General features: G+C 64.9%; 114 protein-coding genes, 1 tRNA gene and 1 pseudogene (1 of these 116 cut by a window edge). 47 read left to right on the forward strand and 69 right to left on the reverse strand.

Annotated elements, in window-relative coordinates; translation table 11 throughout:
- The 3 genes from IEX41_RS13460 to IEX41_RS13470 form a co-directional block, all read left to right on the forward strand.
- On the forward strand, positions 1–1,098 hold the 3' portion of the coding sequence (locus tag IEX41_RS13460) for a peptide ABC transporter substrate-binding protein (protein ID WP_188790771.1). 606 nt of this gene lie to the left of the window's left edge; the window shows 1,098 of its 1,704 coding nt (coding positions 607–1,704); its start codon lies off the left edge, out of view; the stop codon is at positions 1,096–1,098.
- 117 nt (positions 1,099–1,215) lie between these two features.
- Entirely contained in the window at positions 1,216–2,253 is a 1,038-nt protein-coding gene (locus IEX41_RS13465; RefSeq protein WP_188790772.1) for an ABC transporter permease, read from the forward strand.
- Positions 2,246–3,247, forward strand: coding sequence for an ABC transporter permease (locus IEX41_RS13470; RefSeq protein WP_188790773.1), 1,002 nt, complete (start codon positions 2,246–2,248; stop codon positions 3,245–3,247). The genes IEX41_RS13465 and IEX41_RS13470 overlap by 8 nt, the downstream gene beginning before the upstream one ends.
- Before the next feature lie 698 nt (positions 3,248–3,945).
- Here IEX41_RS13470 and IEX41_RS13475 read toward each other — a convergent pair.
- Both IEX41_RS13475 and IEX41_RS13480 read right to left on the reverse strand, forming a co-directional pair.
- A complete protein-coding gene (locus tag IEX41_RS13475; protein ID WP_188790774.1) occupies positions 3,946–4,650 on the reverse strand; it encodes an anti-sigma factor in 705 nt (234 codons plus the stop codon).
- Positions 4,647–5,204, reverse strand: coding sequence for a sigma-70 family RNA polymerase sigma factor (locus IEX41_RS13480; protein ID WP_229673215.1), 558 nt, complete (start codon positions 5,202–5,204; stop codon positions 4,647–4,649). The genes IEX41_RS13475 and IEX41_RS13480 overlap by 4 nt, the downstream gene beginning before the upstream one ends.
- Before the next feature lie 173 nt (positions 5,205–5,377).
- Between IEX41_RS13480 and cobS the strand changes: the two genes are divergently transcribed.
- From cobS to IEX41_RS13515, 7 genes are all read left to right on the forward strand, one after another.
- A complete protein-coding gene (gene cobS / locus IEX41_RS13485; RefSeq protein ID WP_188790775.1) occupies positions 5,378–6,358 on the forward strand; it encodes a cobaltochelatase subunit CobS in 981 nt (326 codons plus the stop codon).
- Positions 6,359–6,519: 161 nt separating this feature from the next.
- The gene (locus IEX41_RS13490; RefSeq protein ID WP_188790776.1) at positions 6,520–6,933 is read left to right on the forward strand and encodes a hypothetical protein; all 414 of its coding nucleotides are present in this window, start codon (positions 6,520–6,522) and stop codon (positions 6,931–6,933) included.
- Entirely contained in the window at positions 6,909–7,322 is a 414-nt protein-coding gene (locus IEX41_RS13495) for a hypothetical protein (RefSeq protein ID WP_188790777.1), read from the forward strand. Before IEX41_RS13490 ends, IEX41_RS13495 begins: the two co-directional genes overlap by 25 nt.
- A gap of 72 nt (positions 7,323–7,394) precedes the next feature.
- Positions 7,395–9,275, forward strand: coding sequence for a cobaltochelatase subunit CobT (gene cobT, locus IEX41_RS13500; protein ID WP_188790778.1), 1,881 nt, complete (start codon positions 7,395–7,397; stop codon positions 9,273–9,275).
- Positions 9,276–9,500: 225 nt separating this feature from the next.
- Positions 9,501–10,511: a TRAP transporter substrate-binding protein gene (locus IEX41_RS13505; RefSeq protein ID WP_188790779.1), complete on the forward strand. Its 1,011-nt coding sequence runs from the start codon at positions 9,501–9,503 to the stop codon at positions 10,509–10,511.
- A 44-nt stretch (positions 10,512–10,555) separates the two neighbouring features.
- On the forward strand, positions 10,556–11,008 hold the full coding sequence (locus IEX41_RS13510; RefSeq protein ID WP_229673217.1) for a TRAP transporter small permease: 453 nt from the start codon (positions 10,556–10,558) through the stop codon (positions 11,006–11,008).
- A 3-nt stretch (positions 11,009–11,011) separates the two neighbouring features.
- Positions 11,012–12,292 (forward strand): TRAP transporter large permease, encoded by a 1,281-nt coding sequence (locus IEX41_RS13515; protein ID WP_188790781.1) that lies wholly within the window; start codon positions 11,012–11,014, stop codon positions 12,290–12,292.
- Positions 12,293–12,385: 93 nt separating this feature from the next.
- Here the strand turns inward: IEX41_RS13515 and IEX41_RS13520 are convergent, their stop codons facing one another.
- Positions 12,386–13,753, reverse strand: a complete 1,368-nt coding sequence (locus IEX41_RS13520) for an FAD-binding oxidoreductase (protein ID WP_188790782.1) — start codon at positions 13,751–13,753, stop codon at positions 12,386–12,388.
- Between the two features lie 76 nt (positions 13,754–13,829).
- Here IEX41_RS13520 and IEX41_RS13525 point away from each other — a divergent pair, with 76 nt between their 5' ends.
- Together IEX41_RS13525 and IEX41_RS13530 are read left to right on the forward strand one after the other, a co-directional pair.
- Complete coding sequence (locus IEX41_RS13525) at positions 13,830–15,506, forward strand: chloride channel protein (protein ID WP_188790783.1); 1,677 nt, start codon at positions 13,830–13,832, stop codon at positions 15,504–15,506.
- Positions 15,507–15,704: 198 nt separating this feature from the next.
- Positions 15,705–16,274 carry a CHAP domain-containing protein gene (locus IEX41_RS13530; RefSeq protein ID WP_188790784.1) on the forward strand — a complete coding sequence of 190 codons (570 nt, stop codon included), beginning with the start codon at positions 15,705–15,707 and terminating at the stop codon, positions 16,272–16,274.
- A 331-nt stretch (positions 16,275–16,605) separates the two neighbouring features.
- Here IEX41_RS13530 and IEX41_RS13535 read toward each other — a convergent pair whose 3' ends face one another.
- The 3 genes from IEX41_RS13535 to trpB all read right to left on the reverse strand — a co-directional run bounded on the left by IEX41_RS13535 (position 16,606) and on the right by trpB (position 20,176).
- Complete coding sequence (locus IEX41_RS13535) at positions 16,606–16,950, reverse strand: DUF427 domain-containing protein (protein ID WP_188790785.1); 345 nt, start codon at positions 16,948–16,950, stop codon at positions 16,606–16,608.
- 95 nt (positions 16,951–17,045) lie between these two features.
- A complete protein-coding gene (locus IEX41_RS13540) occupies positions 17,046–18,818 on the reverse strand; it encodes an aminopeptidase P family protein (protein WP_188790786.1) in 1,773 nt (590 codons plus the stop codon).
- Positions 18,819–18,949: 131 nt separating this feature from the next.
- On the reverse strand, positions 18,950–20,176 hold the full coding sequence (gene trpB / locus IEX41_RS13545; RefSeq protein ID WP_188790787.1) for a tryptophan synthase subunit beta: 1,227 nt from the start codon (positions 20,174–20,176) through the stop codon (positions 18,950–18,952).
- Between the two features lie 215 nt (positions 20,177–20,391).
- Between trpB and IEX41_RS13550 the strand changes: the two genes are divergently transcribed.
- On the forward strand, positions 20,392–21,474 hold the full coding sequence (locus tag IEX41_RS13550) for a transglutaminase-like domain-containing protein (RefSeq protein WP_188790788.1): 1,083 nt from the start codon (positions 20,392–20,394) through the stop codon (positions 21,472–21,474).
- 117 nt (positions 21,475–21,591) lie between these two features.
- On the opposite strand, the gene IEX41_RS13555 is transcribed toward IEX41_RS13550, so the two are convergent.
- From IEX41_RS13555 to IEX41_RS13565, 3 genes are all read right to left on the reverse strand, one after another.
- Positions 21,592–22,917, reverse strand: a complete 1,326-nt coding sequence (locus IEX41_RS13555; protein ID WP_373285637.1) for an MATE family efflux transporter — start codon at positions 22,915–22,917, stop codon at positions 21,592–21,594.
- Between the two features lie 225 nt (positions 22,918–23,142).
- Complete coding sequence (locus IEX41_RS13560; protein ID WP_188790789.1) at positions 23,143–23,652, reverse strand: PaaI family thioesterase; 510 nt, start codon at positions 23,650–23,652, stop codon at positions 23,143–23,145.
- Positions 23,649–24,089, reverse strand: a complete 441-nt coding sequence (locus tag IEX41_RS13565) for a PaaI family thioesterase (protein ID WP_188790790.1) — start codon at positions 24,087–24,089, stop codon at positions 23,649–23,651. Before IEX41_RS13565 ends, IEX41_RS13560 begins: the two co-directional genes overlap by 4 nt.
- Before the next feature lie 115 nt (positions 24,090–24,204).
- On the opposite strand from IEX41_RS13565, the gene IEX41_RS13570 reads away from it, so the two are divergent.
- From IEX41_RS13570 to trhA, 9 genes are all read left to right on the forward strand, one after another.
- Positions 24,205–24,576 (forward strand): MerR family transcriptional regulator, encoded by a 372-nt coding sequence (locus tag IEX41_RS13570; protein ID WP_188790791.1) that lies wholly within the window; start codon positions 24,205–24,207, stop codon positions 24,574–24,576.
- Between the two features lie 377 nt (positions 24,577–24,953).
- Entirely contained in the window at positions 24,954–25,352 is a 399-nt protein-coding gene (locus IEX41_RS13575) for a MerR family transcriptional regulator (RefSeq protein ID WP_188790925.1), read from the forward strand.
- A 55-nt stretch (positions 25,353–25,407) separates the two neighbouring features.
- The gene (locus IEX41_RS13580; RefSeq protein WP_188790792.1) at positions 25,408–27,186 is read left to right on the forward strand and encodes an acyl-CoA dehydrogenase C-terminal domain-containing protein; all 1,779 of its coding nucleotides are present in this window, start codon (positions 25,408–25,410) and stop codon (positions 27,184–27,186) included.
- A 48-nt stretch (positions 27,187–27,234) separates the two neighbouring features.
- Positions 27,235–27,447: a hypothetical protein gene (locus IEX41_RS13585; protein WP_188790793.1), complete on the forward strand. Its 213-nt coding sequence runs from the start codon at positions 27,235–27,237 to the stop codon at positions 27,445–27,447.
- A 472-nt stretch (positions 27,448–27,919) separates the two neighbouring features.
- Entirely contained in the window at positions 27,920–28,558 is a 639-nt protein-coding gene (locus tag IEX41_RS13590) for a glutathione S-transferase family protein (protein WP_188790794.1), read from the forward strand.
- 72 nt (positions 28,559–28,630) lie between these two features.
- Positions 28,631–29,842 carry an acetyl-CoA C-acetyltransferase gene (locus IEX41_RS13595; protein WP_188790795.1) on the forward strand — a complete coding sequence of 404 codons (1,212 nt, stop codon included), beginning with the start codon at positions 28,631–28,633 and terminating at the stop codon, positions 29,840–29,842.
- An 11-nt stretch (positions 29,843–29,853) separates the two neighbouring features.
- Positions 29,854–32,049: a 3-hydroxyacyl-CoA dehydrogenase NAD-binding domain-containing protein gene (locus IEX41_RS13600; RefSeq protein WP_188790796.1), complete on the forward strand. Its 2,196-nt coding sequence runs from the start codon at positions 29,854–29,856 to the stop codon at positions 32,047–32,049.
- Positions 32,050–32,240: 191 nt separating this feature from the next.
- Entirely contained in the window at positions 32,241–32,528 is a 288-nt protein-coding gene (locus IEX41_RS13605; RefSeq protein WP_188790797.1) for a putative quinol monooxygenase, read from the forward strand.
- A 903-nt stretch (positions 32,529–33,431) separates the two neighbouring features.
- Positions 33,432–34,073: a PAQR family membrane homeostasis protein TrhA gene (gene trhA / locus IEX41_RS13610; protein WP_188790798.1), complete on the forward strand. Its 642-nt coding sequence runs from the start codon at positions 33,432–33,434 to the stop codon at positions 34,071–34,073.
- Positions 34,074–34,283: 210 nt separating this feature from the next.
- Here the strand turns inward: trhA and IEX41_RS13615 are convergent, their stop codons facing one another.
- Positions 34,284–37,430 (reverse strand): transporter substrate-binding domain-containing protein, encoded by a 3,147-nt coding sequence (locus IEX41_RS13615; protein ID WP_188790799.1) that lies wholly within the window; start codon positions 37,428–37,430, stop codon positions 34,284–34,286.
- Positions 37,431–37,564: 134 nt separating this feature from the next.
- On the opposite strand from IEX41_RS13615, the gene IEX41_RS13620 reads away from it, so the two are divergent.
- A complete protein-coding gene (locus IEX41_RS13620) occupies positions 37,565–37,927 on the forward strand; it encodes a response regulator (protein WP_188790800.1) in 363 nt (120 codons plus the stop codon).
- Between the two features lie 390 nt (positions 37,928–38,317).
- Positions 38,318–39,364, forward strand: coding sequence for an AI-2E family transporter (locus IEX41_RS13625; RefSeq protein ID WP_229673219.1), 1,047 nt, complete (start codon positions 38,318–38,320; stop codon positions 39,362–39,364).
- A 182-nt stretch (positions 39,365–39,546) separates the two neighbouring features.
- Here the strand turns inward: IEX41_RS13625 and IEX41_RS13630 are convergent, their stop codons facing one another.
- The 5 genes from IEX41_RS13630 to IEX41_RS13650 form a co-directional block, all read right to left on the reverse strand.
- Positions 39,547–40,170: a hypothetical protein gene (locus tag IEX41_RS13630; protein WP_229673221.1), complete on the reverse strand. Its 624-nt coding sequence runs from the start codon at positions 40,168–40,170 to the stop codon at positions 39,547–39,549.
- Positions 40,167–40,532 carry a hypothetical protein gene (locus tag IEX41_RS13635; protein ID WP_308421506.1) on the reverse strand — a complete coding sequence of 122 codons (366 nt, stop codon included), beginning with the start codon at positions 40,530–40,532 and terminating at the stop codon, positions 40,167–40,169. Before IEX41_RS13635 ends, IEX41_RS13630 begins: the two co-directional genes overlap by 4 nt.
- Positions 40,533–41,031: 499 nt before the next feature.
- Complete coding sequence (locus IEX41_RS13640) at positions 41,032–41,445, reverse strand: aconitase X swivel domain-containing protein (protein ID WP_188790801.1); 414 nt, start codon at positions 41,443–41,445, stop codon at positions 41,032–41,034.
- Positions 41,438–42,703, reverse strand: a complete 1,266-nt coding sequence (locus IEX41_RS13645) for an aconitase X catalytic domain-containing protein (protein WP_188790802.1) — start codon at positions 42,701–42,703, stop codon at positions 41,438–41,440. Before IEX41_RS13645 ends, IEX41_RS13640 begins: the two co-directional genes overlap by 8 nt.
- Before the next feature lie 4 nt (positions 42,704–42,707).
- The gene (locus IEX41_RS13650) at positions 42,708–43,523 is read right to left on the reverse strand and encodes an aspartate dehydrogenase domain-containing protein (RefSeq protein ID WP_188790803.1); all 816 of its coding nucleotides are present in this window, start codon (positions 43,521–43,523) and stop codon (positions 42,708–42,710) included.
- Positions 43,524–43,669: 146 nt separating this feature from the next.
- Between IEX41_RS13650 and IEX41_RS13655 the strand changes: the two genes are divergently transcribed.
- From IEX41_RS13655 to IEX41_RS13665, 3 genes are read left to right on the forward strand one after another with little or no spacing between them, the layout of a single operon-like run.
- Entirely contained in the window at positions 43,670–45,067 is a 1,398-nt protein-coding gene (locus tag IEX41_RS13655) for an MmgE/PrpD family protein (protein WP_188790804.1), read from the forward strand.
- A gap of 51 nt (positions 45,068–45,118) precedes the next feature.
- Positions 45,119–45,805: a GntR family transcriptional regulator gene (locus tag IEX41_RS13660; RefSeq protein WP_188790805.1), complete on the forward strand. Its 687-nt coding sequence runs from the start codon at positions 45,119–45,121 to the stop codon at positions 45,803–45,805.
- Between the two features lie 16 nt (positions 45,806–45,821).
- On the forward strand, positions 45,822–46,562 hold the full coding sequence (locus tag IEX41_RS13665) for an SDR family NAD(P)-dependent oxidoreductase (RefSeq protein ID WP_188790806.1): 741 nt from the start codon (positions 45,822–45,824) through the stop codon (positions 46,560–46,562).
- A gap of 119 nt (positions 46,563–46,681) precedes the next feature.
- On the opposite strand, the gene IEX41_RS13670 is transcribed toward IEX41_RS13665, so the two are convergent.
- The 5 genes from IEX41_RS13670 to IEX41_RS13690 all read right to left on the reverse strand — a co-directional run bounded on the left by IEX41_RS13670 (position 46,682) and on the right by IEX41_RS13690 (position 52,721).
- Positions 46,682–48,586 (reverse strand): TRAP transporter permease, encoded by a 1,905-nt coding sequence (locus tag IEX41_RS13670; protein ID WP_188790807.1) that lies wholly within the window; start codon positions 48,584–48,586, stop codon positions 46,682–46,684.
- A 114-nt stretch (positions 48,587–48,700) separates the two neighbouring features.
- A complete protein-coding gene (locus IEX41_RS13675; RefSeq protein WP_188790808.1) occupies positions 48,701–49,666 on the reverse strand; it encodes a TAXI family TRAP transporter solute-binding subunit in 966 nt (321 codons plus the stop codon).
- A gap of 119 nt (positions 49,667–49,785) precedes the next feature.
- Positions 49,786–50,541 (reverse strand): aspartate/glutamate racemase family protein, encoded by a 756-nt coding sequence (locus IEX41_RS13680; RefSeq protein ID WP_188790809.1) that lies wholly within the window; start codon positions 50,539–50,541, stop codon positions 49,786–49,788.
- Positions 50,538–51,794: an NAD(P)/FAD-dependent oxidoreductase gene (locus tag IEX41_RS13685; RefSeq protein WP_188790810.1), complete on the reverse strand. Its 1,257-nt coding sequence runs from the start codon at positions 51,792–51,794 to the stop codon at positions 50,538–50,540. Before IEX41_RS13685 ends, IEX41_RS13680 begins: the two co-directional genes overlap by 4 nt.
- A 195-nt stretch (positions 51,795–51,989) precedes the next feature.
- The gene (locus IEX41_RS13690) at positions 51,990–52,721 is read right to left on the reverse strand and encodes a GntR family transcriptional regulator (protein ID WP_188790811.1); all 732 of its coding nucleotides are present in this window, start codon (positions 52,719–52,721) and stop codon (positions 51,990–51,992) included.
- A gap of 224 nt (positions 52,722–52,945) precedes the next feature.
- Here IEX41_RS13690 and IEX41_RS13695 point away from each other — a divergent pair, with 224 nt between their 5' ends.
- The 7 genes from IEX41_RS13695 to IEX41_RS13725 all read left to right on the forward strand — a co-directional run bounded on the left by IEX41_RS13695 (position 52,946) and on the right by IEX41_RS13725 (position 61,121).
- Positions 52,946–53,890 (forward strand): ABC transporter permease, encoded by a 945-nt coding sequence (locus IEX41_RS13695; protein WP_188790812.1) that lies wholly within the window; start codon positions 52,946–52,948, stop codon positions 53,888–53,890.
- Positions 53,891–53,893: 3 nt separating this feature from the next.
- Positions 53,894–54,766 carry an ABC transporter permease gene (locus IEX41_RS13700; protein WP_188790813.1) on the forward strand — a complete coding sequence of 291 codons (873 nt, stop codon included), beginning with the start codon at positions 53,894–53,896 and terminating at the stop codon, positions 54,764–54,766.
- Positions 54,763–55,743, forward strand: a complete 981-nt coding sequence (locus IEX41_RS13705) for an ABC transporter ATP-binding protein (protein WP_188790814.1) — start codon at positions 54,763–54,765, stop codon at positions 55,741–55,743. The genes IEX41_RS13700 and IEX41_RS13705 overlap by 4 nt, the downstream gene beginning before the upstream one ends.
- Positions 55,740–56,741: an oligopeptide/dipeptide ABC transporter ATP-binding protein gene (locus IEX41_RS13710; protein WP_188790815.1), complete on the forward strand. Its 1,002-nt coding sequence runs from the start codon at positions 55,740–55,742 to the stop codon at positions 56,739–56,741. Before IEX41_RS13705 ends, IEX41_RS13710 begins: the two co-directional genes overlap by 4 nt.
- Positions 56,742–56,745: 4 nt before the next feature.
- The gene (locus IEX41_RS13715) at positions 56,746–58,296 is read left to right on the forward strand and encodes an ABC transporter substrate-binding protein (RefSeq protein WP_188790816.1); all 1,551 of its coding nucleotides are present in this window, start codon (positions 56,746–56,748) and stop codon (positions 58,294–58,296) included.
- 205 nt (positions 58,297–58,501) lie between these two features.
- Positions 58,502–60,496, forward strand: a complete 1,995-nt coding sequence (locus IEX41_RS13720; RefSeq protein ID WP_188790817.1) for a CocE/NonD family hydrolase — start codon at positions 58,502–58,504, stop codon at positions 60,494–60,496.
- Between the two features lie 7 nt (positions 60,497–60,503).
- Complete coding sequence (locus IEX41_RS13725; RefSeq protein WP_188790818.1) at positions 60,504–61,121, forward strand: DUF1989 domain-containing protein; 618 nt, start codon at positions 60,504–60,506, stop codon at positions 61,119–61,121.
- 136 nt (positions 61,122–61,257) lie between these two features.
- Here the strand turns inward: IEX41_RS13725 and IEX41_RS13730 are convergent, their stop codons facing one another.
- Positions 61,258–61,692 (reverse strand): type 2 periplasmic-binding domain-containing protein, encoded by a 435-nt coding sequence (locus tag IEX41_RS13730; RefSeq protein ID WP_188790819.1) that lies wholly within the window; start codon positions 61,690–61,692, stop codon positions 61,258–61,260.
- 505 nt (positions 61,693–62,197) lie between these two features.
- Here IEX41_RS13730 and IEX41_RS21725 point away from each other — a divergent pair.
- Positions 62,198–62,332 carry a hypothetical protein gene (locus IEX41_RS21725; RefSeq protein WP_277874179.1) on the forward strand — a complete coding sequence of 45 codons (135 nt, stop codon included), beginning with the start codon at positions 62,198–62,200 and terminating at the stop codon, positions 62,330–62,332.
- Between the two features lie 62 nt (positions 62,333–62,394).
- Here the strand turns inward: IEX41_RS21725 and IEX41_RS21905 are convergent.
- Positions 62,395–62,757: pseudogene (locus IEX41_RS21905) on the reverse strand (IS3 family transposase); the annotation flags it as partial.
- Positions 62,758–62,955: 198 nt separating this feature from the next.
- On the reverse strand, positions 62,956–64,386 hold the full coding sequence (locus IEX41_RS13735) for a PRC-barrel domain-containing protein (RefSeq protein WP_188790820.1): 1,431 nt from the start codon (positions 64,384–64,386) through the stop codon (positions 62,956–62,958).
- 233 nt (positions 64,387–64,619) lie between these two features.
- On the opposite strand from IEX41_RS13735, the gene IEX41_RS13740 reads away from it, so the two are divergent.
- Positions 64,620–64,898, forward strand: a complete 279-nt coding sequence (locus IEX41_RS13740; RefSeq protein WP_188790821.1) for a hypothetical protein — start codon at positions 64,620–64,622, stop codon at positions 64,896–64,898.
- Positions 64,899–65,809: 911 nt separating this feature from the next.
- Here IEX41_RS13740 and IEX41_RS13745 read toward each other — a convergent pair.
- The 43 genes from IEX41_RS13745 to IEX41_RS13950 all read right to left on the reverse strand — a co-directional run bounded on the left by IEX41_RS13745 (position 65,810) and on the right by IEX41_RS13950 (position 103,503).
- Complete coding sequence (locus IEX41_RS13745; RefSeq protein ID WP_188790822.1) at positions 65,810–66,310, reverse strand: hypothetical protein; 501 nt, start codon at positions 66,308–66,310, stop codon at positions 65,810–65,812.
- Between the two features lie 9 nt (positions 66,311–66,319).
- Complete coding sequence (locus tag IEX41_RS13750) at positions 66,320–66,493, reverse strand: hypothetical protein (RefSeq protein WP_188790823.1); 174 nt, start codon at positions 66,491–66,493, stop codon at positions 66,320–66,322.
- Positions 66,494–66,731: 238 nt separating this feature from the next.
- On the reverse strand, positions 66,732–67,376 hold the full coding sequence (locus tag IEX41_RS13755; RefSeq protein ID WP_188790824.1) for a super-infection exclusion protein B: 645 nt from the start codon (positions 67,374–67,376) through the stop codon (positions 66,732–66,734).
- Between the two features lie 395 nt (positions 67,377–67,771).
- Positions 67,772–68,212 carry a hypothetical protein gene (locus IEX41_RS13760; RefSeq protein WP_188790825.1) on the reverse strand — a complete coding sequence of 147 codons (441 nt, stop codon included), beginning with the start codon at positions 68,210–68,212 and terminating at the stop codon, positions 67,772–67,774.
- A 94-nt stretch (positions 68,213–68,306) separates the two neighbouring features.
- Positions 68,307–69,452, reverse strand: a complete 1,146-nt coding sequence (locus tag IEX41_RS13765) for a DUF8426 domain-containing protein (protein WP_188790826.1) — start codon at positions 69,450–69,452, stop codon at positions 68,307–68,309.
- A 56-nt stretch (positions 69,453–69,508) separates the two neighbouring features.
- Positions 69,509–69,805, reverse strand: a complete 297-nt coding sequence (locus tag IEX41_RS13770; protein ID WP_188790827.1) for a hypothetical protein — start codon at positions 69,803–69,805, stop codon at positions 69,509–69,511.
- Positions 69,806–69,903: 98 nt separating this feature from the next.
- Positions 69,904–70,095 carry a hypothetical protein gene (locus tag IEX41_RS13775; RefSeq protein ID WP_188790828.1) on the reverse strand — a complete coding sequence of 64 codons (192 nt, stop codon included), beginning with the start codon at positions 70,093–70,095 and terminating at the stop codon, positions 69,904–69,906.
- A gap of 379 nt (positions 70,096–70,474) precedes the next feature.
- Positions 70,475–70,696, reverse strand: coding sequence for a hypothetical protein (locus tag IEX41_RS13780; RefSeq protein ID WP_188790829.1), 222 nt, complete (start codon positions 70,694–70,696; stop codon positions 70,475–70,477).
- An 80-nt stretch (positions 70,697–70,776) separates the two neighbouring features.
- On the reverse strand, positions 70,777–71,067 hold the full coding sequence (locus tag IEX41_RS13785; RefSeq protein ID WP_188790830.1) for a ubiquitination-like system serine protease family protein: 291 nt from the start codon (positions 71,065–71,067) through the stop codon (positions 70,777–70,779).
- Positions 71,064–71,864 (reverse strand): M15 family metallopeptidase, encoded by an 801-nt coding sequence (locus IEX41_RS13790; protein WP_188790831.1) that lies wholly within the window; start codon positions 71,862–71,864, stop codon positions 71,064–71,066. Before IEX41_RS13790 ends, IEX41_RS13785 begins: the two co-directional genes overlap by 4 nt.
- Before the next feature lie 62 nt (positions 71,865–71,926).
- Positions 71,927–72,532: a hypothetical protein gene (locus IEX41_RS13795; RefSeq protein ID WP_188790832.1), complete on the reverse strand. Its 606-nt coding sequence runs from the start codon at positions 72,530–72,532 to the stop codon at positions 71,927–71,929.
- 121 nt (positions 72,533–72,653) lie between these two features.
- Complete coding sequence (locus IEX41_RS13800; protein ID WP_188790833.1) at positions 72,654–73,079, reverse strand: DUF4376 domain-containing protein; 426 nt, start codon at positions 73,077–73,079, stop codon at positions 72,654–72,656.
- On the reverse strand, positions 73,076–73,393 hold the full coding sequence (locus tag IEX41_RS13805; protein WP_188790834.1) for a hypothetical protein: 318 nt from the start codon (positions 73,391–73,393) through the stop codon (positions 73,076–73,078). Before IEX41_RS13805 ends, IEX41_RS13800 begins: the two co-directional genes overlap by 4 nt.
- Before the next feature lie 12 nt (positions 73,394–73,405).
- The gene (locus tag IEX41_RS13810) at positions 73,406–74,617 is read right to left on the reverse strand and encodes a hypothetical protein (RefSeq protein ID WP_188790835.1); all 1,212 of its coding nucleotides are present in this window, start codon (positions 74,615–74,617) and stop codon (positions 73,406–73,408) included.
- A 5-nt stretch (positions 74,618–74,622) separates the two neighbouring features.
- Positions 74,623–81,765 (reverse strand): host specificity factor TipJ family phage tail protein, encoded by a 7,143-nt coding sequence (locus IEX41_RS13815; RefSeq protein ID WP_188790836.1) that lies wholly within the window; start codon positions 81,763–81,765, stop codon positions 74,623–74,625.
- On the reverse strand, positions 81,755–82,129 hold the full coding sequence (locus IEX41_RS13820) for an NlpC/P60 family protein (RefSeq protein ID WP_188790837.1): 375 nt from the start codon (positions 82,127–82,129) through the stop codon (positions 81,755–81,757). The genes IEX41_RS13815 and IEX41_RS13820 overlap by 11 nt, the downstream gene beginning before the upstream one ends.
- Positions 82,130–82,165: 36 nt before the next feature.
- Positions 82,166–82,915, reverse strand: a complete 750-nt coding sequence (locus IEX41_RS13825; protein WP_188790838.1) for a hypothetical protein — start codon at positions 82,913–82,915, stop codon at positions 82,166–82,168.
- Between the two features lie 12 nt (positions 82,916–82,927).
- Positions 82,928–83,401: a DUF1833 family protein gene (locus IEX41_RS13830; protein WP_188790839.1), complete on the reverse strand. Its 474-nt coding sequence runs from the start codon at positions 83,399–83,401 to the stop codon at positions 82,928–82,930.
- Positions 83,398–83,748: a hypothetical protein gene (locus IEX41_RS13835; protein ID WP_188790840.1), complete on the reverse strand. Its 351-nt coding sequence runs from the start codon at positions 83,746–83,748 to the stop codon at positions 83,398–83,400. The genes IEX41_RS13830 and IEX41_RS13835 overlap by 4 nt, the downstream gene beginning before the upstream one ends.
- A 1-nt stretch (position 83,749) precedes the next feature.
- Positions 83,750–87,691, reverse strand: a complete 3,942-nt coding sequence (locus tag IEX41_RS13840) for a phage tail tape measure protein (protein ID WP_188790841.1) — start codon at positions 87,689–87,691, stop codon at positions 83,750–83,752.
- Complete coding sequence (locus IEX41_RS22040) at positions 87,688–88,098, reverse strand: DUF7697 family protein (RefSeq protein WP_444544448.1); 411 nt, start codon at positions 88,096–88,098, stop codon at positions 87,688–87,690. Before IEX41_RS22040 ends, IEX41_RS13840 begins: the two co-directional genes overlap by 4 nt.
- The gene (locus tag IEX41_RS13845; RefSeq protein WP_188790842.1) at positions 87,999–88,460 is read right to left on the reverse strand and encodes a hypothetical protein; all 462 of its coding nucleotides are present in this window, start codon (positions 88,458–88,460) and stop codon (positions 87,999–88,001) included. Before IEX41_RS13845 ends, IEX41_RS22040 begins: the two co-directional genes overlap by 100 nt.
- A complete protein-coding gene (locus IEX41_RS13850; RefSeq protein WP_188790843.1) occupies positions 88,460–89,428 on the reverse strand; it encodes a phage tail tube protein in 969 nt (322 codons plus the stop codon). The genes IEX41_RS13845 and IEX41_RS13850 overlap by 1 nt, the downstream gene beginning before the upstream one ends.
- 3 nt (positions 89,429–89,431) lie before the next feature.
- Entirely contained in the window at positions 89,432–89,866 is a 435-nt protein-coding gene (locus tag IEX41_RS13855) for a hypothetical protein (RefSeq protein WP_188790844.1), read from the reverse strand.
- Positions 89,866–90,534, reverse strand: a complete 669-nt coding sequence (locus IEX41_RS13860; protein ID WP_188790845.1) for a DUF6441 family protein — start codon at positions 90,532–90,534, stop codon at positions 89,866–89,868. Before IEX41_RS13860 ends, IEX41_RS13855 begins: the two co-directional genes overlap by 1 nt.
- Positions 90,531–90,746: a hypothetical protein gene (locus tag IEX41_RS13865; RefSeq protein ID WP_188790846.1), complete on the reverse strand. Its 216-nt coding sequence runs from the start codon at positions 90,744–90,746 to the stop codon at positions 90,531–90,533. The genes IEX41_RS13860 and IEX41_RS13865 overlap by 4 nt, the downstream gene beginning before the upstream one ends.
- A gap of 11 nt (positions 90,747–90,757) precedes the next feature.
- The gene (locus IEX41_RS13870) at positions 90,758–91,069 is read right to left on the reverse strand and encodes a head-tail joining protein (protein WP_188790847.1); all 312 of its coding nucleotides are present in this window, start codon (positions 91,067–91,069) and stop codon (positions 90,758–90,760) included.
- Positions 91,069–91,521 carry a hypothetical protein gene (locus tag IEX41_RS13875; RefSeq protein WP_188790848.1) on the reverse strand — a complete coding sequence of 151 codons (453 nt, stop codon included), beginning with the start codon at positions 91,519–91,521 and terminating at the stop codon, positions 91,069–91,071. The genes IEX41_RS13870 and IEX41_RS13875 overlap by 1 nt, the downstream gene beginning before the upstream one ends.
- Positions 91,522–91,570: 49 nt before the next feature.
- Positions 91,571–92,608, reverse strand: a complete 1,038-nt coding sequence (locus IEX41_RS13880; RefSeq protein ID WP_188790849.1) for a major capsid protein — start codon at positions 92,606–92,608, stop codon at positions 91,571–91,573.
- 109 nt (positions 92,609–92,717) lie between these two features.
- Positions 92,718–93,083 carry a head decoration protein gene (locus IEX41_RS13885; protein WP_188790850.1) on the reverse strand — a complete coding sequence of 122 codons (366 nt, stop codon included), beginning with the start codon at positions 93,081–93,083 and terminating at the stop codon, positions 92,718–92,720.
- Positions 93,084–93,136: 53 nt separating this feature from the next.
- Entirely contained in the window at positions 93,137–94,504 is a 1,368-nt protein-coding gene (locus tag IEX41_RS13890; RefSeq protein ID WP_188790851.1) for a S49 family peptidase, read from the reverse strand.
- A 4-nt stretch (positions 94,505–94,508) separates the two neighbouring features.
- Positions 94,509–96,122 carry a phage portal protein gene (locus IEX41_RS13895; protein ID WP_188790852.1) on the reverse strand — a complete coding sequence of 538 codons (1,614 nt, stop codon included), beginning with the start codon at positions 96,120–96,122 and terminating at the stop codon, positions 94,509–94,511.
- Positions 96,122–96,337, reverse strand: a complete 216-nt coding sequence (gpW, locus tag IEX41_RS13900) for a gpW family head-tail joining protein (protein ID WP_188790853.1) — start codon at positions 96,335–96,337, stop codon at positions 96,122–96,124. Before gpW ends, IEX41_RS13895 begins: the two co-directional genes overlap by 1 nt.
- A complete protein-coding gene (locus IEX41_RS13905; protein WP_188790854.1) occupies positions 96,330–98,393 on the reverse strand; it encodes a phage terminase large subunit family protein in 2,064 nt (687 codons plus the stop codon). The genes gpW and IEX41_RS13905 overlap by 8 nt, the downstream gene beginning before the upstream one ends.
- The gene (locus tag IEX41_RS13910; protein WP_188790855.1) at positions 98,393–98,986 is read right to left on the reverse strand and encodes a hypothetical protein; all 594 of its coding nucleotides are present in this window, start codon (positions 98,984–98,986) and stop codon (positions 98,393–98,395) included. The genes IEX41_RS13905 and IEX41_RS13910 overlap by 1 nt, the downstream gene beginning before the upstream one ends.
- Before the next feature lie 328 nt (positions 98,987–99,314).
- On the reverse strand, positions 99,315–100,157 hold the full coding sequence (locus IEX41_RS13915; protein ID WP_188790856.1) for a hypothetical protein: 843 nt from the start codon (positions 100,155–100,157) through the stop codon (positions 99,315–99,317).
- Complete coding sequence (locus IEX41_RS13920) at positions 100,154–100,705, reverse strand: hypothetical protein (RefSeq protein ID WP_229673223.1); 552 nt, start codon at positions 100,703–100,705, stop codon at positions 100,154–100,156. Before IEX41_RS13920 ends, IEX41_RS13915 begins: the two co-directional genes overlap by 4 nt.
- 287 nt (positions 100,706–100,992) lie before the next feature.
- Positions 100,993–101,613: a hypothetical protein gene (locus tag IEX41_RS13925; protein ID WP_188790857.1), complete on the reverse strand. Its 621-nt coding sequence runs from the start codon at positions 101,611–101,613 to the stop codon at positions 100,993–100,995.
- Positions 101,613–102,248 carry a helix-turn-helix domain-containing protein gene (locus IEX41_RS13930; RefSeq protein WP_188790858.1) on the reverse strand — a complete coding sequence of 212 codons (636 nt, stop codon included), beginning with the start codon at positions 102,246–102,248 and terminating at the stop codon, positions 101,613–101,615. Before IEX41_RS13930 ends, IEX41_RS13925 begins: the two co-directional genes overlap by 1 nt.
- Entirely contained in the window at positions 102,245–102,472 is a 228-nt protein-coding gene (locus tag IEX41_RS13935) for a hypothetical protein (RefSeq protein ID WP_188790859.1), read from the reverse strand. Before IEX41_RS13935 ends, IEX41_RS13930 begins: the two co-directional genes overlap by 4 nt.
- Positions 102,472–102,738 carry an Lrp/AsnC family transcriptional regulator gene (locus tag IEX41_RS13940; RefSeq protein WP_188790860.1) on the reverse strand — a complete coding sequence of 89 codons (267 nt, stop codon included), beginning with the start codon at positions 102,736–102,738 and terminating at the stop codon, positions 102,472–102,474. The genes IEX41_RS13935 and IEX41_RS13940 overlap by 1 nt, the downstream gene beginning before the upstream one ends.
- 232 nt (positions 102,739–102,970) lie before the next feature.
- On the reverse strand, positions 102,971–103,171 hold the full coding sequence (locus IEX41_RS13945) for a hypothetical protein (protein WP_188790861.1): 201 nt from the start codon (positions 103,169–103,171) through the stop codon (positions 102,971–102,973).
- Entirely contained in the window at positions 103,168–103,503 is a 336-nt protein-coding gene (locus IEX41_RS13950) for a hypothetical protein (RefSeq protein ID WP_188790862.1), read from the reverse strand. The genes IEX41_RS13945 and IEX41_RS13950 overlap by 4 nt, the downstream gene beginning before the upstream one ends.
- Before the next feature lie 345 nt (positions 103,504–103,848).
- Here IEX41_RS13950 and IEX41_RS13955 point away from each other — a divergent pair, with 345 nt between their 5' ends.
- Genes IEX41_RS13955 through IEX41_RS13965 form a run of 3 tightly spaced genes read left to right on the forward strand, consistent with a single transcriptional unit; the run spans position 103,849 to position 105,266 of the window.
- On the forward strand, positions 103,849–104,478 hold the full coding sequence (locus tag IEX41_RS13955) for an XRE family transcriptional regulator (protein ID WP_188790863.1): 630 nt from the start codon (positions 103,849–103,851) through the stop codon (positions 104,476–104,478).
- A complete protein-coding gene (locus IEX41_RS13960; RefSeq protein WP_188790864.1) occupies positions 104,475–105,005 on the forward strand; it encodes a hypothetical protein in 531 nt (176 codons plus the stop codon). Before IEX41_RS13955 ends, IEX41_RS13960 begins: the two co-directional genes overlap by 4 nt.
- Positions 105,006–105,050: 45 nt before the next feature.
- Entirely contained in the window at positions 105,051–105,266 is a 216-nt protein-coding gene (locus tag IEX41_RS13965) for a hypothetical protein (RefSeq protein ID WP_188790865.1), read from the forward strand.
- Positions 105,267–106,015: 749 nt separating this feature from the next.
- On the opposite strand, the gene IEX41_RS13970 is transcribed toward IEX41_RS13965, so the two are convergent.
- Positions 106,016–106,402, reverse strand: a complete 387-nt coding sequence (locus IEX41_RS13970) for a DUF2513 domain-containing protein (protein WP_188790866.1) — start codon at positions 106,400–106,402, stop codon at positions 106,016–106,018.
- Between the two features lie 299 nt (positions 106,403–106,701).
- On the opposite strand from IEX41_RS13970, the gene IEX41_RS13975 reads away from it, so the two are divergent.
- The 6 genes from IEX41_RS13975 to IEX41_RS14000 all read left to right on the forward strand — a co-directional run bounded on the left by IEX41_RS13975 (position 106,702) and on the right by IEX41_RS14000 (position 109,733).
- Positions 106,702–107,034: a hypothetical protein gene (locus IEX41_RS13975; RefSeq protein ID WP_188790867.1), complete on the forward strand. Its 333-nt coding sequence runs from the start codon at positions 106,702–106,704 to the stop codon at positions 107,032–107,034.
- 157 nt (positions 107,035–107,191) lie between these two features.
- On the forward strand, positions 107,192–107,521 hold the full coding sequence (locus IEX41_RS13980; RefSeq protein ID WP_188790868.1) for a YfdP family phage-associated protein: 330 nt from the start codon (positions 107,192–107,194) through the stop codon (positions 107,519–107,521).
- 24 nt (positions 107,522–107,545) lie between these two features.
- Entirely contained in the window at positions 107,546–107,803 is a 258-nt protein-coding gene (locus IEX41_RS13985; protein WP_188790869.1) for an Acb2/Tad1 domain-containing protein, read from the forward strand.
- Positions 107,804–107,828: 25 nt separating this feature from the next.
- The gene (locus tag IEX41_RS13990) at positions 107,829–108,695 is read left to right on the forward strand and encodes a DUF2303 family protein (protein ID WP_229673225.1); all 867 of its coding nucleotides are present in this window, start codon (positions 107,829–107,831) and stop codon (positions 108,693–108,695) included.
- Positions 108,696–108,768: 73 nt separating this feature from the next.
- Positions 108,769–109,044, forward strand: coding sequence for a hypothetical protein (locus IEX41_RS13995; RefSeq protein ID WP_188790870.1), 276 nt, complete (start codon positions 108,769–108,771; stop codon positions 109,042–109,044).
- A complete protein-coding gene (locus IEX41_RS14000; RefSeq protein WP_188790871.1) occupies positions 109,041–109,733 on the forward strand; it encodes a hypothetical protein in 693 nt (230 codons plus the stop codon). The genes IEX41_RS13995 and IEX41_RS14000 overlap by 4 nt, the downstream gene beginning before the upstream one ends.
- A gap of 32 nt (positions 109,734–109,765) precedes the next feature.
- Here IEX41_RS14000 and IEX41_RS14005 read toward each other — a convergent pair whose 3' ends face one another.
- Positions 109,766–110,329, reverse strand: a complete 564-nt coding sequence (locus IEX41_RS14005; RefSeq protein ID WP_188790872.1) for a hypothetical protein — start codon at positions 110,327–110,329, stop codon at positions 109,766–109,768.
- Between the two features lie 220 nt (positions 110,330–110,549).
- Between IEX41_RS14005 and IEX41_RS14010 the strand changes: the two genes are divergently transcribed.
- The gene (locus IEX41_RS14010; RefSeq protein WP_188790873.1) at positions 110,550–110,825 is read left to right on the forward strand and encodes a helix-turn-helix transcriptional regulator; all 276 of its coding nucleotides are present in this window, start codon (positions 110,550–110,552) and stop codon (positions 110,823–110,825) included.
- Positions 110,815–111,966 carry a tyrosine-type recombinase/integrase gene (locus IEX41_RS14015; protein WP_188790874.1) on the forward strand — a complete coding sequence of 384 codons (1,152 nt, stop codon included), beginning with the start codon at positions 110,815–110,817 and terminating at the stop codon, positions 111,964–111,966. The genes IEX41_RS14010 and IEX41_RS14015 overlap by 11 nt, the downstream gene beginning before the upstream one ends.
- Before the next feature lie 7 nt (positions 111,967–111,973).
- On the opposite strand, the gene IEX41_RS14020 is transcribed toward IEX41_RS14015, so the two are convergent.
- A tRNA-Val gene (locus tag IEX41_RS14020) sits at positions 111,974–112,049 on the reverse strand.
- Positions 112,050–112,255: the final 206 nt, after the last annotated feature.

Genomic DNA, 112,255 nt, shown 5'->3' on the forward strand with positions numbered 1-112,255 from the left:
GTGGACGAGTTCAAACCCAACGACGTGATCTCGCTGTCGGCCAACCCCAACTACCGTGACCCGGCCAAGCCCGCCTTCGCCACCGCGACCCTCAAGGGCGGCGGTGATGCGGAATCGGCGGCCCGCGCGGTGCTCCAGACCGGCGAATTCGACTACGCCTGGAACCTGCAACTGGCGCCCGACGTCCTTTCCTCCATGGCAGAGGCCGGTGCTGGCGTGCCGGTGTCGGCCTTCGGCACGCTGGTGGAACGGCTCGAGATGAACATGACCGACCCGTCGCCGGACCTGCCGGAAGGCGAGCGGTCCACCGTCGCGCATCCCCACCCGATCCTGTCGGACATGAAGGTGCGCCAGGCGCTGTCCATGGCCATCGACCGCGACCTGCTGGTCGAGGTGGGCTACGGCCAGGCCGGCCGCGCCACCTGCAACCTCGTGCCCGCGCCCGCGCTTTACGCGTCGCCCAACGAAGACTGCCTGACACAGGACGTCGAAGGCGCCAAGGCGCTGCTCGCGGAAGCGGGTTGGACTGACACCGATGGTGACGGCATCGTGGACAAGGACGGTGAGCCGCTCTCGCTGCTGTTCCAGTCCTCGACCAACGCCGTGCGCCAGGACTTCCAGGCGCTGATCAAGCAGTGGTGGAACGAAATCGGTGTCGAAACCGAACTGCGCAACATCGACAGCTCGGTGTTCTTCGGTGGCGATCCTGGCTCGCCCGACACGTTCCAGAAGTTCTACGCGGACGTGGAAATGTACGCCAACAACTTCGACGGCACCGATCCGCAGAGCTACCTGCAGATGTACCGCTGCGGCAACGAGCCGAAGCCGTCCAGCCAATGGCAGGGCGAGAACATCAACCGCTTCTGCAACGAAGAGTACGATGCCCTTCTCGATGAGCTGGCCGCCACCGGCGAGCTGGAGAAGCGCGGCGAGATCGCCAAGCGCCTCAACGAGATGCTGACCAAGGACAGCTACACCATCGTTCCGCTGGTGGACCGTGGCCGTGTCTCGGCGCATTCCAACACCCTCGGCGGCGTTGTCCTGAACACCTGGGACTCAGAGCTGTGGAACGCGGCCGACTGGTACCGCGTGGAGTGATGGCCTAAACCCCGGCGCGTCCCCATCGCGGGGGCGCGCCGTTTGCCCCGAGCCCCAAAGGGCCCCTGGGGCCGCCATCGTCTCATAAGACCAAGACCAGCCCGGAGACCCCGCCAGATGCTGACTTTCGCCGTCCGACGGCTCGTGCTTTCGGTCCCGACGCTGCTGTTCATCAGCTTCGTGATCTTCATGCTTTTGCAACTCGCCCCCGGCGATCCCATGGCGCAGGTGCCCCTGACGGTGCCGCCCGAAGTGAAACAGAAGATGCGCGAGGCCCTTGGCGTGGGGGAACCCGCGCTCGTGCAATACTGGAAATGGTTGGTGCAGGTGTTCTGGACCGAGCCTAAGGTGTTCATCGACTGGCTGACCCGGGACAGTTTCCTGCTGGGCTGGCTGCCGGACACCCAGCTTTATCAGGGCGAGCTGCGGGTGATCTCGTGGCAGACCCGGTCGCCGGTGATGGACATCGTGCTGCAGCGCATTCCCCAGACGCTCTGGGTTGTAGGGCTGTCCTATGTGGTGGGGGTGCTCATCGCCCTGCCCATCGGCGTCTATTCCGCCTACCGGCAATATTCCGTCTTCGATCAGGCGGGCACCTTCGTGACCATGGTGGGCTTTTCGATCCCGCCGTTTTTCACAGGGCCACTGCTGATCGTGGTGTTTTCCGTCTACCTCGGCTGGTTCCCGTCGATCTATGACACCACCCATGTGGTGAACGACTGGGACAGCTTTATGGTGCAGCTGCGCCAGATGGTGATGCCGGTGATGGTGCTGGCACTGCAGACCACGGCGCAGCTGTCGCGGTACATGCGCGCATCGATGCTCGACAACCTCGGGCAGGATTACGTGCGCACCGCCCGGGCCAAGGGCCTGAGCGAGGGCATCGTCGTCATGGTCCACGTGCTGCGCAACTCGATGATCCCAGTGGTCACGGTGATCGCCCTCGGCGTCCCGGCGATCTTCGGCGGCGCGATCATCACCGAGAATGTCTTCAAGGTGAACGGCATTGGACAGCTGCTGCTGACCGCGCTTTTCGCCAACGATCTGCCGATGGTGATGACGCTGACCTTCATCTTCGCCTTCCTGATCGTGCTCTTCAACCTGATCGCCGACGTGCTCTACGGCCTGCTCGACCCGAGGATCCGCTATGACTGACAGCCCGCAGGACGATCTGATCGTAGCCGCAGGCGCAGACCTGCCCATCGAAGCGCTGAAGGACACCGTCCCCGACACCCCGCCCGTGTCGAAATGGAGCGCAATCTGGTCCCAGTTCCGCAAGCACAAGGGCGCCATGACCGGCGCGTTCTTCTTGGCGATCATCACGCTGGGAGTGCTTCTGGGGCCCTACCTGTGGACACTCGATCCGCAGACGCTGGACATCCGGGCCAAGGACATGCGCCCCATCTATACCGCGCTGTGGAACGCCGAGGCCAAAACCGGCTGGTCGCATCCGCTCGGCACAGACCAGCTGGGGCGCGACAACCTTTCGCAACTAATCGCAGGGGGGCGCGCGTCCATGGCGGTGGGCTGGGCGGCGATGCTGCTGTCGCTGCTGATCGGCACCGCCGTGGGCGTCATGGCGGGATATTTCCGCAAGCTTGACGGGCCGCTGATGCGCCTAACGGACCTGTTTCTCAGCCTGCCGATCCTGCCGCTGCTGCTGGTGGCGGTGACGCTGTTCCGTCAACCGCTGCGCGCCAACTTCGGTCCCGAGGGCGGCATGTTCGTGCTCATCGTCGCCGTCGTGGGCATCACCTCGTGGATGCCCACCGCCCGCATCGTGCGCGGCGACATCCTTGCCATCAAGGAACGTGAGTTCGTGCTGGCGGCGCGGTCCATCGGCACCCGTTCGTCGCTGATCATCCGGCGGCACCTGCTGCCCAACGTGCTGTCGCCGATCATGGTCTCTGCGACGCTGGGCCTTGCCACCGCGATCATCACCGAATCCGCGCTGAGCTTCCTTGGCGTCGGCTTTCCGTCAGACTTCCCCACCTGGGGCAAGATGCTGGCGGATGCGGTCGCCCGGATGGAGGATTTCCCCGAACGGGTGGTGCTGCCGGGGGTTGCGATCTCGCTGACCGTGCTGGGGGTGAACTACCTTGGCGACGGTCTGCGCGATGCGCTTGATCCACGCCTGCGGGGACGCTGAGGGACCACAGCCGCTGTTTCGGGGCTCCGGGTCCAGAGGCGTCTCGCTGCTGCCAAGTTTGAAAGGAATAGCGTCTCAGGCGTGTTCCTTGGCCACAGGGCCTCGGGCAAACCAATGCCGCGACATGCTCGCGCCGAGAAACTTACACGGCGCGAGCACCTCCACCGAAACCTCCCGGCTCGCAACATCGGCAAGCGCCCTCTTTTCCTCGACGGCAATGGCTTCCGGCCGATCCGGCAACACGAGGGCCTGCCACTTCGTCTTGGCGTGAGGCAGGCGGCGGCTTCAATCAAAGGATCCCGCGCGGTAGGCGCGACAGGCCTCGGAGGGCTGGTGGGAGATGCCGCAGACCAGAGTATCGGCCTCGCGCCGACGCTCGGCACGATAGCCGCAGGGCATAGTCAAGTCGCGGCGGCCATCAGGGGTCGTCATGACCTCGGCGGAACTGGCGCGGGGACATCCTCGGGCAGCAGGGCGAAGCAGGTCTCGTGCGTGACGAAACAGTAGTTGCCGCAGCGTACGCAATCACGGACGCGGTCCATCATGTGGGTGTTCCGAAAGACGCCCGTGCCGGAAAAATCGTGTTTGCTCACGCGCGCAGCGGCGCAATTGTCGCCTGCCAACCACACCGGCAAGATGGGAAAGAGTGGGATCGACCGGCGACGGCATTGTATGCCCGCCGGCCCATTGCCCCGGCGTTACTGCCCTTCACGCGGGGCCATGCTTCCCAGTGACAGGACCGGACCTTCCGGAGCGCCCGAGGGCGAGCCACCCTCGGCCTCTTCGGAAATCGCGACCGCCGCGCCGCCGTAAAGCTGCTCGGCAAGGTTGCCGGAGACCGGGATCTCGGTCAGACCGCCGCCTCGGTCCACGAGGCCGATGGACACCGGCGCCGCATCCGCATCGGCAATCATCCAGACTTCCAGAGACCGGCCCTCGGGATAATCGCCCGCGTCCCAGCGCACCATGAAGGTCCCGCTGTCAGGAGAGTAATGCGCCAGCAGTTCGATGCCACGCGAGGGCGTGTCGAGATCTGCCCAGAGGTGCGGTGCGTCCGAGCGCCCGATGAGGCCCGAGAACATCGCCATCCACGCGATGGCGGCCGCGGCCACGGCCCCAAGTAGATAGGGCAACAGCGAGCTCCAGAACGGATTGCGATCACGGCCGAAAAGCTCGAGCTCGGCGCGGCGCAGCACCTGGGGCGGAGCATCAACCGGCTCGATGGCGTCGGTGAAGCTGCAGAAATAATCCTCCCAGGCCTCCACATCCTGCCGCAGGTCACGATCGTGCGCCAACCGCTGTTCGAATGCCGCCCGCTCATCCCCTTCGAGCAGCCCGAGCACATACTCGGCTGCCGAGGCGTCCCAGCCCCCGGGCAGATCGGTGTCTTCGGCCCCGCTCATCGGCTCAGGCACTCCCTTAGTTGCATCAGGCTGCGGCGCAGCCATGTGCGTACGGTGTTCAGTTTGACGCCGGTGGCGTCCGAGAGCTCGGCATAGCTTGCGCCTTCAAGATATGCACGCCGAACCATCTCGGCGCGTTCCGGGGGCAGCTCGGCGATGCAGCCATGCAGCAAGCCCGCCTCCGAACGCGCCTGCATCTGCTGCGCCGGTCCCGGTGCGGGATCGGCAAGCAGGTCGGCAGCCTCGATCGGCGCGGCCTTGCGGCGCTCTTGCGCGTCGCGCTTGCGGCGGCGGTCCACGGCGGCGTTGCGGGCCAGCGTGATAAGCCATGTCATGGGGGAAAACCCGTTGACCCGGTATTGCCCGGCCCTAGCCCATATCTTGCAGAATACGTCCTGCAGCGCTTCCTCTGCCATTGCCCTGTCATCCAAGACACGCAGGCAGATGCCAAAGAGTTTCGCCGAGGTCCGCTCATAAAGCGCACGGAAGGCGGCACGGTCTCCCATCGCGACGCGCGCGATGAGGTCTTCGATTTCGGCACGGGGGTCGATCACGTGTGTCAGGCTCTGCTCGCGGGCTTTGTGTTTTCATGAGCCTAGCGCGCAGGCGGCCCTTGGGCAAACCCTAACACGGCACTTTGCCCGCACTTGCCCTTGCCGAAGATATGAGGCACCACAAGTCCGACAGTAATCACGACCATTGCAAGACCGACATCCGGGGGCACGACATGAGCGATATCGACATCAATGCGAAACCGACCGAGGAAATCCAGGTTCGCGAGGTGTTCGGCATCGACACCGACATGGTGGTGCACGGCTTCCCCGACCGCACCGACCGGGTGCCGGAGCTCGACAGCACCTACAAGTTCGATCCCGACACCACGCTGGCCATCCTCGCGGGCTTCCGCAACAACCGCCGGGTGATGATCCAAGGCTACCACGGCACCGGCAAGTCGACCCACATCGAACAGGTGGCCGCTCGGCTCAACTGGCCGTCGGTGCGGGTGAACCTCGACAGCCACATCAGCCGGATCGACCTCATCGGCAAGGACGCGATCAAGCTGATCGACGGCAAGCAGACCACCCAGTTCCAGGAAGGCATCCTGCCCTGGGCGCTGCGTAACCCCTGTGCCATCGTCTTTGACGAATACGACGCGGGCCGCGCCGACGTAATGTTCGTGATCCAGCGCGTTCTGGAGACCGATGGCAAGCTCACTCTGCTCGACCAGAACCAGGTGCTGACGCCGCACAAGTACTTCCGCATCTTCGCCACGGCGAACACGGTCGGCCTTGGCGACACCACCGGCCTCTACCACGGCACTCAGCAGATCAACCAGGGCCAGATGGACCGCTGGTCGCTGGTGGCGACGCTGAACTATCTCAGCATCGACGCCGAGACCAACATCGTTCTCAGCAAGGCGCCGCATTACAACAACGAGAAGGGCCGCAAGACCATCCGCCAGATGGTCACCGTGGCGGACTTCACCCGCCGAGCCTTCATGAACGGCGAGCTGTCGACGGTGATGTCGCCCCGGACCGTGATCGCATGGGCGCAGAACTCCGAGATCTTCCGCGACGTCGGCTATGCGTTCCGCCTGTCCTTCCTCAACAAGTGCGACGAGCTCGAGCGCCAGACCGTGGCCGAGTTCTACCAGCGCTGCTTCGACGAGGAACTGCCCGAAAGCGCGGCCAGCCTGTCGATCGTCTGAGGCGATCTATTCCTGAAATCCTCGAAGGGCGCCCGATGCGGCGCCCTTTTTTCTTGAGTTCCACCCGCTTGGACCAAGGTATGTAAAATCCGCAGCACTTCGGGCGGCGCAACGTCCCGCATGGTTACCGCCTGTAAAGACTGCGGGCGCAGACTGAGCCCATGCCTGTTGCGCAGCCCCATATCCTTCCGGCCTGCCGTGCCGCCGCCCTGACACTGCTGCTGGGCGCGGGATTTGCGGCAGCGGCCCCACCGCGCCTGTCGGACGGAGAACGGGCCGAGGTTGCCCATGCGGTCTGTGCAGGACGGCTCGCGGCGCAGATCGAGCAGGCCATCGCGTCGGGCGATCCGGTGATCGAGCCGCTTGCCCTCCGCCGCGACTGGCACGAGGCGCTCTATCGCTCGTTGCCGTCAACCCTCAGACCCACGGACCTGTTGAACCAGCGGATGCGCTCCAGACGCCAGTTCCGCGCCCTGCTCCGCACCACCCGCCACAAGGACGAGCGGCGCGCCGGCATGGCGCGCCTCACCCTTTCACAGCAGCTTGACACATGTCACGCACTACTCACCCGCTGAGGATCGCCACCCTTCTGGCGGACCTGATCGCGCCGGCCCATGCCTCCGTGCCCGCGGGGACCAGCACCGAACGGATGCGCCTGTTTGCCACCTGCGCCGGGCGAGTGGCGGCCAGAATCGAACATGACTGGCTTTTGGCGCGTGGCAGCGATCCCGTCCGAACCCGGTTGCGGCGCGATCTCGACGCGCTGATCGAGGCGCTGCTGCCGATCACCTTGGCGCAGGGCCTCGACGGGGCGCGCGCGCTGCACTTGCGTCTGTCCGCCAAGGTGGCGCAGGCGGTACTTCTGCAGCAGGCCGATCTTGGGCCGGACAACACCCACGCGGAGCGGGCGCGCCGGTTGGCGCACGGCCAGCTGTCGACCTGCCAAGCGTTGCTGCCGGGCTGAGACCACAGCTGCGCGCCGCCAAGTTAACATTTGCCCCTTGCCAATCGCCCGCCGGAGCGCGACATCTGTGGCATGGCGCGTAAAGATGACAACCCCGCAGATCCCTTCAAGAAGGCGCTGGCCGAGGCCACCAAGGTCATGGCCGACGACCACGAGCTTACGGTGAACTATACCGTGGACCCGTCCGGTGTATCCGGCGACATCATGCGCCTGCCGCAGGTGTCCCGCCGCCTCACCCGGGACGAGGTTCTGCTGGCGCGCGGCACTGCCGATGCGCTGGCGCTGCACCGCCGCTATCACGACGCGGGCACCCATGCCCGCTACGCGCCCCCGGGCGACATGGCGCGCGAGCTTTACGAGGCGATGGAAACCGCCCGCTGCGAGGCGATGGGCGCCCGCGACATGCCCGGCACCGCCGGCAACGTCGACGCCAAGATCGGCCACGAGGCCGCCCGCCGTGGCTACGGCCAGATCACTCAGGCCGCCGAGGCGCCTCTGCCGGTCGCCGCAGGCTATCTTATCCGTCATCTTGCCACCGGGCGCGACCTTCCGAAGGACGCCGCCCATGTCATGGAACTCTGGCGCGGCTTCATCGAAGACCAGGCGGGCGGTACGCTCGATGGTCTCGAGGAGACGCTGTCCGACCAGGCCTCTTTCGCGAAATTCGCGCGGCGGATGATCACCGACCTCGGCTATGGCGACCAGCTTGGCGAAGATCCCGACCAGATCGACGACGAGGAACAGGACGACGCCCAGTCCGAGGACAGCGAAGAGCAGGACCAGCCCGACAGCACCGGGCAGGACGACGACCAGCAGGACGAAGCCGAAGCCTCGCCCGAGCAGAGCCAGGAAGATATGCAGGACGCCAGCCAGGCGCAGGTCTCTGCCGACGACATGGCCGACCAGGAGCTGGGCGAAGAGACCGAGATGCCCGACGGCGACGCGCCGATGGAACCGCCAAGCCCTGCCCCGGTGTCCGACGCGGACCCCGACTACAAGGTCTTCGACGGCACCCATGACGAGGAAATCGCCGCCGAGGAACTGGCCGAACCTGCGGAACTGGAACGCCTGCGCGCCTATCTCGATCAACAGCTCGACCCGCTCAAGGGCGCTGTGTCGCGGCTGGCCAACAAGCTTCAGCGCCGCCTTCAGGCGCAGCAGAACCGGAGCTGGGAGTTCGACCTCGAGGAGGGCATCCTCGATGCGGGTCGGCTTGCGCGGGTGGTGGCCAACCCCACCACGCCGCTGTCCTTCAAGATCGAGAAGGACACCGAATTCCGCGATACAGTGGTGACGCTGCTGCTGGACAACTCCGGCTCCATGCGGGGCCGCCCCATTTCCATCGCGGCGATCTGTGCCGATGTTCTGGCGCGCACCCTTGAGCGGTGTTCGGTTAAGGTCGAGATCCTCGGCTTCACCACCCGCGCCTGGAAAGGCGGCGCGGCCCGCGAGAAGTGGCTGGCCGAGGGGCGCGAACAGCAGCCCGGGCGTCTCAACGATCTGCGCCACATCGTCTACAAGCGCGCCGATGCGCCGTGGCGGCGGGTTCGCGACAATCTCGGGCTCATGATGAAGGAAGGCCTTCTGAAGGAGAACATCGACGGTGAGGCGCTGGAATGGGCGCACCGCCGCATGGCGGGCCGTCCCGAGGCGCGCAAGATCCTCATGGTGATCTCGGACGGCGCGCCGGTGGATGACAGCACCCTGTCGGTGAACCCGGCCAACTACCTCGAGAAGCACCTGCGCGATGTCATCGCCATGGTCGAGCGTCGCAAGCAGGTCGAACTTCTGGCCATCGGCATCGGTCATGACGTGACCCGCTACTACGACCGCGCGGTGACGATTACCGACGTGGAGCAGCTTGCCGGTGCGATGACCGAGCAGCTTGCGGCGCTGTTCGACAGCGATCCGCGGGCACGGGCGCGATTCTCCGGCATCCGCCGCGCTGGCTGAGACGGCGCAGGGGGGCTCTGCCCCCCGCGCTTCGCGCTCCCCCGGCGTATTTTCCAAGAGAAGAAGGGGCCACCTGCGCCTTTGCCCTGACGCCGTGCAGTGATGCCGCGGCGGCGGCAAAAGCGGCCTGGCGGCCTTGCGCCCGGGGGCGGTTTGCAAGACAGATGTGGAACCGGCCTCCTTGCGTTTCGGATGGGCCGGAGTGACATCGACAGGGACAGATCCATGAAACACCTCCTGACCGCCACGGCGCTTGCCGCCCTGCTTGGAACCGGCGCAAGCGCCCAGACCGTGCTGACCGTGGCCAACTGGCTGCCGCCGTCGCATCCGCTGGTGTCGGAGCTGATCGTCCCCATGACCGAGGACATCGCCGAGGCCACAGGCGGCGCGGTCACCGCGCAGATCCTGCCCGCACCGCTTGGACCGCCGGGGGCGCATTTCGACTTTGCCGTCAACGGCGTGGCCGACATCACCTTCGGCGTCCAAGGCTACAACCCCGGCCGGTTCAAGACCACCAACATCGTCGAGCTTCCCTTCCTTGGTGACAGCGCCGAAAACGTGTCGGTCGCTTACTGGAACGTCTTCGACGAGATGCTGCGCGACGCGGGCGAATACGATGACGTGAAGGTCCTCGCGGTGTTCAGCCACGGGCCGGGCGAGGTCTTCCTCAAGGAGGGCGACGTTTCCGCCCCGGACGTGCTGGACGGCGTGAAACTGCGCGTCGGCGGCGGCATCGTGCACGAGGTGGTGAGCACGCTTGGCGCGGTGCCCGTGGAAGGCCCGTCGTCGAAATCCTACGAACTGCTCAGCCAGGGCGTCGCGGACGGCATCCTCTTTCCTTACGAATCCGTCAACTTCTTCAAGCTGATCCCGCAGCTGAACGAGGCCATTTCCGTGCCCGGCGGGCTTTACAACACCTCGTTCTATATCGTCATGAACAAGGCCAAGTGGGAGAGCCTGTCCCCCGAACAGCAAACCGCCATCGACGAGGTCACCGGCGAGGCGCTCGCGCGCAAGGCCGGTCAGATGTGGGATGCCGCCGATGCCGCAGGCATGGCGGCGATGGAGGGCGAGATTGCCATCACCCCCGCGACCGAGGCTCAGCTGACCGCCTGGCAGGAGGCGCTGTCTCCGCTGGTTCAGGCCAAGCTTGACGAAGCCGCCGAGACCGGCATCGACGCCGAGGCTGCCTATGAAGCGCTGAAGACAGGCATCGCGGCGGAAGCGGCCGAGTAATGCAAGGCGGCGGAACGGACCGCGCCCCGAGCCGGGGCGCGGAGATGCTGCGCACGACGCTCGCGGTGTTGGGCGGTGTGCTGCTGCTGTCGCTCATGGGGCTGACGGTAGTCGACGTGATCGGGCGCTATCTGTTCAACGCGCCACTCATGGGCGCCACGGAACTCACTGAGCTGCTGCTCGCCGCGGTGGTGTTCCTCGGCCTGCCTGCGGTGGCGCTGGCGGACGAACACGTGACCGTGGATCTTGCCGTGGACCGCATGCCCAAAGCGGTGCACCCATGGCGGCTGGCGCTGACCGGCATCGGCTCGGGCGTGGTGCTGGGCATCGTCGCCTGGCGGGTCTGGGTCTATGCGGGCCAGATAGGCGGTTACGGCGGTACCACGAGCACCCTGCGCCTGCCCATCGCCCCGCTTGGATATTTCTGCGCCGTCTGCACCGGCATCGGCGCCGCCATCACCGCAGCGCTGCCGCTGCTTGCCCTCAAGGAGCGCTGAGCCATGGTCCAGTGGCCCGTGGGCATGGCGATCCTCGCCGCCCTGCTGTTTCTCGGTGTCCCGATCTCCATCGCGCTTGCGGGCGTGGGGCTGGCCGGGGTTGCCTCGATCATCGGTCTGACTCCGGCGCTGTCACTGCTGGGCTCTGCCTTCTTCGACAATGGCCGGGATTATTCCCTCTCGGTGCTGCCGCTGTTTCTGATGATGGGCAATTTCGTCGTCCAGTCAGGCATCGCGACCGAGCTTTACAATTCCGCCTACGCCTGGCTGCGTCACCGCAAGGGCGGGCTGGCGATGGCCACCGTGGTGGCCTGCGGCGCGTTCAGCTCGGTCTGTGGGTCCTCCATGGCGACGGCGGCGACCATGACGCGCATCGCCCTGCCCTCCATGCGACGCTTCGGCTACCCCGATGCGCTGTCCACCGCCTCGATTGCAGCTGGTGGCACTCTGGGCATCCTGATCCCGCCATCGGTCATCCTGGTGTTCTATGGCATCCTCACCCAGCAGGACATCGGCAGACTGTTCCTCGCCGGCATCATCCCGGGCCTCATTGGCATCATCGGCTACGCCATCGCCGTGCGGCTCACCATCGCCTTCGGCGGCATCACCCTGCCCACCGAACCCAAACTGCCCCTTAAGGACCGCATCCATGCTTTGAAAGGCACCGCAGGGGCGCTCGTCCTTTTCACCTTCGTGATGGGCGGGATCTACCTCGGCGTCTTCACCCCCACCGAAAGTGCCGGCATGGGTGCGGGCGGCGCGCTGCTTCTGGTGCTGCTCTCGGGGCGGTTCAGCCGCAGCACCATGGTGGCCGTGCTCTACGATACGATGAAGACCACCTCGATGATGTTCTTCATCCTTTTCGGAGCGCTAACCTTCACCAATTATGTGAACATGTCCGGCATGACGCAGGACATCCAGACCTTCCTGCAGACCTTCGGCGACACGCCGATGACCACGATCCTCGTGATCCTGTGCATCTACCTCGTGCTGGGCTGCCTGCTGGAAAGCCTGTCGATGATCATGCTCACGGTGCCGGTGTTCTATCCCATCGTAGCCGCTCAGGGAATCGATCTCATCTGGTTCGGCATCTTCGTCGTCATGGTGACCGAGATCAGCTACATCACGCCCCCCGTCGGCATGAACGCCTTCGTGCTGAGATCGGTGGTCAAGGACGTGCCCCTGGGCACCATCTTCCGTGGCCTTGTCCCCTTCGTCGCCATGGACGTGCTGCGGGTCGCCCTGCTCACCGCGTTCCCGGGGATCGTGCTCCTGCTCACCTGAGCACCTCGCCCCCGTTTCCTTTGACTTCAAATATCCCGGGGGTCCGGGGGCAGAGCCCCCGCGCCGCGCGAAGCGCGGCCACCCCACGGATCATCAGGGCACAAGCTTGCCTGGGTTCATCAGCCCCTTCGGATCAAGCGCGGCCTTTATCTGCCCCATGACGTCCCAGCCCTCACCATGCTCTGCGCGCATGAAGGCGGTTTTGCCCATACCGACGCCATGTTCGCCGGTGCAGGTCCCCCCAAGGGCCAAGGCCCGTTCGGCCATGCGGTCCGACAGGCGCTTGGCCTCCTCAAGTTCCGCCGGCTGGTCAGGGTCGATCAGCAGGATGGCGTGGAAGTTGCCGTCCCCGACATGCCCCAGGATCGGCCCCGGCACCATGCTCGCGGCGATGTCCGCCTGCGTCTCCTCGACCGCCTGAGCCAGTTTCGAGATCGGCACGCACATGTCGGTCACCACCGCTCGCGCGCCCTTCCGGGACGCAAGGACCGCGTAATAGCCGTTGTGCCGAAGCGCCCAGAGCGCCCGGCGCTCCTCCTCGCGGGACGACCAGCGGAACGGCGAGGCGCCATGATCGGCCACGATCTCTGCAAAGCGCTCCGCATCCTGCGCGACACTCTCGGGCGAGCCGTGGAATTCCACCAGCAGGTGCGGTGCATCGGCCATGGCCATCCCCGAATAGTCCTTGAAGGCCCGCGCCGTGGCGCTGTCGACGAACTCGATCCGGGCCATGGGAATGCCCATCTGGATGGTCTCCATGACGGCGGTCACCGCGGACTGCATGTCGCCGAAGGCACAGATGCCGGCGCTCGTCGCCTCAGGCACCCCATGCAGGCGCAGCGTCAGCTCGGTCACAAGGCCAAGCGTGCCCTCCGAGCCGACCATCAGGCCGGTCAGATCATACCCCGCCGCAGACTTGCGCGCGCGGGTGCCGGTGCGGATCACCCGCCCGTCGGCAAGCACCACCTGCATCCCCAGCACGTTGTCGCGCATAGTCCCATAGCGCACGGTGGTGGTGCCGCTGGCCCGGGTCATCGCCATGCCGCCAAGCGACGCGTTCGCGCCGGGATCGACCGGAAAGAACAGGCCAGTGGCCCGCAGCTCTTCGTTCAGGGCCTCGCGGGTGACACCGGGCTGGACGGTCACGTCCATGTCGGCGGGCCGCACCTCGAGCACGCGGTTCATGCGGCTGAAATCGACGACCACGCCGCCCCGCACCGCAAGCCCGTGCCCCTCGAGCGAGGTTCCGGCCCCCCAGCCCACCATCGGGCAGTCATGCTCGGCGCAGATCCTGACCAGCGCCTGCACCTCTTCGGTGCTGGCGGGATAGGCCACCGCATCGGGCGGCCTGGCCGGAAAATAGGATTCCGACCGCCCATGCAGATCCAGTTCAGACTTGGACCGGGCGAGCCGTTCGCCTAGGAGAGAAGAAAGAGCGTCGAGGGCCGTTTGCACCGACATGAAGGTTCCTCCGGTAGTACCGGAGCGGACCTTAGCGGCAGCGACGGGCCAGCGAAAGCCAAAGGGGACAAGAGCGATGTTGCGGGCACTGAGCCGCCAGTTCGCGGAGATGGGCAGCAGCGCGGCGCAGGGCTGGGATCTGCTGCGGCACAAGGCACCGGGTCAGGTAACCTTCTGGCTCATCGCCCTCGTGGTCGGCATCGCCTCGGGCACCGCCGCGGTGATCTTCCGATTTGCCATCAACCGCCTGCAGGCCGCGCTGTACGGCACAGAAGACGTGAGCACCCTTGCCACCTTCGCGAGCACCCTGCCTTGGGTCTGGGTGCTGCTGATCCCGGTCTGTGGCGGGCTGGTGGTGGGCCTCATCGTGCAGTTCATGACGCCGGACGGACGCGTTCGCTCGGTCTCGGACGTCATCGAGGGGGCGGCGCTCAACGATGGCCGGGTCGAGAAGAAGGCGGGCCTTGCCTCCATGCTGTGCTCGTGGATCACCCTGTCCACGGGCGGCTCTACCGGGCGCGAGGGGCCGGTGGTGCACATCGCCTCGATGATTTCGAGCTGGGTGTCGAACCTGCTGAGGGTCGACGGCATCACTGGGCGCGATCTTCTGGGCTGCGCCGTGGCCGCCGCCGTTTCGGCCAGCTTCAACGCCCCCATCGCCGGTGCGCTCTTCGGGCTCGAGGTGGTGCTGCGCCACTTCGCCCTGCACGCCTTTGCCCCCATCGTAGTCGCGAGCGCCGCCGGAACGGTGGTCAACCGGCTGGCTTTCGGGGACGTGACCGAATTCCTGCTGCCCGGCACCACGACGGTGGAGTTCTACCTCGAGCTGCCCGCCTTCTTCCTCATGGGCCTTGTCTGTGGTCTGGTGGCGGTGGCCATGATGCGGGCGATCTTCTGGGCCGATGACCTCGGCACGTCGCTGCAGCGGCGCATGTCTCTGCCGCATTTCCTGCGCCCTGCCGTGGCCGGGCTGATGCTGGGGGTCATCGCTATCGCATTCCCGCACATCATCGGCGTCGGGTACGAGACCACCTCGCGCGCCCTGAGCGGTGCACTGGGTCTGCGCGAGGTGCTGATATTCGCGGTCGTCAAGGTGGCCGCCGTATCGATCACCATGGCGGGGCGCATGGGGGGCGGCGTATTCTCACCCTCGCTGATGGTGGGGGCGCTGACCGGGCTGGCCTTCGGCCATATCGCCACCGGGCTTTTCCCCGACCAGAGCAGCGCCTTCACACTCTACGCCCTTGCTGGCATGGGCGCGGTTGCGGCGGCGGTGCTCGGCGCGCCGATTTCGACCACGCTCATCGTGTTTGAACTGACGGGGGACTGGCAGACCGGCCTTGCGGTGATGGTGTCGGTGTCCATGTCCACGGCGCTGGCCTCGCGCCTCGTGCACCGCAGTTTCTTCCTCAGCCAGATCGAACGGCGCAACGTCCATCTTGCCGCCGGCCCGCAGGCCTACCTGCTGGCGATGTTCCGGGTGGCCGGGGTGATGCGCAAGCCGGGCGATCCGGGCGCGGCGGACGAGGAAGCCTGCCTTGGCATGATCGAACAGGGCCTCTGGGTCCAGACCTCGGCCACGCTGGAAACCGCCCTGCCGCGTTTCGACAAGTCCGGCGTCGCCTACCTGCCGGTGGTGACTCTCGAGGGAGATGACCAGACCCCGGTTCTGCAGGGGGCACTTTTCCACGTGGACGCGCTCAAGGCCTATAACCGCGCCCTTGCTGCCACCGCCGCCGAAGAGCATTCATGATGCATATTCAGGCAGCGCAACGCGGCTGAAACGCCGTGTTCTCAGAAGGTTCCGCCCATGCACGCGCAATTGTACACATTTGCGCGGATTCCCGCCGACCCCGGAAATTGAGACTTCTCAGAAGCTAACAGATCGTCAAGAAACGTGATGCGCGCTGGAAACAATGGCGCGGGGCAGAAAAAACAATTCGAGGGACAGATGAGCGTGACCAGCTCCATGAAGGCCAAGTTCGGCCTGCCTGTACTGTGCGTGATGATGTTGGCCACGGCGGCCTGTTCGACGAAACCCGAAACGAAATCTGGCCCCGAGATCGCCTACGCGTCTCAGGGCATCGACCTCGACCGCCGCGCCATGGCGCTTCGCGAGGTCAAGGAGTTGCAGTCGAAAGGCGCCCGCGTATGGTGTGTGCCTTTCGCCCGCAACGCCAGCGGCGTCCAGATCCGCGGCAATGCGAACACCTGGTGGGGCAAGGCCGCCGGCCTCTATGAACGCGGCAAGGCCCCGTTCGAGGGCGCAGTGATGGCCTTTGCAGCCACCCGCGGCATGCCCATGGGCCACGTGGCCGTGGTGTCCAAGGTGGTGTCGGACCGCGAGATCCGCATCGACCACGCCAATTGGAGCCGCAACAAGGTGTCTCTGGGCATGTCGGTGATCGATGTTTCCGCCGCCGGCGACTGGTCTTCGGTCAAGCTCGAAAGCAACCCGGGCGCCTATGGCTCAGCTTACCCGATCAACGGCTTCATCTACCCGCAGACTGCCGGTCTTTGACCCGGCGCCGAGGCGCAGAGGAACACGAGGGGCGATGCCAAGGCGTCGCCCCTTTTCGTTGCGCTGTCATCAGCCTGCGTCGACGGTGCTCATCGTGCAAGGCGGGATCGGTGGCGCCTCATCAAGCCACTCGCTGCGCTTGCACCGTCGCGGCCGCGCCTTCTGGGCCTGAGGCCCACCCTCACCCATGGCCTGCGTCTTGAGCGAAGCGACCCTTCGCGTGGCGCCTGTCCGGTGGTCAGGGTCGGCACCTCGCCGCCAAAGAAAAGGGCGGCGCCGCAGCACCGCCCCTGTTCTCTGCACTGGCGGCAATGCCGCCTGTGCCCGACCTTCAGATCTGTTCGACGGCCACACCGTCCTGCACCTCGAAGGCGAGGTAGCCGGCGATCTCGCTGGCCTCGTCGGAAGGTGCCTCGTAGGACCAGACCGCGTTCTTGTAGGTTCGGCTTTTGGAGGCGATGTCGAAATGCGTCGCCTGCCCGATCAGCTGGCTTTCCGAGCGGTAAGCGGACGGCTCGAGGAAGGCCATCGCGATGTCCTCGCGCGGGAAGTAGATGACGTAGGGGCGTTCCCCTTCGGTCAGTTCGATCGCCCGGCTGCTTTCACCAAGCACGGCACCGCCTGCGCGGATGACCCAGGTGCCCGATGCCGGGCGGATGGAAATTTGTTTCAACATGTCTCTGTTCCCCGTGTCCTTGCGGAGCTTATACCAGCCGACCTGTCACAGTCCTGTGTCAATTTGCCCGTCCGGTCACCCCGGCAAGGACATTATCACAGCGGCGCGCAGGCCCGCTTCAGCCATTCCGCTTCATTACCCTCGACGAGGGGGCCGATCCGTTCCAGCACACCGGCGTGGTAGCTGTCGAGCCAGTCACGCTCGGGCTCCGTCAGCAGTTCCTTGCGGATGAGCCGGCGGTCGATCGGCACCCATGTGAGGGTCTCGAACCGCAACATGCGGGGGACGACCTGGCCGTTCAGCTCGGGCGCCTCTTCTACCGCGATGAGGTTCTCGATGCGGATACCATAAGATCCCTCACGATAGAAGCCCGGTTCGTTGGAAAGGATCATTCCCGGCTCGAATGCGATGGTGCCGCTGCGCGCGATGCGGGCCGGCCCCTCGTGAACGCTGAGGTAGCTGCCGACACCATGGCCGGTGCCGTGGCCGTAATCCCAGCCCACATCCCACAGCGCCGCGCGGGCAAGAACGTCGATGTCACGCCCCGCAAGGCCCTTGGGGAAGCGCAACCGCGACAGGCCGATCATGCCCTTGAGAACACGGGTGAAAGCCTCCTGCTCTTCGTCACCGGGGGTGCCGATAGCGATGGTGCGGGTGATGTCCGTAGTACCGTCCACGTATTGCCCGCCACTGTCGACCAGCAGCAGCTCACCGTCTTGCGCGGTGCGGTCCGTGTCCTCGGTGACGCGGTAATGGACGATGGCACCGTTGGGACCACTGCCCGAGATCGTCTCGAACGAGATGTCGCGCAGCGCATTGGTGGCGGTTCGGAACCCTTCGAGTGCCTTCACCGCGTCGATTTCCGTAAAGCTGCCGGGGGCCTGCGCATCTACCCAAGCAAGGAAGCGCACCATCGCCGCCCCGTCGCGCAGATGGGCGGCGCGGGCGCCTTCCAGCTCGGCAGCGTTCTTACGAGCCTTGGGCAGAAGGCAGGGATCGGCGCACTCGATGATCTCGCCCGTGATGGCCTCGGCCACCACCACCGGGCAGGTCGCGGGGTCAAGCTGCACCCTGCCCCCAAGCGTCGCCACGGCGGCGATGAAGCCTTCGGGCGGCAGCACTTTTACCTTGTCTCCGAGATGGTCGCCCAACCCTTCGAGCTTGGCGGCGTCCATGAAAAGCTCGACCGTACCGTCCCGGTTCAAAAGCGCAAAGCCATGGGGCACCGGGTTACGGGGAATGTCGGTGCCTCGGATGTTCAGCAGCCACGCGATGCTGTCGGGCAACGTGATGATGCAGGCCGCCGCCTCGAGACCCTTCGCGAGCCGGTCGATCTTGGCCTCGTGCGCCTCACCCGCCAGGTCAAGAGGCTGTGCGGCAACCGCGCCCGCGGGGGCCTCGGGCTGGTCGTCCCAGATGCGGTCCACGAGATTGTCACAGCGGTGCAGGGTCACGCCGTCCAGCGCGTCCTCGAGCCTGCGGATCTGGTCAAGAGAGAACAGCCACGGATCGAAGCCGAGGTCGCCCCCCTCGGGGAGGTTGTCGGCGATCCATTCCGCAAGGCCCACCTCGGGCCAGTCCACCGGGGTGTAAACATCGGCGACCTGCGTCTTGACCTGCACCCGGTAACGGCTGTCTACGAAAACGCCCGCCTTGGCCTGCAGAGCCACGCAATAGCCCGCAGAGCCGGTGAAGCCCGTGAGCCACGCCAGCCGGTCGTCATGCGGGGCGACATATTCACCCTGATAGGCGTCAGCGCGGGGCACGAGGAAGCCTGCCAGCCCCTCGGCCTCCATCTCGCGGCGCAGCGCGGCAAGGCGGGGTGGCCCCTGTTCGGGGCGGGCGGTCTGGCTGAAATCCTGGAACATGTGGCGCCTTTCGAGGTGCTGTCTTGGTGCTGATCCGCCCGGGAACGGGCGGCCACGGCAGCAGGCACGACGGCAGCCCTAGAAAGGCCGGGGGCGTGACGGATGCCGCCCCCGGACCCTGCGTCAGGCGGTCAGGAGATGTCTTCTCCGAGGTGCTGCGCCACGGCAAAGATATCCTTGTCGCCGCGCCCGCACATGTTCATCACGATGATGTGGTCCTTGGGCAAAGTCGGCGCGATCTTCATCACCTGCGCCAGCGCGTGGCTGGGTTCGAGCGCGGGGATGATGCCTTCGGTCCGGCACGAGAACTGGAACGCCTCCAGCGCCTCCTTGTCGGTGATCGACACGTATTCCGCCCGGCCCACATCGTGCAGCCACGCATGTTCCGGCCCGATGCCCGGATAATCGAGCCCGGCCGAAATCGAGAAGCCCTCGAGGATCTGTCCGTCGTCGTCCTGAAGAAGGTAGGTGCGGTTGCCGTGCAGCACGCCCGGGCGCCCGCCGGTAAGCGAAGCGCAATGCTCCATCTTCTCGTCGACGCCCTTGCCCCCGGCCTCGACGCCGATGATCTTCACCGACTTGTCGTCGAGGAACGGGTAGAACAGGCCCATGGCGTTGGACCCGCCTCCGATGGCGGCGATGATGGTGTCGGGCAGACGCCCCTCGCCTTCCTGCTCGGGCAGCTGCCAGCGCACCTCCTTGCCGATGATCGACTGAAAGTCTCGGACCATCGCGGGATACGGCGCGGGCCCGGCCACGGTGCCGATGCAGTAGAACGTGTCACGCACGTTTGTCACCCAGTCGCGCAGCGCGTCGTTCATGGCATCCTTGAGCGTGCCACGACCCGAGGTTACGGGCACCACCTCGGCGCCCAGAAGGCGCATGCGGAAGACGTTGGGCTGCTGACGCTCCACGTCATGGGCGCCCATGTAGACCACGCATTTCAGGCCGAACTTGGCGCAGACGGTGGCGGTGGCAACGCCATGCTGGCCCGCGCCGGTTTCCGCGATGATCCGGGTCTTGCCCATGCGGCGGGCAAGGATGATCTGGCCCAGCACGTTGTTGATCTTGTGCGCGCCGGTGTGGTTCAGTTCATCCCGCTTGAGGTAGATCTTGGCGCCGCCAAGCTCTTCGGTCATGCGGCTGGCATAGTAGAGCGGCGACGGGCGGCCCACGTAGTGCTTCCACAGATCGTCCATCTCGGCCCAGAAGCTGTCGTCGGTCTTGGCCTTCTCGTATTCGGCCTCGAGCGACAGGATCAGCGGCATCAGGGTCTCGGACACGAAGCGCCCACCGTGAATGCCAAAGCGTCCCTTTTCGTCGGGCCCGTTCATGAAGGAGTTGAAAAGATCGTCCATCGCGCCTCTCCGTGTCGCTTGTCCGCACAATTGTCTGCACAGTGTACTTGTGCTGCAGTTGCGCCCATGTAAACCGCAGCTCGCACGATTGACCAGCCCCGGCACCGGGCTGGCGGCGATCTTTGCCGCAAAATCACCGCCCGGGGCGCGTGCGGCTTGCCCGAAACGGCCTGGGCCCCTATAGCCCAACACATCCATCACATCCGGAGGCCGCCATGACCCTCACCCGCCGTACCCTGCTGCTGAGCGCCAGTTCCGCCGCCCTGCTGCCCCGCATCGCCCATGCGGCATACGCGCCCGAGCCCGAAGGCTGGCGCACATTCACCCTTACCACCTGCGTTGAGTTGCCCCGGAGCGGCAAACCTGCGCAGGCCTGGGTGCCTGTGCCGTCCTTCGAAAGTGACGACTGGCAGCGCCTCGGGGACACCACCTTCACCGCCGATGGGGCCGAGGCCGAGCTGGTTCAGGATGACGCTCAAGGCATCGCCTACGTCCATGCGGTCTGGGAGGCCGGTGATGCCCCCGCCGTTCTCGAGGTGACGAGCCGCGTGTCGATCCAGAGCCGCAAGGCGGATCTGTCGGCCACCGGCGCAACCTTGTCTGACGAGGCGCGCGCCCACAACACCGCCGCGACCGATCTCATCCCCACCACCGGTATCGTGCACGACACCGCCGAAGAGATCGTGGCAGGCGCTGACACCGACCTCGATAAGGCTCGCGCGGTCTACGACTGGGTCGTGGAAAGCTCCGAGCGCAACCCCGAGACCCGTGGCTGCGGCCTTGGCGACGTGGCGACCATGCTGCAATCGGGCGACCTTTCCGGCAAATGCGCCGACCTCAACGCGCTGTTCGTGGGCTTGGCCCGGGCGGCTGACCTGCCTGCCCGCGATCTCTACGGCCTGCGGGTGGCGCCGTCCGATTTCGGCTACAAGAGCCTTGGCGCCGGATCGACCAACGTGACCGGCGCACAGCATTGCCGCGCCGACGTGTTCATCGAAGGCGCCGGCTGGGTGCCCGCCGACCCCGCCGATGTGCGCAAGGTCATCCTGCAGGAGCCGCCCGAGACGCTGACCCTCGCAGATGACAAGGTGATCGACGCCCGCGAAGGCCTCTTCGGTGCCGCCGAGGGCAACTGGATCTGCTACAACACTGCCCATGACGTGGACCTGCCCGGCGCATCCTTCGGCACCCTGCCGTTCCTGATGTACCCGCAGGCGGAAATCGACGGCGTTGAGCAGGACAGCCTGTCGGCGGACAGTTTCGTCTACACCATCACCGCCGAGGAAGTCCCGGCCTAAGCCGTCAGCCCCGCCGGGGTCAGCCCGGCGCAACGAAGCGCCGGCCCGTCAGAGGGCCGGCGCGTGACCAAAGCGGCGGCCCATCAGCGGGCCGGCATGTGACAAGACGGCGGCCCCTCACCGGGCCGCCGAGCGCTCCAGCGCCGGGTAGCGCAGCGCCAGCGTTCCGCCCCGCGCAAGGAACGACAGCAGCATCGCGATCCACAGTCCGTGGTTTTCCAGCGGTCCGAGCAGCACCAGCAGACAGGCGAAATACAGCCCTGCCGACAGGATCATCATGTTGCGCATGTCCCGTGACCGGGTGGCGCCGATGAAGATGCCATCAAACATCATGGCAGGTACCTGCGCGATAGGCACCGCGATCATCCACGGCAGATACCGCGCTGCCTCGGTGCGCACGCCCTCGTCCGTCGCCATGAGAGCGATGATCTGAGGCCCCGCGACGGCCACCGCAAGCGACAGCAGAACACTGATGCCGACAGCCCAGTACGAGGTCAGCAGTGCCGAGCGGCGCAGGCTGTCCACCCTGCCCGCACCATATGCCCGACCCACCATCGCTTCGGCGGAAAAGGCAAATCCGTCAAGGGCATAGGCGGCGATCATGAGAAACTGCATGAGGACCTGATTGGCGGCAAGCGTGACGTCTCCGAACCGGCCTCCAACCAGCAGGAAGGACACCAGAACCGACTCGAGCAGCAGCGAGCGGATCAGGATGTCCGAGTTCAGCAGGGCCATACGCTTCAACCGCACCCGATCGAAAACCCGGGCCCAGTTGCGCGCCGCGGCATCGCGCAGCGTCTCGCGGCAGAGCCACAACCCCATGGCGAAACCGGACCATTCGGCGATGAAGGTGGCCAGCGCCACGCCCGACACGCCCCAGCCCATGCCCAGCACGAAGACCACATCGAGCACCACGTTGATGGCATTCATCCACAGTTGCAGCACCAGCACCGCGCGGGTGCGCTCCTGCGCGATGAGCCAGCCGGTCATGCCGAATATGGCGATGGCACCGGGGGCGGACCAGATGCGGATCGCCATGTAGTCGCGGGCCAGCGCTTCCACCTCGGGCGAAGCCGGCGAGACCGCCATGGCGGCGGCAAAGATCAACCATTGCGCGACGATCATCACCAGCCCGCCCCCGAGGCCCACCATCAGCGCGCGAGTCAGCAGCGCCGAAACCTCTGCCCGGTCCCCGGACCCCGCCGCTTGCGCGGTTAGGCCCACTGTGCCCATCCGCAGGAAGCCGAAGATCCAGTAGATCGCCGTCAGCACGATGGACCCGATGCCCACCGCCGCGATGGGCTCAGCTGCGGGGATCTGCCCCACGACGCCTGTGTCCACCGCCCCGAGGATCGGGACGGTAACGTTCGACAGCAGGATGGGAATCGCGATGCGCAGCACGCGGCGATGGGTCACCGCATCGGGGTCGGCCATGGTTGCCATGGGGCCGGCCTTAAGATCATCGCCCTGAGCGTTTTCAGAAGCGTCTTGCGGCATGGGATCTGTGGTCATCGGCTCGGCCTTTGCAAGGCGGCCGGTGCAGCACGCCTGTCATTGGGGCGGGTGCGCCGGGAAAGCCGTTCGCACACATACGGGTGATCCCTTTGCGATAGACCAGCCAGCCCCGCCCGTGCAAGCGGCGAAACCGGCTCACACCTTCCCGGTCCGTCAGTCTTCGCGGAGGGGCATCAGGAAATGTGCGTTCGCCTGCGCTATGGGCCGTCCGTGGTTGTCCTGCCACGCCTCGGCATGGACCGACGCATAGCGCCGCCCCGAGCGTGTCACCGAGGCCCGCGCATAGGCATCGCGCGGCAGACCCGAACGCAAGTAGTCCACCGAGAAATCGATGGTCTTGGGCAGGCGCGGCAGCTCTCCGGCCTCGAGCTGGTCGAGTGTCAGGAGCCCACTTTCCACGTCCTCCCACATCATCGTCCAGCTGAGGCTGATGATCGCCGTCACCTCGAGGAAGGCCGCAGTGACACCGCCGTGCAGGGCCGGAAGATAGGGGTTGCCGATGAGCTTCTCGTCATAGGCCAGCACGCCGGTCAGCTCGTCCCCGCGGCGGTCGAAGCTGATGCCCAGAAAGCCCACGTAGGGCACGCGGTCGGCAAGCGCCCGCAACGCGGCATCCCGGCGCTGCTTGACCACCTGAACGGGATCGGGGGGACGGCGGCTCATGACGTCACCTCCGGGCGCCGGGGCTCGACCGTGAAGGTGCCCGTGGCGGTGGCGACCGGCTGTGACGGGTCGGAATCGTGCGCGGTGGCGCGCACGAAGGCGACGGCCCGGGTGATATGGTAGCATTCAGCGCGGGCGGTGATGGCATCGCCAGGCTTTGCCCCCCGCAGGTAGTCGATGCGCAGGCTGATGGTCGCAGTGCCGCCGGGGCTCGTGGGATGGGCCATGGTGGCCGCGCCGCCGCAGGTGTCCATGAGGGTCGATACCGCGCCACCATGGATCACCCCGGTATCGGGATCGCCCACGAGGGCGGGATCATAGGGCATGCGGATCACCGCGACGCCGTCCTCTATCTGAAGGATGTCCATGCCCAGCGCCCGCGCCTGCGGGATAAGCTCGATGAACTGCCGGGCCAGCTCGGTCTTGTCAGCGCACATAGCGCGTCTCCTGTCCGTGATGCCCTGCCTTTATGCGGGCCGGGCCAAGGCTGCGCAAGCCTGCTTGCCCTGCCCGTGCGGCGGGACTAGGTTCGCCCCGAGCAAGGAGGAGCACATGACCGACACCCGTCTGAATTTCAAGGAAATGTGCGCCAAGTTCGAGGTCACGCCCCGCACGCTGCGCTATTACGAGTACATCGAGCTTCTGTCGCCCGAGCGCGACGGTCGGTCGCGCTTTTACGGCCCGCGCGAAGTGGCGCGCATGGTCCTGATCCTGCGCGGGCGCAAGTTCGGCTTCCAGCTCGAGGACATCCGACAGTGGCTCGAGATGCGCGACCGCGAGGGATCGCGGGCGCAGATGCAGGAGTGGGTGAAGATGGCCGACCGCCAGTTGGCCGAGCTTGACGACCAGCGCCGCCAGCTCGAGGAAGCCCGCGCCGAGCTTCAGGTGCTGCGCGACGACACGGCCGCCTCGCTCGAAGGCTGATTTCGCCGGACAGCGTTGCAGCCGGTCTTTCACTTCGGGCGGAGGCAACGCCCGCCAGCCTCCAGAGCTCCCGGAAGAGCACTTCTGCCATACGCCCAGCCTCATTGACGGTGTTCACTTCCGACTGCATGTAACCAGGTCACGCGCTGCCCGCGCCGTGACTGGCGGCAGCACTGGGCCTGGACCCGACGCTCGGGTCGGGCGCTGATTTCGTGCGCAAGGAACTTACCTTTACGCGAAGTGACGCAAAAGGAAGTTACGTCAACTTATAAGTGACGCGGCGTCCCTGTTACGTCAACGTGATTTCCCATTGTACGACGGTCTCGTATAGCACACCTCCCGCTGCATCCTGACGCAACGAGAGGTTCATGGCCCCGATGAGCGAAGAGACATTGATGACCATCCGCGAGATGTGCGACCAGTTCGACGTGACGCCCCGCACCCTTCGGTTCTACGAGCAGAAGGAACTGCTGTTCCCGCGCCGTGACGGCCAGAAACGGCTGTTCTCGCGTCGTGACCGAGCGCGGCTCAAGCTGATCCTGCGTGGCAAGCGTTTCGGGTTCAGTCTCGAAGAGATCCGCCAGCTGCTCGACCTCTACGACATGGGGGACGAACAGCACACCCAGATCGCCCGCACCTACGAGATCGCGCAGGCCCGCCTTGAGGATCTGCAGCGCCAGCGTGACGAGCTGGACGGCGCGATAGACGATCTCAAGGAACAGCTGGCCTGGGGCGAGCGCATGCTTGCCCAGCTACAGACGAAGCGGGCCGGGTAACACCGGCCCGTCAAAAGCCCTCAGAGGCAGGATACGGCACCGAGGAGGAGCAAGGATGCCAGTCTACACCGCCCCCGTACAGGACATGCAGTTCCTGTTGCACGACGTCCTCGACATCGGCAGCACCGGCATTCCCGGTTATGACGAGCTGGACCGCGACACTACCAGCGCGATCCTTGAGGAGGCCGCGAAACTGGCCGAGAACGTGCTCGCCCCGCTCAACCCCGTGGGCGATTCCGAGGGTTGCCGGCTGGAGAACGGTGTGGTGCGCACCCCCACCGGCTTCAAAGCGGCGTTCGACCAGGTCCGGGACGGAGGCTGGACGGCGCTTGATTGCGATCCCGAGTATGGTGGTCAGGGCCTGCCCTACCTCGTGTCGACCGCTGTGGGCGAGATGTTCAGCTCTGCCAACATGGCGTTCAACATGTACCAGGGTCTGACCCATGGGGCCTACAACGCCATCCACGCCCACGGCTCGCCCGAACAGAAGGCCATGTACCTGCCCAAAATGGTCAGCTGCAAATGGGGCGGCACCATGAACCTGACCGAGCCGCAATGCGGCACTGACCTTGGTCTCATCCGCACCAAAGCGGTGCCCGCCGAAGATGGCAGCTACCGGATCACCGGCCAGAAGATCTGGATCTCCGCCGGAGAGCACGACATGGTGGAGAACATCATCCACCTCGTCTTGGCCCGCTTGCCCGATGCTCCCGCAGGGGTGAAGGGGATTTCGCTCTTCATCGTGCCGAAGTTCCTCGTGAACGAGGATGGCAGCCTTGGGGCGCGCAACCAGCTCTCCTGCGGCGGGCTCGAGAGCAAGATGGGCATCCACGGCAACGCCACCTGCGTGATGAACTACGACGGTGCCACGGGCTTCCTGATCGGCGAGCCGCACAAGGGCATGCGCGCCATGTTCACCATGATGAACGAAGCGCGTCTGGGCGTCGGCTTGCAGGGGATGGCGCAGGGGGCCGTGGCCTACCAGAATGCGCTGGGGTTCGCCCGCGAACGGCAGCAGGGCCGCGCGGTAACCAGGACCGCGTCTCCAGATCAGCCTGCCGACACCATCATGGTGCACCCGGACGTGCGCCGGAACCTCATGGACCAAAAAGCGCTTACCGAGGGCGCCCGTGCGTTCGTATACTGGGGCGCCATGCTCATCGACCGGGCGCACCGCAACGAGGACGCTCAGGCGCTGGGTCTGATCTCGCTTCTGACGCCGGTCATCAAGGGGTTCCTCACGGACAAAGGCTTTGACACCTGTGTGCTGGCGCAGCAGACGCTGGGCGGCTCGGGGTTCACCCGCGAGTGGGGGCTGGAGCAGTTCGTGCGCGACGCCCGGATCACTATGATCTACGAGGGCACCAACGGGGTGCAGTCGCTCGACCTCGTCGGGCGAAAGCTGGCGCAGGACGGCGGCAAGCACGTCATGGGCTTCTTCGATCTGGTGAAGACCTTCATCGCCGAGAACAAAGGCAAGGACGAAGCCTTCGATGCGCAGTTCCTCGAGCCTCTCAAGGCGGCGAGTAAGGATCTGCAGGCGGCGGGCATGTTCTTCATGCAATCGGGAATCAAGGACCCGAACGAGGCACTGTCTGGCTCCTATGATTTCATGCACCTCTTCGGACATGTCTGCCTTGGCCTCATGTGGTCGCGTATGGCGCTTGCGGCGACGTCCGGGCTGGAGGCTGGTGGTGACAAGGCGTTCCTGAACGCCAAGCTTGCCACCGGGCGCTATTACATGGCCCGGCAACTGCCCGCCACGGCGCTGCACCTTGCCCGCATCCAAAGCGGCGCGGCGCCAGTGATGGCCCTTGACGAGGCCGCCTTCTGACCGGGACGGTGGGCAGCAATTGCCCACCTCCCCCAAAAGGAGCTTCTGATGCCCAAACGCTTCCGCCTGACCCGCCGCCTGAACCTTGCCATGACCGAGGACGGCTACCGCGGCCTCAGGGCCTTTGCGGCGGAAGCCGGGCTCGATGAAGGCGAGGCGCTGTCGTTCCTCTTCGAGAACTTCAGCAGTGTCACCGACGACGAACTTCTGGGCCACCGGCTGCGCCTCTTCAATGCGGAGCTCGAGGAACGCAAACGCTGAGGTACGTTCGTTAGCCGGAGCCGACCATGAACGGAGAGAAATATCAGCTGACGGTTCTCGACTGGCCCTGTTCGTACCCGGGCCGAGAAGATGCAGACTGGCGACATCCGCATCCATGCCGATGCGGAGCACTGACGGAAAGGGCGAAAAGGTGCGTATCTGGAGAGAGAAGAAGAGCAGGCCGCACATCGGGCCCGGCCTTCGGGCTGCAGTCGGTCCGCTCTTCCCCGTGTCACCCCGTCCCCCGTCCAGCCCGACCGGCGGATCAATCCCCGACGTAACACAGGCCGGGGGGCGGGGCTTCTCCTCTTGCGGTCATCGGCTCGCTAGCTTGTACCGCGTGAACAGCATGGCCCACGCATGATTAAGTCCCGGTTACCGCCGCCCCCAGTTCGGGTGCGCTCCTGCGTTTCTTCTCTTTTCAAATACGCACCCGCCACGGTGCCGCCAAAATGACCAAGGGAGGTCCTGAATGACCATCAAGCTCTACTGCTTCGGAGAATCCGGAAACGCCTACAAGGCGGCGCTGCCGCTCGAGCTTTCGGGGCTGGACTGGGAGCCGGTGAAGGTTGATTTCTTCGGCGGCGAGACCCGCTCGCCAGAATACCTGCAAAACGTCAACGAGATGGGTGAGGCCCCGGTGATGGTGGACGGGGACGTAAGGCTCACCCAGTCCGGCGTTATCCAGATGTATGTCACAGAAAAGACCGGCCGGTTCGGCGGCGAGACTCCCGAGGAGGCGCGCGAGGTCATGCGCTGGTGCTTCTGGGACAATCACAAGCTCAGCTCGCAAGCCGGGATGACTCGTTTTTTGATGAACTTCCTTCCCGAAGCCAAGCGTCCCGAGGGCGTCATCCCGTTTGCCCAAGGCCGCCTCAGGGCCGCCTACAAGACGCTCGACGCGCATCTCGAGGGGCGCGAGTGGATGGTGGGCGGCGGGCCGACCAATGCGGACTTCTCATGCTGCGGCTACCTGTTCTATCCAGAGCCCTTCGGTTTTGTCCGAAGCGACTGGCCGCAAATCGACCGGTGGCTTTCGAACATCGAAGGGCTCGATGGCTGGAAACATCCCTACGACCTCATGCCCGGATCACCCGCTGATCGCGCCTGATACATCCGAGACACGATCATGATCGCGGCCCCTCATGGGGCGGCGGACATCCCACGGAGGAGACACAATCCAATGACCGACGCCTATATCTTCGACGCCATACGCACCCCGCGCGGCAAGGGCCGCAAGGACGGCGCCCTGCACGAGGTCACCAGCCTGCGGCTCTCGGCGCTGACGCTCGACGCGCTGGCAGAGCGCAACAACCTCGAGGGCCACGCGGTCGAGGACGTGATCTGGGGCAATGTCACGCAGGTGGGCGAACAGGGCGGCTGCCTCGCGCGGTCGGCAGTGCTGGCCTCCGAGCTTGATGAGCGCATTCCTGGCCTCTCGGTCAATCGCTTCTGTGCATCGGGCATGGAGGCGGTGAACCTTGCCGCAAACCAGGTGCGGGCCGGCGCGGGCCAGGCCTATATCGCCGGCGGGGTCGAGATGATGGGCCGCGTGCCAATGGGCAGCGACGGAGCGGCCATCGCCGTGGACCCCTCCCTTGCCATGAAGACCTATTTCGTCCCGCAAGGCATCAGCGCTGACATCATCGCCACCGAGTACGGCTTTTCGCGCGATGACGCCGACGCCTTCGCGGTGGAAAGCCAAAGGCGCGCAGCCGCCGCATGGGAGGCCGGCCATTTCGCGAAATCCGTCATCCCGGTGCGTGACCGCAACGGCGTCGCCATCCTGGAGCGGGACGAATACATGCGCCCCGGCACCGACATGCAGGCGCTTGGCGCGCTCAAGCCCAGCTTCAAGGAGATGGGCGAGGTCATGCCCGGCTTCGACCAGCTGGCGCTGATGAAATACCCTCACCTCGAGCGGATCGAGCATATCCACCACGCGGGCAATTCGTCGGGTATCGTAGATGGGGCAGCTGCCGTGCTCATCGGGTCAAAGGAATGGGGCGAGGCGCACGGTCTCAAGCCCCGCGCCCGTATTCGCGCCACCGCCAAGATCGGCACCGACCCCACCATCATGCTGACCGGCCCGGTGCCGGTGACCGAGAAGATCCTCAAGGACAGTGGCATGGCCATCAGCGACATCGACCTCTTCGAGGTCAACGAAGCCTTCGCCTCGGTCGTGCTGCGCTTCATGCAGGCCTTCGACGTGGATCACGGCAAGCTCAACGTCAACGGCGGGTCCATCGCCATGGGCCACCCGCTGGGGGCCACCGGGGCGATCATCATCGGCACATTGCTCGACGAGCTCGAACGCTCGGACAAGCAAGTGGGACTTGCCACACTGTGCATCGCGTCCGGCATGGGCGCGGCCACCATCATCGAACGCGTTTGAAGGAGGGGATCATGACTGCAGAATTCACCATGGAGACCGACGCGCAAGGCGTCGCCACCATCACCTGGGACACGCCGGGCAAGTCGATGAACGTCATGAGCCTGCAGGGCTTTGCCGAACTTGACGCCCATATGGATGCCGCCCTTGCGGATGACGCCGTGACGGGCATCGTCATCACCTCGGGCAAGCCGGGCAGCTTCGCCGGGGGCATGGATCTCAACATCATCGCCAAGATGCGCGAGGATGGCGGCGACGATCCCGCCAAGTCGATCTTCGAGGGGATCATGAAGATCCACGCCATCCTGCGGAAGATCGAGCGCGCGGGCATGGACGACAAGAACAAGGGCGGCAAGCCCGTAGCCTGCGCCCTGCCCGGCACCGCGCTTGGCATCGGGTTCGAGATCCCGCTGGCCTGCCACCGGATCTTTGCCGCCGACAACCCCAAGGCCAAGATCGGCCTGCCCGAGATCATGGTCGGCATCTTCCCCGGCGCGGGCGGTACCACGCGGCTGTCGCGCAAGCTGGGGGCCATGGGTGCCTCGCCCTTCCTGCTCGAGGGCAAGCTGTCGGATCCCAAGAAGGCGAAATCGGCGGGCCTCGTGGACGAGGTGTGCGATGATCCCCTTGCCGCCGCCAAGGCATGGGTGCTCGAGGCGAAACCTTCGGACATCGTGAAGCCGTGGGATGACAAAGGCTGGAAGATGCCCGGCGGCGCGCCCTATCACCCGGCGGGGTTCATGACCTTCGTGGGCGCCTCGGCCATGGTGAACGGCAAGACCAAGGGCGTCTACCCCGCTGCCAAGGCGATGCTATCGGCGGTCTACGAAGGCGCTCTGGTGCCCTTCGACACAGCACTGAAGATCGAGGCGCGGTGGTTCACCTCGGTCCTTCTGGACCCGTCGTCGAGCGCCATGATCCGGTCGCTCTTCATCAACAAGGAAGCGCTGGAGAAGGGCGCGAACCGCCCCGAGGTTGCGGACCAGAAAGTGCGCCGCGTGGGCGTCATCGGGGCGGGCATGATGGGCGCTGGCATCGCGCTGGTCTCGGCCATGGCGGGGATCGAGGTGGTGCTGCTCGATCAGTCCAAGGAGGCCGCCGAAAAGGGCCGCGCCTATACCGAAGGCTACATGGAAAAGGGCATCGCCCGCAAGAAAGCCACCCCAGAGAAGAAGGAGGCCGCGCTGGCGCTCATCACCGCGACCGATGATTACGCGGCGCTGAAGGGCTGCGACCTCATTGTCGAGGCGGTGTTCGAGGATCCCAAGATCAAGGCCGAGGTCACCGCCGAGGTGCTCAAACATGTGGGCGAGGATTGCATCTTCGCCACCAACACCTCGACCCTGCCGATCTCGGAGCTGGCCAAGGCCAGCGAGTCACCGGAGCAGTTCATCGGCATCCACTTCTTCTCGCCAGTCGAGAAGATGATGCTGGTCGAGATCATCCGCGGCAAGGCCACCGGCGACCGGGCCGTGGCCAAGGCGCTGGATTTCGTGCGGCAGATCCGCAAGACGCCCATTGTCGTGAACGACGCACGGTTCTTCTACGCCAACCGCTGCATCATCCCCTACATCAACGAAGGCATCCGCATGGTGGCCGAGGGTGTCTCGCCCGCGCTCATCGAGAATGCCGCCCGCATGGCGGGGATGCCGCTGGGGCCGCTGCAGCTGGTGGACGAGACCTCGATCGAGCTGGGGGTAAAAATCGCCAAGGCCACGAAAGCGGCCATGGGCGAGGCCTACCCCGATGGCGCGGTGGACGATGTGATCTTCTGGATGGCAGATCAGGGGCGTATGGGCCGCAAGGCGGGCGCGGGCTTTTATTCCTATGACGACAAGGGCAAACGCACCGGCCTTTGGGAGGGGCTTGCGGCGCAATATCCCGTGGCCGATGACCAGCCGAGCCTGACGGAGGTGCAGCACCGCCTGCTCTTCATCCAGTCGCTGGAGGCGGTGCGCGCGCTCGAGGACGGCGTGCTTACCGACATCCGCGAGGGCGACGTGGGCGCAATCCTCGGCTGGGGCTTTGCACCATGGTCGGGCGGGCCGTTCTCGTGGCTGGACATCCTCGGGGCACCCTATGCCGCTGAGCGTTGCGACGAGTTGACCGAGGCGCACGGGGACCGCTTTGCCTGCCCTGAGCTCCTGCGCGAGATGGCTGGCAAGAACCGCAGCTTCTACGGCAGCGCGTCGCAGAGCGCCGCAGCCTGACTGCAATCAGCGGAGCCGTTAACCTGCGGCTCCACGCACGGACACGTGATCGGGGGATTGCAGTCAGCGCTAACGATCTTATCTGAGTAAACAGACGCTGCGGTGCAGAATTCCTCCCGGCGCCCGAACAGGGGCGCCTCGTTTCGGAACCGCGCCGCGTGCTTCATCAGACATGCAGAGTGGAGAGAGATATGAGTACGTCTATGATCGTTCGAGCCGTTCCGCGTCCCGGCCAGGACACGCGCCTCAAGACGCTCGCCGCCGAACTGGTCGAGAAATCCCGCCAGGAGCCAGGTGTCATCCGCTATGAAGCCATGACCGAACGGGGTGGCAGCGTGGTGATGCTTGCCGAGTATGCCGACGACGCGGCATTCGAGGCGCATCTCGGACAGCCCTACACCCGCGAGTTCAAGGCCGCGCTCAAGCGCATCGCCGAAGGCAGCGCCGCCACGGTGACGCCGCTGGCACGGTTCGCCTGAGAGCTGGAAAACCTGGGGGCTGAGGGCCCCTTCGCGACGGATAGCGGGCGCATGCTTCATGCGCCCGTAACTTTTTTGGCCTACAACCTGAATCGAACCGAACGGTCGGGCGTTTCTTCGCGGAGACGAACAGATGCCAGACAACCAACGGCACGCACATCGAGGACCGGAAAGGCAAAGGTCAGACAGGCAAACTGTGTGCGGACTTTGCGTAGATGCATTGGCATGAGCTGCATCCTGTCCAAGCAGTCACCGTTTGGGCGGCGGCGCGTGTCGAAGAGAATACGCTGATCGCCCGCGCATCAAGGTCGTCGACCGCAGGGTAGCAGTGCCCACACAGACATTAAACAGTCTTTGGGGAATCCGGGAGGCCCCGTGTCGTTGGTCTGGCAGGTGAACCGGTCGGTGGCCCTCATCGACCCGGAATCAGCGCAGCCGCCGTGCACCGAGGCTTTGTGCCCGTGTGTCGGTGCATGAGCCAAGTGTGGATCACGTACCAGTGCAGAGGGCGTGCGGGCGCAAACCCTCTGAGAGAACAGGCGCGGGTGCAAGGATCGCAGCGCGCCGGTCGATGAGTGCATTCCAGAGTGCCTTGGCCGTTCCAGTGAGCCGCGGCAAGGCCCAGGGCCACATCAGTCGGCCGCCTCCGGACGCAACGTCGGCATATGAGAGACTTGATCAAGCCGCAATCGCGGAAAATAATCGGATCCCGGCCTCGAACTGCAAGGCCACCCGAAGACCCGAAGACCCGAAGACCCGAAGACCCGAAGACCCGAAGACTGAATGCCGCCTACGTCCCGGGCAACCCCAAGAAGACGCCGCCGGATCCCAAGGACGGGATCTTTTGAAATCCATCACCGACACGATGCAGAAAGCCGCCATTCCAGAATACGGACGACACCGATGACCCAATTCAAGCTTCCCCATTCGATGCCCGAACAGATCGCCGATGGCGTAGTGTTGGTCCTGGGACTTTGTTTCGCGGTCGGCGCCATCCCGGCGCTTTTCGTCTGGCTCACCGTGGCGGCCCGACCCGAAGCGGTCTGGCCCATGGTGCCCTATGCCATCGGCCTGCTGGCCAGCTTCGCCTTCTCGGCGGCCTACAATCTCACCCTGCATGCCCCCCTGCGCGCGGTGCTCCGGCGCTTCGATCACGCGGCGATCTACCTGCTGATCTCAGGCACCTACACCCCCATGGCGCTGCTGGGCATCGGTGGCACCGAGGGGCTTGCGCTTTGTGCCGCGTCCTGGGGCATTTCGGCGGTGGGCATCACGCTCAAGCTGACCTCGATCCATCGCTGGGCGCGGCTGGGCTTTGCGCTTTACCTCTCCCAAGGCTGGCTGGGTGGGATTGCTGCATGGCCGTTCCTGCGCGAACTGCCCGGCACGGCCCTGACACTGATCGTCGTTGGGGGCCTTGCCTACACGGTCGGCACGATCTTCCACCACTCGAACCGCATTCCCTATGCCCGCGCCATCTGGCACGGTCATGTGCTGGCCGCCGCCGCCAGCCACTACGCGGCAATCATCATCGTCGCGCGATGAAAAACCGGTAAGGACGCGCCCTGCCCGGCCGCGGCACCAACGCAGGCCCAGCAGCGCGATGCACGGCTAATCCGGATACCAGCGCCATGCCCACCGGTTCACGTCACCAACGGCAGACCCGCTTGGAGGTGACAGACGCCGCCAAGGCAAAGCGTCGTGCCGGGCACGACATGCCCGGCACCGCGAGGGACCTTGCCGCGATGCCCCCGGTCACTCGGCCCGGTCAAGCATCTTGCGAATGGCCCATGCGAGATCACGCCGCCCGCACGGCTTGCGCAACACCGGAGCGACGACGCTGCCCATGCTTTCCTTGGTAATCCCGGTATAGCCTGACATGTAGAGCACCGGCAGCGAGGGCCAGCGCAACCGCACTTCCTGCGCAAGCTCAAACCCACCCATGCCGCCAGGCATCACCACGTCACTCAGCACGAGGTCGAACGGCCCCTCACGCACCGCCAGATCAAGCGCCTCGCCCCCCGACGCCGCTTCGTGCACCTCGTAGCCGAGGCGGCGCAGGATCTCGGATGTCATCTCGAGCAGGTCCGCTTCGTCCTCGGCCACGAGGATGCGTTCGCCATTGCCCAGCGGCGCGTCTTCGCTTTCTGCATCAATGGTATCATCCGGCGCCTCTGCTTCGGGAAGCAACATGCAGATGGTGGTGCCCTCGCCCGGTTCGCTGATGATCTGCAGATCCCCCTCGGCCTGCTCCACGAAGCCGTAGACGATGGACAGGCCGAGGCCCGTCCCCTTGCCTCGCGACTTGGTGGTGAAGAACGGATCCGTCGCACGGGACTTCACCTCGGGCGTCATGCCCGGGCCGTCGTCACTGACGCAGATCTCGATCAGTTCTACCCCGGCGGCATTGCGACGGCCCGTGCGGGTGGCGCTGACACGAATGGTCCCGGACGCGCCGCCCGACAGGATTGCATCCCGGCTGTTGAGCAGCAGGTTCAGCAGAGCGTTCTCAAGCTGGCCGAGATCGCAGAACACCGCAAGGCCGGGGTCCACGTCCTTGAATTCCAGCATCACCGACTTCTCGATCACCGGCCCGGCAAGGTTGCGCAGGTCAGTCATTACTTCGGCCATCTGGACCTTGCGGCGCGATCCGGGCTGACGCTTGGCAAAGCTCAGCAGGCGCGAGGTCAGCTCGTTACCGCGCTGGACCGAGCCCAGCGCCTTATCGAGGAACTTCCTGTCCCGTTCATTGGCCCCCATGGACGCCAGTTCTACTGCGTATTCGATGGTACCAAGTATATTGTTGAAGTCATGCGCCACCCCGCCGGTCAGCTGGCCCAGCGCATCGAGCCGCCCCGCCCGTTCGATCTGCTGGCGCTTCGTCTCGAGCTCCGTGACGTCGTCGATCACCACCACGGTGGTGACATCGCTGCGCTCACGCGCCGCCACCTGTGAACAGGACACGCGCACGTGCCGCAGCTCTGCGATGTCGCCTGCCCCCTCGGGCCGCAGGATCGCCGGCTCGTAGCGCAGGGTGGCACCGGCGAGCGCGCGGCGCACCGGGTCCGCCGATGCCTCAAGGGGCTGGGCACTTTCGGGTTCGACGAACCGCAGCTCGGACGGCCAGGGCACCGGCCAGTCCGTGTCTCCGAGTTCCAGCATCTCCATGGCACCAGGATTGGCCACCGCGATCAGACCATCGGGGCGCAGGCCGATGATGCCACTGCGCGTGGTGGCCAGCACCGCGCCAAGCCGCGCGCTCAGCCGCTCAAGTTCGCTTGCCTGCCCTTCAAGCCGGTTGCGGGCCCGGCGTGACTGCCACAGGAAGGCGGCGACAATGGCCAGCGCCAGCACAAGCCCCCCGAACAGCGCCAGCCAGACCCGCTGGGGGGTCCAGAATCCCGGCGTTCCGAGCCAACGCTCGCGCAGGCGACTGTATTCCTCGGAGGACAGGTAGCCGGGGATCATCGCATCCAGCCGCTCACGCACCTGGACAAGGCCGAAGCGCAGCGCGATGGCACGGGCGGAGACCATGAAGGGCGGCGATACCTCACGGATCTGGCCCAGCACCCCGCGATCCCGGGCCAACTCACGCAGCGTGGCGGCAGAATAGAGCACCGCCTCCACCTCGTCCGCGATGAGCGCATTGAGCAGCCTCTCCTTAGAGCCATATTCCACAAGCTCGATGCCGTCCTGCTGTGCCGCAACATTGCGGGCCAGATTGTATTCCACCACCCCGACCCGCAGCCCCACCAGGTCCGCAAGGTTCGCCACCTCGCGCGTGTCCTCCCCTTCCAGGAAGATGGCATAGGGCGATTGCTGGATGGCGCGGGTGAAATCCATTTCGTGGCGGCGCTGTTCGGTCATGCTGATGGGCGGCAGCAGATCATAGCGCCCCGGTGCAGGTCCTTCGGCCCATTGCGCGCTGGTGATCTCGCGAAAGACCAGAGACAGGCCGGCACGGCGGGCGATCTGGCGCAGGGCCTCGACACCGAACCCGGTGAATTCGCCCTCGGGCGTAATGACCTGGTAGGGTGGGAACGGCGTCACCCCCACCGACAGAACCTCGGGCACCGGATCCGGCGGAACCATGTTCCAGCGCACGAGAATCCGCTGCATTTCGCCGGATTCGACAAGCGTGGCGATGGCGGTATTGATGCGTGGCAAAAGGTCGGTGTGGTCCCGCGACACCGAAACATAATGGTCTTCACGGCGCAGCGCCTCTCCAGCGATGCGGACGAGCGGCTCGATCCTCGCAGCGCGGATGTAGTCGGCGGCGGGCTTGTTCAGGGCCACCATGCCATCCAGTTCTCCCGACAGCAGCGCCCCAAAGGCGGCGGTCATGGTGTCAAAGCTCACCATCTCTGCCAGCCCACTGACACCGGCAAGATCGTCTCGTGCCATTTCACGCAGGACGCCGATGCGGCGCCCGTCCAGAGCGCCCGGCAAAAGTGACAGCGGCGCATCCGAGCGCACGAACAGATGCACGGGGATCTGCGTGACCGGATCGGACAGCACGGTGGCGGATCGCAGAATGGGAAGGTCCACGATCCCCGCAAGCAGATCCGTATCGCCTGCGGCCTGCGCCGCAACCGCGGCGGAGAAATCAGGGTATTCGACGAATTCCAGGGACAGTCCGGCATGATCCGCAACGGCGACGGCCAGGTCAGCGAAGAACCCGCCAAGAGAGCCATCAGCCTGCGTCTCGTAGACACCGGGGACCGGCGCCCAGGGCACAAGGAGCGTATCTTCCTCCACCTGCGCGGATGAGGCCGCGGGCAGCACCAACACTGAAAGCGCAACCAGCACAAGCGCCAAAACCGGGGCCAGAACCGGGCGCGGCCGTCGTGTCAGGGCGGCCGTGGTCGTCGCACCGGGGCCGGAGAAATCCATCTTGAGCATGATGCCTCGCTTTTACACCTGCTGGCAGGATATCGTTAATTTTACATTGGTAGTGGAAGATCTTGCAAAGATCTGTAGCCTGCCGCAACACGGCCACGTCACAGACTGCCACGTGGCACCGGCAGGAGAAGACCATGTCCCGTCCACGCGTCCTGATCGTCGATGACGACACCGCCCTGCTCGAGATCACCTCGGCGGCCTGCGAGGCACTGGGATACCCTGCGCTGACCGCGTCCAGTGCGCCAGAAGCGCTCGCGGTGCTGTCAGAGCACCCGTCGCTGGAGTTGGCCATCGTGGACGTGACGCTTGGCCCGGACGGAGATGGATTCGAGCTGGGCGATGATCTAGCGGTCGGACGCAAGGATCTTGCCATCGTCTACCTGTCGGGGTTCGGCGACCAGGTCGACCGTCCAGCGAAGCATAGCGGTGCCACGGTCCACCGCAAACCCCTCCCCCTGGCCGATCTGCGGGCCCTTCTGGGCGCGACCCTATCCTGACACCCGGCGACGACGCGACATCGTGCCAAGCCACGAACTGCAGGTGGCATGCCGTTCACGCTGACAAGCATGCTTCGGCATCGCCTTCGCGTGTCGCTGCACCTCACGCCCTCGGGACCTTGGTGCAAGGCATGATGCCGCGCCATGGCAGCCAACATCGCGCCGACCTGGCCTGCCCGATAGACAAGCCGTCAAGCGATGCTTTGGCCTCATGGGCGGGAAACTGCCGCGCGCCCCCTTCCCCCGGGCTGCCGGACGCCCCATAATCCTTACCGTTGCCAAGCTTTTACGCACCGGAGGACCAACACCCGTGATCCGCGCCAAACGCTGCCGCCCCGGCCCCGTGCTTCGCATGGACCGTATCCACACGTCTGCGCTGTGCGTGGCGGCATGTTCATGATCGGCCTGCGCCAGACCACCTACCTGCTTGCCTTGGTCATCATGATCGGCTGGCTGCTGCATATCGGCAAGCCTGTGCTGCTTCCGGTGATCATCGCGATGATCGCGCTCTATATCCTTGGCAACGTCACCTCCCGCCTCGGAGAAGTGCCGGTCATCGGCCTGCTGCCCGCCATCGTGCGGCGGGTGCTGGTGCTGGTGTCCTTCACAGTGCTTCTGGTGCTGATCTCGGCCTACGTGGTCGAGACCTTCAGCCAGGTCGCCACGGTGCTGCCGCGCTACGAGTCGAACCTCGACGAGCTGGTGCTGCGCGCCGCCAATGCCTTCGACGTCGTCGACCAGCCCAACTGGGAGACGATCCGTGCCGCCACCATAGACCGCTTTTCCATCACCCCCTACATCGGGCCGTTCCTGCTGTCGCTGCGAGGGCTCGGAGGGACACTGTTCCTCGTGGTGCTCTATGCCGGCTTCTTCATGGCCGAGCGGACCGGCATGGCCGCCAAGCTCGCGCTCGCAATCGGCGACAAGACCAAGGAAGACCGCACGCTCGACCTGCTTGACCGGATCAACACCCGCGTCGGCGACTACCTTGCGGTCAAGACCACGGTGAACATCATTGTCGGCGGTCTGTCCTTCGTGGTGCTGGTCGCCTTCGGCATCGACTTCGCGCTGTTCTGGGCGATCCTGATCGGGCTGCTGAATTACATCCCGTACATCGGCTCGATGATCGGGGTCCTGTTCCCCATCCTGCTGGGCCTTGCGCAATTCGGCAGTTTCACCCTAAGCGCCGCGCTGGCGGTGTCGCTCACTGTGGTGCAGCTTTTCGTGGCCGGCTTCCTTGAGCCGCGGATGATGAGCCGCGCGTTCAACCTATCGCCCTTCGTGGTGCTGTTTGCGCTGGCGTTCTGGAGCGCGCTTTGGGGCTTGCCCGGAGCAGTGCTGGCGGTGCCGCTGACCGCGAGCATGATCATCATGCTGGCCGAGATCGAAACCACCCGCCCCGTGGCCATCCTGCTATCCGCTTCGGGCAAGGTCTGAGGCAGTACCACCCCGGGGTATGTAAGGGGCAACAGCGGAGCGGGGCCCTTGCCCTCAGCGTCGGGACCCGGGCGCTGGAAGCCTTTCCCAAACGCCGCCGGGTCCGGTGCATCTTTCAATGCGCACCCGCTCAACAACACCTTGAACGCACTGCCCGGGGCAGGCTCTGGGGCGCGAGCGCCTCAGCGCCGCCCCGACCAAAGGCGTAGCCAGCGGAAGCACAGCATCAGCACCAACGCGGTGACCGCCAGCCCGAGGACGTCGCCCAGTGCATAGACCGAAAGCACCGCGAAGAAGTGGTGCGGCAGTACAAGCCCCGAGAACACCACCGATTGCGCCGCCGAATTGATGACCGATGCCATCACCCCGACGATGAACAGCTTGGGCCAACGCGTGCCCGCCCTTTCGCAGGCGTAGAGCCGCTGCCCCGCCAGCGCCATCAGCTCGAACGAAAGGATGGCCGAGCCCGCTCCGACGATGATCGACACGATGATCGTCGGATCCGAAACACTGCTGATTCCGGAGGGTGTGAAGAGCGCCTCGGACAGGAAGGCGCCAACGCAAAGCGGCACGAAAGAGGCCCGCCCCATCAACCAAGCGGCCAGCACCCGCACCCCATGCGGCAGGTACAGAAGGCTGGCAAAGGGCGTGACACCAGGAAGCACATGGGACTGCAGCGGCGTGACGAGCATTGCCGTCAGGCCATGCGCAAGAATGTAGGCCGACGCCACCACCAAGAATGGCAGAGCCTTGCGGTTCGACCGCGTTGCGTCCGGCCGTTCGCTCTGCCGACCGGCGGAGGTCACGGCTTGTCGGACAAGGGCAACGGCACCCCGACAAGATCGCTGCGCACCACGTAGGTCTTGGCCTTGCTGCTTCCCGCACGCTCCAGCAGCCCACGCTCCATCAATGAGCGAATAGCGCGATAGAAGGTCGCCTGCCCACTATGACGCACGAGGGGATGTTCGCGGATCTGCTCGGAGCGGATGATCTCGCCCGGGGTCCGGCACAGTCCATGAGCAACCAGCAGTACATCCCGTTCGAACCGCGTCAGCTCATCAAGACCGACGTCGCGTTCAAGCTGGCGCAGCATTTCGCGCAGGTGGAAAATGGAGCTCAGTTTTTCCATAGAAACGCGATCTTTCCAGAAAAATGTCTCGGTGGTCACATTCGGGCCCCCCAAAATCACTAAAATTTACCCTTCTGTCAAACGGGTGACATTATCAATATGATAAAGCCTTGGCGTCCACGCTTCCTCGTGCTAGCCGAGGGCCGCGGCGTCTTTCGAAGACCAGTGCATCGTGACGAGTAACCTTAGACCAGTCTTGCTTTACCAGTGCTGACGCTGCTTTTTTTGTATTTTTGTAAGATTGTGCCCGGGGCCAAAATGGCTCCGGGAATTTTCTGCGCAGACCTGATTCGTGCAGGCTCCAGCGGCTGAAACCCGATCAGCGCCCCCTTCAATGACACTTCAGGGGTCCTTCGCGTTTCGGCCCTGCCGCTCTTGCAAAGGACCGAGGCCCCCGCTTGGCTTGAGTGTTGCCTCATCCCTGTTCTGCCCAGGTGGGGTATTTCTCTCTGAGACCTCGGCATGGGATGGCATCCTCCTCGTGTTTTTCGCGCGCCCTGCCGCTGGCAAGCGTCGCGCCCGTTTGCGGAATACCGGATCATCGGGGCACCGGCTGCACCAGCCCCGCTTCGGCGTCGATCCGCAGAGGCATGCGGTCTGTGACCGAGGCCCAGAAACGATCCTCCGACAGGACGACCACCGGCACCTGCGCAAGAAACGCGCCCTGCGTCACCGAGGGGTCAGGCATCTCGTGCAGAATCAGCGCCGCGGGGTGCGTGCCGTGCACCTTCAACTGGTAGAGAAACCGCCACGCTCCGGCAGAGCCACGCGTTTCCGGCAACACCAGCACCCGGCCCGCAACGATGCGGCCGCGAAGATCGCTCGACTGGCCCACGACACGCCCCGACCGGATGTCCAGGTCCCCGAGGAACGACAGCGCCGTGCGCGACACCATCGCATCGCCCGAGGCCAGCCCCCGCACCACGGGGCGAGCGTGCCAGCCGTCAGTCATTGCGCAGGCTCCTCGGGTGAAAGCGCCCGGTGACCGCGCTTTCCACCGCCAGCTCAGAGGTGGTGAACAGCGTCGGGCAGTGGATCATGTCCCGCACGTAATGGGCCTGCTTGGCACTGTCGACGAGAATGGTCTTCGGTGGCGCCGGCGTCACGCCAAGAGACGGGTCCGGCGAGCAGGTGCAGGCGAAATGGCACGAGATCGGGCAGGTGTCGGTGACCACTCGCGCCCCTGCCGCCCTGATCGGCGCCAGCAGCCCCGCATCCCGCGCCATCTGGTGCACCGCGCGGTTGGTGGTGATCCAGCACTCGATGCCTGTTGCGATCCGCCGCCCCGTGAGCAGGCGGGCGTAGTCCTTCATTTCCTCGAAGGAGGCATGGGGGCAGCCTAGATGCACGAGATCGAACCCCTCTGCCTCCCCGGTGCTGAAGCCGTCGAAGACCGCACGCAGGGCAGGCTCGGCGATCTCGACCTCGGGCAGGCCTGCGCCGGCCTCATCCGTTCCGAAGGGCGGCGTGACGCCCGGCACCACGAACATCGCCACCCCTCCCGAGGTGGCCATGCCCACCCCCATCGCATCAAGCTCATCGAGCGACGGGCGCTTGGCGAGCCCCATCAAGAGCGGGGTACCGCTGCCCACCGCCTGTCCAACCGCATAGCCAAGCGCGGTGAAATCGGCGGTGCCACGCGGGCGGGCGCTGACATGCACCCGATGCGTGGGTCGCCGATTGTCATCGAGGTGCAGCCCGAAGCGCGGATAGCGCCCGGTCATGCCAGCGTAGACCGCGAAGAACCCGTCCCGGTTCGACCGCGCGCCAAGCACGGAATTGGCAAACACCGTCACCCCGCTTTCGATCGAGGCGATGTGCATGTTCCATGTCGGCCAGTGCCCGGCCCAATAGGGCGTACAGGTGAAGGAGGTGCCGCTCCCCATGGCCCGGTGCGCCGCCTCCGCCCGCTTCTGCAGCAGCCCAAGGCTGTCCGGAGCCCCGATGCCCTGCCAGTCGCCCATGTCTGCATTGGCGATGTTGGTGGACACCGGCACCGACATGCGGCCACCGCCCTGCGCGATGCCTTCGATCAGCTCCACGTCGCCCTTGTAGAGCGCCATGCCCGCGTGGACATGGGCATAGCCGATGTCCACCATGTCCGGCGCATCATAGGCCTGCCCCAGCTGCACCAGCGCATCCATAGCCTGCCGCGCGGCCTCGCCCTCGGCCCCATCCAGAAGCGCCTTGTCCCGGTCCGAAAGCTGCATGGCCTCAGCTTCCGATGCGCAGGCCGGGGGCCTGCCCGCGCAGAGCGGCAAGGATGCTCAGCGCGACGATCATCGAAGTGCGGTTGTTGTCCGGCGATGGGTAATTCTGCGACACCATGGTCACCCCCACCGCCGCCGCATCCACCTCGAGACTGTGGCGCGCGCCGGGCAGCGTGCCATCGGCCCTGATGCACACCCGCGTGGCATCAAGCCCGATGCCAACCAGCCCCAACGTCACCGCCACGTTGAAATGGCGCGGGAAATGCCCCGCCGCCTCGCGGGCGCTGCCCTCGAACACCGGCACCGGGCCGTCCTTGGCCGCCGCAAGGTCGATGCCATTCTCGTGGATGTAAGGCTCGTGCGCGAAGGACGCGGGGTTGATGTGCGAGGTCAGCGTGACCGAACGGATCTCGTCTTCGGCGGCGGCGCGGATGATGTCGAGGCCCGGCAGGGTGCCTCCGGCGATCTGCAGGGTGGCGCCGGTGCTCTCGGTTAGCGCGATGAGGTCCATGTTCTCCGCCAGCGCGCCCACGCTCACCGCGATTACATGGCCGCCTGCCCGCAACGTTGGCTCCACCACGGCGCGGAAACCGTCATAGGTGGCGCATTCCACGAGGATCGCGTCGAACGCCGGCGCCTCGGCAGCGTCGATCACCGGCACCTCGAGCCCCAGATCGAGCGCCGAGGCACGCGCGCGATCCTTGTCTCGTGCAGCGATGGCGACGATCTTGATGCCGCTGCCGGGCTTCGCGACCCGCCGAGCGATCTGCCGCCCCACGTTGCCGAAGCCCCCAAGAACGATGCGTACCGGATCTGCCATGAAAGCGCCTTCCCCTTGTGCGGTCGCGGCTGCCACGGCCCCTCCCGGCCACAAGCCCCGCATATTCGATTGCCCAGTGCAGTCCCAACTGTGTATTCCAGAATGTATACAGCATGTCATTCATCAATCAATGCCAGAGACAGCCCATGACCGATCGCGCCCCCCTCACCCGCGAGCTTGCCCGTTTCATCGCCGGTTGCACGGCGCAGAGCCTGCCACCCGAGGTCATGGACTACACGGCAAAGCTGGTGACCGACGGCATCGGCGTGCTCTATGCCGCCACCCACCCTGCCGTGACCGCCGCGCAGGGCATCTGCGATTTCGTCGAAGCCCACGCCAGCGTGGGCAAGGCCACGCTGATCGGGCGGGATCGCAAGGTGGACGTGGTGAACGCGGCGCTGGCCAACGGCACGCTGGGCTATGCCGCCGACTACGAGCCGCACCACCCCGAGGCGATCCTGCACCCGATCGCGGTGATGATCCCGACCGCGCTGGCGCTTTGCGAGGACCAGGGCCGACCCGGCGCGGACCTGCTGGCCGCCGTGGCGCTGGGGTGCGAGGTGACCTACCGCGTGTCGATGGCGATGAACCCGCGCGCGCTTTACGACCGGGGGTTCCACCCCTCGGCCATTGCGGGCAGCTTCGGGGCCGCCGCGGCCTCGGCCTTCCTGCTGGGCCTCGCCGAAGAAGAATGCGTGCGCTGCCTCGGGCTTGCGGGGCTTCAGACCTCTGGGCTGCTGGCATGGCAGGACGACCCGCGCGAGGATGCCCGGCCTTTCCAGATGGGCCTTGCGGCCCGCAATGGCGTGATGGCGGCGCTGCTGGCGAAGCAGGGCTTTGGTGGGCCGGACCGGATCTTTGATGGCGGGCATGTGGTGCTCGATGCCTACAGTGGCGTGGCCGAACCGGCGCAGCTGGTGAAGGGCCTCGGAACTCAATGGGATGGGGTGATGGAGCTGGCGATCAAGCCTTGGTCGTCCGTGTCCTTCCTGCACCCGGCGCTGGATGCGCTGGTGGGGCTGATGGAGGCCCACGGGCTGACGCCGGAGATGATCGACCGCATCTCGCTGCGCTTTGCCGAAGCGGGGGCGCATTGCGTCGATGACAACCCGCTCAAGGGCCATTGCGCGCAATACATCCTCCCGGTGCGGGCGGCGATGGGTCGGCTGTCTTTCCTCGATCTCTTCATCGACCGGCGCGAGACCGACGCGCAGGTCGCCCGGCTTGCCGCCTCGGCCCGGGTGATCCGCGACACCGGAGAGTTCGACACGGCCTTCCCCGACTTCTACATGGGCGAGGTGATCCTTGATTTGATGGACGGGCGCAGCCTGTCGGCCATCGGCAAGGTCGCCCGAGGATACCCCGAAGAGCCTTTGAGCGACGCGGACCTTGCTGCCAAGTTCGCCGAGGTCACCGGTACTGTCTGCGATGCGTCTCAGCGGGATGCCCTGTCAGAGGCCGCAGCCGGGCTCCTATATGCCCGAGATGTCAGCACGTTGGCCGACCTGCTGGCCGCGCGTCCGGTACCGCCGGTTGACGCCTGACACAGCCCTGAATACAATTTCGCATACATGATCCGGCGCAAGGAGCCCCCGATGCCCAGCACCAAGAAGGACGGCAAGGACGGGTCGACCTCCCAGCGCGCCTATGCTGCCCTGCGCGAGCAGCTGCTGCGCTCGAAATTCCTGCCCAACCAGAAGATCAACGAAGTGGCCCTTGCGGCCACTCTCGAGATCAGCCGCACCCCCCTGCGCGAAGCGCTCAACCGGCTGGTGGCCGAGGGGCTTCTGGTCGACCGGGGGCGCGGCTTTTCGGTGCCGGACCTGGACCAGAAACGGGTTTTCGATTTGTTCGAGGCGCGGCTCGAGATCGAATGCGCCACGGTGCGCCTTGCCTGCGAGCGCGGCACCGACGAAGAACTGGCCGAGCTGTCGGAATTCCTCAAGGAAAGCATGGCGGAATCCCCCGATGCCTCGGTGGACCGGCTGATCGAGCTCGATATCGGCTTTCACGGGCGCATCGCCGCGATGGCCCGCAACAAGGTGCTGCAGCAGACCCTGTCGAACCTCAACGACCGCATGCACCTGATACGCTGGATCGCGATGGAGGGGCGGCGCGAGCGCACGCAATCGCAGCATCACGACATTCTGCAGCACCTGTGCGCCCGCGACGCGGACGCGGCCATCGCCGCCATGCGCGAACACATCCTGCATCGCAACGACGACATCCTCGCAGCGATCAAGGCGGCCTACGGGCATGTCTACACCCTCTCGAACGGCTGACACATCGGAACACCCCATGGACCACTACATCCTGATCGGAGCGGGCTCCGGCATCGGGGCGGCCCTCGCACAGCGCCTCGCAGGGCCCGGATGCCGCCTGCTGCTGCACACCGGCAGCAATGCCGCGCGGCTTGAACAGGTCGCCCGCGATTGCCGCAGTGACGGGGCGGAAACCGACAGCTGCCTTGGCCTAACCTCGGACGAAGCACTGTTCGAGACCGTGGCGGGCTGGGTGGAGGACCTGCCCGAGGGCCGGCTCACCGGCCTTGCCTTCGCGGCGGGCTATGCCAAGCGCGGCACGCTGGGCGACGTGACCGAGGCCGACCTGACCGAGGCACTTCAGGCCATGCCGCTGGCCTTCCAGCGCCTTTGCCGCATCACCGCGCCGAAACTGGCGGACGGGCGTGGCCGCATCCTGTGTGTGAGCGCCTTCGGGGCGCACCGTCCCACCGCCCGCTCCTACGCCGCGACTGCGCCGGCCAAGGCGGCGCTCGAGGCACAGGTGCGGGTCTTTGCCGCCAACCTCGCCCCGCGCGGCATTTCGGTGAACGCCGTGGTGCCGGGCTATATCGCCAAGGACGAAGGCACCCATTCGTCGCTAACGCCCGAGCAATGGGCGCAGGTTGCGGCGACCATCCCCATGGGCCGTACCGGCAGCGCAGGCGAAGTGGCCGCCACCGCCGCCTTCCTGCTGTCGCAGGACGCGGGCTATGTCACCGGCCAGTCGCTGCACGTGAACGGCGGCCTGACGCTCTGAGCCGCCCCTCGGCGCGCGGCCCCGCCACCCCGAAGACCTAAGCCGCCAAGACGTCTATCCACGAAAAATGGGGCGCAGCCGACGGCCGCGCCCCTCTCTCGTTCATGGCATGAAACCCGTCAGGCGTTTTCCGGCTCCGCCTGCGGCGCGGGCTCGTGGCAGACCCAGACCTTGGGCAACAACACCAGCACCAGCAGCAGGACCACCACGCCGCCAAGGCGGGTGAGATCGCTCAGGTCATGCGACAGTGCCGTGCCGAGGCCGCCAAGGATCGCCAGCACCCGAAGCGGCATCACCAGCCGTGCCCGCAGGAACCCTGTGAACCCCGCCGCGATGGCGGTGAGTGAGCCGACGACCAACAGCAGCTGCATCACGGCATCACCAACCCCGCTCATGGCCAGAAGCCCCGGTGAGAACAGGAACGAGAACGCCACGATGAAGCCCGCCAGCGCCATGCGGATGGCGTGCACCCCGGTGGTCAGCGGTGATCCGCCCGAGATCGACGCCGCCGCGTAGGAGGCGATGGACACCGGCGGCGTCGCATCCGCGAGGATGGCGAAGTAGAACACGAAGAGATGCGCAGCCAGAGGCGCCACCCCGAATTCGGCGATCAGCGTCGGCGCCGAGATCGAGGCGGTGATGACATAGGCCGCCGTCGTCGGCAGTCCCATCCCCATGAGCAGCGTGGTGAACATGATAAGGATCCCCGCCAACACCAGTGAGCCATGCGCCATCGAGGTGATGAGCCCGCCCATGGAGATCACGAGGCCGGTCACGGTCAGCGCCGCGACGATCATCCCCGCGCCAAGGCAGGCCAGTGCCACGATCACCGTGTTGGTGCCCGCATTGACCAGCATCGCCCACAGGATCGCCGGGGTCGGGAAGGTGTGCTTGCGCAGGCAAGCCACCGCCACGGTCGCGAAGATCGAGAACAGCGCCGACATGTGCGGCGAATAGCGCAGGATCAGCATCACCACGAGCACGATGATCGGCACGACAAGGTGGATGTCGCGGGCAACGGCGCGCCATGTGGGGATCTGATCTTCGGGCAGGCCGCGCAGACCCTGACGCCGGGCGGTCAGGTGCACGGTGATCAGCAACATGAAGAAGTAGCAGATCGCACCGAGGGCCGCGGCCTTGATGATCTCGATATAGGCGATGTTGGTGAATTCGGCCATCACGAAGGCACCCGCCCCCATAATGGGCGGCATCAGCTGCCCGCCCACGGATGCGGCAGTCTCCACCCCTCCGGCAAAGTTCGGACGGTAGCCCACGCGCTTCATCATCGGGATGGTGAAGCTGCCGGTGGAAAAGACGTTCGCCGTGGCCGAGCCGGAGATCGAGCCGAACATCGCCGAGGTCAGCACCGCCACCTTGCCGGGTCCGCCCACCTGCCGCCCTGCAACGCGGGAGCCGAAATTGTTGAACAGCCGCCCGAGGCCCAGCTGTTCGACCGCCGAGCCGAAGGCGATGAAGATCGCCACCATGGTGGTGGAAATGCCGGTGAGCGTGCCGAACATGCCCTGGTCGTTGCCGAGGTACATGATGTCGATGATCTCGCGGTACGGGATGTTGCGATAGTTCATCATCCCCGGCCAGTATTCCGAGGTCACGAGGTACCCCAGAGCCAGCAGGATCATGATCGCAAGGATTGGTGTCACCGCGCGGCGCACCGCCTCGATCACCACGACGATCATCAGGCCGCCGAGGATCTGTTCCTTGAGCTCGACCGGGGTCACCCCCTCGAGCCGCATGTTGAAGGAAAACGCGTTCCAGTAGCTGTTGAAACAGGCCACGAGCCCGATCGCGACCATCACGAGGTCAAGCGTGTTCGGCCCCTTCTCCGTGTTCCCCTTGCGCGCCGGGTACAGCAGGAAGGCCAGCGGCAGGAAGATCATCAGGTGCAGCGAGCGCTGCTCGCGCGGGGAAAGAAAGCCGATCCAGGCCGTGTAAAGCTGAAAGACCGTGCCTATGGCCGCCCATAGCGCCACGATCATCACCCAGTTGCCGCTAAGGTTGCGCATCTATTGGTTCCTGCTGCTCGGATGGATGAAGGCGGGCCGCACGGAACGGCCCGCCCTTGTGTCGATGCCACATGGCGGCAGCGTCTGCCGCCATGTGGCATCCGTCGAGGGTCATCAGTTGGTGTAGCCCTGCTCGGCGAGGTACTTCTCGACGCCGGGATGCAGCGGAACCGGCAGGCTGCCGCCGGCGGTCTCGCACTCGAAGACGGCGATGGACGCGTGGATGGCGACCATCTGGTCGGGCTTTTCACAGAAGGTCTTGATCATCTCGTAGGCGACGTCATCCGAAAGGTCCGAGCTGGCGGCGAGCGCGGTTGCCATGACGAGGGTCGGGACCTCTTCGTCCTGACCGGTGTAGGTGCCGGCGGGCAGCGGCTTGGAGGAATAGCCGTAGGTGTCGCCCATGGAGGCAAGCACCTCTTCGGGGAACTCGATGAAGTTGGCGTCGCGCGCCTGAGTGGCTTCGACGATGGCCGCGCCCGGCAGGCCAAGGGCGTTGAAGACGTAATCCACCACGCCGTCGCCGAACTGGCTGGAGGCCGAGGAATACTCCACGAAGTTCACCTTCCAGCCGCGGTCGTTCAGATCCTCGTAGGAGGTGTCGTAGTAGTCCATCAGGTAGCGGAAGGTCTGCTCGTCGGACGAGCCCACCTTGGTCACCGCGATGGAGATGTCCTCGCCTTCCTTGAACAGGGTATCCATGTCCTGGATCTCGGCGTCGGCACCGGCATAGAGATGCAGGTAGATGTCCGAGAACGACATCCCGATCAGGCGCAGCTTGTCGTGGGGCGCGCCCTCGTAGATGCCGGTGCCCTCATAGGCCGCCTTGAGGAAGATATCGAGGCCGGTGCCGATCTGGCTGGTGCCCTGCTGGATCTTGGTGGGGTTGGCGGTGCCGCCGCCGGGCACGACCCGGATGTTGATCTCGGGGTCGGCCTCGTGGACCAGCGCGGCCATACCGGACGCCTGGCCGAACCAGCCGCCGCCAACCTGGCCGGCGGTCCATTCAAGGGTCTGGGCCTGTGCGCCGGTCGCCATGACGGCGGTGGCAGCGATGCCGAAGAATGCGGTCTTGAACATGATGTTCCTCTCTGAAGATGATGTTTTCGTTATATTATCGCCGGGCCCGTCGGGGAGAACGCGGGCCCGTGCACTGTTGCGCGCCGCCCCCCGCGCAAGGCCGGGGGCGGCACGATGGGTCAGAAGCTGCGCGGTTGCAGCCCGGCATGAAACCAAGTGACCATGGAATATATGTCATATACCGGCAAGCCGGTCGCGGCCCTGACAGCGGCGCTGTAGGGGGACATGTTGGTGCATTCGAGGACGATGGCGCCCACGTCGGGGTTCTGCGCCACAAGCCGCTGCGCTGCCTCCACCACGTCGGCGCAGGCCTGCGCCATATCGAGATCCTGCCGCGCGGCCTTGATGATGACCGGGAAGAACTCCGGGCCATCCTCGGTGCCGGTGATTGGCGTATCCAGCGGAACGCCGATGCCCTCCAGATGCGCGGGAGTGATCCCGGCGGCGTTGATGGTGACGATCCCCACCCGCTTGCCCGAGGGCAACGTGGCCTGCACCCAGGGCACCTGCATCATCGACGAGGTCGCGACAGGCACGTCCAGCGCCTGCGACAGCTCGCGCTGGTAGATCGACAGGAAACCGCAGTTGGTGGTGATGCCGTCCACCCCGAGGTCGACAAGATCCCGCGCCGCCTCGATGAACGGGGCCAGCAGCCCCTGAGCGCCGTCGCAGACCACGCGGTCGGGGCTGGCGCCGCGTACCACGCGGTACATCACCGGGAACGGCCAAGTGCGGGCATTGCCCATCTCGCCGTAAACCCGGGCAAACCGCGCCTCGAGCATGAGGATGCCCAAGGCCGCGCCATAGACCGCCTTGCCGCCCTTGGCGACATGGGTGCCCGGGGCACCGAAGGGGCGGACCGGGTCGAAGCTCATGAGAAGCGCGCCGCGCTGAAGGGCGCGAGGTCGATCATCGGAGCCTGCCCGGTGACCAGCTGCGCCACCAGCTGCCCGGTGCGCGCACTGCCCACGAGGCCGATATGGCCATGACCATAGGCATGGACCACGCCCGAAAGGCTGGCGTTGCCGATCACCGGCAGGCCATCGGGGGTCGAGGGGCGGCAGCCCATCCAGACCCGCGCCTCGGACGTGTCCAGCTCGGGGAACATCGCGGCGATGTGCTTGCGCACGATCTCGGCACGGCGCCAGTCAGCGGGGGCATCGACCGAGGCGATCTCGACTTGGCCCGCGCAGCGCACGCCGTGGGCCAGCCGGGTGATGACCACCTTGCGGTCGCCCACCATGATCGGTGTCGCCGGTCCCGGCATGTTGTGCGATCCCTCGACGGTGACATGATAGCCCCGCTCGGTTTCCAGCGACACCTTGTCCCCCGCCTGTGCCGCAAAGGCCTTGGCGCGCGCACCGGCGGCGATGACCACCGCGTCGCAGCTCACATGGCCCTGCGTGGTCTCGACCCCGGTGACCTTGCCGCCGCTCTGGGTGAGGTTCAGCGCCTTGGCCGCCATGCGCCGTGCGCCGCGGCTTTCCACGTTGGCGACGATGCCCGCGTTGTAGGCGCCGGGGTTCTTGCAGTGGCCTGCCTCGGGGACGTAGACGCCGAAGGTATAATCGCTGGTGACATGCGGCTGGCGGGCGCGGAATTCCTCGCCCTCGAGCGTGTCGTAATGGATGCCCTGATCGCGCCGGATGCGCCATGCCATGGCGTCCGCCTCGAAAGCGGCGCGGTCGCGGTAGGCATGCATAAGCCCGCTTTCCGCGTCGATGAGATGCGACAGCCCGGTGTTCGCGGCAATCTCCGCATGCAGTGCCGGCGCACCGGCGAGAAGGCTGCGCAGGTGACCGGCCAGCACCTCGAGCTTGCCCACAGTGGAGGCGGACGCGAGGTAGCGCAGCAGCCACGGCAGCGCCTTGGGCAGGTAGGTGGGGCTGACACTGAGCGGCCCGAGCGGGTCGGTCAGCCACGAGGGGACCTGTTTCCAGACACCGGGATAGGCCGGGGGCAGCACGGAATGCGACGACAGCCAGGAGGCGTTGCCAAAGCTCGAAGCCTGCTCGCCGCCCGGCGGGCCGGGATCGATCAGCACGACGCTGAGGCCCTTCTCGACCAGCTGGTAAGCGCTGTGCGCGCCAATGAGACCGGCCCCGATGACCGCCACGTCTGCCTTCATATGCCCCTTGGCGCACCCCGTGCTACCGCTATTGGAGAGCGCCCCTTCGCGTGATAAACCCTCTGTACGCTTTGTTGTATACATTTCTGTGACCCCGGGCAACCACCGAGGCCCGTCAAGCGCGGGCAAGTGGGGTAAGTGATTAATTGAGCGGCAGATGTTTTCAGTGCGCCGGGCCACACCTGATGAAACGCCTCAACCCCATGGCGGCAGGATGGACGACGGCCCCAGCCCGCTCGAGAGCGACTGTTGCAGCACGCGCCGCGAGCTCTCGAGGTGGCGCAGCATTGTCTGGCGCGCGCGCTCGGCCGAGCCGCTGATGATGGCATCAAGCACCTCCCGATGATCCACGAACTCCGGGTCATAGAATTCCGGCAGGCTTGCCTCGAGAAAATAGAATCGCTCGAAATCACGGATCACCTGCACGACCGAGCGGTGCAGCCGCTTGTTACCTGCGGCAAGCGCAATGGCCTCGTGGAAGGCATCGTTGATGAGAATCATCTCGGAAATCTGGTCCGGCCCCGCGCCTTCACTGGAGCTGTCCACACGCACCAGTTCCTCAAGCTCTTCAAGCCAGCGGCCGGCCCCGCCGGTAGCGGCAAGGGCGGCGGCTTCACCTTCGATCAGCGCGCGAAAGGCGAACAGATCACGGACCTCGGCGATGGGAATCGGCGCAATGGTGTACCCCCGGCGCGGGATCGCCTTGACGAAGCTTTCCGCCTGCAGGCGGACCAGTGCCTCGCGCACGGGGGTCTTGCTCATATTCAACTCGGAGGAAAGATCGGCCTCGGTGAAGGCGTCCGTCACAGCAAAGCTGCCAGTGGTGATGCGGGTGCGGATCTGGTCATAGGCCCGATCCGCCAGCGTGCGATAGACCGGAGCCTGCCCGCCGATTCTGTCCCGCCAGAGAAATTCCTGTTCCAGCATGCTCCCCTCCCTTCCTTCGCAGACTAGCAGCCACGTCGCGGCCTGATCTGATTCAAAGGCGATAACCTGTTCTAAGCCAGAGGGTTGGATCGCGGCCACCCCTTGTGTTCGCCGCCGCCCCCTTGCAGTATCTACTGTAATATACTACAGCGTATAGTTATGGAAGATATTGCAATGAAGACGTCGCGCCCCAGCCTAATGCCGGGCCGCGCAAGGCGGGCGCCATGATGTCGTATCTTGTCCGGCGCCTTGTGCTTGGCCTGCTCGTGCTGGTGGTGGCGATGCTGCTGCTGTTCGTTCTCATCTACGCGGTGCCCGGCGATCCTGCGACGATCGCGCTCGGACCACGGGCAAGCGAGGCACAAAAAGCGTTCTTTCGCGAACAGATGGGCCTCGACCAGCCACTCGCGGTACAGGCGGCCAGCTTCCTGTGGAACCTGCTACAAGGCGATTTCGGTACCGACATCCTCAGCCAGCGCCCGGTTGCCGACCTCGTGTTCTCCGCCCTGCCCCGCACGGTGACGCTTGCGGTCGCCGGCGTTGTCTGGGCCGCGCTGCTGGGAGTGCCGCTCGGGATCTGGGCCGCCTTGCGCCCGGGCACCTTCATCGACTGGGTCATTGGCCTGATCTCGACCAGCGTGGTGGCCCTGCCCGCCTTCCTGATGGCGATCTACGCGCTGATCCTGTTCTCGGTCACGCTTGGCTGGTTCCCGGCCATCGGTGCGGGCGATCCGGGCGATCTTGCGGACCAGCTGCATCACCTCGTACTGCCTGCCTTCGCCATCGGCGTCGCATGGGTGGGCTACATCGCACGGCTGGTACGGGTGTCGATGCTGGAAACCCTGGCGCAGCCGCATGTGCGCACTTACCGGGCCTTCGGCGTGCCGGACCTGCGTATCGCGCTGCGCTACGTGCTGCCCATCGCTGTCGTCCCAGTCATCTCGGTCCTTGGCGTGGGGATCGGCAACCTGCTGTCCGGGGCGGTGCTGGTCGAAGTGGTGTTCTCGCGCCCGGGCCTTGGCTCGCTCGCCTATGACGCGGTGATCAGCCGCAACTTCCCGGTGCTGCTCGGCGCGGTGGTGGTGACCACGGCGCTCTATGTGGCGGCGAACTTCATTGCGGATACGCTGATCGCGTGGCTGGATCCGCGTCTGGCAGAAAAGGGCTGAGCCATGAGCAACCGGACCGCCATCGCCACCCGCGCGCCCCGCTTCGCCACCCTGCGCCGTCTGCTGTCGAGCCCCACCGGTGGGCTGGCCAGCCTTGCGGTCGCGGCCTTCGTCATCGCGGCCATCGCCGCACCTCTGGTCGCACCCTACGATCCCAACGCAATCAACCCGATCAACCGCATGCAGGGGCCTAGCGCCGCGCACTGGCTGGGCACGGACCAGCTGGGCCGGGACCTGCTGTCACGCATCATCTTCGGCACCCGCACCGCGCTTTACATCGCGCTGGTGGGCACGGCGGCGGCGCTTGGCGTCGGCATGGCCATGGGCATGATCGCCGGTCTTGGCGGCAAAGTCGTGGACAGCGTGCTCGTGCTGATCAACGATTCCATCAAGTCCCTGCCGCTGGTGCTGTTCGCGCTGGCGCTGGTGACGATCTACGGCGCGTCCATCGCGGCGCTTATCGTGATCATCGCGATCTCGATGGCGCCGGGCTATTTCCGCGTGGTGCGAAACCAGGTGCTGGTGCTGCGCAGCGCCGATTTCGTGATCGCCGCACAATCCATGGGGGCCTCGCGTCTGCGCGTCGCCGCCACTCACATGCTGCCGAACCTCATCGGGCCGATCCTCGTGCTCATTGCCATGGACATCCCCGCGGTCATCGGCATCGAGTCCGGGCTGAGCTTTCTCGGCCAGGGCATCCAGCCACCCAAATCCAGCTGGGGGAACATGCTCTCCGAAGGCTACACCTACGTCCGGCAGGCGCCGCATATCGCCGTCGCGGCCGGCCTGCCCATCGTCCTGTCCACGATTGCCTTCACCTTCCTCGGTGAAAGCCTCAGGGATGCGCTTGACCCGCGCCGGGCGGTGCGCAGATGAGCGCGCCGGTTCTGCAGCTGGACAAGGTCTGCATCCGCTACCCCGGGGCACCCGCAGACGCGGTGCGTGGCGTGTCCTTCGACCTTCGGCGTGGCGAAACGCTGGGTCTCGTGGGGGAAAGCGGGTCGGGCAAGTCCACCCTCGCCGCCGCAACGATGGGCCTGCTGCCCGCGGGTACCGCGGTGCAGGGAGCCATCCGCTTCGAGGGGCGCGCTCTGTTCTCCGAGATCACCGACCAGCAGCTTCGGCGCCTGCGCGGACGCCGCATCGGCACCATCTCGCAGGATCCCTTCACCGCCCTGAACCCGGTGATGCGCATCGGCACGCAGCTGGACGCGTTGCTTCATTGGACCCACGACCGCCCGAAGAAGGACCGCATGGCACGCATCGAAACGATGCTGGAACGGGTGGGCCTTTCGGACCCAAAGGTGCGGATGGCACAATATCCGCACCAGATGTCGGGCGGCATCCTGCAGCGCATCTCGATTGCCGCCGCGATGCTCGCCGAGCCCACGTTGCTCATCGCCGATGAGCCGACCACCGCCCTTGATGCCACGACCGAGGCGCAGATCCTCGGCATCATGGCCGAGGCCAAGGCGACCCTTGACGGTGCCACGCTGTTCATCACCCACGACATGAGCGTGGTCGAAAGGCTCTGCGACCGCATCGCCGTGCTTTACGCAGGCGAGCTGGTGGAAACCGGGACCGTGCGCGAGGTGCTGGACGCGCCGCAGCATCCCTATACACGTGCCTTGCTTGATTGCGATCCGGCCCGCATCACCGAACCGACCCGCCGCCTGCCCACCATCGAGGGCACCGTGCCGCCCATTCACAAGCGTCCCGACGGCTGCATCTTTGCGCCACGCTGCCCTGCCGCCATCGCGCGGTGCCACGCCGAGGCCCCGGAGCGCCACGAGCTTGGCCCCCGCCGCAGCGCCGCGTGCCATCTGGCAAGCCCAACCCCGGTGACCCCATGACCCGACCCGTTCTCGATGTTCAGAGCCTCAGGGTTCAATACCCCGTCGGCACCCTCGTCGGCCGCCTGCTGCGGCGCGGTCCACGCGAGGTGACGATCCTGCCCGAGGTGTCCCTTTCGGTGCCTCCCGGCCAGACCCTGGGTCTGATCGGGGAAAGCGGCAGCGGCAAGACCACGCTGGGCCGCGCTGCCATCGGACTGGCCCCGATCTCGGGCGGCGCGGTGGAAATCGCTGGCATTCGCGCTTCTGGCGGAGACCCGAAGCCATGGGCACAGATCCGCAAACGCAGCGCCATGATGTTCCAGGACGCGGTCGCGTCGCTCGATCCGCGCATGACGCTGGGGCAGTCGGTGACTGAGCCGCTGGCGGTCCAGGGTGGCCATGACGGCAATCGCCGCGAGCGAGCCGCCGAGCTGCTGGGCCTCGTGGGCCTTGCCCCCGATTTCGCCGACCGCTACCCTCACCAGATTTCGGGCGGGCAGGCACGCCGTGTCACCGTGGCCCGCGCACTCGCGCTGGAGCCGGAGCTGGTGATCGCGGACGAGCCGACCGCCGGGCTCGACCTGTCGGTGCAGGGCGAGCTGCTGAACCTGCTGGGCGATCTGCAGCACCGGCTGGGGGTGAGCTTTTTGTTCATCACCCACAACCTCGCGGTGGCGCGCCATGTCACCGACCGCATCGCCATCATGTACTTGGGCCGGATCGTCGAGGAAGCGCCCACGCGCACCATCTTCGACGCCCCAGCCCACCCCTACACCCGGGCGCTGATCCGGGCCCGGCAGGCCACCGGCAGCGATGGCCTGATCGAGGGCGAGGTGCCCAGCCTCGCCAACCGTCCCGCGGGCTGCGAATTCCGCACCCGCTGCCCCCTTGCGACTGGGCTCTGCGCCCGCGAGGCACCGCAGCTTCGGCAGATTGCCGGGGGCCACTCCGTGAGCTGCCATCACGCCGACGCGCAAAGCGCTGCGCGTCCCAAGAACAAGCAACCGACAGGATGACACGATGACCGAATTCCGACTGACACGCCGACAGGCCCTGCAACGTGCCGGGGGCGGCAGCCTCGCGCTGGCGCTCAGCTCGCTTTCCGGCGCGGCCTTCGCACAGGAAAATCGCACCCTGCGCATCCGCAATGACCGCGACATCGAGCGGCTCGATCCCGCAAGCCGCGGCGGCTGGTACGACGAGACGGTGATGTTCGCCATCTTCTCGGGGCTCGTGCGCTACGCACCCGGCGATGAATGGACATACGAGCTTGACGCAGCCGCCTCCATCGACGACAGCGACCCGCAGCACATCGCCTTCGAGCTGCGCCCTGGCATCATGTTTTCGGGAGACCACGGCGAGATGACCGCCGAGGACGTAAAGTTCTCGTACGAGCGCTTTGCCGATCCTGAGGTCAACGCCGTCTACGCGTCGGACTGGGCGATGCTCGACCACGTGGAGGTGACCGGCACCTACACCGGCATCATCCACCTGACAGAAGCCTTCGCGCCGCTCTTCACCTCGACCCTGCCGCACGCGTCTGGCCTTATCCTCAGCAAGGTCGCAATGGAGGCCTCGGGCGATAAGAGCTTTGCCACGGAGGTGCCCGCCTGCTCGGGCCCCTACATGCTTGACGAATGGCTCCCGCGCGAGATGATCCGCCTGGTGCGCAACCCCGGCTGGAGCGGACCTGCGCCCTATTACGACCGGATCGAGATCCTGCCCATCGGCGACGTGACCTCGGCGGAAACCGCTTTTGCCGCCGGCGACATCGACTGCACGCAGATCGCCGTGAACTCCATCCCCTCCTACGAGGGCGGCAACGCCGACCTAGTGGTGAAGCCCGCGCTTGGCTACGCGTGGCTTGGCATGAACGTCGACACCCCCAAGCTGTCGGACATTACCGTGCGCCGTGCCATCCAGCATGCGGTGGATGTCAAGCAGATCGTCGACGCCACCTTCGGCGGCGCGGTCGAGCAGGCGAACGGCCTCGTGCCGCCGCCCCTGCCCGGCGCCCGTGACGAGGTGCTCTACGGCTTCGATCCCGACCGCGCCCGCGAGCTGCTGGCCGAGGCGGGCGTGACGGACCTGTCGCTGTCGCTGACCTTCGGCACCAACCCCGACCTGATGATCGTGGCACAGGTGATGCAGGTGCAGCTGGCAAACGTGGGCATCGACCTCACCATTCGGCAGATGGACAGCAACACCATGATCGCCGAGGCGCAAGATCCCGAGGATCACCAGAACATCGAGCTGATCATCGAACCCTTCACCACCGCGCCCGACCCCAGCTGGGTCACCGAGTGGTTCACCTGCAACCAGATCGGGGACTGGAACTTCCAGCGCACCTGTTCCGAGGACTGGGACGCGCGCAACACCGCCGCCCTCACCATCGCGGACCCCGAGGAGCGGGCGCAGGAATACGTGGCGCTTCAGGACGATTTGGAAGAAACCGGCGCCTATGTGTTCCTCTACCATGGTGTGAACGCCTGGGTGTCGAAGCCCGAGGTAAACGCGGCATACAGTGCGGATGCGCAATGGGCGCTGCTGCGCGATTTCAGCGCGGACTGATCCCGCAATCCAGACACCGGCCCGCCCTCGGTGGCGGGCCGGTGATCGCCTTGTCCGGGCCGTCCCTCAACGACCGTGGCTGGCACGCATCGCAGAAGCACCGCCCGGAGGCTGCCCGACCCGTTCAGCCCGGGATACATCACGCACAACACGCCCGCCCGGTCCGTTCCGGGCGGGCGCCCCTGACTGACCGGACCTTTACTTCATGCAAAACTTCTCCGTCGCCACCACCAGAGACCAGCCTGCGCCATTTCAGCAGATCGTCGTCCCCCTGTCCGACGGGACCGAACTGACGGCCAGACTCTGGCTGCCCGAGACGCCGTCGGCAGACAGCGTTCCCGTGGTACTTGAATGGATCCCTTATCGTCAGTCAGATGGCACCGCCCTGGCGGACAGCATGATGCACGGCTATTTCGCTGAAAGCGGCATCGCCGCCTGCCGCGTGGACATCCGCGGGTCGGGCAATTCGGGGGGACTGCTGCATGACGAATACCTGAAGCAGGAACAGGACGACGCGCTCGAGGTCATCGACTGGCTGTCACGTCAGCACTGGTGCAATGGCAACGTGGGCATGATCGGCATCTCCTGGGGCGGCTTTGCCGGACTGCAGATCGCCGCCCGCCGGCCACCGGCGCTGAAGGCCATCGTCACAGCCTGCTCCACCGACGACCGCTACCGCGATGACGTTCACTTCATGGGCGGCGGACTGCTCATCGACGGCATGCAATGGGGCGCGGGCCTTTTCACCCAGCTTGGCCGCCCGCCCGATCCCACCCACGTGGGGGATCGCTGGCGCGACATGTGGATGACCCGGCTCGAAGCGCTCGAGCCGCCACTGGCGGGCTGGATGGAGCACATGGAGCGCGATGCCTTCTGGCAGCACGGATCGGTCTGCGAAAACTACGCCGACATCGATTGCGCGGTCTATGCCGTGGGCGGCTGGGTCGACGGCTACACCGACCCGATCCTGCGGCTGATGAAACACCTTCCCGGCCCTCGCAAGGCGCTGATCGGTCCATGGACCCACATGTATCCCACCTGGGGTCAGCCCGGCCCCCAAGTGGGGTTCTTGCAGGAATGCATGCGCTGGTGGCGCCACTGGCTGCTCGGCGAGGACACCGGCATCATGGACGAGCCGATGCTGCGGCTCTGGGTGGGCAAGGACCCGGTGCCCGATGCCTGCGATCCGCAGATCGGCGGCGGCTGGATCGGCGTCCCCGGCTGCCCCCCCGAGGCACCGATGACCACGCTTTACGCCGACGACCTCGCCTTGCGCGCCAGCGCGATGCCCGGCCAGCCCGAGCTGCTGCTTGACAGCCCCCTGACCGTGGGCGCTGCGGGCGGCGAATGGTGCCCGCTGGACGGGGGTGGCAACGGGCCGGAGTTCGCCAGTGACGCGGCACTTGATGACGGGCAGTCGCTGTGCTTCAACACGGCCCGGCTGGATGCGCCGCTGCACCTTGCAGGCAACGCGGACCTGAGCCTGCGCGTGGCCTTTGACGGCCCCCGCGCGCTGGTGTCGATCCGCCTCAATGAGGTGCGCCCGAACGGCACCGTCGCACGCATCACCCACGCGCTGCACCGCCTGACCCGCCCCGAGGACGTCGCCCCCGGCCAGGCGTTCGACGTGACCCTTCCGGTCAAGAGCGTTGCCCACACCTTCGCCCCCGGCAGCCGCCTGCGGCTTGCGCTGTCCACCAGCTACTGGCCCATGGTCTGGCCCGAGGGCGCGGACAACGCCATCCGGCTGCACCCCTCGAGCCTGCGGCTCGACCTGCCGGGCCTGCCCGAGAGCGCGGTTCAGGATCTGCCGCCCTTCGAAGAGGCCCTGCATGCGCTCCCGGTGCCCTCCACCCACCTCGAGACAGGCCCGGTCGCCCGCGATGTGACCTGGGACCAGGCCACCGGAGAGGTCGCACTGGTTTCGGTGAACCCGCCTGCCACCACCACCATCGACGGGCTGGCCATCACGAAACACGGCAGCCACGACTATGCTATCGCGCCCCGCGACGCACGCTCTGCGCGCGCCGGGTTCCAGTTCACCGAAACCTATGCGAGGGACGGCTGGCAGGTGCGCATCGCCACCGACACGCAGGTGTGCTGGCACGAAGGCAAGCTGCGACTGCGCTCGACCGCCACCGCGCACGAGGGTGACGTGCAGGTCTTTGCCCGCGACTGGACCCATGACTTCGACTATTGAGAGCCCCATGACCGACATACCCGAAACCGTCCACGTCCCCGCCCGCGAGGCCCGCATGGTCCCCCTGCGCAAGGGGGACATGGTGGACGTGATCAACACTCACGGCGGGCAGGTGGTGGACACCTGGGCCTTCCCGCTGGATGCGCCGGACGAATACATGTCCATGGAGCACAGCCGCATTTTGCATTACCGCATGACCTTCCAGCCCGGGGATGCGCTGTGCACCGACAGCTGGCGCACCATCCTCACCTTCGTCGAGGACACGTCTCCGGGGGTGCACGACACGCTTTGCCCGGCCTGTTGCGCGCCGAGCTACGGTATCTTCTACGGACACGAGGGCCATCACGACAACTGCGCCGACAACCTGCGCGCGGCCTTCGCGTTGATCGACTGCGAACCTCCGCGCATCCCGACGCCCTGGAACCTCTTCATGGAGACGGTGATCAAGGACAACGATGTGCTTGAGGACAATCCCAGCCGCACCGAGCCGGGACAATACGTGCGCCTCAGAGCCGAGATGGACTGCCTCTTTGCAGTCTCGGCCTGCCCCCAGGATCTCATCGTGATCAACGGCAGCGACGGTGTGCCGCGCAGCGTGGATCTGCGCATCACCCGCGCCGGGTAAAGACTCGCCCGGCATGATCGCCTCTGCTTGGGCCCGGAGACTTCAGGCCCGCGCAGACGCAGATACAAAGCCGCTGCTAGCTAGTGACAAGTCGAGGTAACGGGCCGATTGCGCCCCGTTACCCCACTTGTCTCAGCTATCGCACGCCGAGAGAGCTGGCTTGACGTCGTCCAGCGCCCCCCTCGCCGGAAAGGCCGAAATCCTTGAGACGAGATACGAAGTTGCGTGCGACCGGCATCATCGCCTGCGAGAAGACTTCGAGCCTTTCGAAGCCAAGTTCATAGATCTCGCCCCCCTGCAAGGCGTATTCCACGCGCAGAATTGCCTCGTTCTCATTAACCCAGGACGCAAACTCGAGTTCGGTGATCTCGCGGCACTGGTTGACCACGGTCTGCACCTCTGCGGGCAGCCCGTCTGATCCCTCCTGGCTCGCGCCAACCCATGACCTCGAGGTGCCGAACCTGGCGTTGGCGGTCATGTGGGTCACTCTCTCGTCCCGCTTCACAAGCTGGCCCGAGCGGGAAAAGTTAAAGTCGATGCCATCCCATGCCCCGTCAGTGATGCAGGACATCAGCCTTGTGCCCCCCTGCACCGACACGAAATGCGCCGGCGGAAGGATTTTCCCAATGAGCAGCGTCTCGGCGGTTGCGGCCAGCGCAGCGGTGGCACAGATCGTTGGATTGCTCCGGTCGGTTTCCCAAAACTCCTTCCGTTGAATCCACCATGCATTCCCCTTTCCCGTCGCGAAGGGAGGTGTGATGAAGCGCGGCCGCCCCGCCCCAGCGGCCTGCCGTATCAAGGCCCCAACCCCGGGTGGGGTACGATGCCGGAAGGATGCTACGGTGTTGGAGGCCTCGCTCACAGCCTCGCCGGGCACGGGCCGGGCAGCTAGGCCGGTCCTCTGGCCGACATCGGGCGCAGGCGCATTGATCCGACCGTCGCAGTCAAGATCGAGCCGGGCGATGCTTGCACATCACGGCAGATCCGCTGCGGCGCCCGTCCCTGACCGGCGGCAGAGCCGAATCTGAGGCAGCATCCCCGGCACCCACCGGCAGACCCCGCCGGAAGCAAAGAACATGACAGAGATAAGCGCCCGGGGCTCGTCGGTCTTTCACGCCCTGAACCGGGTGCTCATGGCGGTCGAAGTGGGCGCGGCGGCGATGATGCAGATTGCCATGGCCCTGAGCACCGCGGACGCCCTGTCGAGCTAGACGAACCTCCGCCTCTCGCCCGACAGCAACCGCAGCCGCTCAGGCAATTATCAGCTCTCCGGCCTCATCGGGTGCCGCTGATACACACGCGGGATGATCCCGGCCAGCGCACAGGTCCGCCGCTGCAAATAGCTCTTCTCCTACATACCCCAGTCCACAGCACGCCGCCTCGAACCGGGCCACAGCAGTTTTTCCCAAAATTCCCTTCAGCATCGGCGTCATCGAGCAACTGCTCCACCGGAAATTTTCTCCGCTTCAAGTTCTCAGCCTCTTGCACCTGCAGCCGACGTGTGTCCGACACCTGCATGCCGCCATGTCTCGAGCGCCACTTGTAGAGGATCGCGCAGCTGATGCCGCAGCTTCTTCGCGCCCAGCCCGGCCTCCTGTTCCTTCGGGATGCCCCCTCTCGTGATTTTGCTCGGCAATGCACTGCCGGGCGCTGGCTGGTCTATTCTGTCCTGAACCGGATGCTGGGTATCCGAAGAACTGGCCGACCTTAAAAAGTGAACATTTCTAGATTGCAGGTCGGCACGACCGCGCTGTCTGGAATGAGTGTGATGACATGAAAAGGCCTCCCCACCGTACCTGGTGAGGAGGCCCATTTTCTGGAAGATGAGTTTGGCTTAGGAGCCCGACACTTCGATGGTCTCGTCTTCGGAAAGCTGCTGCGAAGCGTCGAAGTCAAAGCCGGATGCGTCTTCGACTTCCTGTTCGCTCATGGTTTCCACGATGAGTGCATCGTTCTCGATCGTGACACGCTCCATTGGCACGGGCACTTCCTTCGTGCCGAGACCAAGGAAGCCACCGCTGCTCAGCACCAGTACGGCCGAACCATTGTCATCGACGATACCTGCAGGGCGACCAAGGTTCTCACCGTCCGAGGTCAGGACGTCCTTGCTCATCAGTTCACCGACAGTGATGGACATGGTGTTGGCGCTGCCAGCCTCTTCCATCGCGGCTGGGTCGGAACCTTCTGCCTGTTGCATGTCGGCTTGATCAGCCTCTTCTCCAGCGCTCGGCTGTGCCTGAGCTTCGTCGGCCTGTGCCTGATCTTCGCTCTGGGCCGAGAGACGCTGTTCGCGCTCTTCCGCGGTCTCGATGACCACGTTGGCTTCACCACCCTGACGGACATCAACGGTGGGTTGGTTGGCCATCACGACCGAGATACGGGGCTCGGCTTTTTCATAAGCCACCGACGCGTCGCCACCTTCGATGTTGACCTCGGCCTCGCCTTCCGCCTGCTGGATGTCGACCTGCGGCTCGGAGCTGGCAACCTCGGTATCACCTTCGACGCTCTGGGTGTCGTTGGTGTCGGCGTCACTCGTTGCGGTCTCGTCCGCAGTTTCACCTGCATCTACACCGAGATCGACGTCGAGTTCCGGATCGGCCTGAGCCACCGAGATCGTGGGCTCGCCCTGCTCGACCTGAACCTGGGGATCGTCGGTCGAGATCTGCACGTCGGGATCCGAGCTGAGGATATAGACGTCGGGGGCCGGGATATCGACGCGCACGACGATCTCGGGGATCTCGACTTCAATGTTCGGCTGCTTCTGAGCGATCTGGATGTCGAGCGGGCTTTCGTTCACGGTGACGCGCGGCAGTTGCTTCATCACGGTGACATTGGGCGCGGGAACCTGAACGTCGACATCAGGATCGGGGACAACGACACGCGCCTGACCTTCGATGGTCGCGCTTTCCGAAAGGTTCACCTCTTCGGAAACCGTCTCGCTCTCTTCGGTCTCGGCGGTGGCGGTGTCTTCCTCGGTTGCGGTGTCTTCGTCGGTTACGGTCTGCTCTGCGTTCTCGGCGAGCGTGTCCGAGATCATTGCACATTCTTCGGAGTTGTCGTTGTCAACGGCGGTCATGACATCGGACACCGGGATCATGGCCGGAAGATCGTCGGATTGAACCGCCTCCACGAGCGCCTGGCACTCAGCGCTTTTGCCGCGAAGGTCTTCGTCCGACATACCTTGCAGAGTTTGAGCAGAAACAAAGCCTGCAAGCGGGAAGGTAAGCGCGGTGCTCAGCATAAGAGTGCGAGTGGCAGTCTTCATAAATATCGTTCCAATTTTGCCTAGATTATAACCACCCAGTTGGTGGCTGCCTGAGAAGAGAACACTGCGGGTCGTGATGAGTTCCTCGCTGAAACGTCATGATTTTGGCGCGGCCTTGAGCGGGCACCTGTTTTGACCAGTAACTTGATGCTGATAGCGGTGCTGACAGTGCGATCAGCTGCACTGTCTCGACGGCAGGAAGACCCATGTTTCGTAGTCGCCAGGACCACTTCTTGCGCGCCACGGACCTTTCTGGCGGCTGCAGCAAAGATCAGATCGCCGCCAATCGTGTCTACCAAGGTGAACGGCACCCTCAGAACATGCGCTCAAAGCTGCGGCGCGGCTACGTTGAACTGGCCATCGCCAGCACCATGCCGCATGAACTGGCACGTCAAGCTCTACCGAGCGGACGACGCCGCCGTCCTGAAATCGCCAAACGCTACCACGATCAGGCACTTTTCAAGCTGGCCATCGAGAGCAAGCTGCGCGGATGCAACCTGATTGCGCTCTAGGTTGTCAGCGTCCAAAAGCTACTCTCCATCTCGTGGACAGATTCCGAGATAGTTTAAGCCAATCTATGGCCCTGCCGGTCAGTTTCGATCTTGTTGAAGTAGACCACGGCGGGCGGCTGCCCTAACCAACGGGCTGCACCTGCGCCTGTTTTTTCGGAGAGTAGGCAGGGTGCTTGTCCGCCGTGCCGCTCTACGAGTAGTCGCCGCTGGCCCTTGCTCCGTTTGCGCGCGTGACGTTTTCCATGGCGACAGCGACCCGCTCTAGCAGCTTGCTCCGCGATCCTGCATCGACGAGAAGGCCACGCCTTGCAAGCGCAGCATCTGCCAGTCCTCCGAAGCGGCTCTCAGTGTCCGCAGCACCGATTTCCGCTGTCGGTACCGCCAATGGATGGCTACGGCCAGCTCTTGCCGCCTCGTCCATCTCGGCGACACGCTCCCGTACCCTCCGCAAGGTCCACCACGTCGCGAGGGACATGGACGCGCAGGTAGTAGGTCGATCCGATCAGAACAGGCTGGGGCATTGTGCATCTCATCGTGCACCACCTCTAAGTACCGGTCGAGGCGGCGCATGTTCCTATTCATCAGGTACTTGCGCGATTTCAATGCAATAGAATGGTGGGTGATGAGAGACTCGAACTCCCGACATCTTCGGTGTAAACGAGGTTTTTAGCGCCTTAAGCCCATGATGCTAATACAAAACCGTTTCCCAAGGCGATTGAGGAACACGGCGGACAAACCCAAAACGTACCGTGAATCTGGGAAACAGATCCAAGCATCTACAAGTAGAGCGCAAATCCCTACTTATCTAGACTTCGGCTCTGCAGATCACGGCTCCACCGAATTGCTTGTCTTCAGAAGATCCGCGATCCAAACGCCATCTTGTCCGCGCGCCCTACCCTGTCAGCACTTCATCAGCACCGCTCTCGATCCAGAAGCTCGATGACCTCATCCAGCTGTTTTGCCACATTGTTCACGATCTTTGCGTAGATCGGCCACGTGTTCCGATCGAAGGTTAAATGCGTATCCGAAACCTCAGACGCATACAGCGATGCGTTCGGTCTAACCGCATCGATCGTCAGAAGTGCGTAGAGCACCCTATCGAGAATGTTATCACTCAGAAGTCCAAGATCACGCATTAAATCTGGGGTGGCACTCCGCTCTAGAACATGGACTATACAAATACCGCCCTCTTGTGGCAGTTGGTCCGCGTCTGGACGCGCAAATGCATCTCGGAAAATCGATAGTTCCGCCTTCAATGCCGCCATAATTGCGGCACGCCTTCTGATCTCAGAAGATATTTCGCGGCGCCGCGCCAACCAGCCGTTTAGCAGTTGGGATAAGATTACCCCGGTGAAGCCAATGATCCCAACAATTGAAGTCTGGAATTCCTGCAGTGTCCCTAAATCAACCATGCAGCGCTCCTATCTCGACCCAAAGCGGCGGGCCCGATCAGGCCATGCCGCCGAGGGCGTGCTCTCGACAACCAGCTTCGGGGGAAGCGCGGTCGCGCGCACCAGCATATCGCCGAACCGCTCCTGTGCGAGGCGCGCCGCCTCTGCGTCGGGGTCTTCAGGCAGCAGATCAATTCTGTGCATCGTGCGCTCCTCAGATGGACACATTCAGCTGGGGCACCTGAGGCTCAAGCCAGTCTATGGCTGCAAGTTGTGTTCTGAAACTGAAACCAGAACGAGTTATTAGGTGCTCACCGCTAACCTCTGAGCAGGAAGCCCTAAATTCCAATCCGTCGATATCCCTGCGCGCCGCCACGGAGTAGCAATTGCCTAAATCCTTAAGAGTTTCCAATCTCGCTTCCTATCCGCCCAACGTCACCGCCTACTGACTTACGTTCTCTGCTAAGCGTAGTGATACGACAGCTGGATGGGCTTGGGGCAAAAATTCAACGAGATCTTCCAATCTGGAACGAAAGTTCATTAAGCGAATTATCTCCTCAGGTTTACTTAAGAGAAATTCCTCCGTTGACATAATAATCAACCATGCATCTTCAGTTATTTCAAAGTTTGGCACATATGACAATTTCAGGTGAGCTGACCTGTTTTTCCGAATAATATTCCTTTGCATCAAACTAAGAGCTACAGGAGCATCTTCATTCAAAATCAAAGCGCGATCATACTTTGCAACAGCATGAGATACTAACGCTAGCTCAGTCAAGCTCAACGAGAGAAGGTTTTGCCTCACATCACGTAGTCGCTTATCTCCATTTCGACGCTTTCTCCAAGAAAGCACGTACCTGCGCCAAAGCATCGGCACAATCGCCCAAATAAAACCAATTAAGAACGCGCTGATCGCAAATATAAACGCGAGAAGAGTTGCCGGCTGTACCCACTCAGGCAAGCTAGCGAAGCTGTCAGGAGAAGACCACAAAGCAAGAGCTGCAGCACCTGTAGCAACAGCCAAGATCGCCAAAATCCGCATATCTGACCGAATGATGTCAAGTATGTTTTTGAGAAGTTGCGTCAATAGCCACCACCTTAATGAGCACTGATGACAACAATCAGATACTATTCTATTGATTTTTTATCTAAATATGAAAAACGAACTGTACCATTTTAAGGCCCTCAGCTCGACCAAGGGCTAACATTTGCGCGGCATCACCAACTGAAGAGTGGCATTCTATTATGACCAATATGCCTCTCTGAAAAAAGTTACAGCATGGAGAGTGTACGCGTGGCCAGCCAAAAGAGTCCAGCTGTCGCCAAAGGTTCTAGTCTCAGTATCGTATCTGGTTAATCAGACCTTGAAATTTAAGTGGTGATCGAACAGGTGTCGGAAATCGTCAAGTACTTCCAAAAGAGAAAGCATCAGCTCGCACTGTCAATGCTGCTTGAAAGAGATTCGGCACTGAAGCACTACGATTAAACACCCCCTATCCGTCCCAGCTCACTGTCAATCGCGTCCATGAGCTTCTGGCGCTCGACAAGCACATCCGACGCGGCCTCCCAAAATGGCCGCATCTCCAAAATGGTATTTGCGTCAGCCAAAGCGGTGCTAAATTCTAAAAGCGCAGACTTATAGCCGGCAGCAGCACTGACGACATCTTTGGAAAACACTCCCTGTGCCATCTCAACTGTAGAGTGCTGGCTCAACACGTTGTCCATCAATCGTCGACGCGCCTCGTGCACACCATCTTCATCTTCGATGACTGCAGAGACGTATGCGGCGGCAAACGTCTGGAAGTCGTAGGCTGCATTGCGAACCTCTTGACTACGCTCCTTGAGAAGCTCTGTCCTCGCCAAATCACCGGCATGCCGGTGGTCTCTAGATTGCAAGAAGATGTTGAAAGCAGAGGTCGCCAAGAAAAGAGCAATGGCTCCTGCAAGGAGCCAACCTCGAGGTGTCGATTCGGCTGCGAGCCATCGTTTTAAGCCAGACAACATAGCGAACCCAAAATTATTTCACGGACGCCTTAGGCGCGAAACCTTCATCTTCACTTGCAGCGGTGGCGGCCGAGCAAGCCTCCTTCCAGCGGTGCATCCCAAGAGCATCCAAAGTCTTCACGACCTCGTCTGCCAGACCTTCAGGCGCGCAAGGATCATAGCGCTTGCTAGCCGAATTTTCTAGCCCAACTCTCGCAGCGCCAGTTTCATCGAACGGCTCAGCATGCGCTGAAAGCGCAAGAGAGAACAACGAAGCAATCACGAAAACAACGCTTTTTCCTCGAAGGGTCGTGTACCCAGGCGAGTGAATACTGAACTCTTGCTCAGGGACCGTGGCCTCACCGCGCCTAACGGACGCGGCAATCGCATAGATCGATTCTGCAAGTTCAGCTGCCTCTGCATCTCCCTTCGCGCGGAACGCCTCCACGATTGCGAGGACAAATGCTTGAAAGTGATAGGATTCACGAGCAGTAAAATCTTCACCGGCAGTAGTAAATCGAGCGAGAAACTCACCGTCTATGATAACGTTCTGGTAAGCTGCGCCCAAAACCGGTCTGAGGCTGTCTGCTGGAAGCCTAACTAGGGCATTCTGTGTCCGGAGAGCCCGCAGTGTTCTGACATCCAGATCACGCTCGTCAACTTCACTCAACCACTTAACACGGCGAACGAGTAGTGCAGCTTTTTGATATTTCTCGGTAGGCTCCGTCCAACGCTCAACATCGCTCACCACCTCGCCGACCAAGGTACGAGGCGCCTCCTCTTTAGTGAAGCTGTTCAATGGTGCAGGCACTACAACGAGATCACCGATCTTCATCTCGTTATACAGCCCATTCAGCTGTGATAATGCCAGCTTACGACGCTTCGACCATCGCGTCTTAGTTAGATCTCGGCTAGAGATCTCAGCCATCAGCTCGGGAACGTTATCCGAGTTTCGGTACACCACAGAGGCGTAAAGTTCGGCGCGTACAATCGCCTCCCTGATATCGTCAGTTTCTTTGAAGCCGTCTGTCGCTGGAAACGGTATCGCAGGGAAGTCTAGGAACACCAGCCCATGCTCGTGCATGGCTTCGTAGTGACGGTAGGATCCACCAGGGAAGACGCGATAAGCGCTGTCATCTTCACCAAAAACACGAGCCTGAATATCAATTAGCGGCGTCACCCAAACTTCCCCATTTTACGTTGTCAAGCGATCAGTGTACCGCTTTACGCGATCATTCAAGCAGATGACAGCTTATAGATATGGCAACGTGGACTGTGAACACTCGAAGATTGTGTGATCAAGGAACCACCTCCCCCCTCATAGTGCGCCCTGAGCCGCTCCAGCGCATCCTCGAGCGTTGTCGCGAACCCCTGCCCTACAGGCTGCACCTGCGCAAACCACTGCCAAGCTCGGTCGGGGTCACTGATCTTGGTAGCGTAGACCCGTCCGACCACCTCGCCCTGGTACAGCACGATCCAGTCGAGATCCCCGTCGTCCTTGCCTGCGATGATGGTGCGCTTGCGGGTCCACATGGGGCGGACATAGGGCGGCGGGCCCCCAGTGGGAAGGCCCGCCGCAGCTTCAGATCACGCCGGCACTGAAACCCCGATCCGCGCCGCGGCCTCGCTCTTTAGATGGACAACCCCGTTTCAGCATTGTCGAGCTGCCGTTCAACCTCATCTGCAGCATCGTCTGGGATCGGCGTGGCAAAGACCAAGCGGCGCACCTCTGCCACCAGGTCAGGCGCCTTTTCCTCTGCGTCTTCCAAGATTGCAGAAAGCTCCAGCACTTGGGTGGCTGGAAGATAGTATCTGTCGGCCATATGCCTCTCCTCAGTTTGATCTGTTCCGCGACTTGCGGACATTAGCGGCGTTCTACTCTGCGGCCACCGTCTCCAGCAGGTCGGTGATGTCGCCGCCTTCAGCATAGGGCGGCGGGCCCTCACTTAGAAGGCCCGCCACTTTCGCCTGATGATTGGCCTCGCGCATCTGCTAATGCGCCTCATGAGGGAATGCCGCAAAGCTCCGCCGAGCTTTGCGGCCTTACTGATCAAGCATCGCAACGTGATCAGGAAGGTGACATTGGGGATGCCACACAACCCAGAGTACACAGGCTCGTTATCGAAGCAACGGTTTCAAGCAGGGTTTAGCGTTGACCACCTGAGAACCTCGGATTGCATACACGCAACGCAGATTGGTACTTCAGGTGCGTCCCCCCAGCCTTTTCACCCAGCGCGACCAGGCAAAGGTGCCGCCGCTGAACAGGCCGTAGAGGAGGACCGCCAGAACGGTGGACGCGGTGTTGATGTCGATGGTGACGAGGCCGGCCGCCTTGTCATAGGCCACGAAGGGCAGCGCCGCGGTGAGGCCCGCAAGGGGCAGCAGGATGAATACCCGCAGCAGCAGGGCGATTTGTCCGGTCATGATGAAGTCCTTTCAGGAAAAGCGGCACGCGGCCGCGGGGAAGACCAGCGCGAGGCGCCAGTCGTTGGGGAATGCGGCGATCAGCAGGCGCGCCATTCGCCGCCCTGCAGCCAGCCATGCCAGTGGCCCTGCCAGTTGATCGAGGGCGACAGCTCAGGCGCGGACGTGCTGCCGTTCCAGCACCAGCTCGGGCCGGCCTTGGGCTTGAAGCCGTTGCCGATCTTGAGACGCTGCTTGGTGCCGCAGCCGCAAGGGCAGAAGTGCAGCCAGACCTGCGTGCCGTCTTCGTCAGGATCTGCGACCCAGAACGAGCCGGGCGTCTGATCGCCGAAGAAGGCGTTGCGGTCGCGGTAGTGGACGGCCCGGGTCATCCCAGCGTTGCCCGCTGGAAGTGCATGGCATCGCCACCCCAGAGCCGGATCGCCGGGAGCCACTGGTGGGCCTCCATGATGTCGAGGAAGTCCTGGTACTCGGGGCCGCAGAACAGCGCCTCCGGGCAGCCCATGCGCAGCGCGTTCGGCGCGGCATAGAAGTCGATCGCGCAGCCGTAGGCGTGCATCGACCATTTCGAACCGCCGCGCATCCGCCGGTGGTTGTAGCACCCGGCGAAGCGGTCAATCCCGAGCGCCTGCATGCGGGCGAGGCCGTAGTGCTCATGCACCGCCTCGAGCGCCGCCCGAAGCTGCGGCGCCGCGCGCTGGTGCACGCTGATCCGGGTCACGGTCTGGTCGAGGTTCCAGTCGATGCGCAGCGGGAAGGACAGGCTGATCTGCGAAAGCTGGCTCTGCACGTCGGCGCCGGGCGTGCCGTAATAGGCGGCGCAGTCCCCTTGGCGCGGGATATCATCCGGCCACACTTTATCGGTGATCGGGGCACGGTCGACCTGAGACGGCGTGCCGGCGCGGTGGCTGCGGTAGGCGATCAGCGCCTCGTTGGTGTTGTGCCCGGCCCAGCCGTCCACCGCCCCGGCATCGAAGCCCATGCCATTGAGCACCCGCTGGCCGGCCGCGACCAGCCGCCGGCGGCGGGCCCAGCCCGCGCTTGAGGCGTCGGCGTTGCGCTCGGTGATCTCGACCCCCGCGAGGGTCTTCGGGCCGTCGATGCCGTCGATGGCCCCGGAGTAGTAGCGCAGCTCAGCCAGAAGCGTCTGCACGTCGCTCGTGTTCATGATGATCTCCCATGCGAAAAGGCCCCGCAGGCGGGGCGTGGTGGATTGCGACGTCGGGTGGGTCAGGTGCCCGGCAGAAGCCGGTAGGACAGGCTGTCGGTGCGGTCCTCGAGCGTGGTCTCGCCCTCCGCACCGGGACAGCGATAGGTCAGCGTCAGGTAGACCACTACCCGCCCAGGCCGAAGCACATCCGGCGGGACCATCTCGACCCGCAGGCGCTGGGTGTTGGTGTCGATCTGGCGGCTCACCGGGCCCTTGCGGGACCGCTCGCCCGGCGTCGGGATGTTGAGCTCATCGGTGAAGATCGGCACCCAGTCGATGAGGCGGCACCCCTCCCCGAGCCGGGTCCGAGCGATGACCAAGATCATCACCACGTCGTCGCCCTGCGTCACCGGCTCTTGGATGTAGCTGAGCCCTTCAGGCTGGCGGATCACCCGGTCCTCGCCATTGGCCCGCGCCACGTCGAGCTGCAGCTGCTGCACCGTCGCCTCGAGCCGGCGGAAGTCCTCCACGAAGCCTGAGGCCATGGTGTAGATCTCGCGCAGCGGTCCGAAGGTCATGCCCCAGATCAGGCTGCAGCCGCCGAAGATGGCGGCTATGGCCCCCATGATCTTGCCTGCCTCGATCAGCCGGCCTTTCCAGGTGCGCGGGAACTCGTCACCGGTCATACTTCTGTCTCCCATTCGGCCTCCGATGGTCCGAGGTCATAAAAAAGCCCGCGCGAAGCGGGCGGTGGTCAGCGGATGCCGCCGACCGGCCTGTGCTAGCCGGTCAGCTCTGTGTAGACGCTCATGCAGGCCAGTGCGCGTCGTCGGTGAAGTCGTCGGGCAGCACGGCCAAGTTTTTCATCTGTCGGGCTGTGAAAATGTGGAGCTGTTTGTGCCGCTTCGCAGCCTTTCCCATAGCGAGAGTGGTCTGCGCGTCCATCGGCGTCAGACTGTTGTCCGCGGCGATCCACGCGAAGTCTACGTTCGGATCATCCCACCGAAGGTCGCCCGGCAGCGCGCCGTTGACGATGGCCTCGAGCGCACTGGTGGCGGCGCCCGCCATGTTCTCGAGGTCTTCAGGGCGTGTCTGGTACTCCACGCCCTCGAAGGTGAAGCCGCCGCTGATGCGACGGTCGCGCTCGACGGTGATCTGCGCGAGCTTCGCGGCACGCGCCTCGGCCGCTTTGTCCTCAGCGGTGATGACCAGGCTCATGTCGATGTTGCTCATGCCGCGACCTCCTCGGCGTTGTAGGGCGGAAGCTCGACCGGGCCGTCGGCCACGTCGACCAGCGGCTCGGGGAAACGGGTTTCTTCGGGGGCGTCGGCCCCGTGCGGCAGGACGACCGGCACCGTCAGCACGCCAGCCTCGTCGCGGGTCACGTCGCCTGCAATCCAGTCGCAGGTGATCGCGGCGCGGGGCAGCGTGGCCCCGGCAGGCACGTCGATGAAGTCGAACACCTCGCCGTTGATGGTCAGGGTGTCGCCGCTCTTGGATAGCTCAAGCTGCGTGTCGAGGCGGATGGGGGAGAGGATGATTTTCATGTGGTTGCTCCTTTAGAACCAGAACCCTTTGGCTTTCCAATAAACACGCACAAGGTCGCCGGACGCGAACCCAGCCGATGCTCCGGCGACGGTCCTGACTACGATCTGCGCCGATCCGGTTGCGAGGTTCGCGGTCGTCACAGGCCCAATGTCGAAGTGTGTGGGCGTGTAAGAAGACTCCGAAACGCAGACGGTGCCTTCCAGGTTGGGTTTTCTGTCAGCAGCGAAAGAAGCGGGGAAAGGGGCCGGGAAATTTTGGAGAACCCCAACCTGCCCACTATTGACGTATGCGAGGTCTACAATACCCCAGCACTCCATCGATCCATCGGCGTACTTCCGGTAGCTTCCGTTGGCATTGCTACCGCGCTCAATAAGCGCCCCGGTCGGCACGCCGTCAGACTGGCTGACCGTGCCGAGAACGGACCCCTGATGATACATCTCGAACCACCGCTTGTAAGAGCCGCCAAATGCAGCGCGGAAGAACATGCGGCTCGCGTTGTCCTTGAAGACTAGCTGCGCCGCCTGTTCAGAGGCTCCGCCGAAACGCCGAAGCTGCAGGCCGTAGCCAGCGCTACCCGGCACGGGCAGTGTGCCAGCCGCCGCGTTCGTGAACTGGAAGAACTCGACAGGAATATCCTGCGCGTCCAGATCCGACACGAACGGCACGTTGTTGACTGCGCCGGGGCCGAAGTCCCCCACCTTCGTAACCCTTCCGGCGGTGGTGTCGTCGTTGCTCTGCGTGACCGCGAGGCCGTTCAGAAGCACGTCGAGTTGCAGCCCCGCGCTCGACAGACGCCCCCGGCGCGCGCCGCCCGTGACGAGATCCAGCATGTCGTTGCCAGGCAGGTTGACCCCGGTGTTGGTGTCCGACGCCCCGCGAACAGACGGTGCGTTATTCGTCCCTGCCGGGAAGCGCCCAGCCAGCGTGCCCTCGTTGTGGCTGCGCATCTCAGAGATCGCACCGTAGAGCGCATCGCTGGCGTCCTGCAGGAAGCCCTCGATGGGCAGGATGTCGTAGACCGCCCCGGTCTGCGTGGACCCCTGATAGGCCCGTGTGAGCGTGATCTGCGTGTTGCTGACCACACTCGCGATCTCATACAGCCGATTGTCCGGCATGTAGATCGCCTGCCCGGGCGTGACGTTCGCCACCCAAGCGGTGCCGACCCCGTTGACCGTCGTGTTGCCATTCGTGACGGACACAGTGCCGTCGCCATACCATGCCATTGATCTTACCTCTTGATCTGTTGTGCGAAGAAATCGACCCGGCAGATCCGCATGCGCGGACTGCCCGGTTGGAGCCGCGCCCGCAGGCGATACCGCCGCTGTTCGGTGGCGCTGCGAAGGTCCGCTGTCGCGTGTGTGAACGGGATCATCTGACCGTCAGCGGCCTTGCCGGGGATGATCCCGGTCGCCGAGAAGCGGATGCCTTCCCACGCGCTCCACGGCGCCTGTTCGTTGGCGCGATACTGCATCTCGTAGGCCACCAGCCCCCACGCCTGACCATCGGGGGCGTCGATGTTGCAGCTGGCGTCGAGCCGCACGCTCGAACCGGCCTCGACATCCATCGGGTCAAGCGTGATGAGCGTGGTGTAGTCGGCGCTGCTCACGAGGATGAAGTCAGCGTCAGCCGTGGACGCATAGGGCCAGGCAAACACATGAGCCTGCGAAGACACCGCGCCCGGCGCGATAATCTCCCCGGTGACGGTCAGATTGCCCACCACGATCTCATCGGCGAAGAGCTGCGAGATCACCGCCGTGTCGATCTGGGCAATGCCGGTGATCTGCACGTAGTCCGCTGCCAGCCGGAACGTGCTGACTGGGCCGCCGACACCGTCGCTGACGCTCACCGCCTCGAGGACGTTTTCGCCGTTGAGCTGGAAGATGAAGCCCGAGTTGATTCCGTTCAGCCCAGCCTGAGCGAAGGCGGTGGCCGAGGCCATCGCCGTCAGATCGCCATAGCTCGCCGAGATCTGCCGCTCGACAGCGGCCACCGCGCCATCTGCGTCCACGCGCGTTGCCTCGACCGTCTCGACACGGGCGCGCACGTCCGTTTCGGTGGCCGAGACGCGCTCGACGCGCAAGCTGGTCGCAAAGCCCCATCCAACGCCACCGACGCTGCGACGGAACCGAATGCGGGCCGACGCCGCCCACGGCGGGACTGTCACGAGGTCGAGGTCGTCGTGGTCGGTCCACGCCGTGGCATTGGATTGTGCCTCGCGAACCTGATCCGCGCCCGACAGCACGTTCCCGGCGGCGTCGAAAAAGATGAAGCGGAACCCCTGCAGGGCATTGCCGCCCGATGCAGCCGCCGAACGGAACGACACGCGGAACTGTTGGCCCGGCTGCACCGGCACGCCGTCAACGATGACCGCACCGCTGTAGTCATTCGCCGCCGAGCGCAACACGAAGGGGGTCGGGGCATTCTGGACCGCCGCAAATGCCGTGGTGCCACGGGGGATCACGGCAAAGCCGGTATCGACATCGGACCACCCGTCAAGGCGGTCCGTCAGGAAGTCCCCGTTCGGAACGAGTTGCCCGGCGCCGAGGCTGGCCTCGATGACATTGGCGCGCCCGGCGAGCGCGGTCAGGCTGTCGCCTTGCTCTTCAACCTGCGTGGTGACGCCATCAAGAGACGTTGCCGTTGCGGCAAGGCCGGAATCGGCGTCGTAGAGAGTAGCGCTCATCTGGGCCACGGTCTGAGCGATCACCGACGAGGACGAAGCGCTGACCGTGTTGATCTGGTCAATCTCACCGTGTGCTGCCGCGAGCCCGGTGCTAGGATGGTTGACCGTGGCCTGCAATCCGAGATGGGCCTGCACCAGTGTGGAGTCCGAACTGACGTCCACGGTGTTGATCTGGTCGATCTCGCCATGAGCAGCCGCCAAGCCAGTATTCGGATCATTGACCGCGCCTCGGACCGTCAAGAACGCTTGCACCAGTGCGGAGTCCGAAGACAAATCCACGGTGTTCAGTTCGTTGATCTCACCGTGTGCAGCGGCCAAGCCTGTTTCGGGGTCGTTCACCGCCCCTCGTACCATCAGAAACGCCTGCACCAGTGCAGAGTCCGAGTTCACGTTCACGGTGTTGATCTGGTCGATCTCGCCATGAGCAGCTTGGAGTCCCGTTTCCGGGTCGTTCACCACACCCTTAAGGCCGAGATAATCCTGCACCAGAGCAGAGTCCGAGCTCACATCGACCGTGTTCAGCGCCTCAATGCCACCGTGCGCTGCCGCCAGACCGGTTTCGGGGTCGTTCACCGTGCCCTGGATATTGAGGTGAGACTGCACCAGAGCCGAGCCGGAGTTCACGTTCACCCTGTTGATTTCCGTGATCTGGCCTTGGGCGGTGCCGAGGGACGCCTCAATCCGGGAGATCTCCTCGGCCAGCGCCTCATCAGCCGTGGCCCGGGTGGTCTGCTCCTCGTTGATCACCGCTTGCGCTTCGCCAAGATCCGCCGAGAGCTGATTGGCCTGCCGCGCCAGCGCCTCGTCCGCCGAGGTGCGCGCGGTGCGCTCCGACACGATGCTGGCCTGGGCCTCTCCGAGCGCCGCCCCGAGAAGATCGCGCGCGTTGGCCTCGGCCAACAAGCCCTCTTCGACCCAGGTCCGCACCTCTTCCAGCGAGACGGCCACCGCGTCACGGACGTTCTCTTCAGCCGTAAATGCGTTCCACATGTCCACGATGCTGCGCGCGGTGCTTGCGCGCTGCTCGCCCTGTAGCTCCCGGACAGACGACACGATCAGCGTGCGGCTCGCAGCCTCTGCGGTCAGGCCTTCCTCGTTCCGCGCCACGCGGCCCGTCAGCTCGGTAACGGCGTCTGCGGTGCCTTCGGCCTGCCCGCTGACACTGGCGAGGCCAGCGCTGACCTGCGTTAGGGTCTGACCAAGAGCCTCATCCTCAGCGGCGCGAACACGCAGTTCGTCACGGATCTGCGCGTTCGAGGTGTCCACCGCGCCGCGCAGTTCGGTCACGTCCTCGGCAACGGCCCGGTCTTGCTCATCGACGTAAGCCTGCAGCTCCGAGCGCGCCTGTGCCTCGGCCACACGGATGGCCTCTTCCGCCTCGTAGCGCCCCCACATATCCGCGATGGACCGCGCGGTCAGATCGTTCACGTCCCGAGCGATGATCCGGGACGCCTCGACCGACTGGCGGATCGTGGCCGCATCCGGGATCGCCTCGATCACTTGCTCGGCGGCAGACAGGCGGGCGGTGTAAGGGTCGAACTCTTCCTTGGTCACGCGGTCTTCGATCAGACCTGCCATTGCATCGAGCGTGCTGGTCACGGTCGTCATGGTGACGAGGCCGCCATTGACGGTCAGGGCCGAAGCGTGCTGCTCGAGAGTGCCGTTGACGCCATCGAGGACAAGTTCGACCTCCCGCACATCCACGATCAGGTCATCGAGGAACGGCAGCTGTGTCGGGTCCGTGAGGGCCCGAAACACCTCCTGATCGACATAGGCCTGAGTGGCATACAGCCCAAGCTGCGCGGTGGCCGCATCGAGGTTCACTCGGACCTCCGAGACCTGATCCTGCAGATACTCGAACGCCTCGATCTTCACCGTGCCGTCCTCGGGATCGACGTAGATCCCGGCGCCAGTCAGGCGCTGGTCGGTGGACCACTGCAAGTCCATCAGCGCCATCATGCGTTGCATCAGATCGCGCCCGGTCTGCTCCACGGACCGGATGCGCGGCAGGGTGTCGGTGAGGCGCTGCGTTTCGACGTCCAGCCGCGTGGACAGCGGAACAGGCGCGGTGAGCGAGCCGATGGATCGCTCGATGGCCTCCGCCAGCGGCAGGCCGTCGAACGTGCCGAACGTGCCGAAGCTCTCAAGCACGGCATCGCGCAGATCCCCCACGGTGCCGGTGGCGTCCTCGATGGGCTCGTCGTGCCGCTCAAATGCGGTGTTGATCCGCTCGCGCAACTCATCCGCAACGTCGTCAGCGGTCAGGCGCAGATCGGGAGTCGTCACCGGCAGCCAGCCCGACCATCGCCGCAGATCCGGCGCCCCAGTGACGAAGCTGGCGCGGATCTCGTAGGCCACATCCGGCAGCAGGACGTCCGAGAGCGTGATCGGTGTCTCCGAGGCCTCGGCAAAGCGGCCCCGGTCGAACACCTCGCCGGTGGCGGCCACCCGCAGCTGCCACGTCACGCGCACGGTGCGGTTGGTCGGCGCGACCCACGACAGGCGGATCGCCGGGCGGCGGGCGGTGCCGCTGGCATCGGCGATGCTGGCCGGAACGGCAGACGCAACAATCGCGGGCGGGGCCGGTGCGGCTGTCGTCGCCGTGACATCGGCGGGCGCGGCACCCCAGCCGCGTGTCTTGCCGTCGCGCCCGGTGGTCCGGGCCTCGACGCTGTAGCTCACGCCCTCGTCCAGCGCGCCGGTGAGCAGGCTGTACTCGCCCGCCGGCACGGTCTCGCCGTAGGTCCAGGGCGTCTCGTCCTCGTCCGCCTCGCGCCAGCGCAGCTGCACCGTCACCCCATCGAGGTCCGCGCGGGACGCAATGGGGGCCAGCTGCACCGCGATGCGCGGGCGCACCGACAGGTCCGGCAGGACAAGCTGGGTGCGATCCGACGAGTAGGCCGCGGTGATGACCGGCGCCGGCGGCAGGTCCGACGTCGCGGGGCGTGGCAGGGTGATGACCGGATCGTAGGCAGGGACCTCGGTGGTGGCCGCGTCCAGCACCCACGGGGCGGCGTCCACCACCTCGATGAGCGCGGTCTCGTCCGCCTCGGGGCGCACAGCCATCACCAGCATGTCGGCGCTGCGCTGCTCGGTCTCCTCGATGGCGACGAGATCGCCCACGTCGATCCACTCCTCGAGCACCTCAACGCTGGGCGTCCAGACGCGGGCCTGCGGGTCCACCGGCGAGGCCACGGCAAAGGCACGAATACCGGCGCGGGCATTGCGCACCACCATCCGGAAGCTGGCCTGATCAAAGTCGAACACATCATCCAGCGTGATGCTGGTGATGAGGCCATTCTCATTCGTCAGCGCCTTCACCCGCGCTTCGCCGACACCGATCAGAGGCACGTCATGCACCAGCCGGATCTTTTCGCCGTGCTGGATATGAATGCTCTCCCAGTCCGCCTTGAACGAATGGGTCTCCGGGCGGTGCAACGCCGTGGCGAGGTGATAGCGGCCGAGCCGGTAGGTGTTGCCCTCGTCCTCGTCCTCAGCCGTCACGACAGTGCCGGGCAGCTGCAGGGTCTCAAGCTCGGTGGCGGTCTGGCGGGTGTACCCGTCCTTGAGCACCAGCACCTCGTCTTCCTGCCAGTCGAGCCGCTCAGAGCGGACCATGCAGCGGAAGCCATGGATCTCGCGTGGGAACGTCAGCTTCGAACGATAGTCCCAAGAGTTGCGCGGGGTGAACACCTGACGCACCGGCCCCGCCGCCCCTTCGCGCACCACGCTATAATGCATGTCAGCCAGGGTGCGGCGGGCGCGCCCGGCGGCGCAGATGATGTCCAGCACGTCCTTCAGCTGGGTGGCGGTGTCCACCACGTAATCGCAGGTCCAGTGCGGCTCCTCGGCAGCCCAGGCATATAGCGTGGCGAGGTCGATCCGCTCATCGGCAACCGGGCGGCGCAGGTGGGGTCCACGCAGGGCCTGCGCGTAGATCCACGCCGGATGGCGCACCGGGCGCGGTTCGGTCCACTGCAGGTTGCCGTCCAGCTCCGGCGCCAGCTGCTGCACGATGGCGTTGAGGCTGTCGATCCGCCCGTTCAGCTGGTCGTTGGCCTTAATGCGCAGGGCGATCTCGGCAATGCCCTCATGGCTCGGCAGCTTGCCATCGCGGAAGGACCGGATTGCGGTCAGGTAGCCCGCGTTCTGGTCTCCGCTGTCGTTGTCGATGCCATCGAGGCGCTCGACGCGGATGGCATACTCCCCCGGCTCCGGGAACGTGATGTCGTAGCTGTAGCGCAGCAGCGTGGTGGACTTGGCACGGTAGGTCTTCTGCCCTGCCGTGATCCACGCGCCCTCATCCACGCCGCCTGCGACGGGCTGGTAGCTGAAGCGGAAGCTGGCCTCGTGCTTGCCTACGTCGCCGTCGTTGCTGTCGTACAGACCGCTCGTGAAGCTGATGTCCACGCTGGCCGAGACAGTCTGCTCGCGGGTGTAGCGCACCACCGGCGCATCGCGGTCCGGAAGGTCGTTGTAGCTGTCCTCGGCCACATTGCTCGGGTAGAGCCGCATGGTCTCGGACCCCTGCCGCCAGCCGGGCTGCGGCTGCTGGTAGGCCCCCGAGGTGTCCGTGACCATCACGAAGTCCGGGCGGGTGCCGCGCAGGCCATAGAGCAGCTGGGCCTCGGACGGCGGTGCGGGCACGGCGCCAGTGATGCGCAGCCGCCAGCGACGAGACACACCATCGGCGCCGAAGTCGGCAGAAGCCCACTCGAACGCGCCAGTCTGGCCCGGCCACGTCTGCACCTGCACCCAAGCGCCGCCGTCCTCGGACACATCCAGCGCCAGATCGAAGGATCCGCCGTTATCCCCGCATGTCACGTCAACGGAAATGCGCGCGCGGGACACAGCGTCCGCAGGCTCGAACACGTAGCTGTCGCCCACGTCCTGCAGGCGTGCGCGCGGCGTGTGCGCTTCCTCGGTCAGGGTCGGGATCAGGTCCGCAAGCTCCGGCATCGCCGCCAGCGTGCGCTCGCGGTCAACGTTGAGCATCTCGATCTCGACGCCCTCGTATTCCCAGATCGGGGTCGAGCCGATGCGCAGATCCTCCAGCATCACCCCCGCACTTCCACCCACACCTCCACACCAGCCGAAGGTCGCGCGGAGCCGGTAATAGATATCCTTGCCCACGGTCTCTGAATAGCCAGAGGCGGTCAGCGTCGGGTACATGCGGTGACGCCCGAGGACGGACGGATAGACGCCGTAAGGGTTGGCGGCATTGGCGGTGCCGGTGATAGCGTAGTTTTGCGGCCCGCCTGCCCCGCCTTGCTGCGCCGGCGGGATCAGGCTGTTGATCGCCAGCGCGCCGACAACGGTAATCGCGCCGACGGCCAAGGCATAGGCGCCGCCCGTGAGGCTCAGGGCGCCAGCGGCCCAGCTCGCGGCATGCGGCAGGGCCGCCGACGCCAGCAGCGCCAGCGAGCCCGGATCACGGACCGGGAAGGCAACCTCAACGCGGGTCCCAGCCTTCGGACGGACCTTGCGCCACATGTCGAGCGGCACAATCGACATCTCGGTGCCGCGGATGAGTCGCACCAGCGGCAGACCGAAACGCTCTGTGTTGAGATCCATCGCGCCCACAATCTCAGCGACAGTGGCACCACAGAGGATTTCGGGACGCACAACGTCTCGGCGCAGCGGGTGCTGCTGCCCGACCACGTCGAGCAGAGGGGTGTCATCGAACACGATAAATTCCTTCGAGCTTTCCGTTCCAGCGCATGCTGCGCCAGCAGTCCACGCGGCTTCCGCTGTGGGCTTCGATGTGGAGCATGTCCCGGTTGTTCAGGGCGTAGCCGAGGTGCAGGGGGCGGCCAGCGGAGAGGAACAGCAGAGCGTCCCCCTCTTCTGCGATCTCGACGCGTTCAAAGCGCGGGCGGAACTCATCAACCACCGACTGCCTTAGCGCCGCCTGCATGGTGCAATCAGGGTCGGGGATCTCGCGCCCAAAGCGCAGTTGCTGCAGCGCGAGCCACAGCCCGAGGCAGTCGAACGCCTCCGGCCCCCGCCCACGCTCCGCGTAAGGCAGGCCGATCCAGTCGTCGGTCCACATGGGGGTTTTCCGTTTTCGTGGGGATGGGATGAGGGCTCAGCAGCCCTTCGGCTTCGGGCGGATTCCGTACCGGCTGCACATCTCGTCATGCCGGACAAACGCCGCGTCGATCCTGTTGCGCAGCTCATCATCGGATTTCTTCTGAGCCGCCGCCCCTTCAAGCGCCTCGATACGCGCCTTGAGCTTGGCGACTTCCTCTGCCACAGCCTTGGCCCGGCAGACGCCACAGCTGCCGTCGGTGCAGTGGCAAAGCTGGGTCACCGAAGACGCGATGGCCTCGGTCTTTTCCTCAGAGATGGGGGCCATGTCGGTGAGCGACACAGACGAGATCACGATCTCATCCCCAAACAGCTTATCCATCACGTCCGGCTCAAGCAGGCTCACCTCTGGGATTGGCACGTAATCCGCCCCGATCCGGTAGGCACCTTCCGACAGCTCCAGCACACCGCCGTCCGCGAGCCTCCAGGTGCACTTCCCGAGAACATCGATAACGGGCTGATCCGGCTCTTGCTCAGCAGCGCCTTCCGACGTGGTCGCGTCGTCTTCGCCCGCAGGCTGGCGGACCATACGGATCTTCACGGCGCCATCCCCTTTGCGGATGATTTCGGGGTAATGCCCGGCCATAGGCTCGATACTGATAGGCATATCGGCAGCCGCATCTTCGCCCCCGCCCTCGCCCCGCAGGATCTGCAACCACAGCTCGGCAGCGAGGTCGGCATCATGGCCGGGGCGCTGGACGTAGCCGCGCAGGTAGTCGGCGGCCTCTTTCACGTACTCGGATTTCATGGATGTTCTCCTTCAGAACAGCGCCGGGGTGTTGCCCGGCGTCATGGTGAGCCAGCCGAACTGCTCCTCGAGCACCGGCTCAAGGGTCATGGTCCCGCTGATCCTGAGCGCGTCGTACTCGACGCCGTAGATCTGCACCTCGAACGGCCCGCGCTCGACCACGTCCGGGGTCGAGGTCAGGACCCACGCCACCCGCGCGTAGATCTCGCCCGTGATGCTGCGCAGCTGCGGGATCAGCTCGCGGGTGACGTTCTGCGCCTCCCACTTGAGGACCGGCAGCACCCCTTCCTCGCTCTCCGGCAAGGTGAGCGTGAACGGGAACGGGTGATAGGTCTCGCCGCCATGCACCAGCGGCTCACCGTTGCTGACGAGGCAGACAGGGGCCTCCCACGCCGGGTGGCTCAGGCGCAGGATCGTGGTCAGGATCTCGGGGCTTTCCGCCGCGTAGATCGCCGTCCGCAGCCGCGTGCTGATCTCGTGCGTCATGGCAGGATCTCCAGGGTAGCGGTGACATCGCGGCGCACGCCCCTCGGCTCCACCGAATATCCACCGACGAAGCGGAAGCTGCGCTCAAGGCCGTCCAGCGGGTCTGTCGCGGTGAAGGACAGGACGCCCTCCCCCAGCTCATCACAGAAGAACGTCTCGAAGGCCTGAAGCTGCGCCATGGTCAGCTGCGCCATCCGCCCCTGCCGCGGCATCGGGGCCGAGGACGACCGCCGCCGCACCTTGGCAGGCCCCTTGCTCATCTGGGTGCGGATCACATCGGGCTGCACGTCCCGCCGTGCACCACGGGCGGATTGGAAGAACGGCAGGCTTGCGGGCCATGTCGGCATGTCATTGTCCTTTCGGGAGAGGGCGGCCGCCGTAGCGACGACGCATTGCGCCGTCCATGCTGCCGCTGGCGAGTTCTTCACGCATGAACTGGCGCACCATGCGGATGTTCATGCCGCCGTCAGGCGTCCGCGTGACCTCGGCGGTGGTGCCTTCCAGCGTTTCGATGTTGACCGGCATGTTGACGACAGGCTGCAGCGAAGCAGACGCCGCGCCCGCTGAGACCCCTCCAAGGAACCCGCCGTCCGCGAACTTCGGCAGGCGCCGGGTACGGATCGCCTCCATGAAGTCGACGCCGTAGTGATCGACGGCATCCGCCGGCTGCATGAACTCACCGCGTGAGCCCCAGAACAGAAGGTTGTCCTGCCGCTTGCCACCCGCCCCCTCAAGCTGTCCAACTGCCCGCCGCACTTCGCGGAACCCGCCGCCACCCGCCCTGCGCGGCAACTCACCCCCGTTGGCGTACAGCCCAGCTGAAGCCAGAGCATCAGGGCCAGCCGAGTATCCGGCGCTTGCAGTGCCGAGGGATATCGCCCCAAGACCCTGCCCAGAGAACGCCTGATCCATCAGCATCGCGAGCTGCTGCCAGACCGGATCCAAGGCGAGGCTCCAAAGCTTGTCGAGAATCATCGACGTCAGGTCATCCCAGAAACCTTCTATCCCCGCCCCACCGGGCTTTAGGTTCTCGAACAGGCCAGAAATCTGCTGCTTGTAACCGTCGATCCGCTCATCACGGTCTTCCTGCGCTTCCATGTTGCGCTCGGTCGCTTCTGTATCGGCATCCTTCGCCGCAACCAGGCGCGCATACTCGATCGCGTTCTCTTGGATCACCTGCCGCAAGGTGCGACCATCTTCAGCCAATGCCTTGTCGACGTCGATGCCCTGCTGTTTCGCGCTGTTCAGCGCCTCATACTCGAACCTGAGCCGCGCTTGCTCTTCGACGGATCGTCCTGCAAGACTCGCCTCGAGGCGCAGCTGCTCGAGTTGCTGCTCACCGACAGCCACCACCTCGCGCAGTGTGGCTGCGCGCTCTCGTGCCGCTTCAGCGGACTGCGTCTCCGCTTCCGCCAGCGATTGCGCGCGTGCCCCGCGGTCGGAATCATATGCTGCGAGGATGTCAGCATCTCCGGCGCGGTTCAGCCCCTCCCATTCAGAGCGCAGCGCCGCGGGGTTGCGGCCACGCCGCGCAATGAGCCTATCTGCCATCTGATCCTGCAGATCTCCGGTGAACAGCTCATTGCCGGTGAGGCCCATTTCCTTGATGAGGCCGCGCAGGGTGGTGCTGACGATCTGGTACATGCCCACCGCTGATGAGTTGTGCGGGTTATCTGGGTGCGCGAGCATCTGCCGTTGAAGCGCCTGCACCTGGTTCAGGGTCATGCCTTCGAGGTTCACCGGCCCCGTGTAGCGATCATAATCGAGGGTGGTGTTGTAGCCCTTCGCGCGCGGGTGCGATCCGGGCGCAGTGCCCTCGAGCCACGCGATGAAGGATCGCATGCCTTCCTGCGCAACCGCCGGCGTCGAGGGGAAGTCTCTCTCAAGGCTCGCGCCCTGCACCCGGGACTTCTGGTAGTCAGCAAAGGCGCGCGTGGCGCGGTCGATCTCGTCAGCAGCCTGGCCGGCGCTGTCAGCGGTAGCGTCAAAGGGCCGTTCCTCGGAGAGGTCCCGTGAGATGTCGAGTGCCTCCCGATGGCGTTCGAGGAGGCGCTCCTCGTTCTTTTCGAGGCCTGCAAGACCAGCGGCATTCTCCCGGAACCGTTCCAGATCTTCGGACCGCAGCTGCCGCCCGGCGATCACCGCCTCATTAATGGCGGTGACCAGCGCCCCGTAGGCGCGGCGCAGCTCGGCCTCCGACCCCGCGCCGTCAATGGCCTCGACCTCATTTCCGAAGATCCCCGCCGCTGCGGCCATCTCGCGCAGTTTCTCGAGCGCGGCATTGCCTGCCAGCGGCCCGCCACCGTCGAGGATCGACTGCAGGGCGGCCCCCGCTTCCTCGAAGGCCGGACCGATGGCCTGGATCTCGCTGAAGCTTTCCATGAAGGCGGTGGCCGAGATCTTGAGCGCGCCAGCCTGCTCGGCCATCTTCGCCATCTGCATGAGGTAGCGGTTGGTGGGTCCCTCCGGCGCCCCAGTCTGCAAGTTGGTCCGGAACAGCATGCGATAGCGCGCCGCGAAGTCATCGAAGCCATCTCCATCCCAGAACGCCCCGCTCATGCTGTCCTGCGCAGCCTTCAGCTCGCGCTGCGCGTCCTCGAGCGCCTGCACCAGGTTGGCGCGGGTCTGAACCAGCATCGCCTCGGTCGCGGCGCTCACCTGCCCGCCGAGCTCTTTCTGCTCATCAGCCGCCCGCTTGGATGCGGCTTGGTATTCATCAAGCGCGCTGGCGGCGGCCTTCGCGGCGGCATCCGCCCGGTCGATCGCATCCGCCGCCTTGTCCGTATCAAGGCCGAAGGCGATCAGGGATGCGGCGGTGATCGCCAGTGACAACGGCCCGCCGAGCACCCCCGTCAGGACCCGCGCAGCCGCGCCAAGCCGGGTCATCGGCCCCACCGCGCGGCCTGCGACAGTACCGACACCCGAAACCGACCCGGCGAGCTCGATGTAGGCAGCCCGCATGGCGACGGCCTTCGCCACGGCGAGCGTCATCCCCTTGCCGACCAGGTAAACGGTGAGCGCCTGCGCCACCCGCTCGACGATCTCTTCCACCTCCTGGAAGTTCTCGGTGAGATAGCGCAGTGCCTCGGTCAGGCGGCGGGTGAACTCCTCCGCGATCTCGAGACCGCCGTTCTGAGCCGCCTCGAGCTGCAGCGCTTCCCAAGCGGCGGCCAGTTCCTTCAGCGCTCCATCGAGGCCGCGCATCCGCACTTCGGCCTGTTCCTGTGCCGAAACCTCGCCGATGGCCGAGGCGAGATCACGGAAGCCGTCCGCCCCCTGCGCCGCCAGCGCTGAAGCGGTGCGGATCGCGTCGGTGCCGAAGACCGTCTTGAGCGCCTCGAGGCGGCTGGCCTCGTCCAGACCCGCAAGCCCGTCCTGCAGCTCCTGCGCGATCTCGGCCATCCCCTTCATGTTGCCATTGGCGTCGAAGAACTCGAGGCCGAGATCCGACATCACCGCGGCAGCCTTGGCAGACTCGGGCACCAGACGCTGCAAGAAAGTCTTGTAGGACGTGCCGGCATCAGACCCGGAGGCAAAGCTCGAGGCGGTCGCGGAGAGCGTTGTCAGGAAGTCGTTGATCTCAACGCCCGTGGTCCCGGCCACGCCGCCCGCCTGCGCGATCGCGAGGCGCAGGTCGTCGAAGCCGAACTTCGAGGTGAAGGCGGCACCGGTGAGCCGGTCGACAATCTCGGGCAACTCCGCAGCGGTCAGCCCGAACTGCTGCATTACGTCGGTAACCAGGTCGGCCGAGGGCGCGATCTCGGCGCCAAGGGCACTGGCCAGCATCACCGAGCTGTCGAGCGCGCCACCGAGGATGTCGGTAACTGAAACCCCGTTCTTCGCCAGCACCTCGATGGCCTCGGCGGCCTGCATGGCGCTGAAGGCCGTGGTCTCACCGAGGCGCTTGGCCGCTTCGGCAAGCCGGTCGAGATCGCCTTCGTTGGCCTGCGTTGCCGCCTCGACCCGCTGCATCATCGCCTGGAACTGGCGCCCCACATCGAGCGCGCCCTTGCCGAAGGCCACCAGACCGCCAGCCAGCGCCGTGGTGCCCATGAACCGTGCGAGACGCTGGACGGCAGGCAACTCCTGGCTCATGGAATGGAGCGAGCCCTTGAGCTGCCGCGCCGCGCCATCGGTTTCACGCAGACCGGCGCTTGCCGGACGCCCTGCCGACTGGATCTTCCGGAGGCTCTGCTCGCCGGACCGGCCGAGCGCCTTCAGATCCGCCTCGAGCTGCTGCTTGCCGGCGGCAGAAAGGCGGATCGTGTAGCTGCGCGTCGTGGTGCTCATGACTTGCCTTCGGTCTCACGGTTGCGGGCCGAGGCCTGTAGCAGCCCCAGTTCCCAGAACGGCAGCAGCAGCGCCGCCACGGATGTCGGAATGCCCTGCGCCTCGGTCATCGCGAGGCAGGCAGGCATGTCGAGCCCGGCATAGCCGGCGGGCCCGATGCGGCGCTGATGCGCCAGGCTGGCACCGATGGCGGCAAGGGCGCGGCCCTCGACGCTCTGCGGTGCGTGCGTGTCTTCGGGACAGGCGCCCTCGCCCCCGAACCTCGCGCAGGAAAAGCCAGGCGTGGCCCGACAATCAGCGCAGAAGCTCAGGCCTCCGCCGTAGCGGTATGCGGCGAGGGCGCGGAGACGTTTCCCTCCATCTCCACCGCCACCATGGGCGACAGCAGCCCCGCATGCAGCGAAGATGCCGTGCCTGGGAACAGATCAAGGAAGGCGTCGATGGTCTCGGATTGGAGCGGCGCAGGCGCGCCGGTGTCATCCTCGATGCCGTCCCAGCCGGTGCCGAACCGGGTCAGCAGCAGCTTGACCAGGTGCTGCGCGGCCTGACCGCGCAGCGCCTCCTCATGTTCGGGTCCGAGATCCTCGTCATCGAGCGCCGCCGCATCGAAGGCATGGGCCGGCGGAAGGGTTTCGCGGGCGAGGCGCATGGCCGTAGCCTCGGCCTCGCGCAGATCCGAGAAGGTGAACTGGCGGAAGGACACGGTGACGCCGTATCCGAGCGGAATGGTGCGGGCCCCGGCCAGGGCCCGCGACAGGCGCAGCACCATCAGGCGGCGTTCGCGTAATCGGAGGTGCTGTTGACCAGCGTCACCTCGAACAGTTCCTGACCCACGGCGGGACGGTTGGTGCGCCAGTTGAAGTTCTGCGAGATCACCCCGCGCCCGTCGATAGGCAGACCATTGCGCTCGAGCGTGACCGAGGGAACCCGCACGATCAGGCTGTAACCGGCGCTCATCGGCCAGGACAGGACGAGCGGCATGGGCGTGCCCGCCGAGGCCGCGTCATAAAGCGTGGTGTTGCGGAACCGTGCAGTGAGCGAGCCGCTCAAATCCCACATGCCCGGGCTGATGTCATCAGCGGTAGCCAGCCCGTTCATGGTCTCCTGATCCGCCTCGCGCCCGGTGTTGAGGGTCAGGCTTGCCTGCGTCACCGCCGCGTCGTTGCCGTCGAGGGTCAGCCCCCCTTGGAAGCCGACCGGCACCGGGTCAGGCGAGAAGGCCACCGGCGAGGCGTCGAGCGTGGCGCCCGCCTTCACCTCTTCACGGCCCACCATGTTCAGCGTCACCCGCTGACGCGTGCCGTTCTTCTGCGCCGTGATCTCGAGACCGGCGAGCGCCAGGCTGTCCTGCACGAAGTGCGCGACAGTATCAGTGTGGCTGATGCCATGGGTGGCCAGCAGGATGGCAGGGTTCGCCTTGGCGGTGAACACATGGGTGTAGGGCCCGGTGCCCGTGGTCTCCGGCAGACCGAGGAGCTGCGCCAGATGCCAGCCGATGCTATCGAGCCCCATGGGCACCTCGATGCCGCCCGCGAGGTTGCGCAGCCCCGCCACGGTCTCACCGGGGAAGGCATCACCCTGGATCACCTCATCATTGGCCAGCTCGCCCGAGGGCACGACGTTGTAGCTATAGAACGGCAGCAGGTAGAAGGCCCCGGCCGCCGCCGCTTCGGCAGCGCCGAAGGACGCCTGACGGCGCGAGAGGAACTTGGCGCGATCGCCGCGTGCATTGGGCATGGGTCACTCCATGGGGTTGTGGGTGGTTTCGTAAAACAGCGTGGCGACCAGCACCGCGCCCTTCAGGGTCTCCGCCCCGGGCATGGGCACGGATTCGCTTTCTTTCGGGGCCGACAGCTCGAGCCAGTCGACCGCGCCGCCAAGGGTCGGGTCCGCCAGCAGCAACGCCGCCGTCCGCGTCATTGCGGCATCGAGATCTGCATCGCGCTGCGCCGCATCACCGGCCTGCACCACGTGCTCGAGATCGACATCCCGGCTCCATTCGCGAACGCCGGTGCCGAGGCGCCCCCCCTCTTCGACAGGGTTCGCCGGGGCGAGGTTCACGAGGCCGCCCTCGGGATAGTGCAGCGGCAGATCAGGATCTCGCAGGATGGTGGCGCCGTGTCCGGCCAGCGCGGCCTGCAGCGCCAGCAGCGCGGTTTCATGGGTGCTTGGCATCAGCGCAGCCTCCGGCGCGACAGGGTCTGGAATTCACGGTCGATGTCGCCCGCGAGACCACTCAGGGCCGCCCGTTCGACACGCTCCACGTTGAGCCGCTTGCGCAGGCGCGCCCGGGGCACCAGCCAGAACATCGGCACGGTGTGGAGCCCCGTCCCGCTTGCCAGCGCGCGCTTGCTTTTCGAGAGGGCGTAGCCGCCCTTCTTGGTGGCCCGCTGATTGTCCACCACCAGCAGCGAGGTGCCGCCTTTGACATAGACGAAGCGCAGGCGCCCGAAGCGATGCTCGGGAAACGTCGAGGGGCTGATCCGCTTGCGCCCCACGCCGAGCTTGGGTGCCGAGGGCGTCGGGATCGCTAGGAAGAAGCCTTCGCTCGATTTGACATCAGAGCCCTCATCGAAGGCCCTGATCAGCTTTTCGGCCTTGGTGAACACGAGCGACGCGGCCCCGAGGCTGGCCCCGTTGCGGGGATAGCTTTCATGCCGCCAGCTCTTGGACAGGCGCCGTCCCAGCCCCCCGGCGATGACATCGGCCCTGAGGGCGTGTTTCAGGGCCGTCGCCCGTCCATGCACCCCCCTGGTCACCGCGCGCTCCGCGAGATCCAGCTCTTCGCGCATGTATTGCTCGAGGTTACCTTCGAGGGCGGCCTCAAGGCGGGTCCGGCTCATTCCTCGGGCGTGTCCGTGATCTCGGGCTCTGCCGCGGTCTCCGCCTCCTCGGCCAGCGCCCCGCGCGCCGCGAGCGCATCACGATCCGCCGGCGACAACGCACCCGACCAGCCTGCGGGCAGATGGCGCTTGCGGCCTGGGCGGGATGCGATCTCGGCGGCAGCGCTGAGGGTGACCGCAACATCAGCCGCGGCAGGTTTCTTCCTGGTCATGTTGAGCCTCGTCATGTCATCGGAATGGTGTCGAGCCGCACCTTGTAGCGGCGCGGATCGGTGACCTTTTGGTGCTGCACCTTGCGGCGCTCCCCGCCGATCTGGATCACGGCGCCCCTGTCGAACCCCGCGAAGGCCACCGCGAGGATCTCGAAGATGCCGGTGGCGTCCTGCACCTGCAGTTGCCCGAACTCGAGCGCACCATCGGGCCGCGTGGGCAGCAGCTTCACAGGACGCGCCAGCCCGTCCGGGTCGAGGACCGCCGCGATGCCGTGACGGCGAAAGGTAGCCTCGACACTCCGCAGGAACGGATCAGGCGGCATCAGTCGCCGCCGGTGCCGCCCTGGCCGAGCAGGTCGGTGCTGCCATCCTGCCCTGCGACCGTATCGTCCCCGGTCGCGGGCGCCGCACCGGTCCCGGCGTCGGTCGCGGTGGCTGCGGGCGTGGTTGTGGAGGTAGCGGGCGTGGTAGTGGACGCAGCGCCGCCCGTCGCGCCGTCTGCGCCCGTCGCATCGCCCGCCCCTTTCCTCTCGGCAGCCTTGCCGCCCTTGGCTGCCCGCATGCCGGTGTCCTTGCTGTCGACGATCTCGAACGGCTCGTCACGCGCGCCGGTGCGGGCCACTTCGATCTCGTCCGCGATCGCTTCCGGCACCAACCCGCTCCAGCCTTTCGGCAGATGGCGCTTCGAGCGCGCGTCGAGCTTGTAACTGTGCGGCGCGACCATCTTCACCCGAACATCCGGGCCTGCGGTCTTCTGCCTGGTCTTCCTGGCCATACTGTCTCTCCCGTCATGGCGACCCGGCCTGAGGGCCGGGCCGAGGTCATCAGTTGGAGGTGAGGCCTTCGACCAGCACCCCGGGACGCATGCAGATCTGCATGTTCTGCATCATCGCCTCGACATCGACGAAGCGATCCTCCTGCCGGTCGGGGAACACCGCCGAGTAGAAGTCGCGGCCCGGCGTGTTGGCCATGCCGACATAGTCCGGCGAGCCGTTGAAGGTACGGAAGGTCTGGCGGGTGCCAAGCGGGAAGAACGCCGCCTTGGCCTCCTCGATGAAGCTGCGGGTGACGGCGCTGCCGTCCTCCTGCGGCACCGGGGCCTCGGCCAGGTATTCCTTCCAGCGGATCCCCCCGAACTCAAAGCCGTCCGAGGTATCGTCGCGCAGCGGATCGCCGCCATTGGCGTTCTGGTAGTACTTGTAGCGCTCCTTGAAGTCCGCGTGCCCCATGAGCTTGTCGGTGAAATCGGGATGGATCAGCGAGCCCACACCGGTCATCACGTCGCCCATCAGGTTCAACCGGATGTGGCGGGTCACCTCTTTGCACTTCGCGGCAATGTCGGTGGCCGAGGTGCCGAAGGTGAAATCCACGGACTTGCGCTCGATCTCGAACTTGTCGAACAGGTTCATCAGCTCGGAGCCATCCGCATCGAGCACCACCCCCTGCAGCGCCCCGGCGCGGTGATATTCGCGGGTGATGTCGATCGACCCGCGCAGCTCTTCCTGCCGGTCCATCACCTCGTCCTGCGCCTGCTTCAACTCGGTCTCGGAGCCGAAGGCGCGGATGTTGTCGATGTCGTCGGCGGTGATGCGCGACTTGAGGCCGAAGCGCTCAGTGCGGAAGTCCGCCATCTTGCGCTTGCCGCGAGCCTGGCCGGGCAGCGGCGAGCCACGTTCGGACGACTGCACCAGCTGCAGCACGCCGTCCTTTTTCTCGATCGAGAACACGGTGCCGCGGATGCCCTTGGCGGTGAAGAGGCCCATGGCCCCGATGGTGCCCCACTGGTTGGGGATCATGCGGATGGATTCGCCGAGCGACATGGCCGAGAAGGCGTCGCCCTTGAAGATGTCGATATGGGCCATGACAGGCCTCCTGTTCTGAACTGCGCGCGCGGCGCGGAATGACAAACGCCGCCCCGAGGGGCGGCGCGCTGCGAGACTGGAAGAGACGCGCCGCCGTGGCGCGACAGGGTCAGGTGGTGACAATGCCCGCCGCATTGAGTGCAGCGCAGGCGGTGTCCCGGTTGGCCTCGGTGGCCCAGCTGGCGTCGAAGACGAGGCCGCCCCGGCGGCAGCGGGTATGGCGGGCCTGCACCAGCGCCTTCACATCCGCCTCTGCCGCCGCAGCAGCACCGCGCAGCACGGCCACTGGCGTCTCGGAGCCGTCCTCGGCGCTCATGACGCTGCGGACCAGCTTGTTGCTCGCAGTGACACGGCCAAGCACGGTGCCCGGCTCAAGGTCGGCACCGGCGCCGATGGTTTCGACGTCGCGGCTGTACTCCGCCACGTCATAGAGGATGAAATCGCCGGGCGTCCGGCCTTCGGTCATGGGAGGCATTGTCGAGTCCTTTCGGATGTAAGGTCAGTCGAGGCCCGGCGTGGTGCCGGAGGTTACTTCTTGCCCCAGCGCTCGGCGGCGCGGGACTGGATGCCCGGTTCGGCCGGGGCGCCGCCGCCCGAGGCCGAGGCCCCGGGGGTTTCGAGCTCGGTGGCTTCCGCGTCGATGCTCGCCGACAGGCTCGAGGCCCCGGCGCCGCCCTTGGGCGCAGCTGCCAGGTGTTTGATCGCCTCCGCCGAGGCCATGTCGCTGTCGAAGGCGAAGCTGTGCGCGAGGTCCCCGCGGCCCTCTGCTTCCGGGCTGCGCAGGATCGCCGCGATGCGGGCCTTGGGATCTTCGGCGGCGGGCGCGGTGGGCGCCGGGGCCTCCGGCGTGGATGCGCCGGCCTGCGGCGCGGGCGCCGGCGTGGTGGCCGAGGTGTCAGTGGTGGGTGCCGGGGTGGTGGCCGCCGGCGGCGTGGTCGTGGTCTGTCCGGACATGGTGGTGGCTCCTGTTGCAGGGGTGGACTGCCGCGCCGGAGCGCGGCCATTGATCTCGTCGGCGAAGGCCTCGAAGGCCTCGCGCGGGTTGGCGATCTCGTCGGCAAGCCCGGCCTCGATTGCATCTGTGCCGATCAGGCAACGGGCCTCGGTGGCAAGCGCCGCCTCGGCGCTGAGGCGCGCGCCGCGCCCCTGCCCCACGGTCTCGGCGAAGATCCCGCGCAGCTGCTCCATCTCGGCCTGCAGATCGTCACGCACCGCTTCGGGCAGCGGCGCGTAGGGGTTGCCGTCTGCCTTGTGCGCGCCGGCGGCGATCACCGTCACCTGCATGCCCATGGCTTCCAGACGGGCCGAGTAATCCGCGTGCATGCAGATCACGCCGATGGACCCGGCCCCGGCGGTGCGCGGCATGATGATGCGCGTGGCCTGCGACGCGATCGCGTATCCCGCCGAATAGGCGTGATCGCTCACGAAGGCCCAGACGGGCTTTTCCTCGCGCAGCTCGCGGATCTGGTCCGCGAGGGAAAAGCACCCGGCCACCTCGCCGCCGAAGCTGTCGATCTCGAGCGCGACGCCCCGCACCATGCGGTCCCGCCGCGCCGTGTCGATCTGCGCGGCAAGGCCCTCGTAAGAGGTTTCGCCAGAGGACTGGCCGAGCCAGGCACCACGATGCACCAGCGTGCCGGTCACCGGGATCACCGCGACGCCGTCACGCACCCGGTAGCCCTCACGGCCACCGGCGCGGATGTCGCCCTCGAGGCGCTCATCGAGCAGCGAGGCACGGGCGCGGCGGCTGGCCTCCGGCGAGGCCTCGGCGCCAAGCACCTCGACGTCACCGCCGGTGATGCGCGGGCCAAGCCCCATGATGAACGCCGCCGCCTTCGCAGGCGCAGCAAGAAGCGGCGTGTGGAACACACGCGCCGCGATTTGCGGATGTCGCATTCTGTCAGTCCTCGGATACCTGCGCCGGGCCGCCCACCGCCGGGCCCAGCAGTTTGGCGAAGCTTTCCTGCGCCGGGTGCAGCATGCCATCGGGCATTGCCGTGATCTCGCGCCCGATCTGCTCCATGTTGTCAGCGTAGTCGGTGCCGGTCAGTTCCGCCGCCTCTTCCTCGAGTGTCGAAAGCCCCAGCGCCACGCGCATCGCCGCCGCCTGCGCTTCCTTGACCGGATCGACGAAACCCTTGCCCGGGCCGATCCACTTGGCCCGGGCATAGGCCGGCCAATACATGTGGAAGTCCGGCGCACCGCGCGGCAGGCGGATATGCCCGTCGAGCACCTGCTCTTCGAGCCACGCCATGAAGTACGGCTGGCAGAAGCCTTGCGAGAACGCGACGCGGCGGGCGGTCCAGCCGCGCCAGATCTCGATCATCGCGGCGCGGGCGCTCGAGTAGTTCGTCTTCGACCAGTCCGAGGCGAGCTGCTCGTAGCTGATACCGAGGCCCGAGGCGATGTTGCGCAGCACCGCGGCCTCGAAGTCGGCGAACTGCGCCGCCGGCCGGGCCGTCGACACCATGCCGATCTCGTCGTTGGGATAGAGCGTCTGGATCCGGGCCCCGCCCAGCTTCACACCGCCGCGCCCCGAGTAGAACTCGGTCCGGTCCGCCTGGTAGTTGAGGAAGGCCGAGGCATCCCCCTCTCCGAACATCTCGTCCATGGCCTCTGGGCCCATCGGGCTCTTGATGAAGGCCGCGAGGATCGCGTTGATGACCGCCGCCTGCAGTTCCACCCGCGAATAATGGTCTTCCATCTTCAGGCGCTCGATGATCGGCGCGAGACGGCTCACACCGCGCGTCTGCCCGTCCCGGGCCTTGTCGAAGAAGTGGATCACCTGCGGGCGCCCGTTCGCCCCTTCGCGCCCGATGCGCTTCCAGGTCATCGCATCGGCCACGTTCGCCCAGGCGCTGTCCCGGTGCCCCTGCCGGAAATGGTAGGCCCGGGCCACGCCGTCCCGCGTCACCTCGACGCCGCCGCGCAGCTGCTGCTCGTCCGCCGCATCATACGGATTGCTCAGCAGGTCCGGGTCGACCAGCCGCAGGGTGGTCTTGAACGGCCGGGCCGCGCGCCAGTTGACCAGCCCCAGCGCCTCGCCCTCGATCAGGTAGGTGCGGTAGGCGCTGCCGAAGAGCTGCGGCATGGTCTGCGATCGCGTGGTGTCGCAATAGCGGCGCGGATCATCCGCATGCAGGCGCCAGCGCGCCTCGACCAGTTCCTTGAACTCCTGCGCCCAGTCCGAGCTGAGCCCCAGCGCGCGCCAGTCGGGCTTCAGCAGCGGGCGAAAGTTCGCGCCGATGACGCCGTCGACCTCCTTCGAGATCGCGCCGGCCGCCCAGCCGTTGTTGCGCCCGAGATCCCGCGCTCGCGCCGTGATCCGATCGCGGCCCGGCAGGATCTCGGCATCCGCAGCGCGGTTCGACGGAAGGAAGCCGCTCAGTGTGTCGATACCGGTGTCGGCGGCCACGTAGGGCGCGCTGCCATTGAAGCCTGCATCCCGCATGGCCCCACGTTTGCGGCGCGAGACCAGCGGCACACGGGTTAGGTCGGCGAGGCGTTCCGTCATCAGAACATCACCCGGCGCGAGCCCGGCCCGCGACCGCACCCAAGCTCACGCTTCAGCGACCCGATGTAGCGGCGCAGTTCACCTTCCTTGGCCGGGCTGTACTCGGTGCGGTGGCCGTCATAGGCGGTGACGGTCACGCTCTGGCCGATCAGCACCTGGTGCAGGGCCTCCTCGGCCTCTGCCAGACGGGCCTCGAGCGTCGCGGTATCAGCCATTCTGCTTCCTCAGGAGATCGGAGAGCCGCCCCGCCTTCCGCTTCGAGGCGGGGCGTGCGGCCCTGGTGTCGTTTTGCTCAGTGGCAGCGGCTGGTGCGACCAGCGCGCCGTCGAAGAGATCGGGCTGCACATCCGGCGGCGCGGCCCCCCGCTCCGCCGCGATGGCGTCCCATTGGTCGTCGGTGTTCGAGGCCCATCCGGCCCGGAGCGCCGCGGCCTCGGCATAGTTCATCGTGTCGAGCGCTTCGTTGCGCCGGGTCGGTTCGACCAAGACCCAACGGCTGGTCATCACCCCCGCCTTGTTGCGCGACAGCACCCGATGCTCGGAGGTGAGCATGCGGTAATACTCATCCCCGAGCCCCACGGCGAACTGGGCATAGCCCCGCTCTTCGGGGTCTTCCTTGCCGAGGTGGGCATAGAGCCCCGCCTTGAGCGACGAGACATTGAGGTTGAAGGCCCGCTTCTGCGCCCGCTTCACCTTGCCATCCTTGCGGCGATCGAACTTCTGCAGCGCCATAAGCGGCCCGTTCTCGGTCGAGCCGCCCTTTACGATGATGACCCGGCCCCAGGGGTGGGACTTGGCCCAGCTCCACACGTCGTCGGTGTAGGCCCCGCCGTCAATCGCGAGGATGTCGATCGCGACGCGCAGGCCAAGCTGCGTCCGCCATTCCTGCTTGAGCAGCGCATTCAGCGCGGCGCGGCCTTCATCATCACCGATGTGATGCGGGATCACCCGGTAATCGATCACCCAGCGCCGCCGGTTGGCACCGAAGGCCACCAGCTGCACCTCGATCCGGTCATCCTGGCAATCGACACCCGCGGCGAAGATGAAGCCCGTGGCCGGCAGGACGCCGAGATCCATCACGGTGCCCGGCTCGGCCAGCTCGGCCCGGTCGCGCAGCTTTTCCCAATCCGGCGCGTCCGTGGCCTGCTCATAGGGCAGCCCGAGCACGTCGTTCCAGAACACCTGCTCGACCTGTGCCTTGATCGGCTTGGCCGTCGCGGTCTTCGACGCCTTGGCCGCGTCCTTTTGCTCGCCGCCCGCCTCGGTCAGCGTCGAACTGCCCGCTTCCAGCCGGGTCCAGCCCATCATCTGGGCATACTCGACCGCGATCGAGGCCCAGTCCCGCTGCGGTGCGTAGGCCCGCCACAAATGGAACCCCGGGTGGTCCCCGTGCGGGTTGCCCGGCACCCAGCGCCCCTGCCGGACGATCCGTTCCTTGTCCGCGTGCCGGATCGCTGACCGGCAGCTCTCGCAGGTGAAATGCGCCGCGTGCAGCCGCTCCGGCTCAAGGCTGGCCTTGAAGTTCTCCCAGGTCAGCGGCTGCATGAAGCCGCAGTGCGGACACGGCACGTTGAACAGCCGCTTGTCGCTACGCTCGTAAGCGATGGTGATCCGGCAGGTCCCCTTGATCAAAGATGTCGAGACACGAAGGAGCTTCGCATCATCGAAGCCCGAGGCCCGGCTTTCCGCCAGCTTCTCCGGGTCGCCCTTGTCCGAGGTCTCGAACTTCGAGAGGTCATCCATGATGACGAGGCGGCGGCTGGTACCGGTCAGGTCCGCCGGAGACCCGGACGAGGCCACCTTCAGCGAGCCGTTCAGGTCCAGCGTCTCCTGGTTGAAGATGTTGTCGCGGTTCTCACCGCGGCCCGAGCCGAAAACCTTGATGAGCCCCGGCGCCTGGCGGCGCATGGGCATCCACTTGTTGTTGACCCACTCGCTGGCGGCGCTGCCCGTCGGATGGACGATCAGCGAATCCAGCGGTGTGTATTCGTGCCAGGCCCCCAGCGTGGGCTGGATGACCGAAACCGTCTTGCCCCACTGCGCCGAACCGCGCAGCGTGACCTCCCGGCAGGGATGCTCCGGCGACAGCACCTCGTGGATCTCGCGCAGGAACTCGAAGCGCGAAATGTCGAAGCGCCCCGAGATCGGCGAGCGTTCGTCGAACTCGATGTTCTCCTCGCACCAGCGGGTGATGTTCGGCGGCGGCGGCGGCACCATGGCCCGGGCCATGGCCGCGCAGACGGTCCGCTGCGCGGACGCAACGAAGCCCATCAGAAATCAGCCTCGCGGTCGGCGTCGCTCAGGTCGGCGGTATCTGCCTCCTCCTGAAGCGCCTCGGCCCGGCGGGCCCGATGCTCGCGCCAGAGGTCCAGCAGGATCTTGCGCGCCAGCTTGAAGTCCACCCCCAGCTCGTCTGCCAGGGACCGCGCGCCACGCTTCAGCAGGTCCTCGATCTGCGCCAGTTCCTTCGACAGCGCCCGCGCGGCCTCGCGCGCCGCGTTGTCGGCCAGCACCATGCTGCCCTCTTCGAGCTGGTTCTGACGGCGCAGGCGCCGCGCCTCCTCCTCGACCTTCTGGATGCGGGCCAGCTCGTAGCGGTCAGGATCTCGCTGGGCCAACTGGCCTTCACGGGGCGGCACTGCTGCAGGCTTTGGATCGCGGATCCGATCCTTGGTGCCGGCACCGTTGCCCAGCATCTGCCCGGGATCGAGCCGGTGATCGAGCGCCGCCCTCACCTTCTCGACGTTGAAGCGCCGGGCGCGGCCATCGCCGGTGTAACAGCCATCGAGCTTGCCCTGCGACACGTACTGGCTGATCCGCCCCTTGGACAGCCCAAGTTCCTTCGCAAGCTCGGTGGTGTTCATGCGCCCTTGCCCGTGATGTTTACCGGACCCTCCAAGTTTAGCCCCGTAAGTTTAGGCTTTCTGAATGGTTTAGCGTTCCAAAACCTGTGCGCTTAGCCGCCCCGTATACGGTCAGGCCCCAGGAGGGACCCGTCGAATTTTTGCCGGAGTGGAGTTTGCCCGGAAATCCAGAGTGTAAATCTCTTGGATTGCGGGAATAGCGGCAGCGCAGGCCGTCGCCCCAACGAAAAGCGCCCGAAGGCATGTCTGCCCCGGGCGCATTTCTCGATGATGTCATACTCATACGATCCGGTGAGGTTAACCGTCAAGCCCCTTCATGCGCATCAGGTCAAGAGCCCCGCTGCATGCGCTCCAGTGCCGACCGCAGAGCGGCTCTCAGAGCATACCTGCTCTTCGCATCCACAGCCCAGCCATGCGCCTGCAGCACCTGTGACAAGGACAGGCCCCCGAGGCACACCTGATCAACAAGGACACGCGCACGGATGGTCTTGCGCTTCCGCCCGCCTGGCCGAATGCGCCTGACCTCCTGCGCAAGGCCGTCACCGATCCGATGATGCAGAGCGCGCAGCCGGCGCATATCCCGCAACATTGCTTCCTCGCGATCACCGCCCCCGCCCCCCGAAGAACGCAGCGCCTCCAGGCTGGAACACTTGAGACCGCTGGAATTGCACCGCTCGGTCAGGGCGGCGTAATCCCGCGCCATGGCAATCTGCCCGGACGAGAACGGCCCGGTGTAGAACGGTGGACGCCAGACCGGCTCGGGCTGGCCACGCTCAGCCGCCTCTTCGCAACGCTGAAGGTAGGCGCGCCGAGCCTGAGCCACCACACCACGATGACGCCGGCGGGCCTGATCATCCATAACGTCGAACACGTCCCCCTGCCGCGCCCGGTCACCAAGGCCGCCATCATCCCGGCGCACACGCGGCCCGGCCTCGGTCATGTCCGCCCGGCGCGGCACCTCGGCGATGACTGTCCGGCGCGCCGGTGCGATCGGGATCTCTCGACTGCACCGTTCCGGCGGCGTGGCGCGCGCGAGAATATCGCGGCAGGCAGCGCCCGAGGCGGCAAGCCTGCACAACCCGGCTTCAAGCGCAGCACGCCCCGAAGCAACAGCCTCGACGTCACGCCCCAGCCATGCTGATCCGCAGCTGTCGACGTAGACCACGCTCATGCTGCGCCCTCGGACATTTGCCCGAGCGACGAAATCCAGCGGCACTTTTCCATCGCAGCCTCGCGCTTCCGGATGAACGCCTCATCATCGCCCGACAACCCACGACCGGCAGCGCGCTGATCGACAAGATGAGCCAGCCGTCGCACATGCGGCTCAGCCCGCTCTCGGCACTGCAAGATCAGGTAACTGTTCGGCCACAGCCGGACTTTCCGCAGCTCGAACAGCAGCTCGGGCGCCCATCCCTGCGCGATGGCATCGTGGCCGAGCGAATGCGCGAACACCGCCCGGATCAGGGGCGACGCATCATCTGCCGGTGGCTGTATTTTCACAGCCTCTTCGAGGATGCGCTGCGCGATCGGGAATCTGTCCCGGGCCTTGCCACTGGCCATCCCTGCCATGGCCTCTTCCAAGGCCATCAGGTTCACTTCGGTGAAATAAGCCAGCTTGGCGCACAGACTGTCGAGCATCGCATCAAACTCGACCCGCGTCATGCCGGCGGGCTTGACCAGCCCGCGCTGCTGGAGCGGTTCCACCAGAAGCCGCTTCACACGGCGCTCTCCTGCGGCCTGTTCTGCACTGTCCATCGTCACCCTCTTTTCTAAGCAATTCGGGGTTATCCACAGCGCCAAAGGCTGGGCGTCGGCGCTTCGGTTATTTCGTATCTTTCTCTTTTCCTCTCTCTCTCAGCGGGTACGGAAACCCGGCAAAAAAAGGGGAGATCAGAGCCAGAACGGGTCCGAACACGGAACTTTCCGTGTTGCTTCCGTTTCATTCCGTGATTTTTCGGGAATATTCCGTAACGGTGACAGAATATTCCGGAACACGCCCGGATCGGTCATCCCGCCATCTCCATCTGAAATTCATCAAGGGCACGGCGCACCAGAGGCTCGCGGCGCTGCGAGTCCGGGTAGTTGTCTTCGAGCCAGTCATTGAAGCTCTCAAGAAAGCTCGGATTCTTGAGCAACTGGCCTGCGCCGATGCGCTTCTCGACCATCTCCCGCAGATCCTTAAGCCGCTTGGCGAGCCGCCGCTGCTCGGTGTCTTCCTGGTTCTTCCGCTTCGACTTCAGCGCCTCGAGCGCGACCTTCTGGACAATCCGATGGCCATAGCGGATCTCGCCGGTATCGCAGCGCACCTGATACCAGCCGTGCAGCGGCGTGATCTCGCGCTCGCAAAGCTGGCGCCAACGATCCAGTGAAACACCGAGCGTGTTGGCCAGCAGCCGCTCATCGAGTGGCAACGTTCCGATCGGAGACTCGTCCTGGGACTCGCAAATCAGCAGGAAACCGAACCATCCAACTTCTGGCTCGACGAGGCGCCGGAAGTAGCTTTTCCGCCACCTCTTCAGGTTCCACTGGATGAAGTAGTGGGAATCCAAGCGCTCCTCGGATGGGATCGGGTATTCCGGAAGATCGGCCGTATCGACGACCATCAGCTTGCGCTTCGAGGCATTCATTAGACCCCTCCTTGCATTGAAACGATGGCCGCCCAGTGGCGCGCCAATTGGAGTGACAAGGCGTCACGCGCCTGATCGAAGGCCGGAACGTCCCGGTCGGAATAGGCGTCGACCACTGCCCTGACGGGCGCAGCCAAGTCAGCCTCAGCCCCCTCGAACGCACGAAGCATCCCGGCCACCGCCGGCCCGCTCTGAGGCAGGCCGCCCCGTTGCAAAACGAATGCTGTCGCGGCAGTGACCAGATCACAGACCTGAGGCGCGGCTTCACCTTCCTGCCCGGCCCGGCGCTCAGCCTCACGGGCCGCGCCATACATCACCGTGCTGAAGTGGCGGCGCATGAACTCGCCGATACTCTCACCGGAGAAACCAGCCTGACGCATGGCCCAAAAGGCCTCATGGCGCGCCCTGACCAGAGCGGGCTTGCGGGAATGCGACCGCATATCCTCAAGGCTCACCCCGTGGTGCGCCGCGACCACCGCGACGATGTCATCCCGGGGATCAGGCGGCTCCGGAAAGATCTGTGTGCCGTCGATGTCCAAAGCACCGCCGAGCAGTTCCGCCATCTTGGCCTGCCGCTCACGCGACTGGCGGCGCAACATGTCGGCCCAGTCCTCAGAAGCATCCGAACCACTCATGCCTTCCACCAGCGCGGCGGCAGAGCCCCGTCCTTGTTCTCAGGCTTGATGCAGGCGCAGGGCTGTTCATCGTCGCGGATGCGCTTGAAGCGCCCAGCCACGCCGCCCCGAGAGGTGCCGCAGCGCTTGCCAATGGCGTAGGCCGTCATCCCCTCATGATCCCGCAAATGCAGCATCTGCAGGATGTGTCCATCATCTGACCGTGTCGCCTTGCGTGCTGGCATCAGACCACCTCCTCAGCTTCGAGCCTTGCATCGGTCACAAGCCCATTGAGCAGCTGGGGCACCGTCAGATTGTCCCGCGCGGCTTGGCTCTTGAGCCACAGCAGGTTCTCCGGCGACATCTCTCCGGCGGTGATCCCGCTACGGCTCTTGACGGCCCGGACATACGAGGCGCTGACACCCAGATCCGCAGCGATGGTGCGGACGGGCTGGCGCGGATCGCTCCGGAGGGCGCGCAGAACCTTGTGTTTCTTTTCACCCCAAGACATCAGGCACCGCCTTTAAAAGACCCCGGCACCACAGGGAGCACCGGGGCAAGGTCCAACAGGGTGTTGCGCCGTTTTCCCGCGGCGCCGGGATAGGAAAAGGATGCGCGGCGCAGCGCCGCCCCGATGGAGGAGAGAGGGCGGACGGGAACAGCCGGACCGCGCATCAGGTGGCGAGGGCGGCAGGCCCCCGCTGAGCAGGCCCGGACAAGCCGGGCGCTTTGTTGGTTACAGGTCAAGCGCTCTCCTCCCAAGGCGCACGAGGAAGGCTGACCGAGGCGACAGACGGCTGAATGGTGAACGAGGCGTAGGGAACTCCCACGATCACTTTGCCTTCGCGTACCGCACGACGAAACGGTGCCCGCATACCATCGAGGTTACGACCGATGGGACGCATGATCGGCTGGCGGCCGAGAAGATCGCTGGAAAAGCTCATGCGGCCCTCCGATTATCGGCATCCGCCGCCACCGCCGAGGTGAGCCAAGCCACGAAACCCGCATCTTCCAGCAAAGCGATCATCACCTTGTCAGCGGTCGGGCGACTCACCCCACCCCACCAGTTCCAGGCGGTGCTGCCGCGCACCTCAAAGTAGGCCGCGACGGCCTCGGGATTGCGGAAGTGCGACCGCAGATAGGCAGACCAGAGATCCGCCGAGATCACCCGCATGCGGTAGCGGTCCAGAATATTGGACCGGGACGCCGGCGCTGACGACATGCCACGGTCAGGACATGCAGTGTTCGAGACAACAAGCTTTAGGTGATCGGTCATGCGGTGGGCCTCTTAGGCGTCACTGGGCAGACACCCAGGGTGAGAGTATGGGGAAGGATTGTTCAGGCGGCAGAGGGCTTAGACTCATCGCTCATGTAAGATCGCAGGCGCTCAGCAACCTCGAGCGTGCAGCTCTTGCCGCCAACGAGACGCGCGTAGAGGCGGCTGTTGCCGACCGCACGACTGGTTACAGTTGCGGGTGCCAGGCCTCGCGCGCTGGCAAACGCTTCGATATCGGCTATGAGCTGTTCTCTGGTCATGCTGCAGTATAGGGATATTTATCCCCATCTAACAAGGGATAATCGTCGCCTAGCGGCCAATGTTGGCGCGGACTATTGTCCCACCATGTCAATGACTTTCTCAGAAGCGCTGAAAGAGGCGATGTCTGCCCGAGGAATGTCTCTTCGGAAAATCGCAGATGTGGCTGGCGTTTCTTACGAGCAACTTAAGAAAGTCAGCCAAGGGAAGTCGCGCTCGACCAACGTAGATGACGCCCAGAAAGTCGCCTCAGCGCTCGACATGACGCTTGATCAGTTTTTGAACGGCGGCATCGAAGCACCGAGCACCATCGCGATCGCTGGCAAGGTCGGCGCGGGCGCCCAAGTCCCTGTCTTCGACGCCTACGCCAAGGGTGATGGCCCCCAGGTCGAATGCCCGCCCGGACTGTCCGCGCACGGCGTGGTGGCGGTCGAGGTCGAGGGCGACAGCATGGAGCCGGTATTTAGCGCCGGGGATTTGCTGTTCTACACCCGCGAGACCCATGATGGAGTGCCACTCGAAGCTGTTGGCAAGCGGTGCGTCTGCGAAGACGCGACCGGCATGGGCTGGGTGAAGGTGGTCCGCGCAGGTCGCGAGGAAGGCACCTTTGACCTACACAGCTTCAACGATAACAGCCCGACCATGTACGGCGTCAGGTTAAAATGGGCCTCCTCAGTGCGCCTGCACTGGCCGGCTGATCTGGCTCGGCGCATATGAACGGTTCGCTGAAGAGACGCCACGTATTCCTCACAGCGCTGGCCATCAGCTCAGCTTCGCTTGCCGCTCTTTGGATTACAGGCTTGGCATCTACGCCCGACTTCCTGAAATCCCGAGACGGCAAGTTCATAAGTGCCTGTGAAGACACGCTCAAGAAACGACTGAAAGCGCCTTCGACCTACAGACGCCTTTCGGATCCTCACATAGCGGAGTCGGTGGCGACGCTGGATGATTACAAGGGATGGACCGACAACCCGGAAAAGAAGGCCTCCGATCAAGATCGCCAAGCGCGCAACCCGAAACTTGCGGAAATGCAGGCAGCACAGACGAGACGTTTTCTCTTGGATGAGCACACCCTCAAGAGGGCGATTATCGAATATGAGGCCGCGAACAGCTACGGAACGCCCATTCGTGGCTACGCCTTGTGCACTTTTGCAGACCCGAGCCCAGAGAGCTTTTCAGACTTTGATCGGCAGAATGTGATGATTGACGGGAGGACAGCGTTTGAATGGTCACTTGGTGAATGACGCGCCGCGAGTTGTGTTTCCTGCGGATCTGGCGAGGGACGCGTGATGGAAGACCCGCGTGTAATCCAGCTTGAGCGCGAGCTTGCTGCAACCCGCAACGCAGCTGTCCGCATGATGGTCGGGTTGGTGAGCGGGCTGATCAGCGATTCGGCGGCCCGCGAGGAAATCGCTCAGAGCTTCATTGAGGATGCGCGAGGGGCTAACGAGGAAACACAGCGGCTGGCGAGGCTGGTGGCGGCGGAATTGGCGAAGAAGGATTGAAATCCTGTACACCGAAGTTTCCTCCTGGCTTGCAATAATATACGATAGTGTTTCCGCACCTTCGGCGACGAACTGGATTGCCCTTTCGGCCGCAATCGCTTCTCTCTTAACTGCAGTATTCACTGGTTATACCGCAATTTTAGTATGGTTAAGCCGGCGCCAAACTATCAAAGCAGAATGGATCAGGGGTGGCGCCGCTTATGGCGAAATGCCCCATCTTAGGTGCGTCATATCAAATCACCTAAAAGATGCGATTGTTGGCGATAGGGTTATCGTTCAAGGACCAGTTTCGAAGTTGACCGTGAATGATAGAAGCGCGAGATGGCAGGATAAGCACTCGTCTTGGCCCCACAACCAGGCCCCCGCCTCCGCCCTCACCATAGAGGCAAATCAATCTGGCTTTCTGCTGATCTTCATCTCGCCTGACCCTACCGGCTTGAGACTGGCCTCACGGTCACTCCTGTCCCGATTTGGCGGTGCAGTCGCTAAACTGTTCTGGCAAAGACTGCACTGGAGGGTCACGTCCGGCGTTAAGTTTTCAATCACCGTGATCGTTCGAAAGAGATCGTCTGAAATGCGGCCAATCCGCTTGACGCACACCATGAGAATACATGCAGAACATGCGATACAGATCGCAGAGGTCATAGAGAAAAAAGCAGAAACTACGTAGGGCTCCAAAGGTCCGACCTCACCTCCACCCGGCCTACTTTGCCGGGCTTTCTCATGCCGCCAGCACCACGCTGGAGGCGTCAATTCAGCGGAACACCCAGCTCCGTCAGCCGGTTGCGCACAATCGCGTTGCCGACCTCAAACAGCAGCCGCAGACCGTAACGCGGGACCACTGTGCTTGCGCGGATCTTCATCTGCTTCCAGAGACCCTCATCACGCATCATGCCGATAAAGTCGTGTCCCGCGTTGGTGATGCGGAAATTGCACCCGTTCGGCCCAGTCTCCTGCAGGAATCCTTCGTCGGCCAGGAGGCGGAGATGGTAGTATTTCGCCTCCTCTTCCTCGTTGCCTTCGTCCGGCATGAACCAAACCACCCACTCTGGTGAATCCTCCATCTCGAACATGTACTGCCGGATGAGCTCATCGTCTCGGCGCATATCGACCCCCCTTATGGCCATTTCTGCCATGCTGGGACGATTCCCGCTCTTCGTCACCTCGGAACTCGTCATCAGACCTGTGGCCAGCACGGCGCTGACACCGGCACTGTAGCATGACAAGTCGCGGAAAGCGAGATTTGTGGGGATTTATATCCCCTTTGCGCTTGACCGGGGATATTTGTCCCCTTAGTCTCATCCCTACACCCCGACGCTGACCCCGCATCCTGCGGACGATCTCAGGGCGACACGGGAGACGGTGCAGGTCAGCAGAATATAGGCCGCAGCCACCAGCTCCATTTGCCGCAAGGCGCCATTCAATGGAGGCATGCATGCCGAGAACTGTCATTTTCCCCGAGGAGGCGGCGTTTCTGACCGATCCGGCCGCCGCCACCTCTGACCACATCAAGCGCCTGGACATCTGGCTGCAGGCCAAGGCCCGCCAGGGCCATCCGATCACCGCCGAGGCTGGCAACCGTCTTCATGACCTCGACCAGCGTATCACCGGGCGCACCGATTTCGTCGTCATCGAACCGCACAGCGATCCCGACCCCCTTCCCCCTGCCCCCGCAGTGGCCGACAGCGAATACTCGCGCCGCACCGGCCTGATCCGTGCCGCGATTGCATCCATGGCCACGCGCCGCACCGGCGACGATGCGGCATGACCAGCGCGGACGAGACCCTCCGCAGCTGCCTTAGCGGCACCAGTTTCCCCACCGCCTAACCGCTTACCGAATGCCGGGCATTCCGCCCGCATCCCCCTGCCGCACTTATCGCTGACCCCCAAGCAGTGGCAGGGGGCCCAATCCAAAGGAGGGCCAGATGCCCAAAGACGAACTGAACTTCCTCGAGTTCCTGCAGGGCTTCCGCCGGGGCGAGCTTTTGCGGGAGGCAGATGACCGCTTGAGTGAAGTCCTCGCCGCCATTCAGGAGACCGGGAACAGCGGTGAAATCACCCTTAAGCTGCCTTTGAAGGTCAACAAGGCCGGGCAGATCGAGTGCACCCCGCAGATCACCGCGAAGAAGCCCAAGCGTGAACTCGGCGCCGGCATCTACTTCCTGAATGATGACGCTCGCCTCACGCGTCGCGACCCGAACCAGCAGGACTGGCTCGACGACATCGAGGCCAGACGCGATCGCGCCGCCGAGTAACCCCAAGCCACAGGAGAAAGCACAATGCCCGACCACGTCGAGAGCAGCAGCGATAATCGAACCGCAAACAATGCCGTGAGGCACACCTACCGCGCCCTGTCCGAGGCCGAGAAGCTGAAGATGCAGCAGGTCAAAGATCACGGCGCTGCCTTCATTGAGCTGCTGCACGAGATCGGCGGCACGGACCCCAGCGGAAATCGCTTTGCGTCCCGCGATCTCTCCTTGGCGAACACCCACGCCGAAGACGCGGTGATGCGCGCCGTCCGCCATATCACCGCCTGACCACCCACCCGCAAAGGATACTGAAATGACCATGATCACCGAGAACCCCGAAGCTCTCGATCTTGAGCCGCCGTACGATCCACGCAGCGCGCTCGAGGTCGCACTTACCTCGGCCCGCCTTGCAGACCCCATCATCGAGGGAGACCACGGCCAGCGCTTTGCCCTGACCCCGCCCGATTACACGCTGACGGCAATCCCCTCTCCCCATGCGCTGCCCCCGCACATCATCGAGCAGCTGACCACTGATGATGCGGATTCCCTGATCCGCTACGCGAACCGCTTCAGCACCAGCGCATCGGTCCTGATCGCTGACATCGATACGTTGGCAGTCCACGCCTGCCTTGACTGGCACGGCCACAATCAGGCGACGGACGCGGAGAGCCTGAAGACCGGCGCCCGCAAGCACACGGCATCTCTCAAGCTACGCGAGAGCGAAGAATTCAAGCGCTGGAACAAGATCGAAGGGCAGCTGATCGACCAGATGGAATTCGCCGAGTTCCTCGACGAGAACGCCGCGGACATCATCACGCCAGAACCCGCGACGATGATCGAGATCGCCCGTGACCTCGAGGCGACGCAAGGCGTCAATTTCAAGTCCAGCACCCGGCTGCAAACCGGTGAGCGCAGCATCGTCTATGAGACCGAAACCCACACCAGGGGCGAGATGAAGGTGCCGACGCAGTTCACGCTGCAAATCCCCCTCTTCGCAGGCGAGGAGCCGGTCGAGATTGTCGCGAGCTTCCGCTTCCGGCCCAGGCCGGATGGCCTAAAACTCGGCTTCGTCTGGCGCCGCGTCGAGTACCGCAGGCTAGCAGAATTCCAGCAGATCTCTTTCCGCGTTTCCGAGGCAACCGGCCTCGCACTCATGTTCGGCCGTACTGCCAACCCCTGATCCACTCACCTGATGCCAATGTCAGCGCCCCTCATGCGGGGCGCTGTGATGGGCACCAGTTTGGAGATCCACCATGACCCTCGCCAACGACAACCTCCCCCGCACACCCGAGGCCTACCTCACCAGCGCCTCCGGCAGCGCAGACATTGCGCTTGCCACCCGCGCCCGGCGCAAGGCCGATGCGTTCCCGGCGATCTACCCGCCGCTCACCAGCTTCCAGAGCGGCGACCGCCTCCGGGCTGCACAGAAACTGAAACCCCGAACCTATGGCCCTGCCCCGTTCCGCTGGGCAATGGTGGTGATCGTTGTGGGTGTGGTCATTGCGGCAGCTGTACAGGCGTTCGCATGAGCCGCCCGCTGCGCATCCTCATCGGCTGCGAGACCTCGGGCATCGCCCGCCGGGCCTTCACCGCGCTTGGCCATGACGTGTGGTCCTGCGACATTCTCCCCGCCGAAGATGGCAGCAACCGGCACCACGTCTGCGACATCCGGGACGGCATCCTTGAGGAAGGGTGGGATCTGCTGGCAGTCCTTCACCCTCCCTGCACCCGGCTCTGCCGGTCCGGCCGCCAGTGGATGAGCGGCGCCGGCAAATGGACCGAGCCCAAGCGCCTGCCGAAAGGCCGCACCCTGGAAGACATGAAAGCTGAGTTCGAGGAAGGCGTCAGCATCTTCACCGCCTGCTGGTCCGCCCCCATCGAGCGCGTGGCCATCGAGAACCCAGAGATGAACGACCTTGCCAAGGATCGCATGCCGGAAGACCTGCCAGCGCCACACATGGCGCAGCCGTTCTGGTTCGGCCACCCCGAGTACAAGAACACCGGCTGGTATCTGCGCGGCCTACCCGCGCTGACCGAGACGGACCGCCTGCCCGAGCCCGAGCGCGGCACCGACGAATGGAAACGCTGGAACCGCGTCCACCGCATGCCGCCCGGCCCAGAGCGCGCGCGCCTTCGCAGCCGATCCTTCCCCGGCATGATGACCGCCGCAGCTCACCAGTGGGGCGGCTACGCCCTCGCACAGGAGACAGCAGCATGACCGCCGTGACCTATGCGAATCGAATATCTACTTCAGCGGCCTCGAAGAAAGATACCACGACGCTCTTTCTTGGGCCTGAGACGACTGAAATCATCCCCGAACAGAGCTTCACCCGCTTGGTCATGCGCGATCTCATTCGTCTTCCGCACCATGGGAGGCTCATCTGCATAGATGAGGACCATTCTGGAACGCAGATCCAACACTGGAATTTCTTCGGCAGGGCATTCTGTATCAGCGAGGAGACCGTAGAACCTGCGGCGCATATCTGCATGGTCCCTCGCTGCACCTGCGTAATCCCAAACCAGTTGAGCGGAGCTTATGGCTGCGACAAAAACGCCCGCCACCTGCCCTACGACAGGGAATTGGTAACCGAATGCTGCAATAGCACCGGACCCTGCCAGCAGGTTTGCAAAGACCAAAATTCTATGAACTCTCTTCAGCTTTGTTTCCCTCAAATCATGGTAGAGGGCGCTGCGGAGAAGATCGAACTTAAGTGTTCCTACTTCGGTGGCCGCACCCCCGGGGGTAGACCGTTTGGAATGATCGGCCCCGGGTTCGAGGGCGGCGTCGGCCTTGGTGCCGGAATCTTCGCGCATCTGACCCTCTCAAACGTGAACAGCAAGTTCGAAGCATTAAAGTTCATCAAGATCGTCCTCTTGTGCTTGCATCGCAAGTGGGCGCTAGGCCGTGGTGGGTGCTGGAACATCCATCACGGCTGCAGAGTCACCATATCTTGGTGTCTGTCCGGAGTCTTCATCAAGATCACGAAGAGGGAATTGTGGCGTTCCTATCGTCAAACAGGAGGGAGGCCCTAACATGGCCGCAGCCCGCATGACCTACACGCAGCCCGCGCAGGTGGCCGTCGAAGCGCGCCCCCTCGCCTATGTCAGCGCGAAGACCATGGCCGGGCTGCTTGACGCCTCAGAAAGCACGATTTGGGATTGGGCGCGCAAAGGACTGATCCCTAAGCCGGTGAAGCTACCGAGCGGCTCAACCCGCTGGCGGTGGGCAGAGGTTGACCGGTTCATTGCCGGCGCGGCAGAGTCGCCCGACGACAGCGATCCTATCTTGAGGGCAAGCCGTGGCCGGTGACATCCGCCTTGAACGATATGTGCAGCGCAAGGTGGCGCGTGGCCGAGAGTACTTCTTCTTCCGCGTTGTTCGGAAGGGTGTGGAGACGCGCAAGCCCCTGCCCCATCCTTTCGACGCAGAGTATCGCGCTGCCTATAACGCTGCCCATCACGAAGCCTTCGGCACCGTCCCTGGTGAATTTGAAAGCCCGAAGGCCATCACCCGCTTGATCCGCGAACACCGCGACAGCGCCAGGTACTCCAAACTGCCGAAGTCCAGCCGCCTGCTGCGAGACTACGCCTTGGACCTCATGAGCGATCGGTGGGGCGCCTTCGAAGCAGACCAGATCCGGCCCATTCACGTACAAGCCGTCTACGACAGCCTTGCGGAACGCCCAGCGACAGCGAACCGCCGGCTGGACGACATGAGCGCGGTTTTCTCTTGGGGTCGCACGCGCGGCTTTGCAGACGAGAATCCGTGCCGGCGCATCGAGCGCGTCCAGAGCGATGAGAGCTATGAGCCGTGGCCTGATGACAAGCTCGAGACCTTGATTGGCAAGGGTAAGCGCCACATCGTCAAGGTCGCACTGGTAGCGCTCTACACCGGACAGCGCCGCGCCGACGTGATCGGTATGAGCGAGAACCAGATACGCGACGGCGTTTGGAGCATTGAGCAGGGAAAGACCGGAAACCCGGTTACAGTCCCCCTGCATCCCGTCGTGCTGGCGATCATCGAGGAAGAACGAGCGGCACGCCGCAAGGCTCAGATCGTTGCCCCAGCGCTCCCCCTGCTGACGAACAGCCGCGGCAAGCCATGGGGAAAAGGCTTTGGCGCGTCCTGGACGAAAGAGCTGATCCGGGTTGGCCTGCGCCCCAAGCGTCTCGAAGAAATGGAGGACGGTCAGTTCCGCCCGACCTTCCACGGCCTGCGCACCACCAACGCGACAGTCATCGCGAATACCGTCGCCAGGAACCCAGAGCTCTTTGGCGGGATCCAGCGTGTTCAAGCCATGCTCGGACACCTCTCCGAGCGCATGTCGCGCCACTACGCACGACGCGCTGAGGTTGAGCACATGAACCGTGAGACGGTGCTTCTTCTACCCGACTTTGGGAAACACATTTCCGAAATTGGGAAACATGACCCTGACGAAGCCGCTAAGTAGTTGATTTTGGTGGGTGATGAGAGACTCGAACTCCCGACATCTTCGGTGTAAACGAAGCGCTCTACCAACTGAGCTAATCACCCGATATCGCGGGGTTTAGCTGGCTGCAGCACCGCTTGCAAGACGGTTGAGAGAACTTTCCACAGCAATTTTTCGCCCGCCCTGCCACACCGGACTAAAGCCCGACACAAGCATTGCAGTTCACACCCTTCAGGCCCGCAACAGAGGCTTGTGCTGCGGCACATGGCCTCCCTGACCATCCGGACATTCAGTCACGCCATCACACGCT

This window comes from Salipiger pallidus, from assembly GCF_014643635.1.
In the GTDB taxonomy this organism is placed as follows: Bacteria; Pseudomonadota; Alphaproteobacteria; order Rhodobacterales; family Rhodobacteraceae; genus Salipiger; species Salipiger pallidus.

Coding starts and splice junctions, on each gene's coding strand:
- IEX41_RS13685 (WP_188790810.1), bottom strand. CDS start 51,794: ATGAAGGCAGACGTGGCGGTCATCGGGGCCGGTCTCATTGGCGCGCAC.
- IEX41_RS13945 (WP_188790861.1), bottom strand. CDS start 103,171: ATGAGCTTTTCCAGCGATCTTCTCGGCCGCCAGCCGATCATGCGTCCC.
- IEX41_RS13510 (WP_229673217.1), top strand. CDS start 10,556: ATGCTGCGCACGACGCTCGCGGTGTTGGGCGGTGTGCTGCTGCTGTCG.
- IEX41_RS13820 (WP_188790837.1), bottom strand. CDS start 82,129: ATGTGGACCGACGACTGGATCGGCCTGCCTTACGCGGAGCGTGGGCGG.
- IEX41_RS13550 (WP_188790788.1), top strand. CDS start 20,392: ATGACCCTCACCCGCCGTACCCTGCTGCTGAGCGCCAGTTCCGCCGCC.
- IEX41_RS13590 (WP_188790794.1), top strand. CDS start 27,920: ATGACCATCAAGCTCTACTGCTTCGGAGAATCCGGAAACGCCTACAAG.
- IEX41_RS13625 (WP_229673219.1), top strand. CDS start 38,318: ATGTTCATGATCGGCCTGCGCCAGACCACCTACCTGCTTGCCTTGGTC.
- IEX41_RS13560 (WP_188790789.1), bottom strand. CDS start 23,652: ATGAGCCGCCGTCCCCCCGATCCCGTTCAGGTGGTCAAGCAGCGCCGG.
- IEX41_RS13880 (WP_188790849.1), bottom strand. CDS start 92,608: ATGGCCCATATCGACATCTTCAAGGGCGACGCCTTCTCGGCCATGTCG.
- IEX41_RS13770 (WP_188790827.1), bottom strand. CDS start 69,805: ATGTGGACCCGCAAGCGCACCATCATCGCAGGCAAGGACGACGGGGAT.
- IEX41_RS13555 (WP_373285637.1), bottom strand. CDS start 22,917: ATGGCAACCATGGCCGACCCCGATGCGGTGACCCATCGCCGCGTGCTG.
- IEX41_RS13640 (WP_188790801.1), bottom strand. CDS start 41,445: ATGACTGACGGCTGGCACGCTCGCCCCGTGGTGCGGGGGCTGGCCTCG.
- IEX41_RS13715 (WP_188790816.1), top strand. CDS start 56,746: ATGACCGAATTCCGACTGACACGCCGACAGGCCCTGCAACGTGCCGGG.
- IEX41_RS13605 (WP_188790797.1), top strand. CDS start 32,241: ATGAGTACGTCTATGATCGTTCGAGCCGTTCCGCGTCCCGGCCAGGAC.
- IEX41_RS13535 (WP_188790785.1), bottom strand. CDS start 16,950: ATGTTGAAACAAATTTCCATCCGCCCGGCATCGGGCACCTGGGTCATC.
- cobT (WP_188790778.1), top strand. CDS start 7,395: ATGGCGCGTAAAGATGACAACCCCGCAGATCCCTTCAAGAAGGCGCTG.
- IEX41_RS13850 (WP_188790843.1), bottom strand. CDS start 89,428: ATGCCCAATGCACGCGGCGATCGCGCCAAGTTCCTCTCGCGCCGTCAG.
- IEX41_RS13990 (WP_229673225.1), top strand. CDS start 107,829: ATGACCATGATCACCGAGAACCCCGAAGCTCTCGATCTTGAGCCGCCG.
- IEX41_RS14000 (WP_188790871.1), top strand. CDS start 109,041: ATGAGCCGCCCGCTGCGCATCCTCATCGGCTGCGAGACCTCGGGCATC.
- IEX41_RS13525 (WP_188790783.1), top strand. CDS start 13,830: ATGTTGCGGGCACTGAGCCGCCAGTTCGCGGAGATGGGCAGCAGCGCG.
- gpW (WP_188790853.1), bottom strand. CDS start 96,337: ATGGCTGATACCGCGACGCTCGAGGCCCGTCTGGCAGAGGCCGAGGAG.
- IEX41_RS13530 (WP_188790784.1), top strand. CDS start 15,705: ATGAGCGTGACCAGCTCCATGAAGGCCAAGTTCGGCCTGCCTGTACTG.
- IEX41_RS14010 (WP_188790873.1), top strand. CDS start 110,550: ATGGCCGCAGCCCGCATGACCTACACGCAGCCCGCGCAGGTGGCCGTC.
- IEX41_RS13725 (WP_188790818.1), top strand. CDS start 60,504: ATGACCGACATACCCGAAACCGTCCACGTCCCCGCCCGCGAGGCCCGC.
- IEX41_RS13915 (WP_188790856.1), bottom strand. CDS start 100,157: ATGAGCGTGGTCTACGTCGACAGCTGCGGATCAGCATGGCTGGGGCGT.
- IEX41_RS13795 (WP_188790832.1), bottom strand. CDS start 72,532: ATGACCGGTGACGAGTTCCCGCGCACCTGGAAAGGCCGGCTGATCGAG.
- IEX41_RS13830 (WP_188790839.1), bottom strand. CDS start 83,401: ATGACGCACGAGATCAGCACGCGGCTGCGGACGGCGATCTACGCGGCG.
- IEX41_RS13745 (WP_188790822.1), bottom strand. CDS start 66,310: ATGGTTGATTTAGGGACACTGCAGGAATTCCAGACTTCAATTGTTGGG.
- IEX41_RS13860 (WP_188790845.1), bottom strand. CDS start 90,534: ATGAGCCGGACCCGCCTTGAGGCCGCCCTCGAAGGTAACCTCGAGCAA.
- IEX41_RS13470 (WP_188790773.1), top strand. CDS start 2,246: ATGACTGACAGCCCGCAGGACGATCTGATCGTAGCCGCAGGCGCAGAC.
- IEX41_RS13790 (WP_188790831.1), bottom strand. CDS start 71,864: ATGAACACGAGCGACGTGCAGACGCTTCTGGCTGAGCTGCGCTACTAC.
- IEX41_RS13575 (WP_188790925.1), top strand. CDS start 24,954: ATGAGCGAAGAGACATTGATGACCATCCGCGAGATGTGCGACCAGTTC.
- IEX41_RS13875 (WP_188790848.1), bottom strand. CDS start 91,521: ATGGCCAGGAAGACCAGGCAGAAGACCGCAGGCCCGGATGTTCGGGTG.
- IEX41_RS13505 (WP_188790779.1), top strand. CDS start 9,501: ATGAAACACCTCCTGACCGCCACGGCGCTTGCCGCCCTGCTTGGAACC.
- IEX41_RS13660 (WP_188790805.1), top strand. CDS start 45,119: ATGCCCAGCACCAAGAAGGACGGCAAGGACGGGTCGACCTCCCAGCGC.
- IEX41_RS13720 (WP_188790817.1), top strand. CDS start 58,502: ATGCAAAACTTCTCCGTCGCCACCACCAGAGACCAGCCTGCGCCATTT.
- IEX41_RS13950 (WP_188790862.1), bottom strand. CDS start 103,503: ATGACCGATCACCTAAAGCTTGTTGTCTCGAACACTGCATGTCCTGAC.
- cobS (WP_188790775.1), top strand. CDS start 5,378: ATGAGCGATATCGACATCAATGCGAAACCGACCGAGGAAATCCAGGTT.
- IEX41_RS13910 (WP_188790855.1), bottom strand. CDS start 98,986: ATGAACACCACCGAGCTTGCGAAGGAACTTGGGCTGTCCAAGGGGCGG.
- IEX41_RS13730 (WP_188790819.1), bottom strand. CDS start 61,692: ATGTCCTGCATCACTGACGGGGCATGGGATGGCATCGACTTTAACTTT.
- IEX41_RS13735 (WP_188790820.1), bottom strand. CDS start 64,386: ATGAAGACTGCCACTCGCACTCTTATGCTGAGCACCGCGCTTACCTTC.
- IEX41_RS14005 (WP_188790872.1), bottom strand. CDS start 110,329: ATGCGCGAAGATTCCGGCACCAAGGCCGACGCCGCCCTCGAACCCGGG.
- IEX41_RS13595 (WP_188790795.1), top strand. CDS start 28,631: ATGACCGACGCCTATATCTTCGACGCCATACGCACCCCGCGCGGCAAG.
- IEX41_RS13895 (WP_188790852.1), bottom strand. CDS start 96,122: ATGACGGAACGCCTCGCCGACCTAACCCGTGTGCCGCTGGTCTCGCGC.
- IEX41_RS13680 (WP_188790809.1), bottom strand. CDS start 50,541: ATGAGCTTCGACCCGGTCCGCCCCTTCGGTGCCCCGGGCACCCATGTC.
- trhA (WP_188790798.1), top strand. CDS start 33,432: ATGACCCAATTCAAGCTTCCCCATTCGATGCCCGAACAGATCGCCGAT.
- IEX41_RS13810 (WP_188790835.1), bottom strand. CDS start 74,617: ATGGCATGGTATGGCGACGGCACTGTGTCCGTCACGAATGGCAACACG.
- IEX41_RS13750 (WP_188790823.1), bottom strand. CDS start 66,493: ATGCACAGAATTGATCTGCTGCCTGAAGACCCCGACGCAGAGGCGGCG.
- IEX41_RS13940 (WP_188790860.1), bottom strand. CDS start 102,738: ATGTCTTGGGGTGAAAAGAAACACAAGGTTCTGCGCGCCCTCCGGAGC.
- IEX41_RS13925 (WP_188790857.1), bottom strand. CDS start 101,613: ATGAATGCCTCGAAGCGCAAGCTGATGGTCGTCGATACGGCCGATCTT.
- IEX41_RS13780 (WP_188790829.1), bottom strand. CDS start 70,696: ATGACCGGACAAATCGCCCTGCTGCTGCGGGTATTCATCCTGCTGCCC.
- IEX41_RS13985 (WP_188790869.1), top strand. CDS start 107,546: ATGCCCGACCACGTCGAGAGCAGCAGCGATAATCGAACCGCAAACAAT.
- IEX41_RS13655 (WP_188790804.1), top strand. CDS start 43,670: ATGACCGATCGCGCCCCCCTCACCCGCGAGCTTGCCCGTTTCATCGCC.
- IEX41_RS13615 (WP_188790799.1), bottom strand. CDS start 37,430: ATGCTCAAGATGGATTTCTCCGGCCCCGGTGCGACGACCACGGCCGCC.
- IEX41_RS13665 (WP_188790806.1), top strand. CDS start 45,822: ATGGACCACTACATCCTGATCGGAGCGGGCTCCGGCATCGGGGCGGCC.
- IEX41_RS13465 (WP_188790772.1), top strand. CDS start 1,216: ATGCTGACTTTCGCCGTCCGACGGCTCGTGCTTTCGGTCCCGACGCTG.
- IEX41_RS13995 (WP_188790870.1), top strand. CDS start 108,769: ATGACCCTCGCCAACGACAACCTCCCCCGCACACCCGAGGCCTACCTC.
- IEX41_RS13800 (WP_188790833.1), bottom strand. CDS start 73,079: ATGAGCAACATCGACATGAGCCTGGTCATCACCGCTGAGGACAAAGCG.
- IEX41_RS13775 (WP_188790828.1), bottom strand. CDS start 70,095: ATGGCCGACAGATACTATCTTCCAGCCACCCAAGTGCTGGAGCTTTCT.
- IEX41_RS13490 (WP_188790776.1), top strand. CDS start 6,520: ATGCCTGTTGCGCAGCCCCATATCCTTCCGGCCTGCCGTGCCGCCGCC.
- IEX41_RS13845 (WP_188790842.1), bottom strand. CDS start 88,460: ATGGTGCTGCGCCTGTCGCGGGCCCTGGCCGGGGCCCGCACCATTCCG.
- IEX41_RS13965 (WP_188790865.1), top strand. CDS start 105,051: ATGGAAGACCCGCGTGTAATCCAGCTTGAGCGCGAGCTTGCTGCAACC.
- IEX41_RS13805 (WP_188790834.1), bottom strand. CDS start 73,393: ATGAAAATCATCCTCTCCCCCATCCGCCTCGACACGCAGCTTGAGCTA.
- IEX41_RS13540 (WP_188790786.1), bottom strand. CDS start 18,818: ATGTTCCAGGATTTCAGCCAGACCGCCCGCCCCGAACAGGGGCCACCC.
- IEX41_RS13710 (WP_188790815.1), top strand. CDS start 55,740: ATGACCCGACCCGTTCTCGATGTTCAGAGCCTCAGGGTTCAATACCCC.
- IEX41_RS13570 (WP_188790791.1), top strand. CDS start 24,205: ATGACCGACACCCGTCTGAATTTCAAGGAAATGTGCGCCAAGTTCGAG.
- IEX41_RS13785 (WP_188790830.1), bottom strand. CDS start 71,067: ATGACCCGGGCCGTCCACTACCGCGACCGCAACGCCTTCTTCGGCGAT.
- IEX41_RS13960 (WP_188790864.1), top strand. CDS start 104,475: ATGAACGGTTCGCTGAAGAGACGCCACGTATTCCTCACAGCGCTGGCC.
- IEX41_RS13865 (WP_188790846.1), bottom strand. CDS start 90,746: ATGACCAGGAAGAAACCTGCCGCGGCTGATGTTGCGGTCACCCTCAGC.
- IEX41_RS13885 (WP_188790850.1), bottom strand. CDS start 93,083: ATGCCTCCCATGACCGAAGGCCGGACGCCCGGCGATTTCATCCTCTAT.
- IEX41_RS13930 (WP_188790858.1), bottom strand. CDS start 102,248: ATGAGTGGTTCGGATGCTTCTGAGGACTGGGCCGACATGTTGCGCCGC.
- IEX41_RS21725 (WP_277874179.1), top strand. CDS start 62,198: ATGACAGAGATAAGCGCCCGGGGCTCGTCGGTCTTTCACGCCCTGAAC.
- IEX41_RS13980 (WP_188790868.1), top strand. CDS start 107,192: ATGCCCAAAGACGAACTGAACTTCCTCGAGTTCCTGCAGGGCTTCCGC.
- IEX41_RS13675 (WP_188790808.1), bottom strand. CDS start 49,666: ATGTTCAAGACCGCATTCTTCGGCATCGCTGCCACCGCCGTCATGGCG.
- IEX41_RS13695 (WP_188790812.1), top strand. CDS start 52,946: ATGATGTCGTATCTTGTCCGGCGCCTTGTGCTTGGCCTGCTCGTGCTG.
- IEX41_RS13645 (WP_188790802.1), bottom strand. CDS start 42,703: ATGCAGCTTTCGGACCGGGACAAGGCGCTTCTGGATGGGGCCGAGGGC.
- IEX41_RS13565 (WP_188790790.1), bottom strand. CDS start 24,089: ATGTGCGCTGACAAGACCGAGCTGGCCCGGCAGTTCATCGAGCTTATC.
- IEX41_RS13580 (WP_188790792.1), top strand. CDS start 25,408: ATGCCAGTCTACACCGCCCCCGTACAGGACATGCAGTTCCTGTTGCAC.
- IEX41_RS13905 (WP_188790854.1), bottom strand. CDS start 98,393: ATGGGCTTCGTTGCGTCCGCGCAGCGGACCGTCTGCGCGGCCATGGCC.
- IEX41_RS13670 (WP_188790807.1), bottom strand. CDS start 48,586: ATGCGCAACCTTAGCGGCAACTGGGTGATGATCGTGGCGCTATGGGCG.
- IEX41_RS13975 (WP_188790867.1), top strand. CDS start 106,702: ATGCCGAGAACTGTCATTTTCCCCGAGGAGGCGGCGTTTCTGACCGAT.
- IEX41_RS13840 (WP_188790841.1), bottom strand. CDS start 87,691: ATGAGCACCACGACGCGCAGCTACACGATCCGCCTTTCTGCCGCCGGC.
- trpB (WP_188790787.1), bottom strand. CDS start 20,176: ATGGACGATCTTTTCAACTCCTTCATGAACGGGCCCGACGAAAAGGGA.
- IEX41_RS13855 (WP_188790844.1), bottom strand. CDS start 89,866: ATGCCAAGCACCCATGAAACCGCGCTGCTGGCGCTGCAGGCCGCGCTG.
- IEX41_RS13495 (WP_188790777.1), top strand. CDS start 6,909: ATGTCACGCACTACTCACCCGCTGAGGATCGCCACCCTTCTGGCGGAC.
- IEX41_RS13890 (WP_188790851.1), bottom strand. CDS start 94,504: ATGCGACATCCGCAAATCGCGGCGCGTGTGTTCCACACGCCGCTTCTT.
- IEX41_RS13585 (WP_188790793.1), top strand. CDS start 27,235: ATGCCCAAACGCTTCCGCCTGACCCGCCGCCTGAACCTTGCCATGACC.
- IEX41_RS13515 (WP_188790781.1), top strand. CDS start 11,012: ATGGTCCAGTGGCCCGTGGGCATGGCGATCCTCGCCGCCCTGCTGTTT.
- IEX41_RS13955 (WP_188790863.1), top strand. CDS start 103,849: ATGTCAATGACTTTCTCAGAAGCGCTGAAAGAGGCGATGTCTGCCCGA.
- IEX41_RS13475 (WP_188790774.1), bottom strand. CDS start 4,650: ATGAGCGGGGCCGAAGACACCGATCTGCCCGGGGGCTGGGACGCCTCG.
- IEX41_RS13700 (WP_188790813.1), top strand. CDS start 53,894: ATGAGCAACCGGACCGCCATCGCCACCCGCGCGCCCCGCTTCGCCACC.
- IEX41_RS13520 (WP_188790782.1), bottom strand. CDS start 13,753: ATGTCGGTGCAAACGGCCCTCGACGCTCTTTCTTCTCTCCTAGGCGAA.
- IEX41_RS13970 (WP_188790866.1), bottom strand. CDS start 106,402: ATGGCAGAAATGGCCATAAGGGGGGTCGATATGCGCCGAGACGATGAG.
- IEX41_RS13600 (WP_188790796.1), top strand. CDS start 29,854: ATGACTGCAGAATTCACCATGGAGACCGACGCGCAAGGCGTCGCCACC.
- IEX41_RS13705 (WP_188790814.1), top strand. CDS start 54,763: ATGAGCGCGCCGGTTCTGCAGCTGGACAAGGTCTGCATCCGCTACCCC.
- IEX41_RS13620 (WP_188790800.1), top strand. CDS start 37,565: ATGTCCCGTCCACGCGTCCTGATCGTCGATGACGACACCGCCCTGCTC.
- IEX41_RS13935 (WP_188790859.1), bottom strand. CDS start 102,472: ATGCCAGCACGCAAGGCGACACGGTCAGATGATGGACACATCCTGCAG.
- IEX41_RS13650 (WP_188790803.1), bottom strand. CDS start 43,523: ATGGCAGATCCGGTACGCATCGTTCTTGGGGGCTTCGGCAACGTGGGG.
- IEX41_RS13870 (WP_188790847.1), bottom strand. CDS start 91,069: ATGCCGCCTGATCCGTTCCTGCGGAGTGTCGAGGCTACCTTTCGCCGT.
- IEX41_RS13690 (WP_188790811.1), bottom strand. CDS start 52,721: ATGCTGGAACAGGAATTTCTCTGGCGGGACAGAATCGGCGGGCAGGCT.
- IEX41_RS13835 (WP_188790840.1), bottom strand. CDS start 83,748: ATGCCGACATGGCCCGCAAGCCTGCCGTTCTTCCAATCCGCCCGTGGT.
- IEX41_RS13825 (WP_188790838.1), bottom strand. CDS start 82,915: ATGAAATCCGAGTACGTGAAAGAGGCCGCCGACTACCTGCGCGGCTAC.